Below are 112,483 nucleotides of genomic sequence, written 5' to 3'. Positions count from 1 at the left end.
GGGCGACACCGACCAGGGGCTGCACCTCGCTTCGCTGGCCGGCGCGTGGCACACGCTCGTCGCGGGACTCGGCGGCATGCGCGAGGGCGCCGAGGTCCTCACGATTGCTCCGCGCTTGCCGGAGCGCCTCAGCAGGATCATGTTCCGGCTGTGCTGGCAGGGTCGCGTGATCTCGATCGACATCGGGCGGGCGGCCACCACCGTGACGCTGATGGACGGTCGACCGGTCGAGATCGTGATTGACGGCGAGTCCTGCACCCTGGGTGACAAAGGTCTGGTCAGGCCCTTGCGCCAGCCCGAGCCGCTGCTCGACCCACCGGTGCAACCGCCCGGCCGGTCCCCGTCCATCTGAGGGGGCCGACGACCTTACCGGTTTCGGCACGGGCCGCGGCCCCCGGGTGGAAGACTGCAGCACACCCCGACGTGTGAGGATGAGGTCATGGAGCAGCGCAAGATCGGAATCACGGAACTGGCCCTGCGAGACGCCCACCAGAGCTTGATGGCGACACGCATGGCCCTGGAGGACATGGTTGACGCCTGCGCAGACATCGATGCCGCGGGCTATTGGAGCGTGGAGTGCTGGGGCGGTGCGACGTTCGACGCCTGCATCCGCTTCCTCAACGAGGACCCTTGGGAACGGCTGCGGACCTTCCGCAAGCTGATGCCCAACTCGCGGCTGCAGATGCTGCTGCGCGGACAGAACCTGCTCGGCTACCGCCACTATGAGGACACTGTCGTCGAGAAATTCGTGGAGAAATCGGCAGAGAACGGCATGGACGTGTTCCGGGTGTTCGACGCCCTGAACGATCCGCGGAACCTCGCACACCCGATGCAGGCGGTGAAGAAGGTCGGGAAGCACGCGCAGGGGACGATCTGCTATACCGTGTCCCCCCTCCACACCACCGAGGGTTATGTGAAGCTGGCCGGGCAATTGCTCGACATGGGGGCGGACTCGATCGCGCTGAAGGACATGGCGGCGTTGCTGAAGCCGCAGCCTGCGTACGACATTGTCAAGGCCATCAAGGACACCTATGGCTCCGAGACCCAGATCAACGTGCACTGCCACGCCACCACCGGGGTCACGCAGGTGTCGCTCATGAAGGCGATCGAGGCCGGCGCCGACGTGGTGGACACCGCGATCTCGTCGATGTCCATGGGCCCGGGACACAACCCCACCGAGTCGGTGATCGAGATGCTCGAGGGGACCGGTTATGTCACGGATGTCGACGAGGACCGGCTGATCCGGATCCGGGATCACTTCGCCAAGATCACACCCAAATACAAGCAGTTCATGTCGGCGATCACGACGGTCGACACCGAGATCTTCAAGTCCCAGATCCCCGGCGGCATGATCTCGAACATGGAGTCCCAGCTCAAGGCGCAGGGTGCCGGCGACCGCATCAAGGAAGTGATGGAGGAGGTGCCGCGCGTGCGCGAGGACGCAGGCTATCCGCCGCTCGTCACCCCGTCGTCCCAGATCGTCGGCACCCAGGCGGTGTTCAACGTGCTGATGGGCCGATACAAGGTCCTGACCGGCGAGTTCGCCGATCTCATGCTCGGCTTCTATGGCGAATGCATGGGGGAGCGCAACGCGGAGGTGATCGAGATCGCTCGGACCCAGACCAAGAAGGAACCGATCTCGGTCCGTCCGGCCGACACGCTCGAGCCAGAGTGGGACGCGCTGACCGCGCAGGGCCATGCCATCGAAGGCAACAACGGCTCGGAGGAGGACGTGCTCACCAACGCGATGTTCCCCGGTGTCGCACCGGGATTCTTCAAGGCGCGCCCCGAGGGACCGAAGAACGTCGGGCGCACGCAGGATCAGATCGACGCCGAGGCCGCTGCCGCGTCCGGTGCGTCGAAGGCGTTGCGCGAACCGATCCGCTACAAGGTGACGGTGGGCGACCGCACCTCGACCGTGGCCGTCGAGCCGGCCTGAGGTGACGTTAGATGACTCAACTGCCCAGCATGTCCCAACGGCTCCAGGACCTGGCTGACGCGCGGGAACGCGTCGCGGCCGGTGGCGGAGAAAAGCGCATCGCCCGCCAGCACGACCAGGGGAAGATGACCGCCCGGGAGCGGATCGACGCGTTCTGTGACCCCGGCTCGTTCACCGAGGTCGGAATGTTCGTCAAACACCGCACCACCCATTTCGGGATGGACACGGCCGAGGTCCCGGCCGACGGGGTGGTCACCGGGTCGGGTGCCGTCCTCGGGCGCCCCGTGCACATCGCCTCGCAGGACTTCACCGTCATGGGCGGATCGGCCGGGGAGGCGCAACTCAACAAGGCCGTCGCGATGATGAAGGCCGCGATCACGACCGGCAGTCCGTTCGTGTTCATCAACGACTCGGGCGGCGCCCGGGTCCAAGAAGGCATCGACTCGCTGTCGGGCTATGGTCGCGTGTTCTACAACAACGTCCTGCTCTCGGGCGTGGTCCCGCAGATCTCGATCATCGCCGGTCCCTGCGCCGGCGGCGCGGTTTATTCGCCGGCGCTGACGGACTTCATCATCCAGACCCGCCAGGCGCACATGTTCATCACCGGCCCCGGGGTGATCTCCCAGGTGACCGGCGAGCAGGTGAGCCAGGAGGAGTTGGGCGGCGCCGACGCCCACATGGCCAAGTCGGGTGTGGTGCACTTCGTCGCTGACGACGATGCGCATGCGCTGTTGATCGCCAAGAAGTTGCTGAGCTTCCTGCCCCAGAACAACTCGGAGGATCCGCCCATCGTCCAGCCGGACGACGTGGTGGAGCCCAACGCGGCGCTGCGGGACATCGTGCCCGTCGAGGGCCGCAAGGGCTATGACGTGCGCGATGTGATCACGACGATCGTGGACCATGGCGATTTCCTGGAGGTCCAGGAAGGCTATGCCCAGAACATCGTCGTCGGCTTCGCCCGGGTCACCGGTCGCACCGTCGGTGTGATCGCGAACCAGCCGCAGGTGATGTCCGGTGTTCTCGACATCAACTCCTCGGACAAGGGTTCGACGTTCATCCGGTTCTGCAACGCGTTCAACATTCCGTTGCTGACCTTGGTGGATGTGCCGGGCTTCCTGCCGGGTGTCGCTCAGGAGCACGGCGGCATCATCCGGCACGGCGCCAAGATGCTGTACGCCTATTCCGCAGCCACCGTGCCCAAGATCACCATCGTCCTCCGCAAGGCGTATGGCGGTGCCTATCTGGCGATGTGTTCCCGGGATCTCGGTGCCGACACCGTCTTGGCGTGGCCCACGGCGGAGATCGCCGTGATGGGCGCGGAGGGTGCCGTCAACGTGGTCTTCCGTCGGGAGATCGAGGCGGCCGAGGACCAGACGGCCAAGCGGGAGGAGATGGTGGAGCTCTATCGCGAGACGTTCTCCACCCCGTTCATGGCAGCATCCCGCGGGCTGGTCGACGACATCATCGATCCGGCCGACACCCGTCGCGAGGTGGCGATGGCCCTGGAGATCCTGGTCTCGAAGCGCGACCTGCGGCCCGCCAAGAAGCACGGCCTCGGGCCGGCCTGAGTCGAGGAGACAGTCATGACCGAACCCACACTCGCCGAGGTCGCCGACCTGCTCCGTTCCATGACGGACCGGCTCGACGCGATCGAACACCGATTGACCGAGCTCGAGGCGCGCACGGAGATTCCCGAGGACGTCGTGTTGGCGATCTCGGCTGCCGTCGCCGCCTATCTCGGGCACCGCGCCAAGGTGCGGGCCATCCACTTCTCCCGTCCCGGGTCGTGGGCGCAGCAGGGCCGTCAGGCCGTGCAGAGCCGCGCCGTGTCCCCCATCCGCTGAATCGGAGCACGCAGATGAAGTTGAAAGTCACCGTCAACGGCACCCCGTACACCGTCGAGGTCGATGTCGAGCCGGAGGAGCAGCCCGGTCTGGGCTCGCTGCTGACGACCGGCGTACGCCATCCCGGCCCGACCCCGACCGCTCCCACGTCCGCCTCGGTGAAGGGCGCATCGAAGAATGCCGTCGTCGCGCCGCTGGCCGGTTCGGTTGCCCAAGTGCTGGTCAAGGCGGGCGACAAGATCGACGCCGACCAAGTGCTTGTGGTGCTGGAGGCCATGAAGATGGAGACGGAGATCACGGCTCCGCAGGCGGGCATGGTCAGCGTCGTCCACGTCGAGCCCGGTCAGGCCGTCCAAGGCGGACAAGCCCTCGTCGAACTGGAGTGACTGACGGCCGCGCGGTCAGTGCTGCTGGTTCCGCAAGGATTCCCAGGTGGCCGCGCGGTTGTCCTGATTGGCGAGCTCACCGAGCAGGTCGAGTTGTCGGCTGAGTTCGGCAACCACTGACCTCATCTGGTCGTGGGTGAGTTTGGCGTAGGTCCGCACATAGTCGAGGGAATCGACCTTGGCCGCCATCGCCACCATCTCCTCGGCTTCTTCCTTGGCCGAGGCAACCAAGTTGTCCGCCATCTCCTGGGCGCGGGTGAGCACGACGGTGGCCTGCATGTTCTGGGCGCTGATGTCACGGTTGTTGTTGCGGCCGAGGGTCGCGGAGAGCTTCTCGATCTCTGCGCGGGCTTCCTGTTCCTGCAGCAAGGCTTCCTTGGCGCGTGTCTGCGCTTCGTCGAGACGGCGCTGGAGTTCCTTGTTCTCCGCCACCGACTCGGCCCAGGCCTCCGACACCTCCGCGAGGAAGTCGGACACCTCTTCGCGGGAGAACCCTCGCTGCCGTGTCGAGAACTCTGCGTGGCGGATGGACCGCGGGGTGAGGCCTCCGCTGCCTGCTGAACCGGACATCTGGTGCTCCTGTCAGTCCACTAGTCGGCTGTGACCGTGGTTGGCTCGCTTTTCTGCACTGCTGACACTTCGAATTCGATGGTGATCTTTTCAGACACAAGCACCCCTCCAGTATCAAGGGGGACATTCCATTCCAATCCGAAATCGCGGCGATCGAGGCGGCGGCCGCCCTCGAAGCCCGCTCTGGTCACTTTCGCCACCGGGTCGCCGCTGACACCGGTGAAATCGACCGGGACCGTGATGCGCTTCGTCACGTCCCGAATGGTCAGGTCGCCGGTCACCGTGAACGCGTCATCGTCGATCTCCTCGATCGCGGTGCTCCGGAACACGATCTCGGGCCACTGGGCGACGTTGAAGAAGTCCTCGCTGCGCAGGTGGGTGTCGCGCTGGTCGTTGGACGTGTCCAGGCTCGCAACCCGGATGCGGACCTCGACGGACGAGGCCTCGACGTTCTCGGGGTCCGCCTCGATCGTCACCGAGAAGTCGGTGAATTTGCCGCGAACTTTGGTGACCATGGCATGGCGGGCGATGAACTCGAAGGAGGAATGGGCGGGATCCGCCTCCCAGGTTCCCCGCAGCGAGGAATCGTAATCCGTCATCCGTTGCCTCCCCGATGCGCTTAGCAGTCTGTGTCGATCAAGCTAACACGTTGCTCAGGGCCGACTCCCGGGTAGCGCCCGGTGTGGCGGTCGGTTCGAAGCGGATTATTCCGCGCGTCTGACACACTGGCGGCGTGAACGCCACCGACGTCCTCGCCGTGATCACCGAGACGGCCGCCGGCCTCGGCCTGCCTTGGGAACGCGCGGACCGCATCGTCACGGTGACCCTGCCCGGAACGCGAAAGCTCCGGACCGACTGCGCTCTTGTGGTGGGAGACCATGCGGTCGAGATCCGGGCGTTCGTGGTGCGGCACCCCGACGAGAACCACGAAGGCGTCTATCGCTGGCTGCTGGAGCACAACCTGAAGACGTACGCCGTGGCGTTCAGTGTCGATCGTCACGGAGACATCTATCTCACAGGTCGGGTGGCGCTCGCGGCCATCACGCCCGCAGAGGTCGACCGGATTCTCGGCGCGGTTGCCGAGACTGCGGATGACAGCTTCAACACACTGCTCGAGCTGGGGTTCGCGTCGTCGATCCGCAAGGAGTGGGAGTGGCGGCTTTCCCGGGGCGAGTCGACGGCCAACCTTGAGGCTTTCCGCCACCTCGCCCCGGACCGGCAGACCCGGGAAGGGCCTGTCAGCTGACGCGGTGGATCTTGTGCTGCGCGGGCTGGGATCGGGGGCGCACGACCATCCGGTCGATGTTCACATGCGCTGGTCGCTCGGCGATGAAGCGAATGCACTCAGCGAGATCCTCGGCGACCAAGGGGTCGACGACGCCCGCGTACACCTTGTCCGCGCGCTCCGCGTCTCCAGCGAAGCGCACCAGTGAGAAGTCCGTGTGGACCATGCCCGGCACAACCTCGCAGACCCGGACCGGGCGGTCGAACAACTCCAGGCGCATGGACTGGACGATCGCGCGCTCGGCAGCTTTGACCCCGCAGTAGCCCGCCCCACCCTCATAACCGCCGTCCGCGGCCACCGACGTGACGAAAACGACGGAGCCCTCCGCGGCCTCGACCGCGGGCAGCAGCGCCTTGGTGACGCGGGCCGCGCCGAGGACGTTGGAGTCGTACATCGCCTGCCACTTCGCGAGGTCCGCCTCGCCGACCGGCTCCAGCCCCAGCGCGCCGCCTGCGTTGTTGACCAGGACATCGCAACGGTTCCCGACCGCTTCGGCCAGTGCGGCGACGGACTCGTCGGAGGTCACGTCGCAGGTCACTGCGACGCCCCCGATCTCGGTGGCGAGCGGTTCGATCCGGTCGGTGCGCCGGGCCGCGCAGAACACGCGGAACCCGGCGGCCGCGAGGGAGCGGGCGGTGGCCTCGCCGATGCCGCCACTGGCACCGGTGACAACAGCAATTCTTGGATTCTCCATGCCCACGATTCTGCCAGCGTGGACTCGATAGGCTCAGGGCATGACCGCCAAGTTGATCCTGCTCCGCCACGGCGAGAGCGAATGGAATGCGAAGAACCTGTTCACTGGCTGGGTGGACGTCGACGTCAACGAGAAGGGCCGCGGCGAAGCCGTGCGCGCCGGCGAGTTGCTCAAGTCCGAGGATTTGCTGCCCGAAGTGCTGCACACCTCTCTGCTGCGGCGCGCCATCAACACCGCCAACATCGCGCTCGACGGCTGCGACCGGCACTGGATTCCCGTGCGTCGTTCCTGGCGGTTGAACGAACGGCACTACGGCAAGCTCCAGGGCCTGAACAAGACCGAGATCCGGGATCAATACGGTGAGGATCAGTTCATGGAGTGGCGCCGTTCCTACGACACCCCGCCGCCCGTGCTCGATCGAGACAACGAGTGGAGCCAGTTCAACGATGCTCGGTATGCGGACATTCCCGAGGCCGAGCGCCCCCAGACGGAGTGCCTCAAGGACGTTGTCGTCCGCATGCTGCCCTATTGGGAAGAGTCGATCGTTCCGGATCTCGAGGCCGGCAAGCTCGTGCTCGTGGCCGCACACGGCAACTCGCTGCGCGCCATGGTCAAGCATTTGGACGGGATCTCCGACGAAGCCATCGCCGGCCTGAACATCCCGACGGGCATCCCGCTCTATTACGAGCTCGACGAGAACCTGAAGCCCGTGACGCCGGGCGGTCGCTATCTCGACCCGGAGGCTGCGAAGGCCTCGATCGAGGCGGTCAAGAACCAGGGCAAGAAATAGCCCGCGGCCACCGGCGAGGTCAGGCCTGGGTCCACGTGTCCACGTTGCCGATCTCGCCGGTGACCACATAGATCAGCCGGCGCCCCATCGACACCGCATGGTCGGCGATCCGTTCGTAATAGCGGCCCAGCAGCGCCACGTCCACAGCCGCCTCGACCCCATAGGGCCAGCTCCCGTCCAGCAGGATCCGGAACTGGCTGCGGCGCAGGTCGTCCATTTCCTCGTCGATCTCGGCGAGTTCCCGGGCCAAGGCGACGTTGCGGGTCCGGAGGGTCTTGCCCGCGCGCTCCACCATCTCCTCGGCCACCTCGGCCATCCTCGTGAAGTTGCCCTCCAACGACCGGGGGAGCGCCTTCTCGGGATAACGCATGCGCGCGATCTTGGCGACATGGGCGGCGAGATCGCCCATGCGGCCCATCTCCGTCACCATCCGCAGCGCCGCCACCACCGTCCGGAGTTCGCCGGCCACCGGGGCTTGGAGTGCCAGCAGGTCGAAGCACCGCATCTCGATGTCCGCGTGGGCGTCATCGATCCGGGCGTCCTCGGAGATCACCTGCTCGGCCAACTGGAAATCGGCATGCAGCAATGCCGCGGTCGCGTGTCGCACCGCAGCACAAATCATTTGGGACATCTCGACCAGGTCCGCGACCACGGCATCGAGTTGCTCCCGGTATGAATCACGCACGTTCTGGAAAATCCGTTCCTTCACCGGATGGCTGCTTTCTCCACGATAGGCCACAGGACAACGCCCCCAAACCAACCGTGGCGCCGATCCCGGCGGGTGAACACCGAGTGAATAATTGGCGAACCATTGAGTCGGGCGGTCCATGTGTTCGTTTGCCAGGGTTCCGCCGCAATTCGCCGTCCTAGGATGCAGACATGACTTGGTTCTGGATCGGCCTCGCGGGCGTGGTGCTCGGTGTCGGTCTGGGCGCCCTGTTGTGGCGGCGTACGCCCAAGGAACCGGTCCCCGAACCCCAGCCCGCGGAGGAGCCGGACGAGGACGAGGTGCCGCTCGGCATGTCCGAAGTCATCAACGTGCTCCGGTCGTCGGCCGTGGTGCTCGACTCGAGCGATCAGGTGCTGCAGTCGACCAGTCAGGCCCGCGCCTTCGGACTCGTTCGCGGCGCCAGGATCGTGGTGCCGATGGTTCTCGATCTGGTGCGCCAAGTCCGGGCCGATGGTCAGATCCGCACGACCGAACTCGAGTTGCGGCGGGGCCGAGTGTCGCCGTCGTTGTACCTGTCCGCGCGCGTCGCGAAAGTCGGTGACCTGGTGCTCATCCTCGCGGAGGACCGCACGGCTGCCCGTCGAGTCGAGGAGACCCGTCGGGATTTCGTCGCCAACGTGAGCCACGAGCTCAAGACGCCCATCGGTGCTATCGCACTCCTCGCCGAAGCGGTTGAGGAGGCGGCGGACGACCCGGACGCGGTCCTCATCTTCGCCAATCGCATGGGCCGGGAGGCGCATCGGCTGTCCGAACTCGTGAAACAGATCATCGAGTTGTCCCGGTTGCAGTCCGACGATCCGTTGATGACCGCGAACGTCTCGGAGATCGACGACGTCCTCGCGGAGGCGGTCGACCGGTGCCGGGCCCGCGCGCAGGCGCGCTCGGTCAGCCTGACGGTCGCGGGCGAGCACGACCTGCGGGTGCTCGGCGACAGTGAACAGTTGACGACTGCGGTCGCCAACCTGGTCGAGAACGCGGTCATCTATTCCGAGGCGGGCCAGAAGGTCGTGGTCGGCGCGCGGCGGGCCTCCGAGGCGGAGGACAGCTTCGTCGAGCTGACGGTCACCGACAACGGGATCGGGATCAGCGCCAAGGAACTGCCCCGCATCTTCGAGCGGTTCTATCGGATCGACTATGCCCGCAGCAGGGACAACGGCGGGACCGGGCTCGGGCTCGCCATCGTGAAGCACATCGTCGCCGCGCATGGCGGCAGCGTCAGCGTGTGGTCCCACCTGGGCCACGGTTCGACGTTCACCATCCGGCTGCCGGAGCTCACCGCCAAGGATGATGCGCCGGCTGCCGGTCAGGAATTTGCGCAGGAGGAGATATCGGCATGACTCGAGTGTTGGTGGTGGAGGACGAGGAGTCCTACCGCGAGGCGTTGTCGTACATGCTTCGCAAGGAGGGGTTCGAGGTCGTGGAGGCCGCCGACGGCCAGGCGGGTCTGGCGGAATACGACCGCAACGGCGCCGACATCGTTCTCCTCGATCTGATGATGCCGGGACTGCCGGGGACCGAGGTGTGCCGGCAGTTGCGGCTGCGGGGCGGTGTCCCCGTGATCATGGTGACCGCCCGTGACTCCGAGGTGGACAAGGTGGTTGGGCTCGAGCTCGGCGCTGATGACTACGTCACCAAGCCGTTCTCCCACCGTGAGCTCGTCGCCCGCATCCGCGCCGTGTTGCGTCGTGGTCAGGATGTCGAGTTGGTGCCGGATGTGATCGAGAGCGGCGGCGTGCGCATGGACGTGGAACGCCACGCCGTGTCGGTCAACGGTGAAAACGTCCGGTTGGCGCTGAAGGAGTTCGAGTTGCTCGAGATGCTGCTCCGCAACGCGGGGCGCGTGATGACGCGCGGTCAGCTCATCGACCGGATCTGGGGCGCCGACTATGTCGGCGACACCAAGACCCTCGATGTGCACATGAAACGGTTGCGGTCCAAGATCGAGCCGGATCCGAGCAACCCTCGCTATCTGATCACGGTTCGGGGTTTGGGCTACAAGTTCGAGGGCTGAGCCCGGTCAGGACCGGACCGCGGGATGGACCGATCGCCATGTGAACGGTGGGTGAACAGCTAGGCTGAGGGCTCGTGACCGACGACATCACCGTATTCACCGGCAGTGCCCACCCGGAGTTCGCCGAAGAGATGTGCCAGATCCTCGGCGTTGATCTCTCGCCGACCCACATCACGCGCTTCAGCAACGACTGCCTGCAGGTGCAGCTTCGCGCTAACTGCCGACGCAAGGACGTCTATATCGTGCAGCCGCTCGTCCCGCCCGTGCAGGAGAACCTGGTCGAGTTGCTGCTCATGCTCGACGCGGCCCGGGGCGCATCGGCTGCGCATATCACGGCGGTCATCCCGCACTATTCGTACGCGAGGTCCGACAAGAAGGACGCCCCCCGGATCTCGATCGGCGGCAAGCTCGTCGCCGACATGCTCTCGGCGGCGGGCGCCACGCGTGTCATCACCATGACGTTGCACTCCGAGCAGGTGCACGGGTTCTTCAACGTGCCCGTCGACCATCTCACCGCTGTCCGCGAGTTGGCCGACCATTTCCGGGGCAAGGATCTGTCGAACACGGTCGTCGTGTCGCCCGACTTCGGCTATGCGAAGGTCGCGTCCCAGTTCGCGCGCATCCTGGATCTCGACGTCGCAGCGGGCTCGAAACGGCGCATGGCCGACGACAAGGTCGTGATCGACCGGATCGTCGGTGACGTCGAGGGCAAGAACGTCATCATCATCGATGACGAGATCGCGACCGCCGGCTCGATGATCGAGCTCATGGATCGGCTCCGCGAATACAAGGTCAAGGACATCTCCATCGCCTGCACCCACGGGCTCTTCACCGGCAAGGCGGTTGAGCGACTGAACGCACGGGACGACGTGAGCGAGATCGTGACCACGAGCACGGTGCCGCTCACGCCGGACCGGACCCCCGCGAAGCTCGAGACCCGCTCGGTCGCGCCCTTGTTCGCCGAAGCCGTGAAGCGACACAACTCGGGATCGTCGATCAGCTCGCTGTTCAGCGACGAGGTGACGATCGGCTGAACCTCTGCCTCAACACAGCGAAGGCGCCCGTCCCGGTGAGGGAACGGGCGCCTTCGCTGTGTTCGGCGTGGGTCAGCTCACTGCGGCGTGGCCGGAGCCGCCGGCGCGGGCTCGCCCTCGGCCGGTTGACCCTCGGCGGGCTGGGCGTCGGGTGCTCCGGGGGTGGCGGCCGGCGTTGCGTCGCCGCCGGCGGCGGGACCCGGGGTCACGGTCGCATAGTCGGCCTTGCTCGAATCGATGACCGGCACCATGAGGGTCTGCGGCTCGCTGTCACGGAAGGTCAGCGTGAGTTCCGCGACGAGGCCCGGCTTGAGGTCCGGCGAGCTCAGCTCCACCGGCTCGCCCTGGGACAGCACGACCATCTTGCCGGCCGGGAGCTCCAGGTTGGTGGAGGCGGGCGCAATCGGGGCGCCGGGGGTGTTGTCCGAGGTGAACGCGCGGCCCTCGACGCTGACGAGCTGATCGTCGCGGTCCATCGGCGCGATGATCGCGCCGTTGAGGAAGCCGTTGCTCGAGCCCTCCTCGCTGATGATCGACAGAGTTCGGATCTTCAGCGGGACCTCGTTGGCACCGGCGGGGGCGCCCATGCGCTGAGCGTCGGCATTCACGCCTTCGGCCGGCGTATATGGCACCAAGGTCTGGGGTGTTCCACAGGCCGACAGGCCGACGACGAGCGCCGCCAATGCGGAGGCGGCAAGGATGCGGGGCGAACGACGCTTGACCACTGGGGCGTACTCCTCGAGGAACGTGATTCAGACATGCGCAGCCTAGCGACAAAACGGGGAAATCGCTCAACGAAGGCATAACTATCGAGCGGGAGGCATATCAACAAGGTGCTGTCAAGAGCTGAAATTGCCTTGGATTGGCCTCTGGCTAGGGAAAACGCTCAGAGGCTGGTTCTCTCCCCGTGCTACACTATCCCGCGGGAAAGGGGTTACAAAAATATGACCTTCACAGTCGGCGAAACGGTGGTCTACCCCAATCATGGGGCGGCCGTCATCGAGGACATTGAGACCCGCAAGATCAAAGGGGAGGACCAGCTCTACCTGGTGCTCAGGATCGTCGGCCAGAACGATCTCGTGGTGAGGGTTCCGGCCTGCAATCTCGATTTGGTTGGCGTTCGCGACGTGGTGGATGCGGATGGACTGAAGAAGGTCTTTTCCGTGCTGCGCGCCCCCCACGCCGAGGAGCCCACCAACTGGTCGCGTCGCTATAAGGCGAATCTCGAGAAGCTCCACTCCGGCAATGTCATCAAGGTTGCCGAGGTCGTTCGTGACCTCTGGCGTCGCGAGAAGGACCGCGGCTTGTCCGCCGGCGAGAAGCGGATGCTGGCAAAGGCCCGCCAGATCCTCGTCTCCGAGCTGGCGCTGGCCGAAAAGGTTGAAGAGGACAAGGCTGAGACCATGCTCGACGAGGTTCTCGCCTCCTGACCGGACACCCGATGAAATCTCGATCCGACGACCCGGTCGTCGCCCTCGTGGCGGCGGCCGGTTCTGGTTCTCGACTGGGCGGTGAGGTGCCGAAGGCCTTGCGTCCGCTCGCGGGCGTGCCGCTCGTGGCCCACTCTCTGGCGCGGTTGGCTGCGGGCGGGGTCGAACGCGCGGTCGTTGTCGTCGCAGATGGGCTGCAGCCCGATTTCGAGCGGGCGCTCTCGGATGCACCGATTCCCTGGCAACTCGTGATCGGCGGGAGCGAGCGTCAGCATTCCGTTCGTCGGGGCCTCGACCTGATCGGCCGGTCCGGCCCGGCGGAGATCGTGCTCGTTCACGACGCGGCGCGGCCCATGGTTCCGCCCTCGGTCGTGGCGGCGGTGATTGCGGCGGTCCGCGCGGGTCACGTCGCGGTGGTGCCCGCACTGCCGGTCGTCGACAGCATCCGTCGGGTCGATTCGCGGGGCACGGCTGACGGATCGATCGTTTCGGAGGTCGTGGATCGAGCTCCGCTGCGCGCGGTCCAGACACCGCAGGGATTCGCGTACGCGACGTTGGTCGCGGCGCACGACCACGTTGCCCGTCTCGGGCTCGAAGTCACTGACGATGCCGCCTGCTGCGAGGCGATCGGGGAGTCCGTCCATCTGGTGCCCGGCTCGCGGCTTGCGATGAAGGTCACCGAGCCGACAGACATGGTGGTCGCAGAGGCGTTGCTGGCCGCGTTCGGGGAGCAGGTCCGCCGATCCTGAGTCGCCTGCTCGAGACGGCTCAGCGCACGAAATGCTCCGGTGCGCTGAAGGTGTTGCAGGCTCCGATGTCGGTGGTGGTGAGGCCGATGCGATACCAGTACTCCCGACTGGCCGCACTCCCGTGGTTGCCGATGATGCTGGGGTCGCCGGGGCGGTCCCCGTCGTCGCCGATGGCACGGACGAGCTCCTGCATGCGGGCGATTTCATCCGCGGAATAGTCGACCGACGGTCTGACCGACTGGACGAACATGCCGGCGAAGCAGTCCGCCTGAAGTTCGACGCGACGGCTCAACTCGAGTGCGGCAGCCTCGTCGGGCGCCTGCTGTGACTTGTAGAGCTCCGCGTGCAGGATGACCGTTCGGCCCTGGATGCCGTGGGCGAACTCGTGGCTCATCACGACGTCGATCATGTGGGGCTGGTCGACGAGGGCGAGCCGAGGGATGCTGGAGAGCTGGCGGGAGAAGTACACCTGCTGGTTGACCAAACAGTAGATCGCATTCGGCCCGGCTGCTCGCCCGCCGCCACAGGGCGTGGTGACGGAGTCGTGATAGATGTTCACGGCTGGTCGGACGAGTTGGAAGCGTTGGGTGCCTTGGAAGGGTTGGTCCCACACGCGCATGTTGCAGGCCATGAGGTCGTCGATGTACGCCTTCACCTCGTCGTCGGTGGCGCTGGGGAGGTGGAGGTCGGGGTTGGTGAGGTCGCAGCGCACGGGGACGGGCAGGGTCTGGGCGTACAGCGGGTTGGCGGTGAGAAGGGTGTCGACTTCGCTGACCTGGGCGTCGGGGAAGGGGGCGAGGGTGCCCGGGGGTGGGGGCACGTAGTCGTCGTTCTGGTAGTCCGGTCCCGACAACAACGAGTAGAGGATGAACCCGATCATGGTGAGACCCACCACGATCAGGGCGCCGAGAAGAATCGGTCCGGATCGGCGTTTGGTCGGCTGGTGCGGGGCCGTAGACCACTGCGGCTGCTGGGGTGGCCACTGTTGCTGCTGGCGCGGCCACTGGCCCCACTGCTGGCCGGGGAAGCCCTGACTCATTGCACTCCCTCGATCGGATCCTTGGCGAGACGATAACGCGGCGGGGGTGCGTCAGCGAACGTAATCCGACGGCGCAGTGAAGGTGTTGCAGCGACCGACGTCGGTGCTGGTGAGCCCGACCTGGAGCCAATAGAGCCGACTGACACCGTGCCCGTGGCCGCCCCTGACGGCGGGATCATTCGGCCGATTGGCGAGTTCGTCATCGCCGGAGGCGCGCATCGCGCGGCTGATCTGCTCGAAATCGGTTTCGGTGTACCCGACGGACTGGTGAACCGACTGCAGGAACATGCCGGCGAAACAGTCCGCCTGCAGTTCGACCCGACGAGCGAACTCCCGGCCCTGTGCCTCGTTCGCGGCCTGTCGCTCTTTGTAACGGCCGCCGACGAGGAGCACCGTCCGCGCCTGGATGCCGTGGGCGAACTCGTGACTCATGATCTCGTCGATCACGTGCGGCTCGTTCGTGACCGCCAGGTTCGGGTGGATTTCCGGATAGAGCCGGGAGAAATAGACCTGTTGGTTCGCGCTGCAATAGAGCCCATTCGGTCCGAAACTGCCGCAGGGCGTTTGCGCCGAATCGCGGTAGATGTTCACGGCCGGCCGGACGAGTTGGAAGCGTTGGGTGCCTTGGAAGGGTTGGTCCCACACGCGCATGTTGCAGGCCATGAGGTCGTCGATGTACGCCTTCACCTCGTCGTCGGTGGCGCTGGGGAGGTGGAGGTCGGGGTTGGTGAGGTCGCAGCGCACGGGGACGGGCAGGGTCTGGGCGTACAGCGGGTTGGCGGTGAGAAGGGTGTCGACTTCGCTGACCTGGGCGTCGGGGAAGGGGGCGAGGGTGCCCGGGGGTGGGGGCACGTAGTCGTCGTTCTGGTAGTCCGGTCCCGACAACAACGAGTAGAGGATGAACCCGATCATCGCTGCGGCGGTGACGATGAGTGCGCCCAGAATGAACGGCGCCGGGCTGCGTTTCCCGGCTGCTGTCGGCGGGGGGAATTGCGGTGGCGCCTGGGGCCACGGCGGTGGCCCCCAAGGTCCCTGACTCATGGCGCACCGGCTGGGCTCAGGAGGACCAGTGCGGTGGCGATGGCTGCGATTCCCTCCCCACGGCCGGTCAGGCCGAGGCCGTCGGTGGTGGTTGCGGCCAGCGAGACCGGGGCGCCCAGGGCATCGCTCATCAGAGCTTGCGCCTCGCCACGTCGTGGCCCGATCCGTGGCCGATTGCCGACGACCTGGACTGCGACGTTGCCGATCTCGAACCCGGCCGCGCGGACACGCCGAGCGGTTTCGACGAGGAAGTCCACCCCGGGCGCAGCGGCCCATGCGGGATCGGACGTGCCGAAATTGCTGCCCAGGTCGCCCAGACCGGCGGCGGAGAGGAGGGCGTCGCAAGCGGCGTGCGCTGCGACGTCGCCGTCGGAGTGCCCCACGGGGCCACGTGGCTCCTCGGGGAAGTGCAGGCCGGCCACCATCATGGGCCGCCCGTCGGCGAGAGCGTGAACGTCGATGCCAATCCCGGTGCGGAACATGGCGTGAGTGTGGCACAACTTGGCTGCCGGGGGATGACCCTGCTGTGCCATAGTTTCCGGCAACGGGGCTTGGCCCCCGCGCGCAGGGGCACGGGGCCCTCGCAAAGAGTGCAATCGGGGAGTCACGCCATGAAGCAGACATCCACGCGTGTGGTCCGGGGGCTGGTTCTGCTGGCTCTGGCGCTGGGATTGTTTCTGGGGCTCGGCAGCATCCCGGCCCATGCAGTGGATCAGGCGGCCACCCACATCACGAGCGCGACCGTGAACAGCGACGGATCACTTGACGTTCGCTCGACCATGCGATTCGACGGTGCTCCGCCGGCCGAGGTGGTGCAGCGCCTTCGCGTGAAGGAAGAGGTGGTCGGGGAGCGCGACTATCTGTTCACCGTGTCCGATCTCCGCGCGACCGCGAACGGCCGCGATATCGGGCGCGTCAGCGAGGAATCCGAACATGTCGTGCTCACGATGGCGCCCGAGGGCGCCGAGGAAGTGGTCGTGACCTATCGGGTGACGGGCGCTGCTGTGCGGGCTGCGGGCGACCAGACGCTCGTCCGCTGGGACATCCTCCAAGGCCTCTCCATCCCGGTGCAGCAGGTCGAGGGCGAGATCACCGTTCCTGGCCAGTTCACGGACTTCAAGTGCGTTGCCGGTGCCCCGGGCACCCAGACCGCGTGCGCGCTCGCGTCCGGTGGCACCCATGAATCGTTCATGCCGGTCTTCACCGACGGCCCCCGTGGAGCGGGTGAGATCGTGGGTCCGCGGATCACCTTCCCGGCATCCGTCGTGGCACCCAACGAGGAGATCGACGAGCGGTGGACGGTCGGCCGGGCGTTCTCCGGGACAGGTTGGCCGCTCGCGGCGGCGCTGGTGGCCCTGGCCGTCGGCGCGCTGGGCATCTATCTGCTCCACCGCAAGGCGGGGCGAGACGCGCACCCCGGCGGTGATCCGATCGAGGTGGCCCGTTTCGAGTCGGTTGGGGACGGCCGGATCGAGTTCCAGCCCGGTGGTGAGGTGTTGCCGGGTGAGGTCGGGACCGTGGTCGACGAGCGGGTCGACCCCATCGACATCACGGCCACGATCCTCGATCTGGCCGTGCATGGCCACCTGCTGATCGCCGAGCAGCCCCGTCGTTCCGAATTCGCTCCGACGGACTGGGAGATCATCCGGCTCGACGCGGGCCGGCGTGAGCTCCGCCCTTATGAGCAGGATCTGCTCGATGCCGTCGTTCCCAAGGGTGAGCGGACGCTGGTGTCCGCGATCGGGCCGGCGGTTGCCGGCGCGATCCCGCAGATCCAGTCGGATCTCTATGACGAGGTGGTCGCCCAAGGGTTCTATGACCAACGTCCCGACAGCACCCGCAATGTCTGGAACACCGCAGCCATGACCGTGATCATTGCCGGCATCGTGGTGACCGGTCTGCTGGCCGCTTTCACCACATTCGGTCTCGCCGGCCTGGCCGTGATCGCGATCGGACTCGGGCTGGCTTTCGTCGCCCAGGAGATGCCGGCGCGCACGGCGGAGGGCGCCCGGCTGCTTGCCGGACTGGACAACCTCCGCGGACAGCTTCTGGCCCAGCCCACGGATCAGATGCCGAAGGGGCGGGAATATCGAGAGCTCTCCGAAGTCCTCCCCTATGCGATCGTCCTGGGCGGGGCCGACCGCTGGCTGGAGGCGATCGCCACTGCCGACGACGACGACCTGCCGGATCCGACGGATTTGGAGTGGTACAACGCGCCGGACAACTGGCACCTGCGTGACCTGCCGGATTCCCTGCGCAACTTCATCACCACGCTCAACGGTCAGCTGTTTGCGCGCTGACCGTTGAGCACGGGTGAGGTGAGGGTCAGAGCTCGAGGCCCGGATAGAGCGGGTGCTTGGCCAGCATCTCGTCGCAGGCTGCCTTGACCCGATCGGCAACGCCGTCGGCCAAGGTGTACTTCGCCTTGCCGGGCTTGCCCGTGGAGGCCGTGACCGGCTCCGTGTTGGACAGCACCTCGACGATCATCTCCGCGACCCGATCGAACTCGGCCGCGCCGAACCCACGCGAGGTGAGGGCGGGCGTGCCGAGGCGGATGCCGGAGGTATACCAAGCACCGTTCGGGTCCGCCGGCACCGAGTTGCGGTTGGTGACGACGCCCGCATCGAGCAGCGCGGACTCCGCCTGGCGGCCGGTCAGCCCGAACGTGCTCACATCGAGCAGCACGATGTGGTTGTCGGTGCCGCCGGTCACGAGCTTGGCGTTGCGCTTCAGCAGCCCTTCGGCGAGCGACTGGGCGTTGTCGGCCACGTTCTGGGCGTAGGCCTGGAAATCGGTGGTCCGGGCTTCGGCGAGGGCGACGGCCTTCGCGGCCATCATGTGCGACAGCGGGCCACCGAGCACGAGCGGACAGCCGCGGTCGACCGACGAAGCGTACTCCTCCTTGGCCAGCACCAAGCCTCCGCGCGGGCCGCGGAGCGACTTGTGCGTCGTGGTGGTCGCGACGTCGGCGAACGGGATCGGATCCTCGTCACCGGTGAAGACCTTGCCGGCGACCAAGCCCGCGAAGTGGGCCATGTCGACCATGAAGACCGCACCGATCTCGTCGGCGATCTCCTTCATCTTGGCGAAGTTGATTCGGCGCGGATAGGCGGAGTAGCCGGCCACCAGGATCAGCGGTTTGAACTCGCGTGCCTGCGCGGCGATCTGGTCGTAGTCGAGCAGCTGCGTTTCCGGGTCGGTGCCGTAGGACCGCTGGTCGAACATCTTGCCCGAGATATTGGGGCGGAACCCGTGCGTGAGGTGGCCGCCGGCGTCGAGGCTCATGCCGAGCATCTTCTGGTCGCCGAAGCGCCTGCGCAGGGTGGCCCAGTCCTCCTCGGACAGGTCGTTGACCGTCTTCGCGCCGAACTCGCTCAGCGCCGGGCCCTCGATCTTGTGCGCGAGGATCGCCCAGAAGGCGGTCAGGTTGGCGTCGATGCCGGAGTGGGGCTGGGCGTACGTATATTCGGCGCCGAACAGTTCGCGCGCGTGCTCGGCGGCGACGGCCTCGACGGTGTCGATGTTCTGGCATCCCGCATAGAACCGGTGGCCGACCGTGCCCTCCGCATATTTGTCCGAGAGCCACGTGCCCATCGTCGCCAGGACCGGCAAGGAGGCGTAGTTTTCGGAGGCGATCAGCTTGAGTGAAGCTCGTTGGTCGGTCAGCTCGGCCCTGGTGGCAGCAGCGATGCGGGGTTCAACTTGCTCCACAACCTTGAGGATGGTCTGGTAGGCGCTCGACAGTTCAGCGTTTGGGTTGGTCACGACAGACTCCTTCGGCGTGGGGGACCTTGCCCAAATCTAGCGCCTGCGCGAGACCTCATAGAGCGCAATTCCTACAGCAACTCCGGCATTCAGCGATTCGACGGCACTGGCGATGGGAATTGACACCAGGACGTCGCAGTGGTCGCGCACGAGCCGCGAAAGGCCGTCGCCCTCCGACCCGACGACAAGCACCAGCGGGCCATCAGCACCGGGCATCTCCTCGATGGCGGTGTCGGCCTCCCCGGCGAGCCCGGCGATGGTGAAACCGGCCTTGGCATACGCCTCCAGGGCACGGTTCAGGTTTCCCGCACGGGCGATGGGAAGCCGGGCGGCAGCTCCGGCCGACGTCTTCCACGCCGCTGCCGTCAGCTGTGCGGACCGGCGCTCCGGGATCACGACCCCGTCGGCACCGAACGCGGCCGCGGACCGGATGATCGCGCCGAGGTTCCGCGGATCGGTGATCTGGTCGAGCATCACCACGAGCGGGGCCGCGGACGACTCGATGGCATCGGCGAGCAGGTCGTCGGGATGTGCGTACTCGAATTCCGGCAGCTTGAGCGCCACCCCCTGGTGGATCGCGCCACCGGTCAACCGGTCGAGCTCCGTGCGCGTCGACTGCAGGGTCGGCACGTTGTGGTCCGCGCAGTGCTGGAGGATGTCGCGCAGGCGGGAATCGCGCTCGGCCCCGTCGGCGACATACGCCGTCTGCACCGGGATGCCAGCCTGGAGCGCCTCCAGAACCGGATTGCGACCGGCCACCCATTCGGGCCCCGAGCCGGGGCGACCGGTGCGCTGCGCGGCTTTCGGTCGGGCCGCGGTTTGCTTCGCCGCCGCCTGCTTGGCCTTGAATGCCTTGTGATAGGGCCGGTCCTCGGCCTTCGGCGTCGGCCCCTTGCCTGCGAGGCTCCGGCGGATCCGTCCACCCGACCCCGCCGGCCCCTTGCCCTTGCCCCGGCTGCGGGCCCCCGGACGCTGTGAGTTGCCCGCCATGTCAGCGACCTCCTGCCGACTCGAGTTCCCACTTGGCGCCGGCCGGGGTGTCGGTGATCTTCAACCCGAGTTCGTTGAGGCGATCCCGGATCGCGTCGGCGGCGGTCCACTCCTTCCGTTCCCGAGCATCCGCACGCTGGGCCAGCAGCGCCTGCACCAGCCCGTCGACGATCGGCGTGAGATCGTCAGTGCCGCTGCCGGCGCCTGTGACCCCGGCCCAAGCGGGATCGTCCGCGGCCAGCCCCAGCACGCTCAACATCGCCCTGACCTCACCCAGGAGACGTCGGACTGCAGCCTCGTCGCCGGCCTCGACCGCGGCGTTGCCCTGGCGCACCGCCGTGAACAGCACCGCCATCGCGCCCGGCGTGCCGAGATCATCGTTCATGGACTCGGCGAACGCCGCCGGCACCTCGGACGGTGCGGTGTCGGCGACTTCCGCCGCGCGGGCGACGAACGAATCGATCCGGGCCAACTGCGCGGTCGCCTCGGCGAGCGAGTCGGGTGCGAACTCGATGATCGAGCGATAGTGCGGCGCCAGCAGATAGAGCCGGACCGCGCGCGGGGGGAACTCCTTGGTCACCTCGCTGACGAGCGCCCCGTTGCCGAGGGACTTGCTCATCTTCTCGCCCTTCATGGTGACCAGCGCGTTGTGCATCCAGTGCCGGGCGAACGGCTTGCCGGCCGCGGTCGACTGGGCGAGCTCGTTCTCGTGGTGCGGGAACCGCAGATCGAGGCCACCACCGTGGATGTCGAACTCGTCTCCCAGATATTTCCCGGCCATCGCCGAGCACTCCAGATGCCAGCCCGGTCGGCCGCGGCCCCACGGCGTCGGCCAGGAGGCAGTCTCGGGCTCGCCCTCCTTGTGGCCCTTCCAGAGTGCGAAGTCGCGGGGATCCCGCTTGCCGCGCGGGTCGGCGTCCTCGGCGGCGGCCATGTCCGCGACCTTCTGGTTGGACAGTCGGCCGTAGTCCGGCCACGACCGGACGTCGAAATAGACGTCGCCGGAGCCGTCCGGTGCCGGATAAGCGTGACCGCGGTCGATGAGCGTCTCGATCATCTCGATCATCTCCGGCACGTGGCCGGTTGCGCGCGGCTCATAGGTGGGCGGCTGGCAGCCGAGCGCGGCATAGGCGCGATGGAGTTCGCGTTCGAAGCGGTACGCCCACGCGTACCACTCCTCACCGTGCTCCGCCGACTTCGCCAGGATCTTGTCGTCGATGTCGGTGACGTTCGCGACCACCTTGACCTCGAACCCCTCGTGCGTCAGCCAACGACGCAGCACGTCGAAGACGACCTCCTTGCGGATGTGGCCGACGTGCGGGGCCGATTGGACAGTGAGTCCGCAGTGATAGATCGACACCTTGCCCGGGACGACCGGATCGAGCGGGGCCGTGCTGCGGGTGGCGGAATCATAGAGCTGGAACGTCACCCCCCAACCCTAGCCGCGTGCGCCACCGCATTAAGACCGGTGATCAGTCTGTCCACATCGCTGTCATCGGAATACGGCGCCAATCCGACCCGGACCGCGCCGGCGTCCCCGAGTCCGAGCGTGCGCGAGCACTCGAGTGCATAGAAGTTGCCGGCCGGGGCGTTGACACCGTGGGCGGCGAGGCCGGCGTACACCTCCGGCGACGGAATCCCGGGAAGTTCGAACAGCAGCGTGGGGGTCCGGCGGGCGGCCCGGGAAAAGACCGTGGCGCCGAGGTCGGCGAGGGCGTGCTCGATGCGGGTACGCAACGTCAGCTCGTGTTCGGCCATTGCGTGCAGCGCGCGCTCGAGCCGGTGGCGGCGGTCGGTGACGGCACGGCGCGCCCCCTCGGGGACCTCCTCGGGTTCGTCGTCCAGGGTGCCCCGCAGGAAGTCCCGCCGCGATCCGCTGGCCGCGGCCGGGTCGTCGTGGTGCAGCATGCCGGCCAGGAAGTCGACGGCTGCGGTGGTGCCGGCGAGCAGTTCATAGGGCAGGGTCCCCAGCTCGAACCGCTCGGGCACCGCGTCGGTGGAGGGCAGGAGCTTGTCGGGCTGGAGCCCCTCGAGGAGGGCCGGACGCGCGGCCAGGACCCCGAGGTGGGGCCCGCAGAACTTGTAGGGCGAGCACGCCAGAAAATCCGCGCCCAGCGCGGGGAGATCCATCGACTCGTGTGCCGTGTAGTGCACGGCATCCACATAGCTCAGTGCCCCTGCGGACCTGGCCGCCGCCGTGATCGCGGGCACGTCCGGCATCGTGCCGATCAGGTTCGAGGCGGCGGTCACCGCGACCAGTCGGGTGCGGTCGGTGAGCAGCCCGGTGACCGCCTCGACCGGCAGTTCGCCGGTCGCCGGGTCGAACTCGGCCCAGCGGACCGTTGCTCCGGCGCGGTCGGCCGCGATCACCCAGGGCCGGATGTTCGCGTCGTGGTCCAGTCGCGTCACGATCACCTCGTCGCCGGGGCGCCAGGTCTGCGCCAGCGTGCCCGCCATCGAGAACGTCAGTTGCGTCATCGACCGGCCGAAGATGATGCCCGCCGGGTCGGCGTTCAGCAGATCACCCATCGCCGCGCGGGCGGAGGCCACGATCCCGTCCGCGTTCCGCTCCGCCTCCGTGACCACGCCGCGGTTGGCGACCGGCAGGACCAGCGCCTCGGCAATGGCGGAGGCGACGGGCGTCGGGGTCTGCGTACCTCCCGGACCATCGAAATGCGCAGCGGCAGCAGGGCCGGCCAGCGCAGGGAAATGGGGGCGCACCGTAGTGGGATCGAACTTCATGGGCCCATCGTGCACCCGATCAGCGACCGCCGCGAGACGCCTTCTGGATGACGGTCACGAACGACACCGGCAGCAGCAGGAGACCCGACCACAGCGCGCCGAACGTCAGAGAACCACCGATCAGGGGCAGGGCGCCTCGCCCGCCCGTCAGCCATTGGCCGAGCACGAGCAGAGCGCTGAGCCACAGCCACGTGAGCACCGTCCGGACGATCCAGTTCCAGGGCGCCTTCCACCAGATCAGCCCGACAACCGCCACCGCGGCCAGGCCCCCGAGCAGCCAGGTCATCACCGGAGCGCCGCCGGACCCCAGCATGACGACGACGATGACTCCCGGCATGCCGAACGCGAGCACCAGGAGCGCCTGCACGACGCGGTCGGAGGGTCGGGTCATGTCCGGAACATAGCCGATGCGTCACAATCGAGCATGAAGGTTGAGCGCGTCGTGCCGTCGGCCGAGGGCCTGGAGCTGATCGAGCTGGTTCGGGAGTACGCGCGTGAGCGCCTCGCGCCCGCCGCCGCGGCAGCCGAGGAGCAGGAGTCGTTCCCGCGGGAACGTCTCGTCGAGCTCGGCGAGCTGGGGCTGTTCGCGATGCCCTATCCGGAGGAGGTCGGCGGGCTCGGCCAGCCCTATGAGGTCTATCTTCAGGCGCTGGAGGAACTCGCGACCGCGTGGATGAGCGTCGCGCTCGGGGTCAGCGTGCACGTCATGACCTGCCACCCCGTCGTGCATTCGGGAACCGATGAGCAGCGGGCACGTCTGCTGCCGGGAATGCTGGGTGGGCGTCTGCTGGGGGCGTACTCCCTGTCCGAGCCCCAGGCCGGCTCCGATGTCGATGCGATCCGGCTGCGCGCCGAGCCGGACGGTGCTGACTATGTGCTCGACGGCGAGAAGGCCTGGGTGAGCCATGGGGGGCTCGCGGACTATTATCTGACGTTCGCCCGGACCGGAGAGGGGCGCGACGGGCTGAGCTGCTTCGTGGTCGACGGCGTGGCCGAAGGGCTGGCACCGGGCCCGCCGGAACGCAAGATGGGCCTGCGGGCGTCGCCGACGACGCCGGTGCACTTCGAGGGAGTACGCGTCGATCGCGCCAATCGGATCGGTCCCGAGGGTGCGGGCCAGCGGTTGGCCCTGAGTGCCCTGGCGAACGGTCGGCTCGGAATTGCCGCCTGTTCGACGGGCCTCGCCCAGGCAGCGCTCGCAGCGGCGGTGGCCTATGCGCGGGAGCGCGAGCAGTTCGGCGGGCGGATCGCGGACTTCCAGGGCATCCGGTTCCTGCTGGCGGAGATGGCCGCGAAGGTGGCCGCCGCCCGGGCGACCTATCTGCACGGGGCACGGAAGTGCGACGCGGGGATGGACTTCGTCGCCGATGCGGCCGTGGCGAAACTGGTGGCGACCGATGCGGCGATGTCGGTGACGACGGAGGCGGTGCAGGTGCTGGGGGGCTATGGCTATGTGGCGGATTTTCCGGTCGAGCGGTATTTCCGGGAGGCCAAGGTGACCCAGATCTTCGAAGGCACGAATCAGATCCAGCGCCTCGTCATCGCCAGATCGCTGCTGCGTCAGACGTCCGGATAGCCATCGCCGGCCGCGGGGACGGCCTCGTCGGGCAGCCGCTGGAGCACATCGTTCACATAACCGCGGGCGGCCTCTCGCAGGGAGACCTCGGCACCGGCGGCCTCGGAGCGATACCAGCGATAATCCAGGAACTCGTGATAGATCTGCGCAGCGTCCCGCTTTGCCAGCAGATGCTGCGGCACGGCCCGGACGACCGGTTCGAAGCATTCGGTCAACCACTGGTGCGCGACCACGGCCTCGTCGGCGCTCTGCTGGTCCGTGCGCGCCCGGAACGAATCCAGGTCGTTGAGCAGGCGCCGGGCTTGGTTCTCCTCGGTGTCGAGACCCGTGAGGCGCAGCAGCCGACGGGAATGGTGACCGGCATCGACCACTTTCGGTTGGATCCGGACCGAGGTCCCGTCGATGTCGGTGGTGATGTCGAGTTCGGCGACCTCGAAGCCCAGCGCGTTGAGTCGCCGGACTCGGCTCTCGATGCGATGCATCTGGGACTCGTCGAACTCCTCGGCGCCCGTCAGCTCGGCCCAGAGGTCCCGATAGCGCGCCTCGATCTGCTCGACCAGGGTCAGCGGGTCGAGCGCAGCGTCGAGCTGACCACCGGCCTGGAGATCGAGGAACTCGCCGAACAGGTTGATGCGGGCGAGGTGCAGGTCGTGCTCGCGTTGGCCGGCGCTGAGGGAGTCGTGCAGTTCGCCGGTCTCCGCGTCGACGAGATAGGCGGCGAACTCGCCGGCGTCCCGTCGGAACAGGGTGTTGGACAGCGACACGTCACCCCACAGGAACCCGACCAGATGCAGGCGGGCGAGCAGCACGACCATCGCGTCGATCAGGCGGCCGACGGTCTCGGGGCGGACACCGCTGGTGAAGAGACTGCGATAGGGGAGGGCGAAGCGCAGGTGTCGGGTCAGCAGGATCGGGTCGAGCGGCTGCCCGTCCGGGCTGTGGCGCCCGGTGACCACCGCGAGCGGCTCGACAGCAGGGGTGTCGATGCGGGCCAGGTCCTGCAGCAGGCGGTATTCGTGCAGCGCCAAATGCTCGATCACCTCCTTGGCCGCATAGATCTCGTCCTCGACGCGGATGAACCGGACGACGTGGCGGGAGATGCCCCGCGGAAGGGCGACGAGATGATCGCTCGACCACTCGGACAGTGGCGTGCCCCACGGCAGAGGAATCAGCCGTGCGTCTGGCCTCGCTGACAGAAATCGCGGCACTCAGGAGATCCGATCGCCCGTCATCGGCGAGAAGACGTGCACGTGATCGGGTTCGACGGCGAGCCGCACCTGTGCGCCGCGCTGTGGCGTGCGGCGCGAGGTGATGCGGGCCACCAGTTGCGGCGCGCTCAGCGCGTTCGCTCCGGTCAGGCCAGTCGGAACGCCGTAGAGGTAGGAGTCCGCGCCCAATTCCTCGACGACGGAGATGTCCATGCCGATGCCTTCCCCCTCGGCGAGGATGAAGTTCTCCGGTCGGATCCCGATGGTCAGGACCTGTTCGCCCAGGGCCCGCTCGAGCACCTCACGGCTGACCGGCACCACGAAGTCGCCGATCTCCACCCCGCCGTCGGTGACCCGTCCGTCGAGCAGGTTCATCGCCGGCGACCCGATGAACCCCGCCACGAACAGGTTGCGAGGGGTGTCATAGAGGGCGAGCGGCGAATCGACCTGCTGAAGGACGCCATCCTTCATCACCGCCACCCGATCGCCCATCGTCATGGCCTCCACCTGGTCGTGGGTGACATAGACCGTGGTCACCCCCAGCCGGGTCTGGAGCGCGGCGATCTGGGTGCGGGTCGACACGCGCAACTTGGCATCCAGGTTCGACAGCGGCTCGTCCATGAGGAACACCTGGGGCTGCCGGACAATCGCGCGGCCCATCGCGACGCGCTGCCGCTGGCCACCGGACAGCGCCTTGGGCTTCCGACTGAGGAATTCCTCCAGACCCAGGAGCCGCGCGGCCTCGGTGACGCGCTGTTCCTGCTCGGCCTTCGGCACGTTCTGCATTTTCAGCGCGAAGCCCATGTTCTCGGCCACGGTCATGTGGGGATAGAGCGCATAGTTCTGGAACACCATCGCGATGTCCCGGTCCTTCGGTGGAAGGTGGGTGACGTCGGTGTCGCCGATCCAGATGCTGCCGCCGTTGACCTCTTCGAGGCCGGCCAGCATGCGCAGGGAGGTTGACTTCCCGCACCCGGACGGGCCGACGAGCACCATGAACTCGCCGTCACCGATCTCCAGATTGAGCCGATCGACAGCCGGTCGATCGGCCCCTGGGAAGTGTCGAGTTGCGTCCCGGTAGCTCACGGTGGCCACGTGGTGAAACTCCCTCCGCGGGCAGTTGGGCCCGATGACAGAATTCTTGGGGTAGTGCTCTGCTGGTCTCATTCTGGCACCGCTTCGGTTTGTGAGGGCACCGGACCCCGGCGCCGACATAGACTCGCCCGCGTGACGGAGAAGGACGAGGCACCAGCCGAGCCGGAGTGGTGGGAGGACCCACGCATGCCGTGGGGGCACAAGCCCACCCGGTCGGATCTTGCCTGTTTCGGGTGGATCAGCGTGCTGGGCATCTATTCGCTGGCGCTGCTGCCCTTCCGCGCGGTGCTGTTGACGAAGCCGTTCCTTGCGGCGACGTTGACCGGATCGCGCACGGGCGTGGTGATGATCGGCGCGCTGGCGGCAATCGGCCAGGCGCCGTGGTGGCCATTCTGGCTGGTCGTCGCCACGCTCAGCGTCATCAAGTTCGACTGGGTCTATTTCTGGGCCGGGCGGCTCTGGGGCCGGGGCGTGTTCGAGATGGTCGCGGGCAAGTCCAAGCGGGCGCGCCGCAACGCCGAACGAGCGGAGAAGATCACCCTCAAGTACGCAGTCCCCGCGCTGTTCCTGACCTATCTGCCTGTCCCGCTGCCGGCTGCCGTCATCTATGCCACCCTCGGCACAGCCGGCATGAGCTGGCGGCGGTTCTTCGCGTGGGACCTGGTGTTCGCCGCGATCATGCAGTCGGTCTATTTCTATCTCGGCTTCCGCATCGGCGAGCCGGCTGTCGCGGTCGTGGCGGAATACGGGCGCTATCTGTGGTGGATCACCATCGCCATCCTCGTCGGCATGATCGTCACCGCGCTGTGGCGGTCGAACCAGAAGAAGCGCGCCGCGGCCGCGAAGGCTCAGCCATAGAGAGCGACGCGGGAGTCGGGATGCTGGAACATCGCGTGGACGTTGTGGCTCACACGGGGGACCACGATCTTGCGGTGCCGTGTGTGGATCTGGGGACCGAAGACCGACGGCAGATAGGCCCAATAGCGTTCGCCACGCTCAAACCGGTGAGCGCCCTGCGCGCCCGCTGCGCACGACCGGTCCATTGATGACGACCGGGGATCGTTGTCGGCATCACCCAGCAGATAGATGATCCGCCGCTCGCCGAACCGACGTTTGAGGTTGAGCTCGCCCGCGTCTGCCATGTAGTCGTTCAGCTTGTTGAGGCCGTAGCGGTAGTCGTTGAACGTCGGGCAGGCGGCCAGCTGTTCCGGACTGACGCCCGGGCGCTGATCGTCCCAGTACAAGTAGGACGACGGGTTGGTGATGATGAACCGCACGGGTTCGTGGCTGGTGCCGGCGGCGTACCGGGCCACGAACTGGCCGCCACCCGAGAACCCCGCGACGACGATCGGCAGGTGCCGCACGCGATCCAGCATTTCGTCGACGACCGCATAGGAGGAGATCGAGGCGTCGTTGTTGGCGGACCGGTCGCCCTGGGACCAGCTGTAGAAGCTCCAGTAGAGGTGGGTGTTCGGATTGATCCGGTCCTCCCGAACCGGGAACCACGGCGACACCACGAGGGTCCGGCTTCGCTGTTCCGGTGTCCCGGCGGCCAGCACGGCGGCTGCCACGGAGCAGGGCTGACGGTCGTTGCCGTGCATCACCACGATGACCCGGGTCGCTTCGGTCGGGGGAACGTCGATCGAGCCGTTGGCGCAGTAACCGAATCCGCGGCCGGCGATCCGGGTCTGGCGCATCGTCACGGAGCGGGCGAGGGGTTCGGGGGTGACGAGCGGATCGAGTGGTTCGGCCTGTGGCGCCCGGGCCACGGCAGGGGCCGGCGGCGGGGCCGCCGACACGTCTGTCTTGCTGCTGCGCGAGAAGCCGATCGCGGACACCACCAGCAGCAACACCAGCAGGACGTGCTCGAGGCGGCGGTTCCGTGCCCTCAACGCTCGACGACGCGCCACAGCTGTGCCTCGAACTCATCTTTGAGCGTGTGGACATAGGTCCGGCTCAAGTGGTTGTCATCCATATAGACATAAACGTTGCCGATGACCGGGGAACACCACCCGGCCGGACAGATGAACTCCGTCAGGTCCATGGTCAGCATGTTCGGGTCCGTCTCCAGGGCGAGCTGTGGCGAAACCGGAGCCAGCTTCTCTTCGACCGGCCGCAGACAGCGCGGATCCGCCGCGCCATAGCGTTGCACGCATTCGGGCATCTTGAACGAAAAGCGCGGGTTGTCGCGCATGTTGACGATCGGGATGCCTGCCTCGGTGATCGGTCGGGCGGCGTCGGCGTACGTCTCCACGGGCAGCTCCGGCCCCTCCGCCTGGGCGCGCGTACCCACCGTGAACACGAAATCTGGCCGCAACTCGAGGAGATAGTCGGTCAGTTCGCGGGTGAATTCGACGCACTCGGGCGAACTGAGCTGGTTCTCCAGACTGAACCGACAGCCCGGATGAATGATCACCAACAGGTGCCACTGTTCGCGATTCGCGAGGTCGACCATCAGCGGGTTCCACTGATTCGCGTGCGAGTCGCCCATCATCACGACCGTCTTGTGCGGCGGGCCCTCGGGCCGGATCTCGGAGCATTCCGAAGGCGGCGGCTGGGGGGTGAGGTCCTCCCCGCACGGGGGGAGCGCCTCTGGCCAGTCGGTGCCGATCACGGTGTCGCCCGGCACGATGCTGCGGGACGGGGTTGATGTGGGCAACTCCGCGCCGGGAGTCACCGCGCGCGCCCCGGGCCGTTCGGTTTCCGGGGTCTGGTTGACCGCCTGCACGCCGCGGTCGAGCACTTGGGTCCAAAACTGGACGGTGCCGAACGCGATGATCAGGATGGTGGCGATGGTGGCGAGGCCCCAGCGCTTGGCCTTGAGCACCGGCAGCGTGTTGAAACGCCGCTCGACCGTTCGCGTCGTCAGGTCGGCCAGCAGAATGGACAGACCGATCACGCCGACGCTGCCGAGCAGATCGACCTCGTTCCGGCCACTCAGATAAAGCCAGAACATCAGGATCGGCCAGTGCCAGAGATAGAGCCCATAGGCGCGGTCACCGATCCAGGCGAGCGGCTTGGTCGAGAGCCAATAGGCGGCATGGGCCTTGCGGTCGGAGCCGCCCGCGAACACGACGAGGGCAGCCGCGAGAGAGGGCCACAGCGCGACCGGCCCGGGGAAGTCCTGGCGACCGATGATCATGCCGCCGACGCCGATCGCGATCACGCCGATCCAGCTCATCGCGGCCGACACTGCGAAGGGCACCCGCAGGACGGGGACGAACGCGAACAGCGCGGCGAGAGAGAACTCCCAGACCCGGGCATAGGTGTCGAAATAGGCCCGGGACGGGTTGTCGGCGACGGCCCGCAGCGCATAGACAAACGATGCCGCGGTGATGGCAGTGAAGATCACGCCCAAGGTCGCCTTGATCGGGATCCTCGTGACTTTGAAGAGACCCATCGCCAGGAGCATCAGCAACGGCCAGAGCACGAAGATCTGCCCCTGGATCGACAAAGACCAGTAGTGCTGCAGCAGGCTCGTCCCGCTGCGGTCCGGCGACGTGTAGTCCGTCGCCAGATCGATCAGCACCCAGTTCTGGTTATAGAAGAGGGAGGCGAGGGCTTGGTCGAGCAGGGGATACCACCGCGTGGGCGGAAGGATCAACCAGCCGGCAACGCACACGCTCAGGATGACGACGGCGGATGACGGGATGAGCCGCCGGAAGCGCCCGACGAGAAAGTCGAGGATGCGGAACGCCATGCCCTGTCGCAGGAAGCTTGCCGTCATCAGATAGGCGGAGATCATCAGGAAGACGTCCACGCCGCCGGACACCCGGCCCGCGCCCCACAGGTGGTACGCCACAACCAGCGCGATCGCAAGGCCGCGGAGGCCATGGATCTCGCCGCGACGCTTGGTCCGCTGGGGACTTCCGACGGCGGCGGTCTTCTGGGCCAAGGCAACTCGCTTCCGTCACAGGGCGCACGTCGGCGGATGGGCGGGTGGGGGCGCCGCCACGATACTCGCACCGCCACGAATCAGCGAACCGCTTCGACAAGCGTGCTCAGGCCCGGCAGAATAGACGGGCATGCCTCCGTAGCTCAGTTGGTAGAGCGTCGCTCTTGTAAAGCGAGGGTCGCGGGTTCGAATCCTGTCGGGGGCTCTGATCGGCGCAGTGCGCGCTCGAACTCGCCTGGCTAGGGCAGTCAGCGCATGGGCGCGTACGTCTCTTTGGCCTTCTCCAGCGCTGCGAGATAGCCCGCACGTTCGTACGCCACATGGTCGGCTTCCGCGGGCACGGCGAGGAGGCCGCGCATGGCGCTGACCGAGTCGAACTCCTTGCGCCCGAGCCAGTCGGTGAGCTGTCCGAGGAGTTCATGCGCATAGCCGGGACCGCGGCGGAGCATTGCGGACGTCGTCATCACCACGTCCGCCCCGGCCAAGAGGCTGCGGATCACGTCCTCGCCGGTCTCGACCCCGGAGGTCAACGCAAGGGACGCGTTGACCCGGCCCCGCAGGGCCGCGATCCAGGTGCGCGGCAGCCGCCCTTCGACCGAGCGGGACAGGGTGACGCCGGCCTCGACCTGGAGGGTCTCGATGTCGATCTCGGGCTGGAGGAACCTGTTGAACAGCACGAGTCCGTCGGCCCCCGCGTCCACGAGCCTGTGCGCCATCTCGCCGAGTGACGAGAAATAAGGGGAGAGCTTGACCGCGACCGGAACGTTCACGGCGTTCTTGACGCCCTCGAGGATCTCGACGTGCCGATCCTCGACTTCGCGACCGCTGATCCCGGTGTCGCCGGGCACCAGATAGATGTTCAGCTCCAACGCCGAAGCGCCGGCGTCCGCGAGCTGCTGGGCGAACTCGACCCAGCTGCCGATCGTGGTGCCGTTGAGAGAGGCGATGACCGGCACGTCCCCGGCGGCTTCGATGCCGCGCTGGAGGGTCTCGACATAACGGGCGCTCAGCCCCACATCGGAGGAGGGGACGGTGGGGAAATAGGACAGCGACTCCGCGAACGACTCTGCGTACTCATCCTCCAACAACATGTCGTGCGCCGCCTCGTGACGCAGTTGCTCCTCGAACAGGGAGAACATCACGATCGCCCCGACGCCACCAGCGGCCAGTGCGGCGAAACCGTCGGTGGACTGGGTGAGCGGCCCGGCGGACGCAACGAGCGGGTTGCGCAACTGCAGCCCGAGATAGGTGGTGCTCAGATCCGGCATGTTTACTTGGTGCCTTCCTTCTCGGGTTGCTTCTCCGGGGCAACTTCGCCCTCGCGGCGGGCGTCGGGTGCGAACTCGGCCGCCTCCTTCGTCGCCATCTCTTCATAGGTCTCCCAGCGCTGGCGCACGGCGGCGGTGGCCAGATCCAGGAGTCGCGCGGCTTCCTTGGGGTCGGACTGCGCGAGCATGCGATAACGCAGCTCCTTGTAGAGATAGTCCTTGAGGGCCACGCGCGGCTTCGGCGAGTCGAGCAGGAACGGGTTCTCGCCCTTCTGGCTCGCGATGGGGTTGAACCGCATCAGCGGGAAGTGGCCGGTGTTCACCGCGTTGTACTGCTGCTCCAGACCCTTCCGCATGTCGATGCCGTGGGCGATGCAGTGGCTGTAGGCGATGATCAGGCTCGGACCGTCATAGGACTCCGCCTCACGGAACGCCTTCAGCGTCTGCTGGGGATCGGCGCCCATGGCGACGCGGGCGACATAGACGTTGCCGTACGCGATCGCCTGCATCGCGAGATCCTTCTTGTTGGTGGTCTTGCCCGCAGCAGCGAACTTGGCCACCGCGCCCAGCGGGGTCGACTTGGAGGACTGACCGCCCGTGTTGGAATAGACCTCCGTGTCGAGCACGAGGACGTTCACGTTGCGGCCGGACGCAAGCACGTGGTCGAGGCCGCCGGAGCCGATGTCGTACGCCCAACCATCGCCGCCCACGATCCACACGCTGCGCCGGATCAGGTGATCCAGGACCGAACGCAGGTCCTCGACCCGGTGCCCGTCAAGGTCTTCAAGGCGTTCGCGCAACTGCTGGACCCGGAGGGCCTGCGCTGCCAACTGGGATTCCGAGTGCTGTTCGGCGTCGAGGATGGAATCGACCAGCTCCGGTCCGATCTCCTCGCGCAACTGGATCAGTCGCTTGCGGGCCAGCCCCGCGTGGAGGTCGGCGGCCAGCCGCATGCCGAGACCGAACTCGGCGTTGTCCTCGAACAACGAGTTGGACCAAGCGGGTCCGCGGCCATATTCGTTCTGCGTCCACGGCGTGGTCGGCAGGTTGCCGCCATAGATCGACGAGCACCCGGTGGCATTCGCGATCGTGGCCCGGTCACCGAACAGCTGGCTGAGCAGCTTCACATAGGGCGTCTCGCCACAGCCGGAGCATGCGCCCGAGAACTCGAACAGCGGTTGCAGGAACTGCGTGCCGCGGATGGTGCCGAAATCGACACGCGTGCGGTCGTTGTTCGGGATGGTCTCGAAGAACTCGATGTTGCGCTTCTCGTCCTCGAGCCGCTCGGCAACGGGGGAGAGGTTGATCGCGCGTCGGTTGGGCTGACCGACCGGCTTGACCGGACATGCCTCGACGCACAGTCCGCAGCCCGTGCAGTCCTCGGCGAACACCTGCAGGGTGTACTGCGCCAACGGCACCCCGACCGTGTTCAGCGGCGCTGATTGGAAGGTGTCGGGAGCGCCGGCGAGTTTGTCGGGCAGATAGTACTTCGACCGGATCACCGAGTGCGGGCACACGAACGAGCAGTTGCCGCACTGGATGCAGGTCTCCGGATCCCACTCGGCGACGATGCTGGAGATATTGCGCTTCTCGAAGGCTGTCGTGCCGCTCGGATAGGACCCGTCGACCGGGAGCGCGGAGACCGGGAGCAGATCACCGCGACCCGCCATCATCTCCGCGGTCACCGTGCGCACGAACTCCGGGGCGTGGTCCGGCACCGGCGATTTGAGCGGGTGCCCGCCGGCGGCCTGCTCGGGCACCGGAACTCGGTGGAGGTTGCTCACAGAGGCGTCCACGGCGCGCTCGTTGCGGGCCACGACCTCGGCGCCACGACGGCCGTAGGTCTTGCGGATCGACTGCTTGATCGCCGCGACGGCCTCCTCGGCCGGCAGCACCCCGGAGATCGCGAAGAAACAGGTCTGCAACACGGTGTTGGTCCGGTTGCCGAGGCCTGCTTCGCGCGCAACCGCGCCGGCGTCGACGGTCCACACCTGCAGGCCGAGCTCGATGACCTTCTCCTGCACGGGGGCGGGGAGTTTCTCGAACACCTCACCCGGCGGATAGGGCGTGTTGAGCAGCAGGATCGTGCCCTCGCGCGCGTTCGCCAGGATGTCGACCTGTTCGAGGATCGACCAATGGTGGCAGCCGATGAAGCCGGCCCGGCTCACCAGATAGGGGGCGTGGATCGGTTTCGGGCCGAAGCGCAGATGGGAGATCGTGCGGGAGCCGGACTTCTTCGAGTCATACACGAAGTACGCCTGAGCGAAGCGGTCCGGATCGTCACCGAGAATCTTGATCGTGTTCTTGTTCGCGCCGACCGTGCCGTCGGAGCCGAGGCCATAGAACACTGCCGACAGCGTTTCGGCCGGGGTGATGTCGAGCGAGTCGTCGTAGTCGATCGACAGCTGGGTGACGTCGTCGATGATGCCGACGGTGAACCGGGAGCGGGGCTTGTCCTTCGCCAACTCCGCGTACACCCCTGCGACCATGCCGGGAGTGAACTCCTTGCTCGACAGCCCATAGCGACCACCGACGATCTGGGGGAGCCGGTCCCGCTCGCCGCGGGCATAGCTCTCCCCGAGCGCGGACGCGACGTCGAGGAACAGCGGCTCGCCGCCCGATCCGGGCTCCTTGGTCCGGTCGAGCACCGCAATCTTCTTGCAGCACGCGGGGATGGCGGCAAGGACCTCGTCGACGGGGAACGGCCGATAGAGCCGGATGTGGACCATGCCGACCTTCTCGCCCTGGGCGAGCAGGTGGTCGACGGTCTCGCGGACGGTCTCGGCGCCGGAGCCCATGATCACGATGACCCGTCCGGCGTCGTGGGCGCCGTGATATTCGACAAGGTGGTATTGCCGCCCGGTCCGCGTCGCGAACCGGTCCATCGCGGACTGCACGATGCCGGGGGTCTTGGCGTAGTACGGATTCACCGTTTCCCGACCCTGGAAATAGACGTCCGGGTTCTGCGCGGTGCCGCGGATGATCGGGTGCGCGGGCGACAGCGCGCGGGCGCGGTGCTCGCGGATCAGGTGCTCGGGAATCAAGGATCGCAGGTCGTCATCGCTGAGCTTTGACATCGTGTTGAGCTCGTGCGAGGTCCGGAAGCCGTCGAAGAAGTGCACGAACGGGACGCGCGATTCCAGCGTCGCGAGCTGGGCGACACAGGCGAGATCGTGGGCCTCCTGCACCGACGCCGACCCGAGCAGCGCGAACCCGGTCTGCCGGACCGCCATCACGTCCTGGTGGTCGCCGAAGATCGACAGGCCCTGCGCGGCGAGCGACCGGGCGGCGACATGGAAGACGGTGGAGGTCAGTTCGCCGGCGATCTTGTACATGTTCGGGATCATCAGCAGCAAACCCTGCGACGCCGTGAACGTCGTGCTCAGCGCGCCGCCCTGGAGGGCCCCGTGCATGGTGCCGGCGGCGCCGGCCTCGGACTGCATCTCGATGACGGTCGGGACGGTGCCCCACACGTTGGAGCGACTGCGCGCGGACCACTCGTCGGCGAGCTCCGCCATGGTCGAGCTGGGCGTGATGGGATAGATCGAGCAGAGCTCGTTCAGCCGGTACGCCACAGACGCGGCGGCCTCATTGCCGTCGATGATGGCGCGGGCGGGGGTGCGCGTCATGACTGTCCTTCCGGGCGCATCTCGATGGCGTGCACGGGGCACTGCTCGAAGCAGGTGCCGCAGCCGGTGCACTTGTCATAGTCGAAGCGATAGCGGTGACCCTTGCCGAGCTTGATGATCGCGTCCTCCGGGCACGCGCCGAAGCAGCCGTCGCACTCGAAGCAGTTGCCGCACGACAGGCAGCGGGACGCCTCGAACGACGCCTGCGCCGCCTCCAGGCCGCCGACGATCTCGTCGAACGCGAGGATGCGGGCATCGGGGTCGAGCTCGGGTTGGGCGCGGCGGGAGGCATCGCCGAAGTACCACAGATTCAGCTTGTCGAAGCTCGCCAGGTCGTGCTTGGGGCGGCGGTCGGGCACGGTGTCGTTGAGCCAGGCGTCGATGGCACGCGCGGCCTTCTTGCCGTGGCCGACACCGACGGTGACCGTGCGGTCCGAGGGGACCGCGTCGCCGCCGGCGAAGATGCCGGGCACCGTGGACATCAGGGTCTGATGATCGACCTGCAGCACGCCGTCGCGATCGAACTCGAGCCCGTCGATATTGTGCAGGAACTCGGTCTCGGGGACCTGCCCGACGGCCATGATCACCGAGTCGGCCTCGAGCTTCTCGAAGCGCCCGGTGCCCTGCGGGCGCCCGTTCTCGTCGAGTTCCATGATCTCGACGGTGAGGTCGTCGGAGACGTCGGTGATCGTGCGCAGCCAGTTGATCTTGACGCCCTCGCGCTCGGCCTCGCTGAGCTCCTCCTCGTGGGCGGGCATCTGCGCCTTGGTCCGGCGATAGACGATGATCGCCTCCTCGGCGCCCAGTCGGCGGGCGGTGCGGGCGGCGTCCATCGCGGTATTGCCGCCGCCATAGACCGCGACCTTCCGGCCGATCAGGGGCCGGTCGCCCGACGCCACGCCGCGCAGGAACTGCACAGCGTCGACCATCTTCGAGGCGTCCTGGGCCGGGATGTCGACCTTGCGCGAGAGATGGGCGCCGACAGCGACGAACACGGCGTCGAAATCGCCTTCCTTCTGCTCCTCGAGCAGGTCCGCCACGGCGTGGTTCTGCACCATGCGCACCCCGAGAGCCTGGATGCGCGCGATCTCCCCGTCCAGCACGTCGCGGGGGAGCCGGTACGCCGGAATGCCGTAGCGCATCATGCCGCCCGGCTCGTCGCCGTTGTCGCAGATCTCCACCTCGTGCCCGAGCCGGGCCAGGTGATAGGCCGCGGACAGCCCGGACGGGCCGGACCCGATCACCAGGACCCGGCGGCCCGAAGCGTGCGGCGGGGCCGCGAACTGCCAGCCCAGCTCGAGGGCGCGGTCACCGAGGAAGCGTTCGACCGCGTGGATCGACACGGACGAGTCGAGCTCGGCACGGTTGCACGAGGTCTCGCACGGGTGATAACAGACCCGGCCGTGGATCGCCGGGAACGGGTTGTCCTGGGTGAGCTGCCGCCACGCGGACTCGGCCTCGCCGGCTTTGATCAGCCGGAGCCATTCCTGGATGTTCTCCCCGGCCGGACAGGCCGCGTTGCACGGTGGGAGCAGATCGAGATAGATCGGACGCCTCGTCCGTTCCGGTCCGACCCTCCCCTCGGTGTGGAAGAGATCGGGCAGCTGGGTCACGTCGCGCCGTTGCGGGTGAATCATTCGGGGTCCTCCGTTGGAATCCGACCTCCACCGTAGTCCACCTCTTCCGCGTGCGGGCGCGAATGGGGAAGTCAGTCAGCTGTCCCGCGATCCGCCCCGATCGCCTGGACCGTTCCAGGATGAGGCGCCGGGTGTCGGGGTCACGGGCGTCCCCTTTTGACCCAGGGGGCGGGTCAAAAGAGGAGGGCTCGACGCGGACTCCTGGCGGGCCGGCCAATCTGACGGAATGGACCGCCGAAGGGACCAGTCGGGCAGAGAAGTGCGGCCTCGGCAACGTCAGTGCAGGCTGGCCACCGGGATGCCGCCGGCGGCGAGAAAGGCCTGGCCGGCTCCGGTGACCGTCGCGTCCTCACCGGCTTCGAGGAACGCAGCCTGGCCCTTGGCCAGCGTGAGCTCCTCACCGCCGACCGTCAGCGTGAACGATCCGTCGGTGACGAGCACGATCCGCGCGGATGGCTGGGCGGGTACCGGGGATTCGTCGGGTTCGGTGAGCTGGAAGACCGCAAACTCGAGGGCCTCCGTTGGATAATGGAGCACTCCCGGTGCGACCTCGACCGGCTCGATCAGGCCGGGGAAGCCCGGGGTGAAGTCGAGCACCTGGGCCAACTCGTCGACGTCGATGTGCTTGGGCGTCAGGCCGCCGCGCAGCACGTTGTCCGAGTTGGACATGACCTCGATGCCGGTGCCCCGCAGATAGGCGTGCAGGTTGCCGGCCGGCATGAAGAACGCCTCGCCGGGCTGCAGGAGGATCCGGTTCAGCATGAGTGCGGCCAGCAGGCTCGGGTCGCCGGGATAATCCTCGGCGAGCTCGACCGCCGTGGTGCAGAAGAGGTGGAAGTCCGTGCCCGGTTCGGCGGTCCGCAGGGCCGCTCGGGCGGCGTCGACGACCTCGGCGACCACGTCGGCGTACAGGTCCTCGAGGGCCAGGAACGACAGGAAGACCCGGGCGATCCCGTCGGGCTCGGCGAGGGGGAGCATGAGGTCGTCGGTCGCGGACAGACCCAATTGGGCGAACAGCGCGCGGGTCTGCGCCGGATCGCGGAAGCCGCACAGGCCGTGGAACTCGGTCAGCGCGATCACGGCTTCGGGCTTGGGCCAGTCGTCGCGATAGTTCCGGTCGAGCGCGTCGAGGGCGACGCCGTCGCGGTTCTCGCGGGCGTACCCCTCGATCGCCTGCGCCCGCGACGGATGCGCCTGCAGCGACAGCGCGCGGTCGGCGGACAGGACCTTGAGCAGGAACGGCAACCGCGGCCCGAACCGGCTGACGGTCGCGGCCCCGATCAGGGCGGGGCGTTCGGCGAGGTGGGCGTCCAGGGGTGTTCCGTCCGGCAGCGTCGAGGGGGCCTTGGGGTGGGCTCCGAGCCAGTACTCCGCCTGCGGCGCGCCGGTCTGTGGCGTGCCGAGGGTCGCGGGAATGCCGTCGAGGGAACCCCAGGCATAGTCCTGGATGACGCCGGTCAGGGTCTGCATGGCCCGATGCTAGCCGCGGGCACCGGAGACGCGCGGTGTCCCATGAATGACACTCGTGTGATTCGGCGCCTAGGATGCCCATATGCCCGCAGCTGCGAACCAGAACCCCGAGCGCGCCGGCGCCCTCACCGAGCGGGACGCCGACATCCTGGACTACGAGCGGAACTGGTGGAAGCACGCCGGCCCGAAGGAGCAGGGCATCCGCGAGCGGTTCGAGATGTCGGCCACTCGCTACTACCAACTACTCAATGCCCTGATCGACCGCCCGGAAGCGCTCGCCCACGACCCCCTCCTCGTCAAGCGCCTGCGCCGCCAGCGCGCGGAGCGCCAGCGCGCCCGCTCTGCCCGCCGGTTGGGGTTCGACCCGCGCTGACGTCCACCCCGTCGGCGTTGACTCGTCGGCCTACCCCGGCCGCTCGCCCCGGCCGATTATTCCGTCGCTGAGTCGTCCCACGCGCGGATCCACGCCGCGGCACCGTCGATCGTGCCGACCGAGCGAAGGACGGTCACCTCGCGCGCCCGGCCGGTCGCGGTGGAGGCGTACCGCACTGAGAACAAGCCCTGGTCGATCGTGAACGCAAGCTCGCCGGTCCAGCCCGCGGCCCGGATCGCACGCGCCACGGCGGGGAACGCGGCCACCGGCGCATCCGGGGTCAACCGAAGCGCGCGGTCCCGGCCATCGGCGCTCGGTCGGCTGCCGGGTCCGGTCAGCACCGCCTGCGCCGGGCCGCCGCAGTCCGCCACATCGGCCGGGCTGCCCGCCAGCCGCAACCGCGCGATCGGATCGAGGACCAGCCACGCGCGGCCGCTGCCGGTCGCGTCGGGATGGGCCCCGATCGCGGTTGCCGCGGCGGCGATCGTGGCGGGGTCGGTCAGCCGTGCGACGAGGTGGATCAGCCCCTGGGTCGCCTCCTCCGCATCCTGCACCACGAGTTCGGTGAAGGCGGCCGCCGCGATGAGGGCGTTCGCCGCCGGGAGGCGCTCGAGCACGTCGAGGCTGCCGCGGACCCCGAGTCCGTCGGCCAGCACCGTGACATCGAGGTCGGTGCGGGACCACCGGGACCGGATGGCGCGGAAGACCCGGTCCAGGTCGCCGCGGCGGCTGACCGTCGTCCGGAGGGTGGTGGTCTCCCGGGTGGTGTCGGCGTGGAAACCGAGCACGGGGGCGAGCGCGCTGGCGGTACTCACCACCTCGTCGATCGAGCGCACGGCCGCGGTGTGGCCGAACGCGGTGTCGATCCGCAGCGCGTCGGCACCGTCCCGCACGGTCAGCCTGGGTGGTGTGGGCGCGGCGGACTGCGCCGTGAGCCAGGCCGCGTACGCCAGCACGGCCTCGGATCGCGTCGTCACCGTCAGGCGCGGTCCGTCGTGCTCCCCGACGAGTTCCAGCCGGTCGGCGCGCGGTTCGGTGGCGCGGTCGATCTCGGCGAGGTTCGCCTGATTCTGTGCCGCGTCGCCGCCGAGCGGCAGGCGGCCCGCATCGAAGTCGAGATCGAGGTACAGCGCACGGACCTGACCGGACTCGGCCGCGACGAACTCCTCGACCTCGCGGGCGATCGCGGTCAGGCGCGGGCGGTCGGTCCCGGCGACCGTGTGGACCCGGGCCCACACCGTCAGCGGCGTCGGCAGTGGGACCGGGCCCCAGCCCTCGGTACGCACGATGCTGAACGACGCCACCCACGGCCGCGAGTCCAGCCAGTCCTCGGTGATGGGGCGGGCCCGGGCGCCCGGGATGACCCCACAGCCCGTGAGCGCAGCGACCACGAGGCCGCCCAGCCCGGCGAGGCCGGTGCGGCGCGAGAACCTGCCGCCCCTCATGCGCGGGTCCAGAGCGGTCGCAGCGGCTGGTCGGTCCGGTAGCCGCCGCGGGCGAGCCCGGCGTGGCGTTCGAAGATGTTGTACGCCGCCCGGTCCCCGCTGCGGAGCCACGACCACGCGGTCGCGACGGCGTACAGGGGAAGAAAGAGGGGACCGGTCACGAGGTATTGCCAACTGTGCGCTTCCTCGTGGTCGAGCAGGTCCACGGTGCAGGCGTTGAGTGGGCGGCGGAGGAGGATGACGTTGCCGACGGTGAAGGCGCCGGCGTACGGGAAGCGGGGGCGATAGCCCTCCGCGACGATCAGTCCGCGGGGCCCCCGCCGGAGGTGCGTCCCACCCAGCCGGGCGACGACCAGGCCGAGCGGGGTGGACAGATTGCAGACGTTTCCCACCCAGCGGAGCAGATAGCGAGCGGCCATGCGTTCCAGTCTGGCAAAGGTCGGGCCCACCACAGCTGTTGTTTGCACTCGCCGGTGGAGAGTGCTAAACATGGTGTTGGCACTCTCGCTTGTTGAGTGCCACCGTCAAGTCCGGTGAGGCGCCGGGGTTGTGCCGGAAAAAGGGTACGCCGTGGTGCCGTCCGTCGCGGGCATCGTCTTGACGCATCTGACATTGACAACCCCTGACGCGGGAGGATTCCCGGAGCACATGGCAAAGCTTATTGAGTTCAACATCGAGGCCCGCCGCGGGCTCGAGCGGGGCATGAACACCCTCGCCGACGCGGTCAAGGTCACCCTGGGCCCGAAGGGCCGCAACGTCGTGCTGGAGAAGAAGTGGGGCGCCCCCACGATCACCAACGACGGTGTCTCGATCGCCAAGGAGATCGAGCTGGAGGAGCCGTACGAGAAGATCGGCGCCGAGCTGGTCAAGGAAGTCGCCAAGAAGACCGACGACGTCGCGGGCGACGGCACCACCACCGCTACCGTGCTGGCCCAGGCGATGGTCCGCGAGGGCCTGCGCAACGTGACCGCCGGCGCCAACCCGATGGGCCTGAAGAAGGGCATCGAGAAGGCCACCGCCGCGATCAGCGAGCAGCTGCTCGCGATGGCCACCGAGATCGAGACCAAGGACCAGATCGCCGCCACCGCGTCGATCTCGGCCGCGGACGAGACCGTCGGCGAGATCATCGCCGAGGCCATGGAGAAGGTCGGCAAGGAAGGTGTCATCACCGTCGAAGAGTCCAACACCTTCGGGCTGGACCTCGAGCTGACCGAGGGCATGCGCTTCGACAAGGGCTACATCTCGGGCTACTTCGTCACCGACACCGAGCGCATGGAGACGGTGCTGGATGATCCCTACATCCTGATCGTCAACTCCAAGATCGGCTCCCTGAAGGACCTCCTCCCCGTGCTGGAGAAGGTCATGCAGTCGGGCAAGCCGCTCGTCGTGATCGCCGAGGACGTCGAGGGCGAGGCTCTCGCCGGCCTGATCGTCAACAAGATCCGTGGCACCTTCAAGTCGGTGGCCGTCAAGGCACCGGGCTTCGGCGATCGCCGCAAGGCCATGCTGGGTGACATCGCGATCCTCACCGGCGGCCAGGTCATCTCCGAGGACGTCGGCCTCAAGCTCGACGCCGTCACCCTCGAACTGCTCGGCACCGCCCGCCAGGTCCGCGTGACCAAGGACGATTGCACGATCGTCGACGGCGGCGGCGACGCCGAGGAGCTCGCCGGCCGGGTCAAGCAGATCCGCAACGAGATCGAGAACTCCGACTCCGACTATGACCGCGAGAAGCTCCAGGAGCGCCTCGCCAAGCTGGCCGGCGGCGTGGCCGTCATCAAGGTCGGCGCGGCGACCGAGGTCGAGCTCAAGGAGCGGAAGCACCGCATCGAGGATGCCGTCCGCAACGCCAAGGCTGCGGTCGAGGAGGGCATCGTCCCCGGCGGCGGCGTCGCGCTCATCCAGGCCGCCAACCAGGTTAACCTCGAGCTGTCCGGTGACGAGGCCGTCGGCGCCAAGATCGTGTTCGACGCGGTCAACGCCCCGCTGCGCCAGATCGCCGAGAACGCGGGCTTCGAAGGCGGCGTCGTGGTGGAGAAGGTCCGCCAGCTGGCGGCCGGCGAAGGCCTCAATGCGGCCACCGGTGACTACGTCGCCATGATCCCCGCCGGGATCATCGACCCCGCCAAGGTGACCCGCTCGGCGCTCCAGAACGCCGCGTCGATCGCCGCGCTGTTCCTCACCACCGAGGCCGTGATCGCCGACAAGCCGGAGAAGGCTCCGGCCATGCCGGGCGGCCACGCCGGTGACGAGATGGGCGGCATGGGCTTCTGAGCCTGAGCTGATTGCATCACCAGCAGCAACTGGAGCGGCCCCGGGGATTTCCCGGGGCCGCTTCGGCGTTCCCGCGCACAACTCGGCTGGATCGCCCTGGCCTGGACGCCGAGGGGATGCCCAGGCGCTGGCAACGCCCTCTATGCCGCGCTCTGAGGCCTGGCCGGGCCCGATATCGTGCCAACGTGATCCCTGTCCTCGATGGCCACAACGATCTCCCGTGGGAGCTCCGGGTCCGGTTCGCCGGCGACCTCGACACCTGTGATCCCGTGGCCGGGATTCCGGAACTCCACACGGACTTCCCCCGGTTGCGCGCCGGGGGAGTCCGGGGACAGTTCTGGTCGGTGTTCGTGCCCGGTGTGCGGCCGCCCGCACTCCCCACCACTGGCTCTTTCTTCGGGGATGCATGCCAGCAGATCGATCTCGTCCATGACCTGATCGCGCGTCACCCTGGTCGGCTCGCCCTCGCCACTGATGCCGCCGATGCCGCTCGGTTGATCGAGACGCCCCACGACGCGGAGAGCGCGGAGACCCCCATCGCCTCGCTCATCGGCGCGGAAGGCGGGCATGCCATCGAAGGATCGCTCGACAAGCTGCGCGAACTGCATCGGCGGGGTGTCCGCTATCTCACGCTCACCCACAACGAGAACAATGAGTGGGCCGACTCGGCCACCGACAAGCCGCTCCACAACGGGCTGTCGGATTTCGGCCGCGAGGTCGTCGCCGAGATGAACCGCCTCGGCATGATGGTCGATCTGTCGCACACCTCGGACGCGACGATGCGTGATGCGCTCGCCGAATCGACCGCGCCGGTGATCTTCTCCCATTCGTCGGCGCGCGCGATCACCAACCATCCGCGCAACGTTCCCGATGACGTCCTGGCAGCGACGGCGGCCGGGGGCGGGATCTGCATGGTCACGTTCGTCGCGTCGTTCGTCTCGTCGGCGGTGGCGGAATGGGCGGAGGACTATGCCCTCGCGGCCCGGGCCGCCGGTCTCGTGCAGTGGTCGGACCCCGAAGCGGCCGCGTTCGACGCCGCCTATCCGACGCCGCGCCCCGACGCGACCCTCGAGGACGTCGTTGCGCACATCGAACACGTGCGTGAGGTGGCCGGCATCGACCACGTCGGCATCGGGGGCGACTTCGACGGCACGACCTGGCTGCCGGCGGATCTGCAGGATGTCGCCAGCTATCCGCGGCTGTTCGCTGCGCTTGCGGAGCGTGGCTGGAGCAGGACAGAGCTCGAGAAACTCGGCTGGCGAAACGCGGTCGCAACCTTCGCCCGCGTGCAGGAGTGCGCCACAATCGGGTCATGAGCGCGCTGCTCGAGGTGTTGGCGCTGCATCCGGCCGATGCCCAGCGAGCCGAGGAGGGCGGGGCCGACCGCGTCCAACTGGTCGGTTCGCTGACCGATGCCGGGATGTCGCCGGAGCCTGCGCTGGTGGAGAGGGTCCGTGACGCGACCACGATCCAGGTCCGCGTGCTGCTCAGGCTGCGGGACGGGTTCGGGACCGATGGCGGCGAGGTGACGCGCCTGCGTGGCCTCGCCGCGAGCTATGTCGACGCCGGTGCGGACGGGATCGTCATGGGGTTCCTCAACGGGCACGGTGACATCGACGCCGAGGTGCTGACCGCGATCCTCAGCGAAGGCGAGTGGCCCTGGACCTGTCACCGGGCGATCGACCACGCGCTCGACACCGACCGATCCTGGCGCACGCTGCAGACCTTGCCGCGCCTCGACCAGGTGCTCACCGCGGGATCCGCCCGCGACCTCGAGCACGGCCTCGACGACCTGATCGCCCGCGCCCGGGCCGATGCCGCGACGGCGGCGCTGATCCAGGCCGGCGGCGACCTGCGACCGGAGCACGTGCCCTGGCTGGTGCGCGCCGGCGTGCGGTCCTTCCACATCACCTCCGCCGCCCGGCCGCTCGGCTCCTGGAAGGCCTATGTCGACGCCGGCCTTGTCCAGGCCTGGCGGACGCTCATCGACGCCGAGACCCGCCATCGCCCGACGACCCGTTAGGCGGGCGCTGCGGCCGCCTCGGCATCGGCGCCCGAGGTGTGACCTCACGACGGGATATGCGCGGCAGCGGTCACAAACCGCATTTCTGGCAGGGCCCATCGACATAGTTGTCACGGACCCCCGAAAAACTGCTGCTTGTGACGCGGTCCTCCACTAGTCGCCTGCCGCTTCTGCCCGGCTCGGGAGGCGCGCCAACCGCAGACCGGCCGAACGGGCCCTAGGCTGGCCGACGTGAGCGAACCCACCCGCGTCCCGTTCTTCATCCCCGACGACCCCGCCGACCGGCGTAACAAGATCCGCTCGGCCGTGCGCATCGTGGTCCGGGCGGGCGACGAGATTTTGCTGTTCGAGGACTCGGATCCGGGTTACGCGGACTTGCGCTGGTGGGTCACCCCCGGTGGTGGGATCGACCCCGGGGAGACCGAGCCTCAGGCCGCGGTGCGCGAGCTGGCGGAGGAGACCGGCTTGGTCGTCGGCGAGGACGACCTGATCGGCCCGGTGTCGCGCCGGATCGCGGTGCATGGCTATTCCGACGAAGTGCTCGAGCAAGCCGAGGCGTTCTATCTCGTGGATGTGCCCAAGTTCGACGTCGACGTCAGCGGCCACACCGTCGATGAGCAACTGACGCTGCAATCGAATCGCTGGTGGACGCTCGACGAACTCGCTGACACCACCGAATGGATCTGGCCGCACTATCTCCTCGAGCTCATCGCGCTGGCGGACGAGCCCGGGCGGTGGCCGGTCGACTACGGTCGCGAGACCGACGAGTCGACACGCGAGGTGTGATCAAGGACCTGGGATGTCCACCATCACCAGCGCGTTGATGCCCTCGTCGCTGACCACGAAAAAGGTTCGCCCGGGCGGCACTTCAACCGACACCCATCCTGTCGCGGACTGACCTGCCTGGAGTTCCTGCGGCTGGATCGGATCCTTGCCGGAGCCGATGGTGGAGAGATATTCGTTCTTGTTCACGTCATAGGCGGCGAAGAAGTCCGGCTTGATGAACAGCGAGCCCTCGGCAGAGTCATAGCGGACCTCGACGTTCAGATATTGCCGACCCAGGCTGGTTGGCAGATCACCCTCGGCAGACCATTCGTGGCGAACCACCATGAACGAGCCCTGGCCATAGAGACCCTGGATCGGCACACGCTGCCCCACGTCGACGGTCTGCAGCGGCATCGGGGTGCCCGATCGCGGTGTCAGGGTCGTGAGCGGCTCGGGCGCGACGTCGGAACGCGCCGCCGGGTCGCCCAGGAACACGCGGAGCCACACGAACCCACCCACCAGGAGCGCAGCCACCAGGACTGCGCCCATGATCAGCAACGACTTGGGATAGGTGCGCCGCGGCGCGGGCGGCGGCTCGTCGGGGACGACCCTCCGCTCGACGGGATAATTCCGGTCGCCCGGCAGGAACTCTCTGTCAGGATCGGGGCTCGGCACCCCGCGAGTCTAGCCCGGCCGGTGTCCTTCGCCCTCCAGTTCGTGCGCGTCCGCGACACGGTACGCGTACCCCTGCTCCGCCAGGAACCGCTGCCGGTGCTGCGCGAAGTCCGCATCCACGGTGTCCCGCGCGACCACCGCATAGAACCGCGCAGTCAGGCCGTCTTTCGGCCGCAGGAGACGGCCCAGGCGTTGCGCCTCCTCCTGGCGGGAACCGAATGCCCCGGACACCTGAATCGCCACCTGCGCGGTCGGGAGATCGACCGAGAAGTTGGCCACCTTGGACACGACGAGCAGGTCGATTTCTCCGGACCGGAAGGCCGCATAGAGCTCCTCGCGACGCTTCGTCGACGTCCCGCCTTTGATCACCGGCGCTCCCAGCGCTTCGGCGATCTCGTCGAGCTGGTCCACGTACTGCCCGATCACCAACCGCGGCACCCCCTCATGCCGTCGCACGAGGTCCAGCACCACTTTCGTCTTGGAGTCGGCGGTCGCGGCCAGGCGATAGCGGACGTCGTGATCGGCGAGGGCGTACGTCATCCGCTCCTCCGCCGTCAGCGTCACCCGCACCTCGACACAGTCCGCCGGCGCGATCCAGCCCTGCGTCTCGATGTCCTTCCAGGGAGCGTCGAACCGCTTCGGCCCGATCAGTGAGAACACATCACCCTCGCGCCCGTCCTCCCGGACCAGCGTCGCGGTGAGCCCGAGCCGCCGGCGGGCCTGGAGGTCCGCGGTCATACGGAAGACGGGCGCGGGCAACAGGTGCACCTCGTCATAGATCACCAGACCCCAGTCGCGCGCGTCGAAGAGCTCCAGGTGCGGGTGGATGCCGTTGCGCTTGGTCGTGATCACCTGATAGGTCGCGATCGTGACGGGGCGGATCTCTTTGCGGACGCCGGAATATTCGCCGATTTCGTCGGGGGTGAGGGATGTACGCCGCAGCAGCTCGTCCCGCCACTGCCGCGCCGACACCGTGTTCGTCACCAGGATCAGCGTGGTCGACTGCGCCCGGGCCATCGCAGCCGCGCCGACGACGGTCTTGCCGGCCCCGCACGGCAGGACCACCACGCCGGAGCCGCCGTGCCAGAACGCATCCGCGGCCTGCTCCTGATAGGGCCGCAGCTCCCAGGCCGGCCGATCGTCGCGCTCCGCATGATCCAGGGCGATCGCGTGCGCCTCACCATCGACATAGCCCGCGAGATCTTCCGCGGGCCAGCCGAGCTTGAGCAGGACCTGCTTGAGGTTGCCGCGCTCCGACGGATGGACCACGACCGTCTCGTCGTCGATGCGCGCACCGAGCAGACCCTTGGCCTTGGCCGAGCGCAGCACCTCCGTGAGGACGGGGGCGTCGGTTGAGGTGAGCACCAGGCCGTGGGTGGGGTGCTTCTCGATGCGGAGCCGGCCATAGCGGTCCATCGTGTCCGCCACGTCGATGAGCAGCGACGACGGCACCGGATAGCGCGAATAGGTGATGAGCGTGTCGACGACCTGTTCGGCGTCATGTCCGGCGGCGCGCGCATTCCAGAGGCCCAGCGGGGTGAGCCGATAGGTGTGGATGTGCTCCGGTGCCCGTTCCAACTCGGCGAAGGGCGCGATCGCGATGCGGCAGGCGTCGGCATCGGGGTGGTTGACCTCGAGCAGCAGCGTACGGTCGGACTGCACCACCAACGGACCCATGACCGGCGAGTGTATCCCCGGCACGCGCCCGATCCGAACGCGGAGTTGGAGCGTCACGGAGCCCGACACAGGGGATTGCGACGACTATGCACCCGGTGGCTGACTTTGCACACGTCCCTTTCGGGTGCAATGAGCTTGACGGTGTGCAAAGTGGGCTGGCTGAGGCTGGCTTTTGGCCCCTCCCCGCACTCAGGCCTCCGCACGGTTCGAGCCCAGACGCACGGCAGTGATCCGGGCCAGCGGCAGGGACTGCTGCGTGCCTCCAGCCAACCGCACCACCCCCGCCGCCAGCGAGAGCGGCACGGCGACCTCGACGGCCGGCGTGCCGTCCGCGGCGACGAACTCCACCTCCACCCGCAAGGACTCCCGGGCGGCCCGGTCGAGCAGGTCGAGCGCTGCCTCGGTTCGCGCGGCGATCTGCCGGTTGTTGCGCTGAGCGATGAGGGTGGCCGCGACGGCGGCGGGGTCGGGGGGAGTACGCCGGCTCTGCGTCGGGGCCGGTGGGCGGCGCGGCGGCGGGCTGGCGAGCATCTCGCCGGCAGCGTTCTCGGCGGCCGGGGTGAGCCCGACCTGACGCAGCAAATCGACCACCTCGGCCGGGTCGGCGGCAGCGACGAGCGTCTCGGGGCCGACCTGCCGCAGCCCGAACTCCGCGGCGAGGGGGTGCTCGAGCACGGTGTTGAGGCGGACGGGGTCATCGATGCGGACGTACGCCCGCGCGGCACCGACCCGCACGGTGCCATGCAGTCGGGCGATGTCGCTGATGAGATAGCGCAGCGGCTGCGGCACCTCCGTGTGCGAATGCCCCGCCAGCCACGCCTCGATGTCGTCGGCGGCCCAGCCCGCATCGAAACCGCGCCGCACCGAGGACGCGGTGAACCGGAACACCCCGCCCCCGCCGCGGGACTCGGTGTCGGCCAGCAGCGCGAGGACGGCTGCGGTGCTCCGGTCCAACGGGCCGGTGGCGACCGCGGTGAGGTCGCTCTGGAGGATCAGGTGGTCGGTGAATTCCGGGAAGAGCGCGGTGGTCTCGGTGGGCAGTTCGGCGGTGACTCCGGTCACGAGCGTCGAGGCCTGATCGAATGCGGTCAGCCCCAGCCAATCGGCCTCGGCCAGGACCGCCGCCGTGAGGGCGCCGAGGTCGCCCGCCCGCTCGAGGGCCGGTCGGTGCCAGGCGGCCCAGTCGGTCAGCGCGTCGACGTCGATGGCATGGCCGGGGGCGAGCGGGGTGAGGAGGGCACGCCGCAGGTCCGGTGCCCACGGGAGTTCGTTCACGGCAGGAGTGGTCGCGGACGCCAGGGGCCGGCCACCTTCGGCCCGACCGGTTGCGAACCAGCGCCGGGAGCGGAACCACGTGCGCAGGATCTCCGCGTACCGTTCCGCCAACCCCAGCCCCAACCACCGCTCGAACGCATCGGTCGGGACGATGGCCGGACCGGTCGCCACCAGCAGGCGGGCGGAGTGGGCGACCTCGAGCGCGAACGCGGCCTTGTCCGGGTCCGCGTCGACGGCGTGGGCGAGGACGGTCAGGTCGCGTGCGGGGAGTCCGCCGGTGCGGAGAGGGATGGGGGTACGCCGGCTCAGCCCGTCCAGCAGCCCCTCGATCGTCTGCACGAACTCGACGGCCGCCCCGACCGCGGCGGAGTCGATGATGCGGAGCGCTCGCGGACCCGGGCGGGGCCCGGCTGGTTCCCCCGGGGTCTCGCGGAGCACACCGCCGCGCAGGTGCAGGGCGACCTCGCGGGGGATGACGACGGTGTTGGCGTCCGCGGCGCGGAGGAGCCCGCGCGCCAGCAGGTGTTCGATCGGTGTGGTGGGTTGGCTGATCGTGCGGTCGGCGTGCCGGACGGCTCCCGTGGGTGGACCGGGGGTGAGTTTGTGGAGCACGTCGTGCGCCGCCGCCGGCAGATCCACGAGCGCCAGGTGGATCTCCTGCGCACTCAGCGGCTCGGGAGACTCCGGGGCGAGTCCGCCGGGAAAGGGCTCGAACACCTGGTGCAGACAGTGCTCGAGCGCGCCCCACACCAACCCCAACTCGGCCAACCGGGCGAGCACCGGCCCCGGATCGAAGCCGACGAGATCCGCCACCGATGCCGGACTCGGCCGCGCCAGAGCCGCGATCGCTTCGGCCACGGCGAGCTGGCGGCGGTCGAGCAGATCGAGAGCGCGCCGGAGCGAGGCCGGCGCAATCGCCCGGTCGGCGACCTGGGCAAGGTCGGCGGGTGCGGGGACGGCCAGGTCCGGTCGGTCGGTGAGCAGCCGGGTCAGCTCGGCGGCGGTGAGCTCCCGGAGGGCGTCGATCAGGCCGGGCATCAGCTCCAGCCGGTCCGGCGGCCCGGGTGGTCAGGTGGCTCCTTGGCCGCGAGCGCCTGCCAGACGATGCCGAGCACCGCGAACAGCACCAGCCAGCACACGACGGTGGAGACGGCCTGCACGAGCATGAAATAGGCGAGCAGATCGACCGGGGAGAACAGCAGGCCCACGATGATCGTGGTCCCGAGTGCTCCCGCCCCGACCAGGAAGGCCAGGCGCACCCAATGTCGGCGATAGGCAATCCGGCCGGAGGTGAGGAACGCCAGGACGAACATCAAGGGCGACAGCCAACCGAACAACGGCACCGCCATCGCCAGGCCACCGATGAGGAGCGTGATGAAGGTCGGCGCGCTCATCGCGTTGAACACCGCACCGAACGTCGGGGCCGGCTCGGCGTCCGGGACCGGTTCGGGTGGGAGCCATTCGGGCTGTGGCGCGCTGTGCTGGATTTCTGTGCCCGCGACCGTGATCGGGGCGCGCGGGTCGGGGGCGACGGGACCCGCATGCTGCTCGGGCTGCACGTGATAATGCACGACCGTGCTCCAGGCAGAGTCGGTTTCGGTCATGACGCTGCTGGCCACCGCATAAGGCTGCTCGGGGTCCCGCTCGGGGCCGCGGGCGGGGTGGTGCTCGGCCAGCGGGGCCACCTCCACTCGCTGGTCGAACGCCGGCTCGACGAGCGGTGCGCCAGCCGAGGGCATCTCCCGCGGCGGTGCCTTCTCCAGTGGGCGCACGGCCGCAGGCTCGTCGAACGCGCTGGGGCGCTCGACGGGTGCGTACTCCGGTCCGTCCTCCCACGTAGCCATGCCCGTAATCCTAGACGCGAGCCCGGCATGGCCCGGCTAGACTGTGGGCTGGCCCCGGCACATCTGGTGCGGGGCTTCGTGTTCTGTTTCGAGTGAGGTTGCAGTGCCGGTTGGCAAGGTCCGCTTCTATGACGCGGAAAAGGGTTTCGGCTTCCTGGTCAAAGAGGGTGGTGGTGACGTCTATGTGCGCGCCAACGCCCTGCCCGCGGGCGTCACCACTCTCAAACCGGGGCAGAAGGTGGAGTTCGGGGTCGTCGAGGGACGCAAGGGCGAGCAGGCTCTCTCCGTGACGATCCTCGAGACGCCGCCGTCGCTGTCCAAGGCCTCACGCAAACGCCCGGAACAACTGGCCGTGCTGACGGAGGACCTCATCAAGCTGCTCGACGGGATCGGTGCCGGCTATCGCCGCGGTCGCCACCCCGACCAGAAACATGCGCACAAGATCGCGCAAGTGTTGCGTGCAGTGGCGGACGAGTTGGAACTCTGAGCGGACGGACTCCAGAATGTCTGAGATGACGGAGCAGAAGACCAGCACGCGTCGCCCGCGGGCGCCCAAGCTCGATCCCGCCTGCGCCGAGGCCATCGACCTCGCGCGCGACGCGGCCCTGGAGGCGGCGTCCGTCACCCAGACCGTCGGGGACCACCTCGGTGTGGTCGCCGAGGGCGACCGGGTCGTCACGCACTATTTCGCGTCGACCCACCCGGGCTATCGGGGCTGGCGCTGGGCCGTCACGGTCGTCCGGGCATCGCGGGCCAAGAAGGTGACCGTCGACGAGGTGGTTCTGCTGCCCGGCGACGACGCGATCCTCGCACCGGAGTGGGTGCCGTGGGCCGACCGCATCGAGGCCGGCGACGTCGCGCCCGGCGTTCTTATGCCCACGCCGGACAACGATCCTCGCTTGGAGCCGGGTTATACGGCAGGGGAATATGCGAAGGATCTCGAACCCGCCGAGGCTTCCGCAATGCGCGCCGTGGTGGCCGAACTCGGGTTGGGGCGGGAGCGGGTGCTGTCTGCGTACGGTCGTGACGAAGCCGCCGAACGCTGGCTCGAGTCCGACGGCGGCCCCGAGACCGATATGGCCAGGCAGGCGCCGGCGAGTTGCGCGAGCTGCGGCTATTTCCTGCGCCTGAGCGGCAGCATGGGTGTGTTGTTCGGCGCATGTGCCAACGAATATTCCCCGTCGGACCGTCAGGTCGTCAGCATCGACCACGGCTGCGGCGGCCACTCCGATGTCGTCTCGCCCGAGCGATCCGCCGAACTCCCCGCGCCGGTGTGGGACACGATCAACACCGAGGACGCGCTGTTCGACTGACCAAGGGGACGCGGCAACGCAACGGCGTCCGCTCACCGTCCACCGCGCGTCGACGGGGATTCCAAGCCATAGCGTGACCTCATGGCACTCGACACATCGGTCACGACGGCGCCGCGGGGTGCGCTCGATCGCTGGTTCCACATCACCGAACGCGGCTCGAACGTCGGCCGTGAGGTCCGTGGTGGGCTGGTCACGTTCTTCACGATGGCGTACATCATCGCCCTCAACCCCCTCATCATCGGCACTGTCCCCGACGCGACCGGGCACCTGATCTCAGGGCTGCCGGCCACGCCCGAGAACGTCGGCCCGACGATCGCGATGGTCGCCGCGGCCACCGCCCTGATCGCGGGCATCATGACGATCCTCATGGGCGTGCTGGGCCGGTTCCCGCTCGGCCTGGCGGCCGGGCTCGGGTTGAATGCCCTCCTGGCCTATGTGATCGCGCCGAAGATGACCTGGCCCCAAGCCATGGGCCTCGTGGTCTGGGAGGGCGTGCTGATCACGATCCTCGTGCTCACCGGCTTCCGGACGGCCGTGTTCCGGGCCGTGCCGCGGTCCCTGCGCACCGGCATCGCTGTCGGCATCGGCTTGTTCATCGCTTTCGTCGGTCTGCTCGACGGCGGCATCGTGCGCAAACCCGAGGGCGGCCCGCCGGTGGAGTTCGGCATCAGCGGCTCCCTGATGGGGTGGCCGGTCGCGATCTTTCTGATCGGGTTGGCGTTGGCGGCGATTCTGTACGCACGCAAGGTGCCGGGCGCTCTTCTCATCGCCATCGGCGGGGCGACGGTGCTGGCGATCATCGTCGAGTCCGTGCTTCGCATCGGATCGATGACCGATGCGACGGGCGCCGTGGTGAACCCCACGGGATGGAAGCTGAACGTCCCGGAGCTCGGACAACTGTTCTCGCTGCCCGACCTGTCGCTGCTCGGGCGCGTGGACCTGTTCGGTGGCTTCGCCGCAGGTGGCTTCGAGTTCAGCGCCGTGCTGATGCTCGTGCTGCTGATCTTCTCGCTGCTGCTCGCGGACTTCTTCGACACGATGGGCACGGTCGTTGCGGTCGGCGCAGAGGGCAAGCTCCTCGACGACAACGGCAACCCGCCCCATCTGACCCCGATCCTGCTCGTCGACTCCGCCGCCGCCATCGCCGGTGGTCTGGGTTCGGTGTCCTCCAACACGTCCTATGTCGAGTCGGCCGCCGGCGTCGGCGAGGGCGCGCGCACCGGCCTGGCGTCGGTGGTGACGGGAGCGGCCTTTCTCGTCGCCGTCTTCCTCGCGCCGTTGGTGAACGTCGTGCCGTCCGAGGCCGCCACCCCGATCCTGTTGTTCGTCGGCTTCCTCATGATGAGCCAAGTCACCGCGATCGACTGGGACGAGATCGAGGACGGGCTGCCGGCGTTCCTGACGATCGCGCTCATGCCGTTCGCGTTCTCGGTGACGACCGGCATCGGCGCGGGCTTCATTGCCTATGTGGTCCTCAAGGTCGCCCGGGGCAAGTTCCGGCAGGTCCACCCGCTCATGTATGTCGTCGCCCTCCTCTTCGTCATCTATTTCACCCAAGGGCTGATCGGACAGTTCTTCGGCTGACCAGCGGGTTAAACTGTGCCCAAGCATTTGCTAGGGGGACCAATGTCACAGCAGTGGGAGCAGCCGGGCACGCGGCCGTACGGTGGCTACGGCAACTCGCAGCAGAACCCGACGGGGCAGAACTATCCGGCGTACCCCCAGCAGACGCCGCCCTTCGGCCAGCAGAACTATCCGGGTTACGGCCAGCAGCCGTACGCAGGGCCGCCCGCCCAGCCGTACTATCCCGTGGTCGCCGCACCGGTCGTTCCGGTGGTCGTGGCGCCGGCGCAGAAGTCGCCCGCGACCGCCGGTGTGCTCGCCTTCTTCTTCGGGCCGCTCGGCATGCTCTATTCGACCTGGCAGGGGGCACTCACACTGTTCCTGGTCAACATCGTGCTGATCTGGTTCACGGCCGCGTTGATCCTGTTGGTGACGATTCCCATCGGCGTGATCTGGGCCGTGATGGCCGCGAACCAGCACAATGCCCGGCTCATGGTGCCGATGAATCAGGGCCCGCCGACCACCTATCGCTGATCCGAGCGCCCGGAAACCTGCCCGCAGGGGATTCGGTGCGCCGGATGGAACGCCGGTGACCGCTGTCGGTGGGCGCCACTAAAGTGCCCGCCATGTTCTCCAAAGTGCTGGTCGCCAACCGCGGCGAGATCGCAGTCCGTGCCTTCCGCGCCGCCACCGAGCTGGGGGCTCGGACCGTCGCCGTCTTCCCCCACGAGGACCGCAACGCCGAGCACCGGATCAAAGCCGACGAGGCCTATCTGATCGGCGAGGAGGGGCATCCGGTCCGCGCCTATCTCGACATCGACGAGATCATCCGCGTGGCCAAGGAGTCCGGTGCCGACGCCGTCTATCCCGGCTATGGCTTCCTGTCGGAGAATCCTGACCTCGCCGAGGCCTGCGCGGCCAACGGGCTGACGTTCATCGGGCCGCCGGCCAATGTGCTCGAGATGGCGGGCAACAAGGTCGCGGCACTCAACTCGGCACGAGCCGCCGGTGTGCCCACCCTCAAGTCCACCCCGCCCTCCACCGACGTCGACGCGCTGATCGCCGGTGCGGAGGAGATCGGGTTCCCGGTGTTCGTCAAGGCGGTGGCCGGCGGCGGTGGCCGCGGCATGCGCCGGGTCGACGCCGCTGCTCAGCTCCCGGAGGCGCTGGGTGCCGCGATGCGCGAGGCCGAGGGGGCGTTCGGTGACGCGACCGTGTTCATCGAGCAGGCCGTCCAGCGTCCCCGGCACATCGAGGTGCAGATCCTCGCCGACACCCAGGGCGACGTGATGCACCTGTTCGAGCGGGACTGCTCGATCCAGCGCCGGCACCAGAAGGTCGTCGAGATCGCGCCCGCACCGAACATCTCCGACGAGCTGCGCGAGCGCCTGTGCGCGGACGCCGTGAAGTTCGCTCGGTCGATCAACTATTCGTGCGCCGGCACGGTCGAGTTCCTGCTCGAGACCGAGGGTGAGCGCGCGGGCGAGCACGTGTTCATCGAGATGAACCCACGCATCCAGGTCGAGCACACGGTCACCGAGGAGATCACCGACGTCGACCTCGTCCAGTCCCAGCTGCGCATCGCCGCGGGCGAGTCCCTCGACGACCTCGGTCTGCACCAGGAGCAGCTGGAGATCCGCGGGGCCGCCCTGCAGTGCCGCATCACGACCGAGGATCCGGCCAACGGGTTCCGCCCCGACACCGGCATCATCACGGGCTATCGCTCGGCGGGCGGTGCCGGCGTACGCCTCGACGGCGGCACCGTCGCCACCGGCGTTGAGATCAACCCCCACTTCGACTCCCTGCTGGTCAAGCTGACCACCCGCGCCCGCTCGTTCGAGCTGGCGGTCGCCCGCGCCCGGCGCGCCCTGTCCGAGTTCCGCGTCCGCGGCGTGGCGACCAACGTGCCGTTCCTCCAGGCCGTCCTCGCGGATCCCGCGTTCCTCGCCGGTGACGTCGCGACGTCGTTCATCGAGGAGCGGCCGGAGCTGCTGACGATGCGGACGCCGCGGGACCGCGGCACCCGCGTCCTCAACTGGCTTGCGGACGTGACCGTCAACAAGCCCCATGGCCCCCGCCCGATCCACACCGACCCGGTCGAGAAGCTCCCGACCGTGGACCTCTCCGTCCCGGTCCTCGACGGTTCCCGCCAGCGCCTCGAACAGCTCGGCCCGGAGGGCTTCGCCCGTGCCCTGCGCGAGGCCCGGCACGTCGAGGTCACCGACACGACGTTCCGCGACGCCCATCAGTCGCTGCTCGCCACCCGGGTCCGGACCAAGGACCTGCTCGAGGCCGGCCCGGTCATCGCGCGCATGCTGCCGGGGCTGTTCTCGATGGAATGCTGGGGCGGCGCGACCTATGACGTGGCGCTGCGGTTCCTGGCCGAGGACCCGTGGGAGCGCCTCGGTGCGCTCCGCGAGGCCATGCCGGGGCACGCGCTGCAGATGCTGCTCCGCGGCCGGAACACGGTGGGCTATACCCCCTATCCGACCCAGGTCACGCAGGCGTTCGTCGCCGAGGCCGACCGCGTCGGCATCGACATCTTCCGCATCTTCGACGCGCTCAATGACGTCGAGCAGATGCGCCCGGCGATCGAGGCCGTCCGTGAGACCAACCGGTCCGTCGCCGAGGTGGCGCTTGTCTATACCTCGGACCTGAACGATCCGGGGGAGAAGATCTACACGCTGGACTACTACCTGCGGCTGGCGGAAAAGATCGTCGACGCCGGCGCCCACGTGCTCGCGGTGAAGGACATGGCGGGCCTGCTGCGGCCCTATGCCGCCAAGCGCCTCATCACCGCGCTCCGTGAGCGTTTCGACCTGCCGGTCCATCTCCACACCCACGACACCGCCGGCGGCCAGCTCGCCACCCTCGTCGCGGCCATCGAAGCCGGTGTGGACGCGGTCGACACTGCCTCCGCGTCCATGGGCGGCAACACGAGCCAGGTCCCGGCCTCGGCGCTCGTGGCAGCGCTCGAGCACCAGGAGCGGAGCACGCGGCTCACCGATCCGGCCAATCAGGCCTATGCCGGCAACGACCTCCGCGCGGTCATGGATCTGGAGCCCTACTGGGAGACGGTCCGGCGAGCGTACAAGCCGTTCGAAGCCGGCCTCACCTCCCCGACCGGACGCGTCTATGACCACGAGATCCCGGGCGGCCAGCTGTCCAACCTGCGCGTCCAAGCCATCGCGCTGGGGCTGGGGGAGCGGTTCGAGGAGATCGAGCGGATGTACGCCGCAGCGGACAAGATCCTCGGCCGCCCCACGAAGGTGACCCCGAGCTCCAAGGTCGTGGGCGACCTCGCACTGCACCTCGTGGCCGTGAACGCCGACCCCGCCGACTTCGAGGAGAACCCCGGCAACTACGACATCCCCGACTCTGTGATCGGCTTCCTCGGTGGTGAGCTCGGCGACCCGGCCGGCGGCTGGCCCGAGCCGTTCCGGACCAAGGCACTCGGCGGTCGCAAGTCCCCGGCGCGGGAGGTCGAGGTGCCGGCCGAGGACCTGCCGAAGCTCGCCGAAGCGGGCCGCGAGCGGCAGGAGACCCTCAACCGGCTGCTGTTCCCCGGGCCGACGAAGGAATTCGAGGCCAACCGGGGCAGCTATGGCGACCTCTCGACGGTGCCGACGCTGGAATACCTCTACGGACTCGAGCCCGACACCGAACACGCCGTGCGTCTCGACCGCGGTGTGACGCTGCTCGTGGGGCTCCAGTCGACGGGTGAAGCCGACGACAAGGGCATGCGGACCGTCATGACGACCCTCAACGGGCAGCTGCGTCCGGTGCGGGTGCGGGACCGGTCGATCAAGGTCGAGTCCGTCGCGGCCGAACGGGCCGACAGCTCGAACCCGGGCCATGTCGCTGCCCCGTTCGCGGGTGCGGTGACCGTCAGCGTCGAGCCGGGCACCGAGGTCAAGGCCGGCGACACGGTGGCGACCATCGAGGCGATGAAGATGGAGGCGTCGATCACCACATCCGTCGGTGGCGTGGTCGAGAGGGTCGCGTTGCGGGGGACGCAGACCGTCGAGGGCGGCGACTTGGTCCTGGTGATCAAGCCGGCGTGAGCGGCCTCAGTTGCCGGCAAGCGCCTCGTTCAGTTCGCGCACGGTCTCGTGGGACGTTCCCACGGGAACGTGTGCGGCGCCGTCGATGCGCACCGAGCGCAACTCGCGGTGTCGGGTGAAGAACGTCCCCGGGTCGCGGGGCGTGAGCACGAGCAGCGCCTGCGGACGCCCCCGGCCCCCCGGCGTCTCCTCGGCCACAGCCCCGGCCAGTTCCGACCGCTCGATCACGGTCCCGATGCGATGGAATCGCGTGATCCGGATCTCGCGCGCCGAGACCGTCACCGTCCTGGCGCGTCGCTCCGGTCCGCCGAAGAACGTGAGTGCGGCCGCGGCGACGGCGAGCACACTCAAGGCATAGACCCCGTGCCCGATGTTCAGCGACCACAGCACGAACAACGCGAGCGCCGCCGCGACCAGACCGAGGGTCAGCGCATAGCGCCCCCGGCTGAAACCGCGGGTAACGATCGTCCGTTCGGCACTGGTGATCGGGGATTTCACGTTGACGAGGGTAGCGTGGAGGGGTGAATCCTCGAGTCCGTCGCCTCATTGTGTCCGGGGTGCTGGTGGCACTCGTGGTGATCGTCGTGATCGCCGCACTGGCCCAGGGTGTGGTCAATTCGTGAAGTCGGCTCTAGTCTGGCCGCAATCTCGGGGAAGTTGAGCATGGCACCTGTCAACAAGCGCGCCGCGCGGCGCGGGTTCGGGTTGCTGCTCGTGCTGATCGGTTGGTGTGTGGGGCTGGCGCTCCCGGCGTACGCGGAGACCCCGTCCCCGACGATCGCGACCGGGCTCGCGTTCACGATCAGCGACCCGCGCATCACCGAATCGTCGGGTCTCACCCGCGACACCGACAACAACGTGTTCTGGACCGTCAACGATTCGGGCGACCGCGGAGTGGTCTATGCGATCGGACCCGATGGGCGCACGCGTGGCACAGTCGAGTTCAACGCCGACCCGGTGGACGTCGAGGCCATCGCCTATGCGAACGGGCGGCTCTACATCGCCGACATCGGCGACAACGCCGGCCAGCGGGACTCGGTCCGCGTCTATGTCATCACCTCGCCAGTCCCCGGCCGGGACCGCGGCGACGACTTCACGACCTATGAGTTCGCCTATCCGGACGGGCCCAAGGACGCGGAGGCGATCCTCGTCGACGACACCGGCGAAATCCGGATCATCACCAAGGCAGCCGAGGGCGCGGTCTATCTCGCGCCCGAGCGCCCCCGCATCGGCGCTCCCAACGAACTCACGAGGATCGCGGATGCCCCCGCCTGGGCCACGGACGCCACGGTCCTCCGATCCGGCCGGCTCGCCGTGCGGACCTATCTGAGTGTGGAGATCGTGGACCCGGAGACGTACGCCTCCGTCGCCCGCGCTCGCCTGCCGTTCCAGCCCCAGGGCGAATCGCTCGCGGTCAGCATGGCCGACAACGCGCTGCTCATCGGTTCGGAAGGCACGCAATCCCGGGTGCTCCGGGTGCCCATTCCCGACAAGCTCGAGCCCGGACCGGTCGGTGCGGCGACTCCGCCGCCCAGCCCCACCCCGACCCCGGCACCGGAGGACGAGTCGGACGGTCTGGGGGGCGCACCGACGGCGCGCACCGGGACACTCGTGGCGCTGGCGCTCGCTGCGCTCGTCGCCGTCGCCTCCGGGGTGATCGTCTATCTGCGCGACAACAAGCCGGAGACCCCGGCCGCCATCGCAGCTCGTCGGCGTTGGGAGGCGGAAGAAGCGGCAGCGGAGGCCGAGGAACCCGGCGCGAAGGACGAGGACACGGCCGTGCTCCGCAGGCGCTTTCCCGACTCCGACGAGCAGCCCGGAGCCCCGGAGGACGACGACCCGACCGAGAGCCGCCCGATCAATCGGTGATGCGTGGCACGAGCCATTCCAGGCAGTGCGTCAGCGCTGCGACATCATCGGGATCGACTGCGGGAAACAGCCCGACCCGCATCTGGTTGCGGCCGAGCTTGCGATAGGGCTCGACGTCCACGATTCCATTGGCCCGCAGGACATCGGTCAACAGCTTGGCATCGACGGATTCCTCGAAGTCGATGGTCGCGACGACCGGTGAGCGGTGGTCCGGGTCCGCGACGAACGGCTTGGCCACTTCGCTCTCCAGCGCCCAGCGATAGATCCGCACCGACGACGCCCGGCTCCGGCGGGCAGCGAACTCCATGCCGCCGTTGTCGAGCAGCCAGTGCAGCTGCTCGTCCATCAGGAACAGCGTCGCGACCGCCGGGGTGTTGAGGGTCTGGTCCTTCAGCGAGTTGTCGTAGGCGACTTTCAGGCTCAGGATCTCGGGGATCCAGCGGCCACTGGCGGCGATGCGCTCCATCCGCTCGATCGCGCGGGGAGACAGGAACGCGAGCCACAGTCCACCGTCGGAGGCGAACCCTTTTTGCGGCGCGAAATAGTAGACATCCACCTGGCTCATGTCGACCGGCACCCCGCCGGCGGCGGACGTGCCGTCGATCACCACAAGAGCGTCGTCCCCGCCGACCCGTCGGACCGGGGCCAGCGCGCCCGTGGAGGTCTCGTTGTGGGCCCACGCATAGACGTCGACCCCGTCGGTCTCCTCCGGAAGTCGGATCGAACCGGGTTCGGTCTCGAACAGCACGGGATCCGCAAGATGCGGGGTCCGGGCGACCGCCTTCGCGAACTTCCCGGAGAACTCGCCGAAGACCCCGTGGGCGGACCGCTCCTCGATCAGGGAGAACGTCGCGAGGTCCCAGAACAGGGTGGAGCCGCCGTTGCCGAGGACGACCTCATAGCCGTCGGGCAGCGCATACAACTCCGCGAGGCCCGAACGCACCCGCTGCACGAGGTCCCGGACCGGCTTCTGGCGGTGCGAGGTCCCCAGCAGCAGCGGAGCAGAGGCGACGAGGGCGTCGAGGGCCGCGGGGCGTACTTTAGCCGGACCACAACCGAATCGACCGTCCCGAGGCAGCAGAAATGGCGGAATCTCAAGCGGCATGGCGCCATCCTTTCACGGGCGACAGGGTGGTGTTCATGAACCGTAACCAGTCGGGAGGTTCCGGCGAGATCCCCGCGGCTCCCGGATCGCCGCCCTGACGGACGCGTTCGCGGGTTAGGTTGGGGTTATGGCCTTCCTCACCGATGACGAGATTCACTCGCAGCCGGACTGCTGGCAGCAGGCAGCGGATCTGCTGGACGATGTGCGCGGATTGTTGCCAGCCGACGGAGAGCGGGTCGCGTTCGTCGGGACGGGGACCGCGTGGTTCATGGCCCAGGCGATGGCCGCGCTGCGGGAGAAGGCCGGGATGGGGGAGTCGGATGCCTATGTGGCCTCGGAGTTCCCACGCACCCGGCGTTATGACCGGATTGTGGTCCTGACCCGGTCCGGCGCCACGACGGACGTCAACCGGCTGCTCGCCGACGTGCAGGGCCAGTTGCCCACTCTCGCACTGTTGGGCAACTTCGACGACTCCCCGAGCGCGGATCTGGCCGACGCCGTGATCGACCTCTCGTTCGCCGACGAGGCATCGGTTGTGCAGACGCGGTTCGCGACCACCGCCCTGGCGCTGACCCGGGCGTGGGTGGGCGACGATCTTGATCAGGTGGTGGCGGAGGCTCGGGAGGCGCTGCAGGTGCGGATCACCGACGAGGAGGTCGAGGTCGACCAGGTGACCTATCTCGGGCGGGGCTGGACGGTCGGTCTCGCGCACGAGGCGGCGCTGAAGTTCCGTCAGTGCAGCCAGTCGTGGTCCGAGTCCTATCCGGTCATGGAATATCGGCACGGACCGATCGCGGTGGCCGAGCCGGGCCGCGTGGTGTGGCTGCTGTGCCGGACGCCCCTCGGCCTGGTGCAGCGGATCCACGACACCGGCGCGACGCTGGTCGAATGCCAGCGGGATCCGATGGCCGAATTGATCCTGACTCAGCGTGTGGCCGTGGGACGCGCGATGAAGCTCGGCCTGTCACCGGACGTGCCGCGGAACCTGGCGCGTGCTGTCCAGCACGATGACGAGTGACAATAAGGATGGCCTAAGGTAGGCGCAGCACGTGGCCGCCTTGTGGCCGTGAACCCCGCAACCACAGGAGATCGGCGTGAGTGACCTCATCGACACGACTGAGATGTATCTGCGCACGATCTATGAACTCGAGGAAGAGGGGATCGTCCCGCTGCGGGCGCGCATCGCTGAACGGCTGCGCCAGAGCGGACCGACCGTGTCCCAGACCGTTGCCCGGATGGAACGCGACGGACTGTTGCGCGTGACCGGCGAGCGGCACATCGAGTTGAGCCCCAGCGGTCGCGATCGTGCGGTCCGCGTGATGCGCAAGCATCGCTTGGCCGAGCGGCTGCTCACCGACGTGATCGGTGTCGAGTGGGAGAACGTGCACGACGAGGCGTGTCGGTGGGAGCACGTGATCTCGGACGACGTGGAGGAGCGGCTGGTGGCGCTGCTCGGGGATCCGATCGAGTCGCCATATGGCAATCCGATCCCGGAGGCCGGCGACACCTCGACCCCGGCCGGTCCGGGACCGAGCGAACCCCTGCCCAGGCTGGTCGCCGCGGGCGCACGGCGGATCACGATCCGGCGGATCGGCGAGAACCTCCAGACAGGGCCCGAGATGCTGGCGGAGCTGCACCGCAACGGAATCGTGCCCGCGGCCAAGGTCGTGGTGATCGAGGTGCCGGACGGATTCCGGCTCACCACGGGTGCGGGCAGCATGACGATCGATGCGGAGTCCGCGGACCAGCTCTATGCCGAGGCCGCCGACAGTGATTGACTCGGCGGTCGGGGCCCTGCTGGAGGGTCATTGGTATGACGCGCTCGCCGCTCTCCTGCACGACAATCCGCCGAAGCGGAGAGACGAGAAGAAGGCGAGGCGGGCGTACGCGCTGGCCACCGCCGCGAAGCGCGTCCTCGACCTCGACGCCGAGGACTTCGGCACGATCGCCAAGGGTTTCAGTGCCCCGTGGGCGAACCGGTTGCGCCAGTCCTGTTTCCCCCTCGAGCCCCGGGACCAGGAGCGAGGGGCCTTGCGCTCCCTGGTGCCGCTCTATGAGCTGATGCTCGAGGTCACTCAACTCCGTGCGCTCAGGCACGAGCCGCTGCAGGTGGTGGTCACCGCACATCTCATCGGCGAATATCTGTGTCAGCTCGCCTGGGAACCGATTCTGGGCCACGGCGGTGACCCGCTGAAGATGGGTCGGTCAGTCGGGCAGCGCTGGGGGACCGACGACCCGCTGTGCCCCCACAACTCGGCGATGCGGGCGACGGCCAAGCGGTCGCTGAACGCGTGCAACGGTGATCTCGCGGGATACACGGCCTATCTCGACAAGTTCCACTCCCGACTCGGGGACACGCTCGCGGTGTGCGCGATGAACCACGAAACCGTGGGCGCGGGCGAGCGGCCCGACGTGGGGGAGACGTGCCCGAACCCCTGCAAGTGGGCCACCGCAGGATCGCTGGAGCTGCGGCGCGACCTCGACGCCCGCGTCCGGCTGGCGCTGCTCTATGTGGATTCGCCCATCGTCTCCCTGCGCCACCATGCGCCGGTCGGCCACTTCTTCGGGGTCCCCTCGGTGCAGGAGATTTCCGATGCGTGGTTGCGCACCTGGACCAGACTGACGCAGCCCTGGAACGACGGTGCGAACCCGCTGCTCGCCGGTGGGGTCCCCGGGGCGGCGCCGCCGGACGAGGCGCTGCCGGGGCTGTCGCAGCTCGTGTCGACAGTTGCCGGCCGCACCATCGGTCCGGGCCGGGTCATCCGGTCGATCGGGGACGAGATTGTGGCGACGCTCGAGGAGGACCTCTGAGCACAGGTCTCCGAGGTTCTGTCCCGAGATGGAATAGCCCCGCGAATGCGAGTGTTGGATTGGGGCGAGACAACAGAAAGGCTTTCCAAACATGGCAACCGTTGATGTGACCAGCGCAGACTTCGTCAACACCATCCAGGACAACGACCTCGTCCTGGTCGACTTCTGGGCCGACTGGTGCGGCCCCTGCAAGCGCTTCGCCCCGATCTTCAGCAAGGTGTCCGAGAAGCACGACGACGTCGTGTTCGCGAAGCTGGACACCGACGCCAACCAGGAAATCGCGGGCGCGCTCAACATCATGAGCATCCCGACGATCATGGCGTTCCACAAGGGCAACATGGTGTTCAATCAGGCCGGCGTCCTCAACGCCAGCCAGCTCGAGCAGCTGATCACCCAGCTCAAGGAGCTTCCGGAAGACGGTTCCGCCAGCTGAGGCAACGTGGCCTCGCAACTTCGGCAGCACGGCCACGATCGGCTCCGCCCACTCCCGGTGGTGCGGAGCCGATCGTGTTTCGCGTGTTGTTGACTCCGCGAACAGGAAGACCGCGGGCTGTTGGCCCGCGGTCACGAAAAGCTCTTGGGAGAACGCCGACGAACGGGCTCACGCACCTTGTCTACCCACCCCCAGGAGACATTCATCGGCGTTCTCCTGTGACACGACACTACTTCACGATCCGGAAGGTTCCAACCTATCGGTGGATGATTTGCACGGTTGAGACCGATTTGAGAGCGATTCCTGCACGCGAGGGGACTTAATGGGTCGCGAGAGGCGCCGCGGGCGAGGCGCGTCCTCTGCTCACAGTAGTATCTGCCGCCGTGTGCGACACGTCCCCGGCGCCGGTGAACCACAGCGTGGTGGACTATTCGGCGCTTCCCGGACCGGGTGGGCGCAAGTCTCTGATCCCCGCCGTCGATGCGCGCTGGTGGACGCTGAAGGTCGCTCTCTCGCAACGCCCGTGGAGCCTCGTCGCCTCGTTCGCCATGGCGGTGAGTTTCCTCTGCAATGGGCTGACTCCGGTCATCGTCGGCAGAGCGGTGGACGAGGCCATCGCCACCTCGTCCCTGGCCGGGCTGGGCGTGTGGATCCTCGTGCTGGCCTGTGTCTTCGTGGTCGCGATCTGTGCCAACTGGACTGCGCGGTTCATGTTGATCCGCAGCCAGCAACTGGTGAGCCACGACCTGCGCACGCTGGTCACCGACCGCATTCAGGACCCGCGTGGCTTTGCCGGGCGGGACAGGACCGCCGGAGGGCTGCTGTCCGTTGCGTCGTCGGACACCACCCGGGTCGGCGAGATCGTGATGATGACCGTGATGCCGGTGGCCGAGGCGACGGCCATCACCTACGGCGCGGTGATGATGTTCACCATCAATCCCTGGCTCAGTTTGGCCACCCTCGTCGGAGGCCCACTGCTCGTGATCATCGCCCTCGGCGTCGCCCGGCCGCTGCAACGCCGGTCGGTCGCCCGGCAGCAGGCTGTCGCGGACGCTGCCGCCACCGCGGCCGACGTGGTGCAGGGCCTGCGCATCCTGAAGGGGTTGGGCGCGATCGTCACCGTCCGGCGTCGCTATGACGCCGTTTCGGATCTCGCATACGCCCGGACCGTTGAGGCCAATGCCGCGCAAGCTCGTCTCAACGGCGCGACCGAAGCCGCCGGCGCGACCTTCGTCGCCGCACTCGGCCTAGCGGCAGGGGCTCTCGCGCTGGGCGGGCACATCACGATCGGAGAGCTCATCACCGCGGTCGGCCTGACCCAGTTCCTGGTGACCCCGATGACCATGTTCGGCAGGAACCTTGCGTCGCGCTGGGCATCGGCCGAGGCATCCGGACGTCGAATCCGAGAAGTCCTCGGCGCGGGGTTCGAGCGTACGACGGAGGCCGACTCCGCGCGAGCCCAACAGTTCATCGAGTCCCTCCATCCGGGACTCACCACGGTCAGCGGCAGCGATCACGAGTTGATCTCCACCCTGGAGTTGCTGCCGCGAACCAGAGTGATTGTCGCCCCTCATTCGGCGGACTTGTTCGACGGCACGGTCGCCGACAACGTCCATCCCGACCGTGCCCGCGCCGAGGAGGCGCTTGAGGCCGCCTGCTGCGAGGACATTCCGGAAGGGCCCGACAAGCGTGTCGGCGAGAACGGACGGATGCTGTCCGGTGGTCAGCGGCAACGGGTCGCCCTCGCCCGGGCTATAGCGGTAGATCCCGAGGTCCTCGTTCTGCAGGACCCGACCACGGCAGTCGACTCGGTGACCGAGCAGAACCTCGCCGCCAACATTGCCCGACTCCGCGGACAGGCGGCCACGCTGGTGTTCAGCGAGGCGCCCGCCTGGCGAGCCGTTGCGGCAGCCCAGCTGCGAACCGAGGATCTGGTCGAGACGGTCCAAGGTCTGGGACCGACTGCCGGATGAGGTCATCGCAAGCAAGCCCGCCCGCCAAGCCCGACACCGCACTCCGATTCCCCCTGGCGACCTTCGGGCAGGTGCGGCGCGAGGTGACGCGCCAGTTGGACCGCGCTCCACGCGCGAAACCCGCACTGCTGTTCGCAGTCGTGTTGCTGAGTCTCGGGGCGTACGCCGCGGTGCTGGTGCCGCAACTCATGGGCCACATCGTGGATTTGGTATCGGGCCGGGCCGGTCAACCGCTGTGGCTGATCGGCTCCGCCCTGTTGGGCGCGGCGCTGGTCGGTGCGATCCTCAGCGCTGCCGGCTTCTATCTGCTCTCGCGGGTCTTCGAGCGGGTGATCGCGAATCTGCGCCAGGACATGGTCGGGACGGCGCTCGGGCTTCCGACCCACCGGGTCGAGGACGCCGGCAGCGGCGATCTGGTCAGCCGGTCCACCGACGACGTCGCCGAACTGTCCGCGGCGGTCACCGAGACCGTGCCGACCCTGTCGACCTCGGTGTTCACGGTGGCAGCCACGGTGCTCGCACTGTTCACGGTCGACTGGCGATTCCTGGTGATCCCCATTGTGGTCGCGCCGCTGTATTACCTGGCGTCCCGGCACTACCTCTCCCGGGCCCCGGGGCGCTACGCCGCGGAGCGCGCGGCGATGGCTGAGCGGGCGCGCCGGGTCCTGGAAGCGATCCGAGGTCGGGCAACCGTGCGTGCGTTCTTGATGGAGGACCGCGTGCGCACGGGGATCGGGAATGCCTCGTGGGGTGTGGTGGTGAAGGCGATTCGGGCCCGCACCACCATGCTCGTGCTCAACGTGTGGATGCTGATCGCCGAGTTCGCGATGCTGGCCCTCACATTGCTCGTGGGATATCTTCTGGTCGCCTCCGACGCGATCACCGTCGGCGCGGTGACCGGGGCGGTCCTCATGATCATTCGGCTTCGGGGCCCGATGAACACGTTCATGCGGGTGCTGGACGTGGTCCAGTCCGGGTACGCCTCCTTGGCGCGGATCGTGGGCGTGGTCGTCGATCCGCCCGTGCCTGTGCCCGACAGCGGTGTTGCCGCTCCATCCGGTCGGGTCGAACTGCGGAACGTGAGCTTCAGTTATGGCGGAGCGTGGGCGATCCGCGACGTCGACCTCACCATCCGTCCGGGTGAGACGGTCGCGCTCGTGGGGGCATCCGGCGCCGGGAAGACGACGGTCGCGGCGTTGTTGGCGGGTTTGCTGATTCCTGACCGAGGCGAGGTTCTCGTCGACGGGCATCCAGTGTCGAAGCTGTCGGATCGTGAGCGGATTGCGCGACTGGCCACCGTCAGTCAGGAGGTCCACGTCTTCTCCGGGACCCTGCGTCAGGACCTGACCTTGGCCAAACCCGACGCGACCGATGCCGAACTGCTGGAGGCGCTCGAGCAGGTCCGCGCGGGGTCATGGTTCGGCCGGCTTCCACACGGACTGGACACGGTGGTTGGCGCCCGTGGCAGGCAACTCGACCCGGTGGCGGCGCAACAGCTCGCACTCGCCCGGGTGCTCCTGCTCGACCCCGCCATCGTCATCATGGACGAGGCCACCGCGGAAGCGGGCTCGGCCGGTGCAGGGGCGCTTGAAGAGGCGGCGGAGGTGGTGTCCCGCGGCCGGTCGGCGCTGGTGGTGGCGCATCGTCTCGACCAAGCCGCACGGGCGGACCGCGTGGTCGTCATGGACTCCGGTCGAGTGGTCGAACAGGGCACCCACGCCCAGCTTCTCGCCCACCGCGGGATCTATCACCGCATGTGGTCGGCGTGGAGCGCGGGCCGGTCGGCCGAGGAGGCCGGCCCATAGTCACGTCCAGCGAGGTTTCATGGCGGCCCCAGTTGGATTCGAACCAACGACACCCGCTTTAGGAGAGCGGTGCTCTATCCCCTGAGCTATGGGGCCTTTCCGCCAAGCGGACCGGACAAGCCTAGCGTGCAGCCTCGCGCCCACACGCGGGTAATGTCCATCGTGAAACGAAGAACCAGACGCCAACAACTTCCGGAGGGCTGAAAGCGTGAGCGGTGCAGGACTTCGTCAAGCGATCGAGAAGATGGAGGCGGCCGGCCAGGGAGGCGCGCCCGCCGAGGTGTTCAAGCATTACTACCAAGAGCTCGAGTCCGGGGCGACGGGTGTGGTCCCGGAGGCGGACATCGAGCCCGTCGGTGATCTGCCGCTGCTGGAGGATCAGCAGGTGGATCCCGAGCAGGCGCGCGAGGCGCTGGCCGCGACGGTGATGATCCGGCTCAACGGTGGTCTCGGCACGTCCATGGGCATGAGCAAGGCCAAGTCGCTGCTCCCCGTGACCGAGGACCGGACGTTCCTGGATCTCATCGTGGACCAGGTTCGTGCGACGCGCGAAGCGCACGGTGTCCGGCTGCCGCTGGTGCTGATGAACTCCTTCCGGACCCGGGAGGACACGCTTGAGGCGCTCGCGGCGCACGAGGACCTGCCGGTGGATGGGCTGCCACTGGATTTCATGCAGAGCTCCGAGCCGAAGCTGCGGTCCGATGACCTCACCCCGGTCGAGTGGCCGGACGACCCCGATCTCGAGTGGTGTCCGCCGGGGCACGGCGACATCTATCCCTCGCTCCTGGCTTCCGGGTTGTTGGACGAGCTGGTGGCGCGCGGTTTCCGTTATGCGTTGGTCGCCAACTCGGACAACCTCGGCGCCACGCCCGACCCGCGGCTCGCGGGTTGGTTCGCGGCCTCCGGCGCTCCGTTCGCCATCGAGGTCTGCGCCCGGACAAAGGCCGATCGCAAGGGCGGTCACCTCGCGGTTCGGCGCAGTGACGGTCGGCTCATTCTGCGGGAGGTCGCCCAGACCGCACCCGAGGATCTCGACGCCTTCACCGACGAGAACCGGCATCGCTGGTTCTCGACCAACACTCTGTGGTGGGACCTGCAGCAGCTCCGCGACGTGCTCACCGAGCGGCGCGGCGTCCTCGGCCTGCCGCTCATCCGCAACACCAAGACCGTCGATCCGGGCGACCCGGATTCGCCCGAGGTGTTCCAGATCGAAACGGCGATGGGTGCGGCGATCGAGGTGTTCGAGGGCGCCACGGCTATCGGGGTGCCGCGATCGCGGTTCCTCCCCGTCAAGACCACCAACGATCTGCTGCTGTTGCGGTCGGATACGTATGCGGTCGGCGCCGACGGGTCGATCACCCTCGACACCGAAAAGGTCTGCCACGTCGACCTGGATCCACGCTTCTTCAAGCGCATCGGTGATTTCGATCAGCGATTCCCGCAAGGCGTCCCGTCGCTGCGCGATGCCGAGAGCCTGACCGTGCGCGGCGACTGGACCTTCGGTCCCGATGTCCGCATCACCGGCCGGGTCGATCTCGAGGACGCCGGCGACCCGGCTGAGGTCGAGCCGGGAGCCACCATCGAGGGGTTGTGAAGGAGGCGGCGCCGGCGGAAGAGCCGGTGCCGTCGGTCGACTGGCACGCGGTCCTCGCCTTCGCCCTGACCGGTGAGTGGCTGCGACTCCCGAGCGATGACGGTGGTGGACCCGCGCCCGATCCGGACCGGCTCTTGGCCGATCTCGCTGCGGTCGGGTGGTCCGGGCCACGGTTGGCGGCTGCGGCCACCGCGCGGCGGACCGTTCCGGTCGAACAGGTCCGAGCGCTCGGCGCCGCCCGGTTCGCTGCCGTGGTCGCCGATCTGCGCGCGCGTGTCCTGGCCGGGTCCGCAGAGGTGCGGTCGGTCAGCGGGCGGAGCCTCAACATCGACGAACGGCGCCTCGTCGCCGAGAGGCCCCCGCACTGGGGGTGAGCACCAGCAAGAAGCCCCGCCACTTCAGGTGGCGGGGCTTAGCTGGTGGGTCGAACGCAAGATCAGCGCTGGGCCAAGAGGTCGCGGATCTCGGTCAGCAGCTCGGTGTCGGTGGCGCCGGACTCGGCGTCGATGCCACGCATCTTCTTGTACGCCTCATAGGGCTTCACGATGGCGAAATAGAGAACGAAGGCGATCAGCAGGAAGCTGACCAGCGCGGCGAGGAATGCGCCGATGTTGAGGCCCCAGATCGTGGTCTGGGTGAACGCCTGGCTCGGGTCGCCACCCAGGATGCGGCCGATGAAGTCCATCAGCAGAGCGGCGAACGACGACACGACCTCGGCGAAGGCGGTGCCCATGATGAACGCGGTGGCAAGCTCGATGAGATTGCCCTTCATGATGAAGTCTTTGAAACCCTTCACCGATAACTCCTTGCATAGTTTTTTCCCGTTCCCGGCTGAAGGGTCCGGGCGGCCACAGGCCGCAAGCACCCTAACAGCGAGGTCGCCGGATGGACGCATCGTGCCGTGCCATGAAATGTGGGGTCCTAGCGGAGAATCACGGCCAGGCGATCGCGGCTCTGGGCAGCGACGAGGTCGTTCGCATCACCCGGTGACACCTCCAGCAACACGAGCGTCCCCGACGGCCCGCCACCGCCGAACGGGCCCGCTGTCGACTCGCTCGCGGGAATGGCCAGAACCCGCGCCCCGGCAGCGATCGCGCGGGTCGGTGACTCGCCGTTGCCGGTCGCGAGCACGTCGATCAGATCGCCGACCTGCAACAGGCTCACGATGGCCGGATCCTCGAACCGCACCGGCACGAGGGAGCGACCGACGCCCGGATTCAGTGCGCGTGGTGCCACGACGCTGTTGCGGCCGATGGGTGTTCCGCTTCCGGCAGATCCGATCAGCACGCGACCCAGAAGTTCGCCCGGATCGGCCGACGCATCGGACGGTGCCAGCGGCACTGGATAGTGCGCGATCCGCAGATCCGCCTCCACGAGGGCGCGGCCGCCCGCGAGATCCCTGGTGGCGACCACCACCGGGACGGTCGGTGAGTCGCTGGGGGAGGCCGCGGCGATCGTGCAGAGCACCGCGGTGACCGCTGCGAGGACGGCGAGCTTGCGCCGATGCCAGGAGACCGCCCGGGCGAGTGGCGCCAACAGTCCTCTTCGTCGAGGACGGAACAGGGGCAGGGTGCGTTCAGGAGCGCGCGGAGGTCGGGGCGAACCAGTCATGTCCCCACAATGGAAGGTGTGGGCCGGGCCGGGTCAGGTTCTCCACAGCCCAAGCAGCGGTCCGTGGTTGTCCACAGACCGCGCGATCGGCGTACTCCTCAGTTGGCGGACCCGGCGGTCGCCGGTGCCGCGCTGCCCGACGACTTCGAATCCGCACCGCCCGACGCCTTCTCCGCGCTCGACGAGCCGGAACCGGCCGTCGACTTCGAGTCGGCCGAGCCGGCGCGCGAATCAGTGCGATAGAACCCCGAGCCCTTGAAGACCACACCGACGGCGTTGAAGATCTTGCGCAGTTCCCCGCCCTCGCAGGACGGGCAGTCGGTCAGCGCATCATCGGTGAACTTCTGGACGACCTCAAGATCGGCGCCACAGTCCTTGCAGCGATACTGGTAAGTGGGCATGCATACTCTCTCTGACCTGATCGACGCGCCCCTGCGCGTTGGCACTCAAGCATAGCGACTGCTAACGAGGCCAGGGAATTGCGTACCACTCGGCGAAAGGAGGAGCCCACGTGCGGGTGCTGTCGCGGGCTCTTCTCGTCGCCCTCGTGACGCTCGTCCTGGTGCTCGCCGGGCTTCTCAGCCTGGGGGTGGTCACGGTGCGCGCTTCGTTCCCGCAAACCGACGGCCTGATCCAAGCCCCGCCGCTGACCCGTGCGGTGGAGGTCCTCCGGGACGCGCAGGGGATTCCGCACATCTATGCCGACAATCCCGAGGACCTCTTCGCCGCCCAGGGGTTCGTGCATGCCCAGGACCGCTTCTGGGAGATGGACGTGCGCCGTCACATCACCTCAGGGAGGCTCTCCGAGTTGTTCGGGGAGTCGCAGGTGGAGACCGACGTCTTTCTGCGCACTCTCGGCATGCACCGGGTGGCCGAGCAGGAGTTGGCGCTCCTGAGCGTGCGTCATCGCCGTTATGTGGAGGCGTACGCCGACGGGGTCAACGCCTATCTGGCGGCGCGGTCGGCGAACGAGTTGTCGTTGGAGTACGCGATCCTCGGGCTGCAGGGGCTGTCCTATGTGCCGAAGCAATGGACCGCGGTCGACTCGATCGCCTGGCTGAAGGCAATGGCCTGGGACGTCAGTTCCAATCTGTCCGGCGAGATCGAGCTCGCGGCACTCACCGCCTCGGTCGGGGAACAGCGTGCCCTCTCGGTCCAGCCCTCCTTCGATGCCGAGGTGTTCCACCCGATCGTGCCCAACGGCGCGGTCGCCGACGGCGCCTTCGACCCCGCGCTCGTCGGCCAGAACAGGCCAGCGCCACTGTCGTCGGACCCGCAGGTGACGGAACCCGACGCGGTGGCGGCGTTGCAGTCGGTCGCGCGTGGGCAGGACGCCGTCACCGGATGGCTGGCCGTCGGGGGTGCCGACGCGATCGGGTCCAACTCCTGGGTGGTGTCGGGCGAGCGCACCGCGAGCGGCAAACCGATCCTCGCCAACGATCCCCACCTCGCGGTCAGCATCCCCGGCATCTTCACCCAGGTCGGTCTGCACTGCCGCACCGTCACCGCCGACTGCCCCTTCGACGTGAGCGGTTTCAGTTTCGCTGGGATGCCGGGCGTGATCGTAGGACACAACGCGCACATCGCGTGGGGCCTGACCACACCCTATGTGGACACGCAGGACCTCGTGATCGAGCAGATTCGCGGTCGTCAGGTTCGCCGCGGGCAGGACGAATGGGGCGAGATCACCGAGCGGGTGGAGCTGATCCGCGTCGCCGGTGGCGACGATCGATCCATCAATGTGCGGGAGACCTCGAACGGTCCGCTGCTCTCCGATGTGCATGCGGCAATGCGCCAGCACGTGACCGGTCCCGACGACTCCGTCGGTCTCGAGACGGCCGTCGCGCTCAGGTGGTCGGCACTGCTGCCGTCCCGCTCGATCGAGGCAATCTTCGAGTTCAACCGCGCGAGCAACTTCGACGAGTTCCGGGCTGCCGCGCGACTGCTGTCCGCGCCGTCGCAGAACCTGATCTTCGCCGATGTCAATGGCAACATCGGCTATCAACTGCCGGGCGCCATCCCCGTCCGCCGCCAAGGCGACGGAACGATGCCCGTGCCGGGCTGGGACCCTGCGTACGGCTGGGAGCGAATGATCCCCTTCGAAGAACTGCCCTTTGCGCACAACCCGCCCGAAGGATTCGTGGTGGCGGCCAATCAGCAGATCATCGAGGACTATCCGCTGCCTCTCGGCTCGCACTATTCGCGGGGCTGGCGCAGCCAGGAGATCGTCGACATCCTCAACGAGCAGACCGAGCCGCTCACCGTCGCTTCGAGCAGCGAGATCTTCAATGACACCACGGTGCGGTTCGCCGAACTGATCGTGCCGTATCTGTTGGCGGTCGAGCCCCGCGAGGACTGGGTCAGGGACGGCCAGGAGGTCCTGCGGGCCTGGGACCGGCAGTCCGGCACCGACTCGACGGGCGCGTTCTATTTTCACCTGGTGATGAAGCACATCGTTCAGCTCGCGTTCGACGACGAGGTCCCGCCAGAGGTGCGGACGGGGTCGACTGATCGGTGGTACGCGGTCGTGGCCGATCTCCTGCGCGAACCGAACAACGAATGGTGGGACGACAAGTCCACCACGATCGTGGAGGACCGGGACGCCATCCTCGACCGTGCGCTGTCCCATGCCCGGCGCGACGCGACTGTCCTGCGCAGTCTCGACCCGCAGGGCTGGAATTGGGGCCACACGCACCGGCTGCGGCTGCGCCACCAGACCCTCGGTCGCTCCGGCATCGGCGCGGTCGAGAGTCTGTTCAACCGGGGCGACGAACCCGTCGGTGGCGGCACCGCCGTGGTGCTGGCCTGGTCGTTCAACGATCGCGAATGGGGCTTCGAGGTCACGAACGGGCCGGCCATGAAGATGGTGGTGGACCTCGCCGACCTGGACAACTCCCGCTGGATCAATCTCTCCGGCCAGTCGGGGCATGCGTTCCATCCCAACTATGCCGATCAGTTGTCCCCGATGGCGCACAATCAACTGCGGCCCTGGCGGTTCAGTCGCTATCGGGTGGAGGAGGGCACCACCCAGCGACTCGAGTTGCTCCCCGGGCGCTGAGGCCGATCACCGAGCAGCTGCGACCAGCTGGGTAGGGGTCACGATCACGTCCATCGTCCGGTCCCAGGGTTCGGTCGGCAGGTCGGGCAGGATCTCGTCGTCGTTGAGCAAAGTCACGAGGACGGCCCCCGGATCCGCGTCCTCGAGCGCCCGGTCGAACCAGCCCCCGCCCATCCCGAGCCGCTTCCCGTCGAGCGAGCCGGCGAGGGCCGAGCAGACGATCACCTGGGCGGCAGCGATCCCGCGGCTGCCGAGAGCAGGAGTTGTCGGCTCCGGGATGCCCCACAGTCCGATGCGGAGCGATTCCGGTCCGGCGTACGCGGCCCAATCCGGGTCGCGGCGCGGCGTGCCGTCAGGCCGTTTGCCGAGCACCGGGAGCAGGACGGTCGTCCCGCGGGAATGCAGCCAGGCAATCAACTCGAGCGTGCTCGGCTCGGGGGGGATCGACATATAGGCGGCGAGGGTGAAGGACTCGGCCGGGTTGTCCAAGAACTCCCGCAACCTGCTGAACCGGGCGTGGTCATCGGCCGCCCTGTCCTCCGCAGAGCGAGCCGCCCGCCGGGTCCGCACCGCCGACCGCAGGGTGTGCTTGGCCTCGCGCAGCGCGGCGTGGTCGGCCGGGGTCAGGGGATCCATTCGCCTAGGGTAGACGGCATGCGATTGTTCGGTCGGAAGAAGTTGGTCGAGCCGGAGCCGGTCGAGGAAGTGCCGCCTCCGACGCTGCCCACCCCGCCCGAGCCGAACGCCAACGGTTATCGGGACTGGCAGGCACAGCGCGACTGGATCCTTGATCAGATTGAGCCGCTCCGGCCCTTCGGCATGCAACTGCTGGACGCGCTGGGGCTCAGCCTGTGTGAGGACATCGAGTCCGACGTGTCCCTCCCCGGGTTCGACAACTCCGCGATGGACGGTTATGCGATCCAGGCCGCGGACACGAAGAACGCGTCCGAGAAGCGGCCCGCCACGCTCGCGGTGGTCGGTGAGATCGCAGCCGGGGCGGTCGCCGATCGAGCGCTCGCGCCCGGCACTGCGATGAAGATCATGACCGGTGCCCCGGTGCCCGAGGGCGCGGACACGGTGGTGCAATACGAGCTCACGGACCGTGGCGCCGAGGACGTCAAGATCTTCACCCAGATGGACGTCGACAAGAACATCCGCCGCAAGGGTTCGGACATCACCGAGGGCGAGCGGCTGCTCAGCGATGGCGACATCATCGACGCCCGCACGATCGGCCTGCTCGCGGGCATCGGCATCGACAAGGTCATGGCTCGGCCCCGCCCACGCGTGGTCGTCCTCGCCACCGGGTCCGAGCTGGTGGAACCCGGTCTCCAGCTCACCGAGCTGGGCCAGCTCTTCGATTCGAACTCCTTCATGCTGGCCGCCCAGGCCCGCGCTGCCGGCGCCCAAGTGTTCCGCGTCGGCGTGGTCGGTGATGACCCGGAGATGCTGAAGCAGACGATCAGCGACCAGTTGGTCCGTGCCGACCTGATCGTGACCTCGGGCGGCATATCGGAGGGCGACTGGGACGTCGTCAAGGAGGTCGCTCCCGAGCTCGGGATGGTCGACTTCGCCCAGATCGGCATGCAACCGGGGAAGCCCCAGGGATTCGGCCTGATCGGCGACGACGAGACCCCGATGCTCATGCTCCCCGGCAACCCGGTCAGTTCGTTCGTGTCCTTCGAAGTCTTCGTCCGTCCGGTCATCCGCAAGCTGATGGGTGTCACCCCGCTGCTGCGCCCGACCGTGACGGCTGTGACCAACACGATCATCCGGTCGAAGCCCGGCCGTGCCCGGTTCGTGCGGGCCGGCATCCGCACCGACGCCGGCGGCCGCCGGGTGGTGGAACAAGTCGGCCAGCACTCGTCGCACCTCCTGGGTGGTCTGCAGCGGGCCAACGCATTGCTGTTGATCGACGACGAGACCGAGGTCATCAAGCCCGGCGAGATCGTTCGAGCCTGGATGCTGGATGAGTGAGCCGCGGCTGACGCACCTCGACGAGTCGGGACATGCGCACATGGTCGATGTCTCTGCCAAGCAGGTCACCGCCCGCACCGCGACGGCCGCTGGGACCGTGCGCCTCAGCGGAGAGTGCGTGGCATTGCTGCGTTCGGGTGGGGTGCCCAAGGGCGACGCGCTCGCGGTGGCGCGGATCGCGGGGATCCAGGGCGCGAAGCGTACGCCCGAGTTGATCCCCCTCTGCCATCCGCTGATGGTGTCCGGGGTTTCGGTGGAACTGGAAGTCACCGACCATGGCGTGGACATCACCGCCACGGTCCGGACCAACGAGCGCACCGGCGTCGAGATGGAGGCGCTGACCGCGGTGTCGGTCGCGGCCCTGACCGTGATCGACATGGTCAAGGCAGTCGACAAACTCGCTGTGATCAGCGACGTGCGGGTGCTGGCCAAGTCCGGTGGGCGCAGCGGAGACTGGAGCCGTGACTGAGTCCGCTGCCCACTCGATCCGGGCCTGTGTTATCACCGCGTCGACGCGTGCGGCGGCGGGGGAGTACGCAGACCGTTCCGGACCCTTGCTCGCCGACGGGCTGCAGGGACTGGGCATCGAGGTGGCGCCGGTCATCGTGGTGGCCGACGGTGATCCTGTGGGAGCGGCGCTTCGCGCGGCGGTGGGGGCGTACGACATCGTCCTCACCACCGGTGGGACGGGATTGTCGCCGACCGACTCGACCCCCGAACAGACCCGGCCGTTGCTCGACCGCGAGATTCCACAGCTGGCCGCGGAGATCGCGCGCGCCGGGGTGGCCAAGGGCGTGGCGACCGCCGTGCTGAGCCGCGGACTCGCCGGGGTTGCCAACCGCACCCTGGTGATCAACCTGCCGGGGTCGCGCGGGGGCGTGCGCGATGCCATGGAGGTGCTGGCGCCCGTCCTGGTGCACGCGGTCGAGCAGATCCGCGGCGGGGACCACTGAGGTCCACGTGACCGCGGGCTATTGGCCGGTGCGGCTCCAGCACCGGGAGGTAGTGCTCCGGCCGCTGCGCCGGCGGGACAGGACAGCGTGGGACGCGGTGCGCCAGCACAACCGAGAGTGGCTCGAGCCCTGGGAGGCCACCCAGCCGCCCGGTGCGGAGCCGGGGCCGCCCACCTTCACCGCCCTCGTCCGGGTGCTCGATCGCCAAGCCCGGCTCGGTCAACTGCTGCCCTGGGCACTGTGCTGGGACCCCACCGGCGGGCAGCAACCGGACGCCGCCCGGCTGGTCGGGCAGGTGACCGTGTCCGGGATCACCCGTGGATCTGCGATGTTCGCCCAGATCGGTTATTGGATCGATCGTCGAGCGGCCGGTCGTGGGATGGTGCCCGTCGGTGTGGCCCTGGCGACCGACTATTGCTTCCGGGACCTCGGGCTGCACCGCATGGAGGTGGCGATTCGTCCCGAGAACGGAAACAGCCTCCGCGTGGTGGAGAAGCTCGGCTTCCGGCACGAAGGCCTGCGTCCGCGCTATCTGCACATCAACGGTGATTGGCGGGATCACGAGATCTTCGCGCTGCATCGCGAGGAAGTTCCCGGCGGGCTCCTCGCCCGCTGGGAAATGGCCAGCCAGCGGCCGGAATGACCAGCCCGTAACGGAACCGTCACGACACTCCGACCCGGGTCCGACCGGAGTCGCGTGGGGCTGCGTACGTTACGCATGTGGGAACGACGGGACTGATCTTCGGTGCAATTGTGGCGGCGTGGCTGGCATATCTCGTGCCGATGTATCTGCGTCGCGACTCCGCCAAAACAAGCGAGCTGCTCGACCCGGCCAGCCGATTCTCGGCCGACGTCCGGATCGTGCGCAATTCTGGCTCTGACGAGGTGAAACACGAGGCTCAGGTGTCGACGCCGCTCACGCGCCGCGCGTTCATCGAGTCGATGCGGCGCGCGGAACAGGACGCGGCCGGCCGCCGCCGGAACGTGATCGTGGTCCTCCTGGTCGCGGTGGCCGCCGTGATCGCGGTGTGTGCTTTCGGCCGCGCGCCCTGGGGCGTGCTCGCGATCCCCGGCGGCCTGCTCGTCGGCTTCCTCGCGATCGCTCGCGTCAGCGTCCAGATGATGCATCGGGATTTCGACCGGCGGCTCGCCGCCTTCGAACAGGGCGAGACCGAGGAAACCGTGACGGTGTCCGAGCCGAGCAAGTCGGAGAAGGGGCGGACCGAGGGGGTCGTCGAGTCCATTGAGCTCGGGATGCCGGTCGGCAAGCCGGGGTCCCTTTGGGATCCACTGCCGATCACGCGGGCGAACTATGTGTCCGCGCCGCCGGTTGGCGCCCGCACCGTCCGGACCATCGATCTCTCTGCGCCCGAACCCGTCCAGGTCGACAACAAGCCGGTCGTGGCCGACGCGCCCGAGGCGTCCCTGGTTGGCATCGAGCGGCTGCGGGTCGTGGGGGAGTGAGGGAGTACGCGGCTCAGCGCCGATGTGCGCATGCCCGGAGGGCGTGCTAGGCTGTCGTGGCTGTTGCAGCAAGGGGCTATGGCGCAGTTGGTAGCGCGTCTCGTTCGCAATGAGAAGGTCAGGGGTTCGAATCCCCTTAGCTCCACCACCCAAGGACCTAGCGCTGACTAGGTCCTTTACTTATTCCTGGGACTAGATCACCGGCCTGTAATCCTGCCCTCTGGCCCGAATGTGCCCCCCTAGTGCCCCCCAGCGCCTCATTGAGCCTTGCCAGACCCGCCATGTCAGCGCCTGTGCCGAGGTGGTGCAGGTATCGGTTCGTCGTGGCGATGGACTCGTGCCCCATCCAGGCCTGCACCGTTCCCGGGTCGACGCCGCGGGCCAGCCACAGACATGCCGCCGTGTGGCGCAGATCGTGAAGGCGGCGGCCGTCACTGGTGGTTCGCCAGTCCAAAGTCCGCAGGACAGCCGAGCGATGCAGGAGCGAACCCCCGGCGGTGGTCAACAGCGGATCACCCGGCGCACGGCTCTCGGCCAAGGACCTAACGATATCGAGTACGCGATTGGCAAGCGGCACTCGGCGGGAGCGACGGCCCTTGGTGGCCTTCACCGGCACGCCCTCAGGCGCCGAACGCCGGATCAACAGTGCGGGTGCCGGGACCTCGACCAGGTCGCGGACCTGAAGGGCACGAGCCTCACCCCAGCGCAGACCGGTCCAACCCAGCACCAACAGCACATCGGCCAACCGTTCATCGCGTTCCCGCCACACCGCGTGGCGGTCCTCCAACTCGTCCTCAGAGAACGGAAGCATCTCTGTGGCGATAGCCGACGACTTCGGGACCTGTACGCCGGTTACCGGATTGGCGGCGATGATCTTCTCCTGCACACACCAGGCGAAGAACGATGACAGCGACGCCCGATACCGCCGCACCGACGATTCCGCGAGCCCGTCGGAGAGCAGAGCCACGAAGACACGCGCGATCTCTCGGCCGGTGACGGCCTTGACCTGCAGATTCAGCACCGACGTCGGGGTGAGCCGCTGCACGTCCTGATCCGCTCGCGCAGTCTTCACGGCCACGGTGTGCCGCCGCACCTCGAGCCACTCGGGCACGAGCTGCTTGACCAGGCGCTTCCCCGCCCGGGGGTCGATCCCGCCATCAATGGCGGCCCGTTCCCGGCCCAACCACGCTTGAGCCGCCGTTTTCGTCGGAAAGACACGCGAGGCCACGTCGACGCGACCGACCTTCAGTTTGGCCCGGAACTTCCCGCTGGGGAGCTTCACAACGCTCACGCTGCGACTCTTTCCAGCCAGGCCACCACGTCCGTGCGGCGGTAACGGGGACACGACGGCGTAAGCCACACCACCCGCGGGCCTTTGCCCTCTTGGCGCCATCGGCACAGGGTGGACCGCGACACCCGCAACCAACCCGCAACTTCATCAGAGGTGAGCAACTCATCCATGGCGAAGCACCCGCTCCAAACGGCCCTGTGCCAGTGGGGCGGCATCCTTCGTCGACAGCCTGTCTTCCATCGTTCGTTCCTTATCCGTGGTGGGTCAGTGGTTCTTGCGGCGGGCGGCTTTCCATTGCGCGTACTCCCGAGCACGGGCGGCGGCTGCGATGGCCAGGGCTTCATCGCCGATGCGGGGCCAGCCGGTGCCGCTGAATCGCCAGTCCCCGACGACCAGGGTGGTGTCGTCCTCCTCGGCCGCGAGCAAGCGGGCCTCGAGGTCCCGGGTGTCGAGCGCCTTCCCCTCGCGGGCGGCCTGGTCGAGGAGGCGGCGGTAGCGCTGCCGGGCCCGGCGCAACTGGCCGAGGGTGACCGAGTACCGGCGGGACTTCGAACTGAAGTGGCCGCGGAAGCCGGCCATGTGCGCCCACTTGCCCATCAACGCGTAATGATCCCGCCCGGTCTTCGGATCCAACGGAACCACCGTGGAACCCTTCCGGTGATGCCCCAGAACATGGCGCCGAGTGGCGAGCGCGCCCAGGTCCCGGCAGACCTGCGCCAGCCGTGCCACGTGGGGCCGGGTGGACAGTCCGCCGCTGCTGGCGTCCTTGGTGGCGTACTTCGCCAGATAGCCGGCCACCTGCCCCGCCGACAGCGACTCCGAGCGCCGCGCGGTGGCGTGGTGGCGGACGGTGCGGACGTCGAGCTGGCGCCCCCACGCGATGACCCGGGCGGTGTCGGTCTCGGAGGTCGGCGGCGCCGGACACGTCACGCTACGGGTCACCGTGGTGACGAGGTCTGCCAGGGTCTCGGCATCGAGCGGGGCCGGGCTGCCGGGGCCGTCGGGTCCGTCGAGGCGGATGAGGGCGTGGAAGTGGACCAGGCCGCGGGCTTGGTATTCGGCGACCTTGGCGTACTGCAGCGACGCCCGGTCTTTCAACCGTGACGGCGGGACACCCAGGGCACTGGCGAGGGCTCTGCGGAGCGCGATGGTGGTGCGGCGCCACAGTTCGGGGGCGTGCCACTGCCAGACCACCGCGGAGGTCCAGTCGTAGCAGTCCCAGCACAACGGCGACCCCACCACCGCGTCATCGTCGGCGTGTGTGGCGTGGCAGGACAGCCGGACCCCGTGCGGGCACACCTCCACCCGATCCGACGACCGGGGACGGCACGGTTTGCCGTTCTCCCGGACGCCATGGACCAGGCCGAAGGACGGAGCGGTGAGGGTGACGAACAGCAGCGGGTTGGTCGCGACGGTGGTGGGGATGGTTTTGCCGCCGGCGACTCCGGCGCGGATCATGGCGAAGGTGTCGCGGGCGTAGACGCGGGAGCAGGCGAGGCAGACCTCGGCGCGGCGGTTCCCGCACGGGCGGTACAGCGCCCCGAGAGGTGCTTGGTCGGAGGACCAGGAGGACAGCACTTCCCCGGTGGCCCGGTCGAGGGTCATGGTGGATCCGGTGAGCCGGATGGGGTGCGCGCAGTTGCCGACGGCGGCGAGGGTGTCGGCGAACGCCTCATGGGTGCGGTCGAGTATCCGGGACAGGGCCGAGGCGGCGAGGTGGGCGGGCAGCTCCAGCGGCGCGTTCTCTCCGTGCCCGGGAAACCCCGACCCCGAGGGCGCGTCATCGCTGAACCGGTCGGTGACGGTCATGCCGCCGACCGCGATGGAGGTCCGGGGAGCACGCCGGGCTCGCGGTGCGATTGTGTGGGGATCATGGCCAGCCACCCTCTGAGGGTGTGCTGCCTGGCCAAGAGCCCCTTGCCTGACAGCACACCCAGTCTCAGTGGGTCACGCCAACACCAACGACTCCGAACACCGACAGGGGCTTACCCGGTGTGCGAACACGACAATCTGAAGCGGAGTCACAGCTCTAAATGTTTTTGGTGTTTGTTTTTTCCTCGGGAATCGACTCGCCGCACCCATTCTCAGGCACATCAGCTTTTTGCCGTTCCCGGAATCTCCGTGACACCATTTATAGCACCAGCCCCGGCCACACCCAACAATCCCGACCGCAGGCGAGGCCCCGAAAGCGGCCCTGACAGCCACAGACAGCAACCCTCACGCGAGCCAATAGCAATCAACAAGAACTACCCGCACATAGACGCACGTCCACGGACAGATCCGATGAATGCGCAGGCTGACTCGTAATGTGACGCATATCACACCCGCAATCATCGTCGCCGCTGCCGCCGGCGCGCCGAAGACCGCTGATCGTGCAATAGGAGTTGATGGCGCGCGCGTGCGTGTCGTCAGTCGAGCAGGTCGAGGTACTGGCGACGTGCCTTCATGGCGTGGATGAGCAGCTCGTTGCCACTGTCGAAGCGAAGGACGACGAGCTCGAGCAAACGACCGGTGGAGTCGAAGCCCAGCCGAAACTGGCGTGCGGGGCTGTCCTCGTCGAGGTCTGCGACGTAGGGCATGCTGCTAAACACCTCTGGGCGGTTGGCGGGTGAGCCTTGGAGGATGTCGCGCGATGTGATTTCGGATCAGGCGTGGGCTGTGATCGGCCCGTTGCTCCCGCCCGCGAGGGCTACGGGCTGGCCCCCGGTGGACCGGCGCAGGGTCGTGGAAGCCGTGGCGTGGCGATATCGCACCGGGGCGCCGTGGCGGGATTTGCCGTCGCGGTACGGGAACTGGAACACGGTCTATAGGAACTTCCGCCGGTGGGCGACGGCCGGGGTGTGGGCGCGGTTACTGGAGAAGGTCCAGTCGCTGGCATACCAGCGAGGAGACCTGGACTGGGTGGCCTCGATCGACTCCACGGTGGTGCGCGTGCACCAGCACGGGCCGACCTTGCCCAGGAGCACGGAGGGATGGATCGAAGTACAAGAAGTTCGGGCCGGAGACACCTGACCACGCCATCGGCCGGTCTCGGGGCGGGTTGACCACGAAGACGCATCTTGTCTGTGACGGGCGCGTCCGGGCGCTGGCGTTCATCCTCACCCCGGGGCAAGCGGCCGACATGAGCATGCTTGCCCCCACGCTAGGGCAGATCTGCGTGCCCGGCACGGCCGGCAGGCCGCGAACCCGTCCGGACCGGGTGCTGGCGGACAAGGGTTACCCGTCGAAAGCGAATGGTGCCTGGTTGCGTGCACACGGCATCGCCGCGACGATTCCCGAACGCGAGGATCAGATCGCGCACCGCTGGAACAAGCCAGGCCGACCGATCGACTTCGGGGAGCAGCAACAGGCTCGCTATCGCGGTCGCAATGTCGTGGAGCGGTGCTTCAACCGCCTCAAGCAATGGCGCGGGATCGCGATGCGATCAGACAAGACCGCCGGCAGCTACCACGCCGGGCTCTGCCTGGCCGCCACCTTCCACTGGCTCACCACCGGTCCTCGCAGCACGGTTCAGACGTAACGGCAGACCCGGTCGGGCCCGCAGGTATCGGGGTGGAGGGTGCTGGCCTCGTCCCGAAGCCCGGTGAGGGTATCGCGCAGGGCGGCCAGGGTGCGCAGCTGGTTCTCGATGTTCACCAGGCGTTGGTCGAGCAGGGCGCGGACGTGTTCGCAGGGTGCCTGTCCGTTGTCGCGGATCTCGAGGACCTGCTGGATCTGGGCCAGGGTGAGTCCGGCCGCTTGGCCGCGGCCGATGAAGTCCAGCCGGTCGAGCACGGTTGGGTCGTAGTCCCGGTAACCGGCCGCAGTCCGGTCCGGTGCTGGCAGCAGGCCCTGCTCTTCGTAGAATCGCAGCGTCTTGGTGCTGGTGCCCGCTACGGAGGCGAGTTCACCGATCCTCATGGCCGCACTCCTCCTGGGGTCCCCGACGGGATGAACTTGACCTTCCCCCGCACTGGAAGGTCCAGTCTGGCCCTATCCGAGTATTTCGCCAAGTGATCGGAGTATCCCAAATGGGCCAGAAGGTAGACCTTGCGGTGATCGGCTCCGGGGGTGCAGCGTTCTCCGCCGCGATCCGGGCCCGGCGTCTGGGCAAGTCGGTGGTGATGATCGAGCAGAGCACCGTCGGCGGCACCTGCGTGAACATCGGCTGCGTGCCGTCCAAGGCGCTGATCGTTGCCGCCGAGGCCCGGCGCGTCGCCGCCGACGCTCCCGGTCGGTTCCCCGGCATCGCCACCATGGCCGGGCCGGTGGACATGCCGGGCCTGGTCGGCGGCAAGCAGTCCCTGGTGGAGGGCCTGCGGTCGGCGAAGTACGTCGATCTCGCCGAGTCCTACGACTGGCCGATCCGGCATGGCGTGGCCACCTTCACCGGCACCCCCGACGCCCCGGTGCTGCGGGTGACCGGCGCGGACGGGACCCCGGAGATGCTCGAGGCCGCCCACTATCTGATCGCCACCGGCGCCCACCCCTGGGCCCCGGACCTGGCGGGACTGGAGCAGGTGGACTATCTGACCTCGACCACCGCGATGGAACTCACCGAGGTTCCCGAGTCTCTGCTGGTGCTGGGAGGTGGATACGTCGCCCTGGAACTGGCCCAGCTCTTCGCCCGGCTCGGCTCGACGGTGACCATGCTGGTCCGCTCCCGGCTGGCCTCCGCCGAAGAGCCCGAGGTCAACCAGGTGCTGGAATCGGTCTTCGCCGACGAGGGCATCACGGTGGTGCGCCAAGCCCAACTCACCACAATCACCCAGGACGAGGCGACCGGTGAGGTGACCGCTACCGCGACCGTCGCCGGCCGGACCGGACAGTTCCGCGCCCAACGGGTGTTGGTGGCGCTGGGCCGCCGTCCGGTCACCGAGGCCCTGGACCTGGAGACGGTCCAGGTCCAGACCGGTGTGGGCGGGGAGATCGTCGTCGACGACTCACTGGCCACCGCCAACCCGCGCATCTGGGCCGCCGGGGACGTCACGGGCCACCCGGAATTCGTCTACGTCGCCGCCCATCACGGCGCGATGGTTGTTGACAATGCCTTCACCGGCGCGGCACGCACGGTGGATTACAGCCACTTGCCCCGGGTGACGTTCACCAGTCCCGCCATCGGCGCGGTCGGGATGACCGAGAAGCAAGCCCTGGCGGCCGGTTACCGCTGCAACTGCCGCGTGCTACAGCTGGACTACGTGCCCCGCGCCCTGGTCAACCGAGACACCCGCGGATTCATCAAGATCGTCATCGACGAGGACACCGGCCGAATCCTCGGCATCACCGCCGTCGCCAAGGACGCCGGCGAACTCGCCGCCGCCGGCGTCTTCCTCCTCGAGGGACAGCAGACTTACCAAGACGTTGCCACGATGTGGGCGCCCTACCTGACCATGACCGAAGGCATCAAGCTCGCCTGCCAGTCCTTCACCACCGACCCCTCCCAGCTGTCCTGCTGCGCCTGATTCGGACCCGTCCGGGTCGGAGCACCCTTTAGCAACACGGCCTAGACCGGATCAGACGCCGCGATCAGGGCGTCATCGGGGTCCACTCCGTGCTTCAGTGCAGGAGGGGTGGACCCTCACGAGACGTACGCGCGAATGGCAGCCCGGATCAGCTCCGACCGGCTCACGTGGGCGTGCTCCGCCCGCTCGTTCAGCGCCGTCAGCAAAGTCTCGTCGATCCGGACAGGGACGACCTGGCCCGGGCCGTCGCCGACGGGCTTGCGGCCCCGCTTGCGGAGCTTCTCGACGTCGTAGCCGCGCTCGGCCTCGTCGGCCCACTCCTGGATCTGCTCGTCGGTGACCGGGACACCGTTGATCTTCCCCATGCCAAAAATGTAATACGAATATCGAGGGCGTGAGGAGTTTCTTTGCTGGTTCAAGGCCGCTTCGCGGCGCTGCCCGGGCCCGGCCGGCCACGGCCGCACCCCCGGGGCCCCGCGCTCCGGCTCCGCCTCCGCGCACCCCAGGGACCCCGACGACCTCGCCGCTCAGGCCCGGGCCGCACAAAGGGACGTCACCGGCCTCGGTCACGTCCCCAAAAGTTCTCACCGACGGACCGTCGCCCCGCTATCCGATCGTCTTGCGCCGCACGCACCGCGTCAACGGCGCTTCGCGTCCTTCGGATCGAACTTCGTTCGACCATTGACCCGGCACGCACGCCGCAAAATCGGGCAGCTATCGGGGCGGCGGCCCTCCCATGGCCACCCGGAAAGCGTGCCCCCCGGGTGCCCCCCGGCGTACGAGAGCGCTTGGATCTAGCGCACCCAGAGCAACGCCAGGGCACCGTCCAGACAGGCTTTCAATAATCGAACATTCGTTCGCAATGAGAAGGTCAGGGGTTCGAATCCCCTTAGCTCCACATAAGTTGAGATCGACACCTGCCCCGCCTGAGTGCGGGGCAGATTCGTTTGTGCGGTCACCCGCCCAGGGATGTCAGTGTTGACGTGGGCGAGGGCGTGTCCGCGAACGGGCGTCAGGCGCCCCGGGATCGCCCGCTGTTGAGACGGTCAGGCCGCGGACTTGGGCGTGCCGTAGGCGCGTTGCCAGTAGAGCAGTGGCAGGTCTGGGACCTGGGTCGTGTCGGTGGTGTTCACGGTGCCGATCACGAGTGTGTGGTCGTGGACGGTGATGAGCTCGGTGGCGGTCAGCGCGATCCAAGCCAGGCACCCGAGTACGCGGGGTGGCTCGTCGTCAGTGAGTTCGGAGCCGATGGGAGGGTCGCCCTTGTTCTTGCGTGCAAAGTGCGCAGCGGCGTCGGCCTGGTAATGGGCCAGGATGTTGACGCCGATCCGTGAGCCGGGCTCGAGTTGGGACAAGAGCTCGGACGTGTTGTCCAACGAGACCAGCATCGTGGGTGGGTCGAGCGAGACGGACACGAATGAACTGACCGTGGTGCCGTGCGGCACACCGGCCGTGCGCGTGGTCACGACGGCGACTGCGGCCGGCGCCTGCGCCATTACGTTGCGCAACTGCTCGGCGGATGCTGGGGGACCGATGACGCCGCTCATCGGCCGGCGGGTGCGAGTGGCTGGGGTGCCAGGCCAACGGCGACGCAGCTCAGCACGGTGGCGGCGCGGGCCAGGTCATCGGGGTCGGTGCCGGCAAGGACCTGGTCGAGGAGTTCGCGGCGGGCGGCGTGGACGCTGTCGAGCGCGCGGTTGCCCTCGGAGGTGATCTTGATGAGGAAGGCGCGAGCGTCGGTGGGCACACGGCCGCGTTCCACCAGCCCGGCGTTCTCCAGCCGTTTGAGCCGGGGGGTGATCGAGGAGACGTCAACGCCGTGGCAGGCTGCGATATCGGAAACCCGCAAGCTGCCGCGAGCAGCCAAGTGTTCCAGCAGCGCCCAGGATGCTGGGGGCAGATCGTAGCCGCAGCGACGTGCGAGATCATCGGTAGTGGCACGGTCAGCCAGGAGTCGCAGCACCGTCGCCAGTGACCGCTCCAGATCATCGAGACTCTCACCACGTGACATGCGGTCACCGTAGCCCCGGCGAGTGCAGAAAACAAGTTGGGACAAACCAACTATCTGATGTAGGGTCGGAGTCAATCACCACCGAGTCCGGGGAGTGCCCGCCTGTGAGATTGTCCATCGTTGATCTGGGAACTGTCGCCCCAGGCACCACCGAGACCGATGCGCTGACCGATGCCTTGGCCACCGCGAAACACGCGGAGAAGCTGGGATTCCATCGGGTTTGGTTCGCTGAGCATCACCTGTCCCGGTCGGGGGCCTCGCATCATCCGGAACTGTTGATCGCAGCAGCGGCGATGGTGACCTCCTCGATCCGGCTCGGTTCGGGGGCGGTGCTGATGAACCATTACAGCCCGTTCAAGGTCGCAGAGATGTTCGCCCAGCTCGAAGCGATGGCCCCGGGTCGGATCGACTTGGGGATGGGCCGGGCGACTGCCGGTCCGGTGCTCGATGCCGCGTTGCAGCAGAACCGCCAGCATCCTGCCCAGGCCGATCATCAGCAGCAGGTCCTGGAGACCTTGGCCTGGTTGCACGAAGCGTTCCCAGACGATCACCCCTTCCACGACCATCCGCTGATGCCGAGCGTGCCCAGCAGGCCGCAGACCTGGCTGCTGGGGTCGAGCCCCAACGGGTCGAATCTCGCTGCCGGGCTCGGCATCGGCTATACCTTCGCCGGTTTCATCAACCCGGCCGGTGCCGCGTCCGCTTTGCGCCATTACCGTGAGGTCTTCGCGCCGCAAGGATTCGGACTTGACTCCCCGCGCGCGATCTTGGCGGTCAACGTCGCGGTCGGCGACACCGAGGCTGATGGCCTGCATCTGGCGAACTCACCGAAGGGCTACTACGCGCGCCTGCGGCGCGCCGGCCGTGCGGCCGGGTCCGTCATGGTCCCGACTCCTGACGAAGCCGCCGCCGAGTTGTCCCAGGCTGAGAAGGACGAGCCGACCTCGATTACCAGTGGCCAGTGGCCGCGATTCGTTGCCGGCGGACCCGACGACGTGCGCGCGACCCTGGAGCAGATGGCCGCCGAGTCCCGCGCCGATGAGGTCATGGTCCAGGACCTCATCGCGGACCCGGTCGCCCGCCGGCGCTCCCACGAACTGCTCGCCGAGGCCTTCGGGCTGGAGCCACAACGGGCCCCCTGAGCCCGGCACCGGAAGACGCGTCGTGAGCTTCGACGACTACTTCGAGATCATGCAGACCATCGCCCGGTACGGGCACGCGCTGGACTCGGCCGACGCCCGTTCGAGGACGTCCTGACCGAGGACGTCGTCTTCGACATGCGGCCGGCGGGAGGGCCGATCGTCCAGGGCCGCTCCGCCGTGCTGGCGGCCATGACCGGATCGCCCGAAGCCCCCTATTCGCGCCGCGGCGACCTCATCGGCCGGCCCGCGCTGTCCCATCACACCACCAACAGCGAGATCACTGACGATCGCGGCGATGAAGTCGACGTACGCAGCAAGTTCCTGCGCTTGGGCCAACACCAGCCCGGGCCGATGCCGGTCCTGATCGGCCAATACCTCGACACCCTGACACGCACGCCCCACCCGGACCGGCGCCAGGGCTGCGTACAGGTTCCCGAAATGACACGGAGACGAACTCTCCGCGACCCGTTGACGATGACATGCCAGGGGTATAAGAATGGACACCTGGGATCATGTCTACACCGTTGACATTCCGGCCGGTGGGCCGGAGACCACAGACAAGGACGAGCCGATGAATGCCGGAATCCCACCCATCGTCTCCAGCTCGGAGTGGCACGCAGAGGTCGACGCCGTGAACCGGGCCGAGGAGGAACTCCAGAAACAGATCGAGGCGGTGGCCGCCCGGCGCCGTCGACTGCCGATGACCCCGGTCGCCGAATACGCATTCACCGGTCCGGATGGTGAAGGCGGCTGGGCCGACCTCTTCGGCGACGCGCAGCAGTTGATCGTGTACCACGCGATGTACGCGCCCGACTGGGACGAGGCCTGCCCGCACTGCACGCAGTACGCCCGCAACCAGGGCCCAGGGATCAACGACGAGCTGGCCGAGCGGGATGCCCGCTTCGTGCTGATCAGCCGCGCTCCGCAGGAGAGGCTGGCCGCTTGGGCAGGCCTGAAGGGCATCACCACGCCGTGGTACAGCGCTCCGCGCGCCTTCAGTGAAGAGATGGGCGTGATCGACGAGGCCGGGGGCGACTTCCCGGGGATCAGCGTCTTCCTGCGCACCGGCGACGGCACGGTGTACCGGACCTACCGGACCACCGGGGTGGCGATCGAGACCACGATGCCCGCCAGCGGCCTGTTGCGGATGGCCCCTTGGGGGTTGCAGGAACGTGGCGAGGACTCGCCCGAGGGTTGGCCCCAACGGTTCGACCCGATGTGAGGAAAGAACCCGACACGAACGACACCAGGGCCATGACTCGAGCGTCACTGGCCAGGCCGGGGTGCCCCTAGAATTCAGGGCATACTAAGCTTGAGCCAAGGGTCGTCACAGCTTGGTCGCCGACAATCATCAGCAGTGGCTGACCCGCCCTCCAGATCCCCCGGCAGCGGCCCTGCAACCGCTGAGCAGAAGGCGATGATCGATGGTGACATCGCTCCCGTCGATCAACGCACCCGGTGGGAGGCGGCCCATGTCCCCCTGGGCCGCCTTCCGCCGGAAGACCTGTTTTCGGGGCTCGGCGTGGCGATTTCTGTCCCGGAAACCTTCAATTTTCGGCGTGTCGTCGGTGCGGGCGGGGCTGACCTCCTACTGTGACGCATACGAGAAGCCCTTTACAGCGAAGGAACACAATGACCAAGAAGGAACTCTTGGAAGCCATGGCCGGAGCGGCCGGGATCAGCCAGGCCGATGCGGACAAGGCCTTGGGGGCCCTCGTTTCGGCCATCACCGAGACCGTGGCCGGCGGCGACCGTATCGCCATCCCGGGTCTTGGCACCTTCGAGCGCCGCGAGCGTTCGGCCCGCACCGGTCGCAACCCGCAGACCGGTGAGGAGATCCAGATCGCCGCCACATCGGTCCCCGGCTTCAAGGCCGCTGCCCAGTTCAAGAACAGCGTCTCGGGGAAGTAGTCCCGAGCAAGTCGCCAGCCGAAACCGCCCGTCGCCGCCGAAGCGACGGGCGGTTTCGTGTCTGCCCACCATTACCTCGGCGTGCAGGCCGTCCCGCGGTCCGGCACGATTACTTTTGAGTAACCGACTCTGCGTGTTAGGGGCACCCGCGTTACTCAAACGTCATCGGGCGGATAGATTCCTGTCGTTCGCGGATTTGGTGCCTGCTGGCCAGTCGCCAACGAAGAGAACGTCATCAGACCCGATCGCCGGCTCACAGGAGGCATCCGAACGTGAACATCCGAAAGACTCTGTTGGTCGTCCCCGCCATGGTGGGCGCTGCGGCGCTGACCCTCTCGAGCTGCGCCGCCCCGCCGGAGCAGAACACGACTCCTGCTCCCGGCAACACGGCCGGCGCCACCGGCGGTGGTGCTGGTGACGGCGACTACAAGGCCTGCATGGTCTCCGACGCCGGTGGCTTCGATGACAAGTCGTTCAACCAGACCTCCTACAAGGGCCTGACCGACGCGAAGGACGAACTCGGCATCGAGATCGGCCAGGTCGAGTCATCGAGCACCGCGGACTTCGCCAAGAACATCCAGGCGATGGTCGACGCCAACTGCGACACCATCGTCACCGTCGGCTTCCTGCTGTCGGACGCCACGATGGAGGCAGCGAAGGCCAACCCCAACATTCACTTCGCGATCGTCGACGACAACCCCGAGGGCGCGGCCGACGTGCAGAACCTCAAGCCGCTGGTGTTCAACACCGCCGAGTCGTCGTTCCTGGCCGGCTATCTCGCCGCGGCGCAGTCGAAGACCGGCAAGGTCGGCACCTTCGGCGGGATGCAGATCCCGACGGTCACGATCTTCATGGACGGGTTCGCTCAGGGCGTCAGCTATCACAACGAGCAGAAGAGCACCGACGTGCAGGTGATCGGCTGGGACTCCGAGCGCCAGGACGGCCAGTTCGTCCCGCAGCCCAACCCGTTCGAGAACGTCCAGGGCGGTCGCCAGACCGCGCAGAACCTGATCTCACAGGGCGCTGACATCATCTTCCCGGTGGCCGGGCCCGCCGGCTTGGGCGGCCTCGAGGCGGCCAAGGCCAGCAACGGCAACGTGAGCGCGATTTGGGTCGACACCGACGGCTGCGAATCCACCGACTACTGCGCCCAGTTGATCTCCTCCGTCTACAAGGGCATGGACGTCGCCGTCTTCGACGCGATCAAGGCGGCGAAGGACGGCGAGTTCAGCAACGAGCCCTACATCGGCACCCTGGCCAACGACGGGACCGGCCTCTCGCCGTTCCACGACTTCGACGACCAGGTCAGCGCCGAGACCAAGTCGGAGCTCGAGAAGATCCGTGGGGACATCGAGTCCGGCACGATCACCATCGAGTCCCAGAGCCAGCCGAAGCAGTAAGTCACTCAGCACAAGCGGAGAGGCAGCGACTGGGGCGTGCTCGCCCCGGAGCGGCCAAGGGCGTGGGGAGGCAGAGCGCCACCCCACGCCCGCGCCGTCATCGCGACCGGAGCAGGAGCACGCATGACAGCCACGGAGGACCTCCGGCTCATCGGCATCACCAAGCGCTTCGGCGCTCTGGTGGCCAACGATTCCATCGACCTGACGATCCGACCCGGAGAGATCCACTGCCTTCTCGGCGAGAACGGCGCGGGCAAGTCCACTCTCATGAACGTCCTCTACGGTCTGCTGCAACCCGATGAGGGCGAGATCCGCATTGGCGACACTCCGCTGCACGTCGCGAACCCGAAGCAGGCCATGGCCGCCGGCATCGGCATGGTTCATCAGCACTTCATGCTCGTCGACGTGTTCACCGTGGCCGAGAACATCGCACTCGGTCGCGAACAGGGCTCGTTCGGCATCCTCGACCACGCCGCCGCCCGCGAGTTGGTGAAGGACCTGGCGCAGCGCTACAAGTTCGACGTCGACCCCGATGCCGTGGTCGAGGAACTGCCGGTCGGCGTGCAACAACGGGTCGAGATCCTGAAGGCGCTCGCCAACGATGCCACCTACCTCATCTTCGACGAGCCCACTGCGGTCCTCACCCCGCAGGAGATCGACGAACTGATGGCCGTCATGCAATCCCTGCGCGACGAGGGCAAAGCGATTGTCTTCATCACGCACAAGCTGCGTGAGGTCCGTGCGATCGCCGACCGGATCACCGTGATCCGCCGCGGAGCGGTCGTGGGGGAAGCCGAGCCGACTGCCACCGAGGCCGACCTGGCGCAGCTCATGGTGGGCCGGGCTGTGCAACTCACGGTCGACAAGGACCACGCCGAACCCGGCGACAAGCGGCTCGTCGTTAACGACCTCCGGGTGCTTTCACCCGGTGGCATGGTCGTCGTCAACGACCTCAGCATCGACGTTTCCGGCGGCGAGATCCTCTGCATCGCAGGCGTTCAGGGCAACGGTCAGACCGAACTGGCCGAGGCGCTGCTCGGCATCACGCCCGTCAGCGGCGGCCGGATCACACTCGACGGCAAGGACATCACCCGCTATTCGCCCAAGCAGACCCTGGACGCGGGTGTCGGGTTCGTGCCGGAGGACCGCAAACACGACGGCTTCGTGGGCACCTTCTCGGTCGCCGAGAACCTCGTGCTGAACACGTTCGATGAGAAGCCGTACGCAAAAGGCCTCTCCCTCAATCTCCCGCTCATCCGCCGGCACGCGACCGACAAGGTCGACGAGTTCGACATCCGCACGCAGTCGATCGACACCCCCGTGGGCATGCTGTCCGGCGGCAATCAGCAGAAGGTCGTGCTCGCCCGTGAGCTGTCCCGACCGCTGGCCGTCCTTGTGGCGTCCCAGCCGACCCGAGGCGTGGACGTCGGTGCGATCGAGTTCCTGCACGAACGCATCGTCGCCGAACGGGACCGCGGCACGGCCGTCGTCATCGTCTCCACCGAACTGGATGAGGTCGCGGCACTCGCGGACCGGATCGCGGTGATTTACCGCGGGCGGATCGTCGGCATCGTTCCCCCCGACACCTCCCGCGATGCCCTCGGCCTGATGATGGCCGGTGTTCCCGCCGACGAGGCGCTTGCCCAGAGCGCCAGCAGCACGCACAATCCGGAGGACCTCAGGTGAGCACCGCAGCCACTGCCAAGACCCCCGAGACCCCGGAGACCCCTGGCGCGGAGGCGCCGACCGGGCCCCGGTTCACAATCCCGTGGGCGGAGGTCGTCACCACCGCGCTGGCCTTCGTGCTGGCCTTCGTGGTCGGCGCGATTCTCATGGTCGTGTCCGATGCCGATGTCGCCGCGAAATGGGCGTACTTCTTCGGCCGCCCGGGCGACGCTCTCAGCGCATCGTGGGACAAGGTCTACGGTGCGTACTCCGCTCTCCTCATCGGTTCCGTCGGCGGCTGGGGCCCGATCACCGAGACCACCGCCCAGGCGGCACCCCTGATCTGCGCGGGGCTCGGCGTGGGCCTCGCATTCCGGGCGGGCCTGTTCAACATCGGTGCCCAGGGACAGGCGATCGTGGGATCGATCCTGGCGGCGTACGCGGGCTTCGCCTGGTCCCTCCCGCCCGTCCTCCACCTGATAGTCGCGATCGCGTTCGGCATCCTCGGCGGCGCCCTCTGGGGCTCGATCGTGGGCTGGCTCAAGGCGAAGGCCGGTGCCCACGAGGTGATCGTGACGATCATGATGAACTACGTCGCGATCGGCCTGCTCGCCTGGTTGCTCACGACGACCGCGTTTCGCCGGCCCGGCCGCGCCGATCCGATCTCCCCGATCGTCGCCTGGAACGCGACACTGCCGCGGCTCGAGGGGTCACGACTTCACCTCGGGTTCTTGATCGCGCTCCTCGCCGCGTTGTTCGTGTGGTGGTTGCTCGACCGATCGACGACGGGCTTCGCGATCCGCGCGGTGGGCGCGAATCCCCATGCGGCCGCGACCGCGGGCATGTCGGTCGAGCGGACGACCGTGATCACGATGACGGTCGCGGGAGCGCTGGCCGGTTTGGCGGGCGTGCAGTACGCGTTGGGGCCGAGTGTGTTGGGCACGCCGGTTCCGCTGTCGGCCGGGTTGGTCGGCACCGTCGGTTTCGATGCCATCACCGTGGCGCTGCTCGGTCGTTCGCGCCCGTTCGGGACCGTGCTGGCCGGCCTGCTGTTCGGCGGTCTGCACGCCGGCGGTCTCGCGATGCAGTCGATGGCGGACACGCCCCTCACGCTGACGACCGTGCTCCAGGCACTGATCGTGCTCTTCGTCGCCGCCCCCGGGCTCGTCCGGACCGTCTTCCCGATGCTCAAGGGCCGCCGGATGCGGTCCCTCACCGGCAGCGCCCAGACAGGAGCCCTCCAGTGACGAACTCCCTTCCGAAGCTGCCCGAGAGCCAGGAACCAGTCGCCAAGGAGACACCGGGCATGCACGCCGGCCCGCCGCCGGAGGAGCCGGCGCTGGCCCGCACCGAGTCCCGGCAGGCGAGGAGCCAGCGGATGTCGACCTCGGTGTTGATCCTCGTCGTCGGCGCGCTCTTGTTGTTCCTGACCTTCTCCACCTCGGGCACCGCGCGGTTCGCCCTGTCGGACGCGTTCGATGAAGTGCAGTTGCCGACGATCGGTCTGCCGGGGCTGCCCGTCGTGCTGATCTGCGCGCTCGCGTGCATCGGCGCGGGCATCGGCCTGCTGTCCGGGCGCCTGCGCGGGCGGCTGCCCGCGCTCGCCGGGACCGTCGCCGGGTTGGCTGTGGTTCTGGGCTTCCTCACCTGGGCGGCCGCCGGCCGGGGCCTGCCGTTCCCGCTGTCCAACCAGTTCAACGGCACGCTGTCGCTCGCGACGCCGCTGATTCTGGGGGCCCTGTGTGGTGTCCTCTGTGAACGGTCGGGGATCGTCAACGTCGCCATCGAGGGACAGTTCCTCACAGCGGCTTTCGCGGCGGCGTTCGTCGGCTCGGTGACCAAGTCGATCCCGGCGGCGCTCGTCGCCGCGATCATCGCCGGCATCCTGATGGGCTCACTGCTGGCGCTGTTCGCGATCAGATATCTGGTCGACCAGGTCGTCCTTGGCGTCGTGATCAACCTGCTGGCAGCCGGTCTGACGGGCTTCCTGTTCGACCAGTTGGTCCAGCCGAACTCCCGGGAGTTCAACTCTGGCCCGATCATGAGCCAGCTCCCGATTCCCTTGCTGTCGGAGATTCCCTTTATCGGGCCGATCTTGTTCCGGCAGACGATTCTGGCGTACCTCGCGGTCCTCTCCGTCATCGTCGTCTGGTTCCTGCTCTATCGGACCAAATGGGGGCTGCGGGTGCGGGCGGTGGGGGAGCACCCTGAGGCCGCGGACACCGTCGGCATCCGCGTGCGCGCGGTGCGGTGGTCAGCGGTCCTGGTCGGCGGCGCGTTCGCTGGTCTCGGCGGGGCGTTCTTCACGATCGGGTCGACCGGGGCGTTCGTGAAGGACCTCACGGTCGGCAACGGCTTCATCGCCCTCGCTGCCCTGATCATGGGCCGGTGGCACCCGGTCTGGGCGACCGTGATGGCGCTCTTCTTCGGGTTCGTGACCCAGATGGCGTCACAGCTCCAGACCCTGCAGACCCCTGTGCCGAGCCAGTTCCTGCTCGTGCTTCCCTATGTCGCAACAATCATCGCTGTCGCCGGTCTCGTCGGCCGGGTGCGGGCTCCGGCTGCCGACGGTGTGCCCTACACGAAGTGAGGCCGGATTCATGAGCCTGGAGATGTCCTGCTCGGTCCTCGGGGAAGACCGATGAAGTTCGACTTCGGGACGTTTGTGCCCGAGGTCGACTGGGCGCAGTTGCGTGCGCTGGCGGTCGAGGTGGCGGAGCGGGCGTACGCGCCTTATTCCCACTATCCCGTCGGCGCTGCAGCGCTTGTCGAGGACGGGCGCTTCGTCGTGGGCTGCAACGTGGAGAACGCCAGCTATGGCGTGGGGCTGTGCGCCGAATGCGGTCTGGTTTCCGCCCTGCACGCCAGTGGTGGTGGTCGGCTCGTGGCGTTCGTCTGCGTCAATGGGGCGGGCGACGTCATCATGCCCTGCGGCCGCTGCCGACAGCTGCTGTCCGAGCACGGCGGTCCCGACATGCTGATCGAGACGCCCGAGGGCGTGCTGTCGATGAACGATGTGCTGCCGCAGGCGTTCGGTGTGGGCGACCTGGAACGCATGCAGGAGCGCTAGCCCCTTCGGTCGAGCGCCCCTGCCGCGGGCTCAGCGGACGGCGAGGCGCAGACGCCAGGCCTCCGGACCGCGCTCGAGATAGGACACCTCGACTGCGTCGCCGACCCGTTCCCGGATCTGGTTGAGCAGCGGCACCGGATCGTGCGGCGCCACCAGGATCATTGCTCCGCCGGGCGGAATCGACGCCAGCGCACCGAAGATCGCGCCGTGCCGGATCGCGTGCGGGATCGCGCGTGCATCGAGTTCGGGCTCGCCGTGTTCGTGCCCGCAGGCGCAACCGGACTGGACCTCGGTGATGGGCAGTTGCTGAGTCATTGTCTTCCTTCGCGTCAGGTGATGGCGTTCCGGTCTATTATTACCGGCATCTCTATTAAATAATAGTCAAGCCGTGTAAAATAGTCAGGGTCGAGAGGGGTGGGGATGACTTACGTGATCGCGCAGCCGTGCGTGGACGTCAAGGACTTGGCCTGCGTCGACGAGTGCCCGGTGGACTGCATCTATGAGGGCGCCCGAGCGCTCTATATCCACCCGGACGAGTGCGTCGACTGCGGTGCCTGTGAACCGGTGTGCCCGGTCGAGGCGATCTTCTATGAGGACGATCTGCCCGAACAGTGGTTCGACTATCTGGCGGACAACGCCGCGTTCTTCGAAGCCACTCTGCCCGGACGCTCCGAACCGCTCGGCTCGCCGGCGGGCGCCGAACGACTCGGCGCCTTGGACGTGGATGCACCGCTCGTCGCGGCGCAGCCGCGGGACGAAGCGACCTAGGCCGCAAACGTGAGGGAGTCGTGGATGGTCGGGCGATCGCCGGAGCAGGGCGGTCAGCAGGTTGATCGCGACGAAACGCGCCGCCGGGTTCTCGCGGCGATCCGCAGCGCGACCGCGCCCATCTCGATCGGGGCTCTGGCCCGCGATCTCGACCTGCACGTGAACACGGTGCGCCTCCACACGCGAGCGCTCGTGGCCGACGGGTTCATCGAGCAGGGCAGTCAGCGGACCGGCGGCAAGGGCCGCCCGCGAGCCGTCTTTCGTCCGACGACGCTCGGCGCGAGAAGCGGGAAGCGGAACTTCGAGCTGCTGTCCACGGTGCTCGTCGAACACGTCGTTGCGCAGGTGCCGGATCCCGAAGGGACCGCGGCGGCAGCGGGCCGATCGTTCGGCGCGACACTGCGTGCCGCGACCGCGGCCGGCACGCCTGCGGAGGCCGTGGTCGATCTTCTGGCGGACCTGGGTTTCGAGCCGGTGCCCCAGGCTCCGGAGCAGCCGCACGTCGTGCACCTGCACAACTGCCCATTTCGCGAGCTGGCCGACGCTCATCAGGACGTCGTCTGTGCTGTGCACCGCGGCATGCTCGAGGGCATGCTCCCCGACGGGCCGGATCAGGCAGGCGGTCGGGGGGCAGTGACCCTGGAGCCCTTCACCTCGCCCGCGGTGTGCACCGTCCGGGTGTTCGATCCCAGCGACCAACTGGAGACCGGCTGAACCCAACCCCAAGTCCTCACGCAACGAAGGTGAGTGTCGCAGGCAGGGCTTCGGCCCGGCCGCTCTGATCGATTCGGATCCCTTCTGGACAAGTGATAAGCCATGTCAACGTCGACAGCCCCCGCGAAGCGGGTCACCTCCGAGCCCATCTCCGCGCGGAGTGAACCTCGCCCCGGCTTGGGTGCCAAACTCGTCTCGGTCCTCTCCTCCACGGACCACAAGACCATGGGGCGGCTCTATATCTTCACCGCCTTCGTCTATTTCTGCGTCGGGGGACTGCTGGCCCTGGCGATCCGGGCGGAATTGGCGTTTCCCGGGATGCAATATCTGCAGTTGAACACCTTCAACCAGATGTTCACCATGCACGGCACGATCATGCTGCTGCTGTTTGCGACGCCGCTGTTCGCGGGCTTTGCGAACTTCGTGATGCCGCTGCAGATCGGTGCCCCCGACGTCTCGTTCCCGAGATTGAACGCCTTCTCCTACTGGCTCTATGTGGTGGGGTCCCTCATCGTCATGTCGGGCTGGCTGACCCCTGAGGGGCCGGCCTCGTTCGGATGGTTCGCGTACACTCCACTGTCCAACGAGGTCCACACCCCCGGCGTGGGCGGTGACCTCTGGCTCATGGGTCTCTATCTCGTCGGTCTGTCATCCATCCTGGGCGCGGTCAACTTCGTCACCACGATCGCGACCCTCCGGGCACCGGGCATGACGATGTTCCGGATGCCCATCTTCACCTGGAACGTCCTTGTCACGTCCCTGATGGTCCTGCTGGTCTTCCCGGTCCTCGGCGCGGCCCTGTTGGTCCTCGAGTCCGACCGCCGGCTCGGCACGCACGTGTTCGATCCCGCGAACGGTGGCCCGATCCTCTGGCAGCACCTGTTCTGGTTCTTCGGCCATCCCGAGGTCTACATCATCGCGATCCCGTTCTTCGGCATCGTCACCGAGATCATCCCGGTCTTCAGCCGGAAGCCGATCTTCGGCTATGTGGGACTGGTGGGGGCGACGTTCGCCATCGGTGCGCTCTCGATGGCGGTCTGGGCCCACCACATGTTCGCCACGGGTTCGGTGTCCTTGCCCTTCTTCGCGTTCATGAGCTATCTGATCGCGATCCCGACAGGTGTGAAGTTCTTCAACTGGATCGGCACGATGTGGCGCGGTGCGGTGACGTTCCAGACCCCGATGCTGTGGGCCGCAGGCTTCCTCACGACCTTCCTGTTCGGCGGTCTGACCGGCGTCCTTCTCGCGAGCCCGCCGCTTGATTTCCAGGTCACGGACACGTACTTCGTGGTCGCCCATTTCCACTACGTCCTCTTCGGAACCGTCGTGTTCGCCATGTTCGGCGGGTTCTATTTCTGGTGGCCCAAGATGTTCGGGCGCATGCTCGACGAGGCCTGGGGCAAGTTCCATTTCTGGATGGTCTTCCTCGGGTTCCACACGACGTTCCTGGTTCAGCATTGGTTGGGCGTCGAGGGGATGCCGAGACGGTACGCCGATTATCTGCCCAACGAGGGATTCACCACGCTCAACCAGGTCTCCACGGTGGGGGCCTTCGTGCTCGGCGCATCGATGATCCCGTTCGCGATGGCGATCTGGCGTTCGGTTCCGATCAAGCCGTCCGTCGAGGACCCGTGGGGCTGGGGTCGTTCGCTGGAGTGGGCGACGAGCAGTCCGCCGCCGCGCAGCAACTTCCGTCGACTGCCGCTCATCCGGTCGGAATCGCCCGCCTTCGACCTGCATCACGGCGACGTGATCGAGCTCGAGCCCGACCCGCCCGTCACCGGTGAGCGTCACTTGGACGGCGCTCCGGAGGCACATGCGACCAGCAGTGGGGCGAGCGAGGGATAGCGCGTCCGGCAGGACAGAATGGGGCCATGGCCCTTGCTCTCGACACCATCCGCGCCTTGCCCAAGGTCGCCCTCCATGATCACCTCGACGGTGGGGTCCGCCCCCAGACCCTCATCGACATCGCGTCGGAGGTGGGTCATGGGCTGCCGGCCACGAACGCCGCCGCGCTCGCCCAATGGTTCTTCGAAGCAGCCGACTCGGGTTCGCTCGTGCGTTATCTGGAGACGTTCGACCACACGATCGCGGTCATGCAGCGGCCGGAGGATCTGCGCCGGATCGCGCGCGAGTTCGTGGAGGACCAGGCGGCAGACGGGGTGGTGTACGCCGAGGCCCGGTGGGCGCCGGAACAGCACCTGGCCGGCGGCATGAGCCTGGCGGAGGCGGTGGCCGCTGTCCGCGACGGGCTGCTCGACGGAATGGCCAGGTCCACCGCTGCCGGCACCCCGATCATCGCGCGTCAGATCATCAGCGCGATGCGCCAGAACGACCGAGGTTCGGAGATCGCGGAGTTGGCCGTCACGATGCGCGACGCGCTCGTGGGCGGCTTCGACATCGCGGGCCCGGAGGACGGGTTCCCGCCCAGTCGGTTGGCGGAGGCATTTCATCACCTGCAGCGGCACAATCTGCCCTACACGATCCATGCCGGGGAGGCCGCTGGGCCGGAGTCCGTCTGGGAGGCCGTGCAGCTCATGCGAGCCGATCGCATCGGGCATGGGGTGCGCATCGTCGAGGACCTCGTCGAAGGCGAGGTCGCGCCGGGGACGCTGGCTGCGTACATTCGCGATCGCAGCATCACGCTCGAGGTTTGCCCCTCGTCCAATCTGCAGACCGGAATTGCCGAGACCTACGCGGACCATCCTTTCGGGCTGCTGGAGCGTCTGGGTTTCGCCGTCACCGTGTCGTGTGACAACCGGCTCATGAGCGCCACGTCACTCTCCCAGGAGTTCGCGCACCTCTGTGAGGCCTTCGGCTATGGCATCGCCGACCTGCACCGATTCACCGAAACCGCTCTCGACGCCGCTTTCCTCGACCAGCCGGAACGAGAGCGGTTGCGGGCGCTCGTGGCCGCCGCCTATCACCCTGGTTAATCGGGGCAGCTGAACGCGACATGCTTTCCGTGCCAGTACTTGATAATCCCATCTACTATGCATAACCTAGTAATAGGTAAAGCAGTATTTGGAGGGGGACATGGCGAGAGTCAAGAAGGGCGATGAGCTCGCGCAGCTCCGCAAGGGTGTCCTGGACATCGCAGTGCTGGCGTTGCTGCGCACCCGCCCCCACTACGGCGGCGAGCTGGTCGACGCGCTGGCGGAGCGTCCTGCGCTCGCGGTCGGCGCCGGCACGATCTATCCGCTGCTCACCCGCCTGCGCGCCTCCGGCTGGGTCGACACGACGTGGGAGGAGTCCCCCTCGGGCCCGCCGCGCAAGTACTACGCCCTCACCCCCGCGGGTCGCGCCGAGCTCGATCGCCTCCGTGCCGCGTGGCGCCAGCTCGCCGACTCGCTCAACACCCTGTTGGAGGAGTCATGAATCCCTATGTCACCGACGTGGCCCGGCACCTGTCCGGTGTCCGCCGCGCCGACCGTGATGCCGCGCTTCGCGACCTGGAGGAGTTGCTCGCGACGGGTGTCACGCCGGCGGAACTGGGCCCTGCGGAGGAGTACGCGGCGGGTCTGCGTGAACAGCTGGGCCGCCCTCGCTTCCGGTTCCCGGGCGGTTTGTGGATGGGCCGCGAGGCGAGGGCGCGGTTGTGGGCGCCCGCCGACCCCCGGCTGTTCGTGCCGCGTTCGCTGGGTATCGGCTGGGATCTCAACGTTGGTGCTCTCGCCGTGCGGCTGGGTTGGTTGCGTCCCGACGACGCGGACGCCGATGTGTTCGCCGCGATCCCGGCGGGCGTGCGCGCGGCCCAGCGCGCGGTGCCGGTCGCGCTCGCCGCGCTCAGCGTGCCCGCGGCTATCGGGCTCTGGCGCCAGGGGCGCCGCCTGCCGACGAATTTCGATGCCGCCGGCCGGGTCAACCGCTGGGTCGACCGGCGTTGGCTGATCCCCGTCGTCGGGGGCAATGCCGTCATCGCCGCGTGGGGAGCGACCCACCGTCCGGAGGCGGTTGAGCAGGACGTGGACACCGTCGTGCGGCCGGCACTCGCCACCACGGCGGGGGCGTTCACGGTCGCGTACCTCCTCGCTGCCCGCTCCGGTGCCCGCCGCCCCGATGCGGCGAGGCCGTGGGTCGGGCCGGTTCTCGCTCTCACGCCGGTGGCCGCGCAACTCGCTGCCACCGTGCTCCCGGTGCGTGCGGGTCTCGCCCGCGTCGCGCAGGGACAGTCCAGCGGCGAGCGCGAGCAGTGACGATGGACCCTGCCCGTCCCATGACAATGGGGTGACTTCCCCTCATGTCGAACTGGGCAGTAGGCTCTGGGCTATTCAGTCGTCGTTGTCGACGGGAGGGTTGAGCGATGGGACTCGGCAAGGTGGTGTTGGGCTGGCCGGGCTTGCGCCAGCTGACCACGGGGGACTTCTTCGGCCGCGGCCCGGCCGTGACCAGTCCGACGACACGCGAGATTGCTCCCCGGATCCAAGAGGCCGATTCCGTCGCCCGCAGCGTCTGCCCCTATTGCGCGGTCGGGTGTGGCCAGAAGGTGTTCGTGAAGGATGGCAAGGTCATCCAGATCGAGGGCGACAAGGACTCCCCGATCTCCCGCGGCCGCCTCTGCCCCAAGGGTTCGGCCAGCGAGCAGTTGGTCAACGCCCCCAACCGCGTCACCACCGTCCTCTATCGCCGCCCGCACGGCACCGAGTGGGAACACCTCGATCTCGACACCGCGATCGACATGGTGACCGATCGCTTCCTCGAGGCTCGCCGCAACCATTGGGAGGACGAGGACGACGAGGGGCGGCCGCTCAACCGCACGATGGGCATCGCAGCCCTCGGCGGCGCCACCTTGGACAACGAAGAGAACTACCTCATCAAGAAGCTGTTCACGGCGGCCGGGGCCATACAGATCGAGAACCAGGCCCGCATTTGACACAGCGCCACGGTTCCCGGTCTGGGAGCCTCGTTCGGCCGTGGCGGCGCCACGCAGCCTGTGCAGGATCTTGCCAACTCCGACTGCATCCTCATCATGGGATCCAACATGGCCGAGTGCCATCCCGTCGGATTCCAGTGGGTGACGGAGGCCAAGTTGCGAGGGGCGCGGGTCATCCACGTCGACCCCCGCTTCACCCGAACGTCCGCCCAAGCGGATCGGCATATCCCGATCCGCATCGGTGCCGACATCGCCGTGCTCGGTGGTCTCATCAACCATGTGCTCAGCAACGAGTTGTGGTTCCGCGACTACGTGCTGCACTACACCAATGCGGCGACGATCGTGTCGGAGGACTTCGTCGACACCGAAGACCTCGACGGCGTGTTCTCGGGATTCGATCCCGAGAAGCGGTCCTATGACCTGACGAGTTGGTCGTACGCACAGCCCGGCGGTGGCAAGGTCGAGGGTTCGTCTTCCGAGCAGGAGAACGGCGAGAAACTGGCCGAGTCGGCTCAGCCGCACAGCCTCGGTGCCGGGGGTGCTCCGTTGGAGCACGGTCAGGTGCTGCGCGACGAGACGCTGCAGGATCCACGGTGCGTGTTCCAGATTCTCAAGCGTCACTATGCGCGCTACACGCCGGAGATGGTGACCGAGGTGTCGGGCATCAGCGCCGAGGACTTCGCTTATCTGGCGGATTCCCTGACGGAGAACTCCGGGCGTGAGCGGACCTCGTCGGTTTGTTATGCGGTCGGCTGGACCCAGCATTCCGACGGCGCACAGATGATTCGGACCGCGGCGATCCTTCAGTTGCTGCTCGGCAACATGGGTCGTCCCGGTGGCGGCATCATGGCGCTGCGCGGGCACGCGTCGATCCAGGGCTCGACCGACATTCCCACGCTCTACAACCTGCTGCCGGGCTATCTGCCCATGCCGATGGTCGGCGAGCACGACACGCTCGAGGACTACATCGAGAGTGCGGGCTCCAAGGAGCAGAAGGGCTTCTGGGCGAACGCGGATGCCTACACGATCAGCCTGCTCAAGGCGTGGTTCGGGGACAAGGCAACAGCCGAGAACAACTACTACTACGACCGGCTGCCACGTCTCAGCGGGGCGCACGGCACCTATCAGACCGTGCTGTCCATGCTGGAGGGCGGGATCGACGGCTACTTCGTGCTGGGCCAGAACCCGGCCGTTGCCTCCGCGCACTCGAAGATCCAGCGCAAGGCGCTCGCCGAGCTCAAATGGCTCGTCGTGCGGGACCTGCGGCTGATTGAGACCGCGACGTTCTGGAAGGACTCCGCGGAGATCGAAACCGGTGAGATGGTCACCGAGGACATCGCGACCGAGGTGTTCTTCATGCCGGCGGCCACCCATGTGGAAAAGGCGGGCACCTTCACCCAGACGCAGCGGCTCGTGCAGTGGCGTGAGAAGGCACTCGATCCGCCGGGTGACTGCCAGCCTGAGCTGGAGTTCTTCCATGAGTTGGGTGTCCGCATCCGCAAGCGGTTGGCTGATTCGACCGACCCGCGCGACCAGGCACTCCTGGACATGACCTGGGACTACCCGCGAGACGAACACGGCGAGGTCGATCCCGAGGCTGTTCTGCAGGAGATCAACGGCCGCTGGATTGGTGGCGAGCGCGACGGCGAGTTGCTCCCGCGCTTTACCGAGATGCGCGCCGACGGCTCCACCTCGGGTGGTTGCTGGATCTACACCGGCATCTTCGCCGACGGCATCAACAAGGCCAACCGCCGTCAGCCCCGTGCGGAACAGGACGAAATGGCGCTGGAGTGGGCGTGGGCATGGCCGGCGGACCGCCGGATTCTTTACAACCGCGCCTCCGCCGATCCCGACGGCAAGCCGTGGAGCGAACGCAAGAAGCTGATGTGGTGGGACGAGGAAAAGGGCCAGTGGGCCGGTCCGGATGTGCCGGACTTCCCGCTGACGCTCGCCCCCGGGACCAAGGCGCCGGAGGGTGCCACCGGACCGGCGGCTCTCGAAGGCGATGACGCGTTCATCATGCAGGCCGATGGCAAGGGCTGGCTCTTCGCGCCGCGGGGGCTGGTCGACGGTCCGCTGCCGACGCACTATGAGCCGGCGGAATCCCCGGTGACCAACCCGCTCTATGGCATCCAGGCGAACCCGACGAAGGAACTGTTCCCGAGACCGGACAACCGGCTCGTGCAGGGCGACAGGGCGACCGAGATCTATCCGTATCTCTTCACGACCTATCGCCTCACCGAACATCACACTGCGGGTGGCATGAGCCGCTTCCTGCCCTATCTGGCTGAGCTTCAGCCCGAGATGTTCTGCGAGATTTCGCCCGAGTTGGCGGAGGAACGCGGGCTGGAGAACGGGGGCTGGGCCACGCTGATCAGCCCGCGCGCCGCGATCGAGGCGCGGGTTCTCGTCACAGACCGTGTCCAACCCGTGCAGGCGGGTGGAAAGACCGTTCATCAGATCGGTCTTCCATACCACTGGGCGGTCGGTGACCGTGCGTTCGTTGCCGGTGACGCAGCGAATGACCTGCTCGGCATCGTGCTCGATCCGAACGTGCAGATCCAGGAGTCGAAGGTGGGCATGTGCGATATCCGTCCGGGTCGCCGACCGCAGGGCGCTGCGCAGGTCGACCTGGTGAATGACTACCTGCGGCGATCGGGCTTGGAACCGACGGCGGGGGAACGTGCCGCAGTCTCGTCGACTCCTGAGGAGGCGTGATGGGCTTCTGGCACAACCAGCTCTCCGGACCGACCAACCCGACCCGTGACGCCGGCTGGGAGGAACATCCGAAGCGAAAGGGTTTCTTCACCGACACGTCGATCTGCATCGGCTGCAAGGCCTGTGAGGTCGCGTGCAAGGAATGGAACCGGGTCCCGACACGGACCCCCCACGAAGGTGAGGCGGCCCACGGCGGCGCCCGGGCCATGACCGGCAACTCGTACGACAACTCGTCCCATCTCGGTGCGGACACCTGGCGCCACGTGGCGTTCATCGAGCAGGGTCCCGAGCAGCTCGCGCGGGCTCGGCAGAGCGGTGCGGTCAACCTCGGAATGCCGAGCGTACGCAAGGACTCCGACGGCTCGGCACCCGCGGCGAACCCGGCTGTCATCACCGAATCCGATGATCTGCCGCTCGTGCGCTGGTTGATGAGTTCGGATGTCTGCAAGCACTGCACCCATGCGGGCTGCCTCGACGTGTGCCCGACCGGTGCGCTGTTCCGGACCGAGTTCGGCACGGTCGTCGTGCAGGCCGACGTGTGCAATGGCTGCGGCTATTGCGTGAGCGCCTGTCCCTTCGGTGTGATCGGACGGCGCGAGAACGGTGTGGTGGAGCTCGCCGACGGCAGCAAGGCCAAACCGGTCAACGCCGGCAACGCCCAGAAGTGCACGCTCTGCTATGACCGGATCAAGGTTGGCGAGACACCGGCGTGTGCGCAGACGTGTCCGACGACCAGCATCAAATACGGCGATCACGACGAGATGGTGCGTCTGGCGCGCGAGCGACTGGAGCAACTGCACAGCCAGGGCAACACCGAGGCCCGCCTCTATGGCGCCAATCCCAACGACGGTGTCGGTGGCACGGGGTCGGTGTTTCTGCTGCTCGATGAACCGGAGGCCTACGGTTTGCCGCCGGATCCGATCGTCCCGACCGCCAAGGTCGGCCGCATGTTCACGATGGCCGGCGTCGCCGGCACCGCACTGATGGGTGTGGTCATTGCCGTCTTCACCGGACACGGCATTTTCGGCAGGAGGAGTTCATGACCGCGCCCGGCCCCAGCACACAGACGAGTGCGACCAGGCCGCTCGATTCCGACCGCCCGCCGATGCCGGAGCGCCGGCCGGGGGAGCGGCGCAAGCGCCGCGGGGGCGGTGATCCCAACGCGACGGTGCCGGAGGCGGAGTTCCGCAGTTACTACGGCCAACCCGTCATCCAAGCGCCGCCGTGGGAGTGGCCGATTCCGGCTTATCTGTTCCTCGGTGGCCTTGCCGCGGGGTCAGGACTGGTCAGTGCCGGTGCGCATTTCCTCGGGCTGGAGAAGCTGCGGACGCGAGGTCGGTGGGCTGCGATCGTCGCGGTCGGCGCCGGCGGTGCGGCGCTGGCGGGCGACCTCGGCCGCCCGGAGCGTGCGCTCAACATGATGCGCACGGTGAAACTTACCTCCCCGATGTCGGTGGGGTCCTGGATCCTGGCCGGGTTCGGCGCCTTCGCCGGCGTCGGCGTGGCGATCGAGGCCGTTCGCAAGTGGCTGCCCCAGGACGGGGGCATCGGTCACCATCTGGTGGAGTTCATCGACGGTGTCGCGGCTGCGGGGTCGGCGTTCTTCGCGCCGCCGCTGGCGGCGTACACGGGCGTCCTGCTGTCCGATACCGCCCTCCCCACGTGGCACGAGGCCTATCGGGAGTTGCCGTTCATTTTCGTCAGCTCCGGCATCGCTGCCGGCTCGGGTCTGGCGATGATCACCACCCCGGCTTCGGAGACCGCACCGGCGCGGACGCTCGCGGTGATCGGTGCGGCGGCCGAGTTGGCGGCCGGCGAGATGATGACCAAGCGCCTCGGCGAACTCGCGGAGCCCTATCACGAGGAACCGGCCAAGACCCTGCACAAGGCGTCCAAGGTCCTCACCGTGGCGGGCGGTGTCGGCGCCGCGCTCCTCGGGCGCACTCGTCTCGGAGCCGTCCTCTCGGGTGCGGCCCTCATGGCGGGTTCGGTCGCGACGCGGTTTGCCGTTTTCGAGGCGGGGATGAAGTCCGCGGACGACCCGAAGTACACGGTCAAGCCACAGCGTGCCCGTGCCGCCAAGGCCGCCGCCGCCGGCCGGGGAATCACCCAGCCGGGCGGCGAGTGGCCAAGCTGAGTCAGCGGACGCGGATCACCGGCGCCTGGGCGGGCACCAGCTCACCGATCACGGTGCCGCCCGGGATCTCCCCGGCGATCAGCAGGCCACCGGAGGTCTGGGCGTCAGCGAGGAGGATCATCTCCTGCTCGCTCAGGCCGGACTCCACGTGGGGAGACACCCAGTCCAGGTTCCTCCGGCTGCCACCGGGAATGAATCCCTCGGCCATCGACTCCCGGGCGCCCTCCAGGACCGGAACCGCCGCGTGGTCGATCACTGCGGACACCCCCGACGCACGGCACATCTTGAACAGGTGACCCAGCAGGCCGAACCCGGTCACATCCGTGGCGGCCTTGACCCCGGCGGCGACCGCAGCCTCCGCAGCCTCGGAATTGAGGCGGACCATCGACTCGACCGCCTGCGGGAAGACGTCCCCGGTCGCCTTGTGGCGGTTGTTCAGCACCCCGACGCCGATCGGCTTCGTCAGTGTCAGCGGCAGCCCGGCCTCGGCCGCGTCGTTGCGCAGCAGCCGGTCCCGGTGCCCGCGTCCCGTCACGGCCAGGCCATAGATCGGTTCCGGATTGTCGATGGAGTGGCCACCGGCGAGGGGAATGCCGGCGGACCGGCACACCTCGAGGCCGCCGCGCAGCACCTCGGTCGCGAGCTCCACGGGCAGCACGCCCCGCGGCCAACCGAGGATGTTGATCGCGAGCAGCGGGGTGCCCCCCATCGCGTACACATCGCTCAACGCATTCGCCGCGGCGATCCGACCCCAATCGAACGGGTTGTCCACGACCGGTGTGAAGAAGTCCGTGGTCGAGATAGCGACCTCGCCGTTGTCACCGAACACCACCGCGCATGCGTCATCGCCGTCGTCCAGACCCACGACAAGGTCTTCCGACTCGACGCCGACCAGTCCTGACACCATCTGCTCGAGTTCTCCGGGCGGAATCTTGCACGCGCAGCCGCCGCCATGGGCATAACCGGTCAATCGTTTCGTCTCCATGGCGGCCACCCTATGAGGACGGCAGCGACTGGGGCTAAGGTGGCCACCGCAAGGGAGGCGTATGGGTACCTGGTGGGCCCCCCAGTCTTCAAAACTGGTGAGGCCGAGCATCTCGGTCTGGCGGGTTCGATTCCCGTCCGCCTCCGCCAAGACTTCGTTGGTCCGACTCGCTCACCGACGATCAGAGGAGGGTGGGTGACCGACGACCCGCGCCGGCACATTCCGCGCACCGACGTGCTTCTCGCACGGCCGTCGCTGGCCGCAGCCGCTGATCGGCTCGGGCCCGAGGTGGTGCGGGCGGCCGTCCGGTCAGCCCAGTCCGCGGCCCGCGCGGGTTCGCTGCCGGTCGCCGAGGTCGGGGAGTACGCAGAATCTCTGCTCGCCGGCCCGCCCGCTCTGGGACCGGTCCTCAACGCGACCGGCATCGTCGTGCACACGAATCTCGGCCGCGCGCCCCTGTCGAAGGCAGCGGTCGATGCGTTGTGCGCTGCTGCCGGGTATACCGACGTCGAGCTCGACCTGGCGACCGGCAAACGTTCGCGGCGGGGAACAGAGGCACTGGCAGCGCTGCGCACCGCTTGTCCCGCGGCGGAGGACGTGTTGATCGTCAACAACGGGGCTGCCGCGTTGGTGCTGGCGACCACCGCGCTGGCCGCCGGGCGCGAGGTGATCGTCTCCCGCGGCGAACTTGTCGAAATCGGTGACGGTTTCCGGCTGCACGAACTCATCGAGTCCACCGGCGCACGGCTGCGCGAGGTTGGCACCACCAACCGCACCCACCTCGCCGACTACGCTCAAGCGGTGGGCCCCGACACCGGCTGCATCCTCAAGGTGCATCCGAGCAATTTCCACCTGTCCGGATTCACCGCGGCGGTGCCGATCGAGGAGCTCACCGGACTCGGCGTGCCGGTGGTCGCCGACCTCGGCTCCGGACTTCTCGCCCACGATCCCGCGCTGCCCGACGAACCCGACGCCGCGACCGCGCTGAGCCGCGGCGCCGACTTGGTCATTGCCTCCGGTGACAAGCTGTTCGGCGGCCCACAGGCCGGGTTGCTGCTCGGCAAGAGCCCGCTCGTGCACCGACTTCGTCGCCACCCGCTGGCCCGTGCCCTGCGCATCGACAAACTGACTCTCGCCGCGCTGCACGCGACGCTCACCGGACCGATCCCGCCCGTCACCCGCTATCGGCGGGCCGATCCCGTGGCACTCCGCGAGCGGTGCGAGCGGCTGGCCCACGCCGTCGCGGCGGCTCTCGAGGAAGTGGGTGCTTCGGCGTCGTCCTTTGACCCGCCCGACGGGTCAGAACGCGACGGCCTCGACGCCCCCCCGATCAAGGTGGTCCCGCACACCGGGCATGTCGGCGGCGGCGGGGCCCCGGGCGTACCACTCGAGGGCTTCGCCCTCGCCCTCCCCGAAGCCCTCGCGCCCCTGCTGCGCACCGGCGACCCCGCCGTGCTCGCCCGCACCGACAAGGGCGCGTGCCTGGTCGACCCGCGGTGCGTGCCGTCCGAGCGAGACCCCGATCTCGTCCGCGCCATCACGCAGGCGTTCCGGGCGACGGCCGCGGAGGCCGGGGCGTGAAGGTCGTCGCAACCGCCGGCCATGTCGACCACGGCAAGTCGACACTCGTCCGTGCCCTGACCGGAACCGATCCGGATCGCTGGGCGGAGGAACATGCGCGGGGCCTCACGATCGACCTCGGGTACGCGCACACGACCCTGCCATCGGGCGAGACCGTGGCGTTCGTCGACGTCCCTGGTCATCAGCGGTTCATCGCCAACATGCTTGCCGGCCTGGGGCCGGCGCCCGCGGTGCTGTTCGTCGTCGCCGCTGACGAGGGCTGGCGAGCACAGTCGACCGAACACCTCGCCGCGATCGACGCCCTCGGCGTGCGACGCGGGCTGTTGGTGATCACGCGCAGCGATCTTGCCGACCCCGCCGCGGCACTGGCAGAGGCACGGGAGCACCTCGCGGGGACGGTGCTCGAGGGCTGCCCCAGCGTGAGCGTGTCCGCGCTGACCGGCGCAGGGCTGGACAATCTCCGGTCCGCGCTGGATCTGCTCTGCGCGCAGACGCCGACTCCCGACCCCGCCGGCCGGGCCCGCCTGTGGGTCGACCGGTCGTTCACGATCCGCGGGTCCGGGACGGTGGTGACCGGCACCTTGGAGGCAGGCTCATTGCGCGTGGGGGACAAGGTATGGGTCGGCGGTCGCGAGATCGGCGTCCGTCACCTGCAGTCGCTGGGAGCCGATGTGTCCGAGGTCTCGGCGGTCGCGCGGGTCGCGGTGAATCTTCGGGGGGTCGGGGTGAATGAGGTACGCCGCGGCGCGGTCGTCCTCACCGGCCCGTGGCACCACACCGAGGTCGTCGACGCCCGGGTGCCGGCGGACGTCGAGTTGCCGGACCGGTTCATGGTCCACGTCGGGACGGCCGCCCTCGAGGCACGGGTGCGGCCGCTGGGATCGGGTGAGGGGGCCGGCGCCCGGCACATCCGACTCATGTGGTCGGGGCCGCTGCCGCTGCAGGTGGGGGACCGGCTCGTCCTGCGTGACCCCGGCCGCAAACAGGTCCTTGCGGGCGCCGTAGTGCTCGATGTCGACCCGCCCCTGTTGGGTCGCCGCGGTGCGGCCCAGCGCCGGGCCACCTGGCTGGCGGCAGCGCCGGAGCGGATCGATCTCGTGCGGGAGGTCGAGCGCAGGGGCTTCGTGGCGGCCACCACGCTGGAACGACTCGGCGCGGACCTCTCGGCCAGCCGGGGTGTGCAGCGGCGAGGGCTCTGGTTCATCGCGCCCGCCCAGTGGGACGCCTGGCGAGAGACGCTCGGGAGCGTCGTCACGGAGCATGTCCAGCGGAATCCCCTCCAAGGCCGCATGTCGATGCAGGCTGCCACGGAGGCCGTGGGGCTGCCGCTCGACATCGCGATTCTCGAGCCCCTCGCGAAGGATGCCGGCCTCACCCTGCGGGGTGGCTATTTCGTTCCTCGCGGTGCCCTGCCGGATCTGGGCCGCGCCGAACAGGGCCTGCGTCGGCTCGAGGAGCGGCTCGCCCAACAGCCCTTCCGTGCGCCCGAACGCGATGAGCTCGTCGCACTCGCGCTGGGCGTGCCCGAAATTGCCGCGGCGGTCCGACTCGCCCGCCTGATTGACCTCGGTGACCAGATCGTCCTGCTGCCCAAGGCACCCGCGATGGCGATGCGCGAGCTCGTCCGCCTGCCGCAGCCCTTCACGACCAGCCAGGCCCGGCAAGCCCTCGACACCACCCGACGCGTGGTGATCCCACTGCTGGAGCACTTGGATGCCAAGGGCTGGACCCGTCGTCTCGACGGGTCCCTGCGGGTCGTCAGCGGAAAGTGAGATCGGTCACCCCCGAGGGCGCTGACCGATGCTCCGCACCGGTTGACCGCCCGTGACGATTCGGGCGGACATGAGCACATCGCTGAGGCCACTAGAGTGACGCCCATGTGCGCTCATGTCCTGACCTCCGTCGCCTGGCCCTATGCCAACGGCCCCCGCCACATCGGTCACGTCTCCGGTTTCGGGGTTCCGTCCGATGTGTTCTCGCGCTTCATGCGCATGTCGGGCCACGACGTGCTGATGGTC

The 112,483-nt window shown here is 68.0% G+C and carries 106 protein-coding genes, 4 tRNA genes and 2 pseudogenes (2 of these 112 running past the window's edge); 68 read left to right on the top strand and 44 right to left on the bottom strand.

Translation table 11 applies throughout. The features are described 5' to 3' along the window. The 5 genes from ACQ260_RS06385 to ACQ260_RS06365 all read left to right on the top strand — a co-directional run. Nucleotides 1–352, top strand: the 3' portion of a protein-coding gene (locus tag ACQ260_RS06385) for a glycoside hydrolase family 65 protein (RefSeq protein ID WP_432558582.1). The gene continues 1,967 nt to the left of window position 1, outside the view; 352 of the gene's 2,319 nt are visible here — the last part of the coding sequence; its start codon lies off the left edge, out of view; its stop codon occupies nucleotides 350–352. 87 nt (nucleotides 353–439) lie between these two features. Continuing rightward, nucleotides 440–1,939 carry a methylmalonyl-CoA carboxytransferase subunit 5S gene (locus ACQ260_RS06380; protein WP_432558581.1) on the top strand — a complete coding sequence of 500 codons (1,500 nt, stop codon included), beginning with the start codon at nucleotides 440–442 and terminating at the stop codon, nucleotides 1,937–1,939. Between the two features lie 11 nt (nucleotides 1,940–1,950). Beyond that, nucleotides 1,951–3,507 (top strand): acyl-CoA carboxylase subunit beta, encoded by a 1,557-nt coding sequence (locus ACQ260_RS06375; RefSeq protein ID WP_432558580.1) that lies wholly within the window; start codon nucleotides 1,951–1,953, stop codon nucleotides 3,505–3,507. Nucleotides 3,508–3,522: 15 nt separating this feature from the next. Next, nucleotides 3,523–3,783, top strand: a complete 261-nt coding sequence (locus ACQ260_RS06370; protein ID WP_432558579.1) for a hypothetical protein — start codon at nucleotides 3,523–3,525, stop codon at nucleotides 3,781–3,783. A gap of 14 nt (nucleotides 3,784–3,797) precedes the next feature. Then, entirely contained in the window at nucleotides 3,798–4,169 is a 372-nt protein-coding gene (locus ACQ260_RS06365; RefSeq protein ID WP_432558578.1) for a biotin/lipoyl-containing protein, read from the top strand. A 15-nt stretch (nucleotides 4,170–4,184) separates the two neighbouring features. Here ACQ260_RS06365 and ACQ260_RS06360 read toward each other — a convergent pair whose 3' ends face one another. After that, on the bottom strand, nucleotides 4,185–4,739 hold the full coding sequence (locus ACQ260_RS06360; RefSeq protein WP_432558577.1) for a DivIVA domain-containing protein: 555 nt from the start codon (nucleotides 4,737–4,739) through the stop codon (nucleotides 4,185–4,187). A gap of 20 nt (nucleotides 4,740–4,759) precedes the next feature. Next, nucleotides 4,760–5,338, bottom strand: coding sequence for a YceI family protein (locus ACQ260_RS06355; RefSeq protein WP_432558576.1), 579 nt, complete (start codon nucleotides 5,336–5,338; stop codon nucleotides 4,760–4,762). 134 nt (nucleotides 5,339–5,472) lie between these two features. Here ACQ260_RS06355 and ACQ260_RS06350 point away from each other — a divergent pair, with 134 nt between their 5' ends. Further along, nucleotides 5,473–5,985, top strand: coding sequence for a type III secretion system chaperone family protein (locus ACQ260_RS06350; protein ID WP_432558575.1), 513 nt, complete (start codon nucleotides 5,473–5,475; stop codon nucleotides 5,983–5,985). Here ACQ260_RS06350 and ACQ260_RS06345 read toward each other — a convergent pair. Further along, entirely contained in the window at nucleotides 5,978–6,718 is a 741-nt protein-coding gene (locus tag ACQ260_RS06345) for an SDR family NAD(P)-dependent oxidoreductase (protein ID WP_432558574.1), read from the bottom strand. The two genes, ACQ260_RS06350 and ACQ260_RS06345, sit on opposite strands and share 8 nt — an antisense overlap. A 40-nt stretch (nucleotides 6,719–6,758) precedes the next feature. Here ACQ260_RS06345 and ACQ260_RS06340 point away from each other — a divergent pair, with 40 nt between their 5' ends. After that, the gene (locus tag ACQ260_RS06340; protein WP_432558573.1) at nucleotides 6,759–7,508 is read left to right on the top strand and encodes a phosphoglyceromutase; all 750 of its coding nucleotides are present in this window, start codon (nucleotides 6,759–6,761) and stop codon (nucleotides 7,506–7,508) included. A 19-nt stretch (nucleotides 7,509–7,527) separates the two neighbouring features. Here ACQ260_RS06340 and phoU read toward each other — a convergent pair whose 3' ends face one another. Further along, complete coding sequence (gene phoU, locus ACQ260_RS06335) at nucleotides 7,528–8,193, bottom strand: phosphate signaling complex protein PhoU (protein ID WP_432558572.1); 666 nt, start codon at nucleotides 8,191–8,193, stop codon at nucleotides 7,528–7,530. Between the two features lie 194 nt (nucleotides 8,194–8,387). On the opposite strand from phoU, the gene ACQ260_RS06330 reads away from it, so the two are divergent. The 3 genes from ACQ260_RS06330 to ACQ260_RS06320 all read left to right on the top strand — a co-directional run bounded on the left by ACQ260_RS06330 (nucleotide 8,388) and on the right by ACQ260_RS06320 (nucleotide 11,283). Next, on the top strand, nucleotides 8,388–9,575 hold the full coding sequence (locus ACQ260_RS06330) for an ATP-binding protein (RefSeq protein WP_432558571.1): 1,188 nt from the start codon (nucleotides 8,388–8,390) through the stop codon (nucleotides 9,573–9,575). Next, nucleotides 9,572–10,249 (top strand): response regulator, encoded by a 678-nt coding sequence (locus ACQ260_RS06325; RefSeq protein ID WP_432558570.1) that lies wholly within the window; start codon nucleotides 9,572–9,574, stop codon nucleotides 10,247–10,249. Before ACQ260_RS06330 ends, ACQ260_RS06325 begins: the two co-directional genes overlap by 4 nt. Before the next feature lie 74 nt (nucleotides 10,250–10,323). Further along, a complete protein-coding gene (locus tag ACQ260_RS06320; protein WP_432558569.1) occupies nucleotides 10,324–11,283 on the top strand; it encodes a ribose-phosphate diphosphokinase in 960 nt (319 codons plus the stop codon). A gap of 77 nt (nucleotides 11,284–11,360) precedes the next feature. Here ACQ260_RS06320 and ACQ260_RS06315 read toward each other — a convergent pair whose 3' ends face one another. After that, complete coding sequence (locus tag ACQ260_RS06315; RefSeq protein ID WP_432558568.1) at nucleotides 11,361–12,008, bottom strand: hypothetical protein; 648 nt, start codon at nucleotides 12,006–12,008, stop codon at nucleotides 11,361–11,363. 219 nt (nucleotides 12,009–12,227) lie between these two features. Here ACQ260_RS06315 and ACQ260_RS06310 point away from each other — a divergent pair, with 219 nt between their 5' ends. After that, nucleotides 12,228–12,713: a CarD family transcriptional regulator gene (locus ACQ260_RS06310; protein ID WP_432558567.1), complete on the top strand. Its 486-nt coding sequence runs from the start codon at nucleotides 12,228–12,230 to the stop codon at nucleotides 12,711–12,713. Nucleotides 12,714–12,724: 11 nt separating this feature from the next. Continuing rightward, complete coding sequence (gene ispD, locus ACQ260_RS06305; protein WP_432558566.1) at nucleotides 12,725–13,462, top strand: 2-C-methyl-D-erythritol 4-phosphate cytidylyltransferase; 738 nt, start codon at nucleotides 12,725–12,727, stop codon at nucleotides 13,460–13,462. 19 nt (nucleotides 13,463–13,481) lie between these two features. Here the strand turns inward: ispD and ACQ260_RS06300 are convergent, their stop codons facing one another. Genes ACQ260_RS06300 through ispF form a run of 3 tightly spaced genes read right to left on the bottom strand, consistent with a single transcriptional unit; the run spans nucleotide 13,482 to nucleotide 16,024 of the window. Next, a complete protein-coding gene (locus ACQ260_RS06300) occupies nucleotides 13,482–14,501 on the bottom strand; it encodes a neutral zinc metallopeptidase (protein WP_432558565.1) in 1,020 nt (339 codons plus the stop codon). A 51-nt stretch (nucleotides 14,502–14,552) separates the two neighbouring features. Then, on the bottom strand, nucleotides 14,553–15,542 hold the full coding sequence (locus ACQ260_RS06295) for a neutral zinc metallopeptidase (protein WP_432558564.1): 990 nt from the start codon (nucleotides 15,540–15,542) through the stop codon (nucleotides 14,553–14,555). Further along, a complete protein-coding gene (gene ispF / locus ACQ260_RS06290; protein WP_432558563.1) occupies nucleotides 15,539–16,024 on the bottom strand; it encodes a 2-C-methyl-D-erythritol 2,4-cyclodiphosphate synthase in 486 nt (161 codons plus the stop codon). The genes ACQ260_RS06295 and ispF overlap by 4 nt, the downstream gene beginning before the upstream one ends. A 129-nt stretch (nucleotides 16,025–16,153) precedes the next feature. Between ispF and ACQ260_RS06285 the strand changes: the two genes are divergently transcribed. Further along, the gene (locus ACQ260_RS06285) at nucleotides 16,154–17,842 is read left to right on the top strand and encodes a DUF2207 domain-containing protein (protein ID WP_432558562.1); all 1,689 of its coding nucleotides are present in this window, start codon (nucleotides 16,154–16,156) and stop codon (nucleotides 17,840–17,842) included. 25 nt (nucleotides 17,843–17,867) lie between these two features. Here ACQ260_RS06285 and ACQ260_RS06280 read toward each other — a convergent pair whose 3' ends face one another. From ACQ260_RS06280 to ACQ260_RS06260, 5 genes are read right to left on the bottom strand one after another with little or no spacing between them, the layout of a single operon-like run. Continuing rightward, nucleotides 17,868–19,307, bottom strand: a complete 1,440-nt coding sequence (locus ACQ260_RS06280; protein WP_432558561.1) for a glycine hydroxymethyltransferase — start codon at nucleotides 19,305–19,307, stop codon at nucleotides 17,868–17,870. Nucleotides 19,308–19,343: 36 nt separating this feature from the next. Continuing rightward, nucleotides 19,344–20,297, bottom strand: a complete 954-nt coding sequence (rlmB, locus tag ACQ260_RS06275) for a 23S rRNA (guanosine(2251)-2'-O)-methyltransferase RlmB (RefSeq protein ID WP_432558560.1) — start codon at nucleotides 20,295–20,297, stop codon at nucleotides 19,344–19,346. 1 nt (nucleotide 20,298) lies between these two features. Then, nucleotides 20,299–21,726, bottom strand: coding sequence for a cysteine--tRNA ligase (gene cysS / locus ACQ260_RS06270; protein ID WP_432558559.1), 1,428 nt, complete (start codon nucleotides 21,724–21,726; stop codon nucleotides 20,299–20,301). Continuing rightward, nucleotides 21,723–23,039: a cysteine desulfurase-like protein gene (locus ACQ260_RS06265; protein WP_432558558.1), complete on the bottom strand. Its 1,317-nt coding sequence runs from the start codon at nucleotides 23,037–23,039 to the stop codon at nucleotides 21,723–21,725. The genes cysS and ACQ260_RS06265 overlap by 4 nt, the downstream gene beginning before the upstream one ends. A 19-nt stretch (nucleotides 23,040–23,058) precedes the next feature. After that, nucleotides 23,059–23,430, bottom strand: a complete 372-nt coding sequence (locus ACQ260_RS06260) for a hypothetical protein (RefSeq protein ID WP_432558557.1) — start codon at nucleotides 23,428–23,430, stop codon at nucleotides 23,059–23,061. A gap of 33 nt (nucleotides 23,431–23,463) precedes the next feature. Between ACQ260_RS06260 and ACQ260_RS06255 the strand changes: the two genes are divergently transcribed. Continuing rightward, nucleotides 23,464–24,615 (top strand): acyl-CoA dehydrogenase family protein, encoded by a 1,152-nt coding sequence (locus tag ACQ260_RS06255; RefSeq protein ID WP_432558556.1) that lies wholly within the window; start codon nucleotides 23,464–23,466, stop codon nucleotides 24,613–24,615. Here ACQ260_RS06255 and ACQ260_RS06250 read toward each other — a convergent pair. Together ACQ260_RS06250 and ACQ260_RS06245 are read right to left on the bottom strand one after the other, a co-directional pair. Next, complete coding sequence (locus ACQ260_RS06250; RefSeq protein ID WP_432558555.1) at nucleotides 24,600–25,823, bottom strand: DUF4032 domain-containing protein; 1,224 nt, start codon at nucleotides 25,821–25,823, stop codon at nucleotides 24,600–24,602. The two genes, ACQ260_RS06255 and ACQ260_RS06250, sit on opposite strands and share 16 nt — an antisense overlap. Beyond that, the gene (locus ACQ260_RS06245; RefSeq protein ID WP_432558554.1) at nucleotides 25,824–26,918 is read right to left on the bottom strand and encodes an ABC transporter ATP-binding protein; all 1,095 of its coding nucleotides are present in this window, start codon (nucleotides 26,916–26,918) and stop codon (nucleotides 25,824–25,826) included. It lies immediately after the preceding gene. Between the two features lie 132 nt (nucleotides 26,919–27,050). On the opposite strand from ACQ260_RS06245, the gene ACQ260_RS06240 reads away from it, so the two are divergent. Continuing rightward, entirely contained in the window at nucleotides 27,051–27,776 is a 726-nt protein-coding gene (locus ACQ260_RS06240; RefSeq protein ID WP_432558553.1) for a DedA family protein, read from the top strand. Here the strand turns inward: ACQ260_RS06240 and ACQ260_RS06235 are convergent. Continuing rightward, nucleotides 27,767–28,828: a hypothetical protein gene (locus ACQ260_RS06235; protein ID WP_432558552.1), complete on the bottom strand. Its 1,062-nt coding sequence runs from the start codon at nucleotides 28,826–28,828 to the stop codon at nucleotides 27,767–27,769. The genes ACQ260_RS06240 and ACQ260_RS06235 overlap by 10 nt on opposite strands. Beyond that, nucleotides 28,807–30,813, bottom strand: a complete 2,007-nt coding sequence (locus ACQ260_RS06230; RefSeq protein WP_432558551.1) for an acyltransferase family protein — start codon at nucleotides 30,811–30,813, stop codon at nucleotides 28,807–28,809. Before ACQ260_RS06230 ends, ACQ260_RS06235 begins: the two co-directional genes overlap by 22 nt. 132 nt (nucleotides 30,814–30,945) lie before the next feature. Between ACQ260_RS06230 and ACQ260_RS06225 the strand changes: the two genes are divergently transcribed. Beyond that, a tRNA-Thr gene (locus ACQ260_RS06225) sits at nucleotides 30,946–31,018 on the top strand. 43 nt (nucleotides 31,019–31,061) lie between these two features. Here ACQ260_RS06225 and ACQ260_RS06220 read toward each other — a convergent pair. The 4 genes from ACQ260_RS06220 to manA form a co-directional block, all read right to left on the bottom strand. Beyond that, on the bottom strand, nucleotides 31,062–32,081 hold the full coding sequence (locus ACQ260_RS06220; protein ID WP_432558550.1) for a dihydroorotate dehydrogenase-like protein: 1,020 nt from the start codon (nucleotides 32,079–32,081) through the stop codon (nucleotides 31,062–31,064). 2 nt (nucleotides 32,082–32,083) lie between these two features. Beyond that, nucleotides 32,084–35,710 carry a pyruvate:ferredoxin (flavodoxin) oxidoreductase gene (nifJ, locus tag ACQ260_RS06215; protein WP_432558549.1) on the bottom strand — a complete coding sequence of 1,209 codons (3,627 nt, stop codon included), beginning with the start codon at nucleotides 35,708–35,710 and terminating at the stop codon, nucleotides 32,084–32,086. Continuing rightward, a complete protein-coding gene (locus tag ACQ260_RS06210; RefSeq protein ID WP_432558548.1) occupies nucleotides 35,707–37,347 on the bottom strand; it encodes an NAD(P)-binding protein in 1,641 nt (546 codons plus the stop codon). The genes nifJ and ACQ260_RS06210 overlap by 4 nt, the downstream gene beginning before the upstream one ends. 276 nt (nucleotides 37,348–37,623) lie before the next feature. Next, on the bottom strand, nucleotides 37,624–38,817 hold the full coding sequence (manA, locus tag ACQ260_RS06205; protein WP_432558547.1) for a mannose-6-phosphate isomerase, class I: 1,194 nt from the start codon (nucleotides 38,815–38,817) through the stop codon (nucleotides 37,624–37,626). 82 nt (nucleotides 38,818–38,899) lie between these two features. On the opposite strand from manA, the gene ACQ260_RS06200 reads away from it, so the two are divergent. Further along, entirely contained in the window at nucleotides 38,900–39,190 is a 291-nt protein-coding gene (locus tag ACQ260_RS06200) for a DUF3263 domain-containing protein (protein ID WP_432558546.1), read from the top strand. A 56-nt stretch (nucleotides 39,191–39,246) separates the two neighbouring features. Here ACQ260_RS06200 and ACQ260_RS06195 read toward each other — a convergent pair whose 3' ends face one another. Both ACQ260_RS06195 and ACQ260_RS06190 read right to left on the bottom strand, forming a co-directional pair. Further along, nucleotides 39,247–40,635, bottom strand: a complete 1,389-nt coding sequence (locus ACQ260_RS06195) for a hypothetical protein (protein ID WP_432558545.1) — start codon at nucleotides 40,633–40,635, stop codon at nucleotides 39,247–39,249. After that, nucleotides 40,632–41,054 carry a hypothetical protein gene (locus tag ACQ260_RS06190; protein WP_432558544.1) on the bottom strand — a complete coding sequence of 141 codons (423 nt, stop codon included), beginning with the start codon at nucleotides 41,052–41,054 and terminating at the stop codon, nucleotides 40,632–40,634. The genes ACQ260_RS06195 and ACQ260_RS06190 overlap by 4 nt, the downstream gene beginning before the upstream one ends. 229 nt (nucleotides 41,055–41,283) lie before the next feature. On the opposite strand from ACQ260_RS06190, the gene groL reads away from it, so the two are divergent. The 4 genes from groL (at nucleotide 41,284) to ACQ260_RS06170 (ending at nucleotide 45,718) form a co-directional block, all read left to right on the top strand. Beyond that, on the top strand, nucleotides 41,284–42,909 hold the full coding sequence (gene groL / locus ACQ260_RS06185; protein ID WP_432558543.1) for a chaperonin GroEL: 1,626 nt from the start codon (nucleotides 41,284–41,286) through the stop codon (nucleotides 42,907–42,909). Nucleotides 42,910–43,094: 185 nt separating this feature from the next. Continuing rightward, on the top strand, nucleotides 43,095–44,225 hold the full coding sequence (locus ACQ260_RS06180; RefSeq protein ID WP_432558542.1) for a dipeptidase: 1,131 nt from the start codon (nucleotides 43,095–43,097) through the stop codon (nucleotides 44,223–44,225). Next, nucleotides 44,222–44,932 (top strand): copper homeostasis protein CutC, encoded by a 711-nt coding sequence (locus ACQ260_RS06175; RefSeq protein WP_432558541.1) that lies wholly within the window; start codon nucleotides 44,222–44,224, stop codon nucleotides 44,930–44,932. Before ACQ260_RS06180 ends, ACQ260_RS06175 begins: the two co-directional genes overlap by 4 nt. Nucleotides 44,933–45,163: 231 nt before the next feature. After that, the gene (locus tag ACQ260_RS06170) at nucleotides 45,164–45,718 is read left to right on the top strand and encodes an NUDIX hydrolase (protein ID WP_432558540.1); all 555 of its coding nucleotides are present in this window, start codon (nucleotides 45,164–45,166) and stop codon (nucleotides 45,716–45,718) included. On the opposite strand, the gene ACQ260_RS06165 is transcribed toward ACQ260_RS06170, so the two are convergent. From ACQ260_RS06165 to ACQ260_RS06150, 4 genes are all read right to left on the bottom strand, one after another. Further along, the gene (locus ACQ260_RS06165; protein ID WP_432558539.1) at nucleotides 45,719–46,372 is read right to left on the bottom strand and encodes a hypothetical protein; all 654 of its coding nucleotides are present in this window, start codon (nucleotides 46,370–46,372) and stop codon (nucleotides 45,719–45,721) included. Nucleotides 46,373–46,381: 9 nt separating this feature from the next. Further along, nucleotides 46,382–48,049: a DNA repair helicase XPB gene (locus tag ACQ260_RS06160; RefSeq protein ID WP_432558538.1), complete on the bottom strand. Its 1,668-nt coding sequence runs from the start codon at nucleotides 48,047–48,049 to the stop codon at nucleotides 46,382–46,384. 189 nt (nucleotides 48,050–48,238) lie between these two features. Further along, nucleotides 48,239–50,362 (bottom strand): helicase-associated domain-containing protein, encoded by a 2,124-nt coding sequence (locus ACQ260_RS06155; RefSeq protein WP_432558537.1) that lies wholly within the window; start codon nucleotides 50,360–50,362, stop codon nucleotides 48,239–48,241. Further along, nucleotides 50,362–51,168, bottom strand: a complete 807-nt coding sequence (locus ACQ260_RS06150) for a hypothetical protein (protein WP_432558536.1) — start codon at nucleotides 51,166–51,168, stop codon at nucleotides 50,362–50,364. Before ACQ260_RS06150 ends, ACQ260_RS06155 begins: the two co-directional genes overlap by 1 nt. Before the next feature lie 103 nt (nucleotides 51,169–51,271). Here ACQ260_RS06150 and ACQ260_RS06145 point away from each other — a divergent pair, with 103 nt between their 5' ends. From ACQ260_RS06145 to ACQ260_RS06125, 5 genes are all read left to right on the top strand, one after another. Continuing rightward, nucleotides 51,272–51,655, top strand: a complete 384-nt coding sequence (locus tag ACQ260_RS06145; protein ID WP_432558535.1) for a cold-shock protein — start codon at nucleotides 51,272–51,274, stop codon at nucleotides 51,653–51,655. A gap of 25 nt (nucleotides 51,656–51,680) precedes the next feature. Then, on the top strand, nucleotides 51,681–52,481 hold the full coding sequence (locus tag ACQ260_RS06140) for a DUF3027 domain-containing protein (RefSeq protein WP_432558534.1): 801 nt from the start codon (nucleotides 51,681–51,683) through the stop codon (nucleotides 52,479–52,481). An 81-nt stretch (nucleotides 52,482–52,562) separates the two neighbouring features. Beyond that, on the top strand, nucleotides 52,563–54,065 hold the full coding sequence (locus ACQ260_RS06135) for an NCS2 family permease (protein WP_432558533.1): 1,503 nt from the start codon (nucleotides 52,563–52,565) through the stop codon (nucleotides 54,063–54,065). A gap of 42 nt (nucleotides 54,066–54,107) precedes the next feature. Beyond that, the gene (locus tag ACQ260_RS06130; RefSeq protein WP_432558532.1) at nucleotides 54,108–54,578 is read left to right on the top strand and encodes a TM2 domain-containing protein; all 471 of its coding nucleotides are present in this window, start codon (nucleotides 54,108–54,110) and stop codon (nucleotides 54,576–54,578) included. Nucleotides 54,579–54,670: 92 nt separating this feature from the next. Beyond that, the gene (locus ACQ260_RS06125) at nucleotides 54,671–58,108 is read left to right on the top strand and encodes a pyruvate carboxylase (RefSeq protein ID WP_432558531.1); all 3,438 of its coding nucleotides are present in this window, start codon (nucleotides 54,671–54,673) and stop codon (nucleotides 58,106–58,108) included. Between the two features lie 6 nt (nucleotides 58,109–58,114). On the opposite strand, the gene ACQ260_RS06120 is transcribed toward ACQ260_RS06125, so the two are convergent. Beyond that, entirely contained in the window at nucleotides 58,115–58,606 is a 492-nt protein-coding gene (locus ACQ260_RS06120; RefSeq protein WP_432558530.1) for a hypothetical protein, read from the bottom strand. A gap of 165 nt (nucleotides 58,607–58,771) precedes the next feature. On the opposite strand from ACQ260_RS06120, the gene ACQ260_RS06115 reads away from it, so the two are divergent. Continuing rightward, nucleotides 58,772–59,977 carry a hypothetical protein gene (locus tag ACQ260_RS06115; protein WP_432558529.1) on the top strand — a complete coding sequence of 402 codons (1,206 nt, stop codon included), beginning with the start codon at nucleotides 58,772–58,774 and terminating at the stop codon, nucleotides 59,975–59,977. On the opposite strand, the gene serC is transcribed toward ACQ260_RS06115, so the two are convergent. Next, nucleotides 59,967–61,082: a phosphoserine transaminase gene (serC, locus tag ACQ260_RS06110; protein ID WP_432558528.1), complete on the bottom strand. Its 1,116-nt coding sequence runs from the start codon at nucleotides 61,080–61,082 to the stop codon at nucleotides 59,967–59,969. The genes ACQ260_RS06115 and serC overlap by 11 nt on opposite strands. 127 nt (nucleotides 61,083–61,209) lie before the next feature. On the opposite strand from serC, the gene ACQ260_RS06105 reads away from it, so the two are divergent. From ACQ260_RS06105 to ACQ260_RS06080, 6 genes are all read left to right on the top strand, one after another. Beyond that, a complete protein-coding gene (locus ACQ260_RS06105) occupies nucleotides 61,210–62,100 on the top strand; it encodes an SIS domain-containing protein (protein ID WP_432558527.1) in 891 nt (296 codons plus the stop codon). 76 nt (nucleotides 62,101–62,176) lie between these two features. Continuing rightward, nucleotides 62,177–62,860 (top strand): iron-dependent transcriptional repressor DtxR, encoded by a 684-nt coding sequence (locus tag ACQ260_RS06100; RefSeq protein WP_432558526.1) that lies wholly within the window; start codon nucleotides 62,177–62,179, stop codon nucleotides 62,858–62,860. Next, nucleotides 62,853–63,893 carry a hypothetical protein gene (locus ACQ260_RS06095; protein WP_432558525.1) on the top strand — a complete coding sequence of 347 codons (1,041 nt, stop codon included), beginning with the start codon at nucleotides 62,853–62,855 and terminating at the stop codon, nucleotides 63,891–63,893. The genes ACQ260_RS06100 and ACQ260_RS06095 overlap by 8 nt, the downstream gene beginning before the upstream one ends. 91 nt (nucleotides 63,894–63,984) lie before the next feature. Continuing rightward, entirely contained in the window at nucleotides 63,985–64,326 is a 342-nt protein-coding gene (gene trxA / locus ACQ260_RS06090; RefSeq protein WP_432558524.1) for a thioredoxin, read from the top strand. Nucleotides 64,327–64,709: 383 nt separating this feature from the next. Then, on the top strand, nucleotides 64,710–66,299 hold the full coding sequence (locus tag ACQ260_RS06085; protein ID WP_432558523.1) for an ABC transporter transmembrane domain-containing protein: 1,590 nt from the start codon (nucleotides 64,710–64,712) through the stop codon (nucleotides 66,297–66,299). Further along, the gene (locus ACQ260_RS06080) at nucleotides 66,296–68,104 is read left to right on the top strand and encodes an ABC transporter ATP-binding protein (protein WP_432558522.1); all 1,809 of its coding nucleotides are present in this window, start codon (nucleotides 66,296–66,298) and stop codon (nucleotides 68,102–68,104) included. Before ACQ260_RS06085 ends, ACQ260_RS06080 begins: the two co-directional genes overlap by 4 nt. A gap of 20 nt (nucleotides 68,105–68,124) precedes the next feature. Here the strand turns inward: ACQ260_RS06080 and ACQ260_RS06075 are convergent. Then, nucleotides 68,125–68,200, bottom strand: a tRNA-Arg gene (locus ACQ260_RS06075). Nucleotides 68,201–68,312: 112 nt separating this feature from the next. On the opposite strand from ACQ260_RS06075, the gene ACQ260_RS06070 reads away from it, so the two are divergent. Together ACQ260_RS06070 and ACQ260_RS06065 are read left to right on the top strand one after the other, a co-directional pair. Then, nucleotides 68,313–69,698, top strand: coding sequence for a UTP--glucose-1-phosphate uridylyltransferase (locus ACQ260_RS06070; protein WP_432558521.1), 1,386 nt, complete (start codon nucleotides 68,313–68,315; stop codon nucleotides 69,696–69,698). After that, nucleotides 69,695–70,072: a hypothetical protein gene (locus ACQ260_RS06065; RefSeq protein ID WP_432558520.1), complete on the top strand. Its 378-nt coding sequence runs from the start codon at nucleotides 69,695–69,697 to the stop codon at nucleotides 70,070–70,072. The genes ACQ260_RS06070 and ACQ260_RS06065 overlap by 4 nt, the downstream gene beginning before the upstream one ends. A 62-nt stretch (nucleotides 70,073–70,134) precedes the next feature. Here ACQ260_RS06065 and mscL read toward each other — a convergent pair whose 3' ends face one another. The 3 genes from mscL to ACQ260_RS06050 form a co-directional block, all read right to left on the bottom strand. Further along, a complete protein-coding gene (gene mscL, locus ACQ260_RS06060; protein ID WP_432558519.1) occupies nucleotides 70,135–70,494 on the bottom strand; it encodes a large conductance mechanosensitive channel protein MscL in 360 nt (119 codons plus the stop codon). Between the two features lie 125 nt (nucleotides 70,495–70,619). After that, nucleotides 70,620–71,309 (bottom strand): RcpC/CpaB family pilus assembly protein, encoded by a 690-nt coding sequence (locus ACQ260_RS06055; RefSeq protein ID WP_432558518.1) that lies wholly within the window; start codon nucleotides 71,307–71,309, stop codon nucleotides 70,620–70,622. A gap of 98 nt (nucleotides 71,310–71,407) precedes the next feature. Beyond that, on the bottom strand, nucleotides 71,408–71,710 hold the full coding sequence (locus ACQ260_RS06050; protein WP_432558517.1) for an FmdB family zinc ribbon protein: 303 nt from the start codon (nucleotides 71,708–71,710) through the stop codon (nucleotides 71,408–71,410). Between the two features lie 110 nt (nucleotides 71,711–71,820). Between ACQ260_RS06050 and ACQ260_RS06045 the strand changes: the two genes are divergently transcribed. Continuing rightward, on the top strand, nucleotides 71,821–74,367 hold the full coding sequence (locus tag ACQ260_RS06045; RefSeq protein WP_432558516.1) for a penicillin acylase family protein: 2,547 nt from the start codon (nucleotides 71,821–71,823) through the stop codon (nucleotides 74,365–74,367). Between the two features lie 6 nt (nucleotides 74,368–74,373). On the opposite strand, the gene ACQ260_RS06040 is transcribed toward ACQ260_RS06045, so the two are convergent. Further along, entirely contained in the window at nucleotides 74,374–75,003 is a 630-nt protein-coding gene (locus ACQ260_RS06040; protein ID WP_432558515.1) for a 5-formyltetrahydrofolate cyclo-ligase, read from the bottom strand. Nucleotides 75,004–75,021: 18 nt separating this feature from the next. Here ACQ260_RS06040 and glp point away from each other — a divergent pair, with 18 nt between their 5' ends. The 6 genes from glp to ACQ260_RS06010 all read left to right on the top strand — a co-directional run bounded on the left by glp (nucleotide 75,022) and on the right by ACQ260_RS06010 (nucleotide 78,906). Next, nucleotides 75,022–76,341 carry a molybdotransferase-like divisome protein Glp gene (gene glp, locus ACQ260_RS06035; RefSeq protein WP_432558514.1) on the top strand — a complete coding sequence of 440 codons (1,320 nt, stop codon included), beginning with the start codon at nucleotides 75,022–75,024 and terminating at the stop codon, nucleotides 76,339–76,341. Continuing rightward, a complete protein-coding gene (gene moaC / locus ACQ260_RS06030; protein WP_432558513.1) occupies nucleotides 76,334–76,810 on the top strand; it encodes a cyclic pyranopterin monophosphate synthase MoaC in 477 nt (158 codons plus the stop codon). Before glp ends, moaC begins: the two co-directional genes overlap by 8 nt. Then, entirely contained in the window at nucleotides 76,803–77,294 is a 492-nt protein-coding gene (locus tag ACQ260_RS06025) for a MogA/MoaB family molybdenum cofactor biosynthesis protein (protein ID WP_432558512.1), read from the top strand. The genes moaC and ACQ260_RS06025 overlap by 8 nt, the downstream gene beginning before the upstream one ends. Nucleotides 77,295–77,301: 7 nt before the next feature. After that, on the top strand, nucleotides 77,302–77,937 hold the full coding sequence (locus ACQ260_RS06020) for a GNAT family N-acetyltransferase (protein ID WP_432558511.1): 636 nt from the start codon (nucleotides 77,302–77,304) through the stop codon (nucleotides 77,935–77,937). Between the two features lie 77 nt (nucleotides 77,938–78,014). Beyond that, on the top strand, nucleotides 78,015–78,758 hold the full coding sequence (locus tag ACQ260_RS06015) for a SepX/GlpR family protein (RefSeq protein ID WP_432558510.1): 744 nt from the start codon (nucleotides 78,015–78,017) through the stop codon (nucleotides 78,756–78,758). A gap of 72 nt (nucleotides 78,759–78,830) precedes the next feature. Next, a tRNA-Ala gene (locus tag ACQ260_RS06010) sits at nucleotides 78,831–78,906 on the top strand. 9 nt (nucleotides 78,907–78,915) lie between these two features. Here ACQ260_RS06010 and ACQ260_RS06005 read toward each other — a convergent pair. The 4 genes from ACQ260_RS06005 to ACQ260_RS05990 all read right to left on the bottom strand — a co-directional run bounded on the left by ACQ260_RS06005 (nucleotide 78,916) and on the right by ACQ260_RS05990 (nucleotide 82,628). Continuing rightward, on the bottom strand, nucleotides 78,916–80,049 hold the full coding sequence (locus tag ACQ260_RS06005; RefSeq protein ID WP_432558509.1) for a tyrosine-type recombinase/integrase: 1,134 nt from the start codon (nucleotides 80,047–80,049) through the stop codon (nucleotides 78,916–78,918). Beyond that, complete coding sequence (locus ACQ260_RS06000) at nucleotides 80,046–80,219, bottom strand: helix-turn-helix transcriptional regulator (protein ID WP_432558508.1); 174 nt, start codon at nucleotides 80,217–80,219, stop codon at nucleotides 80,046–80,048. The genes ACQ260_RS06005 and ACQ260_RS06000 overlap by 4 nt, the downstream gene beginning before the upstream one ends. A gap of 94 nt (nucleotides 80,220–80,313) precedes the next feature. Next, entirely contained in the window at nucleotides 80,314–81,858 is a 1,545-nt protein-coding gene (locus tag ACQ260_RS05995) for a replication initiator (protein ID WP_432558507.1), read from the bottom strand. A 599-nt stretch (nucleotides 81,859–82,457) separates the two neighbouring features. Continuing rightward, nucleotides 82,458–82,628: a hypothetical protein gene (locus ACQ260_RS05990; RefSeq protein WP_432558506.1), complete on the bottom strand. Its 171-nt coding sequence runs from the start codon at nucleotides 82,626–82,628 to the stop codon at nucleotides 82,458–82,460. Between the two features lie 43 nt (nucleotides 82,629–82,671). On the opposite strand from ACQ260_RS05990, the pseudogene ACQ260_RS05985 reads away from it, so the two are divergent. Then, nucleotides 82,672–83,569 (top strand): annotated as a pseudogene (locus ACQ260_RS05985) (IS5 family transposase). Here the strand turns inward: ACQ260_RS05985 and ACQ260_RS05980 are convergent. Next, nucleotides 83,560–83,949, bottom strand: a complete 390-nt coding sequence (locus tag ACQ260_RS05980) for a heavy metal-responsive transcriptional regulator (protein WP_432558505.1) — start codon at nucleotides 83,947–83,949, stop codon at nucleotides 83,560–83,562. The pseudogene ACQ260_RS05985 and the gene ACQ260_RS05980 sit on opposite strands and share 10 nt — an antisense overlap. A 110-nt stretch (nucleotides 83,950–84,059) precedes the next feature. On the opposite strand from ACQ260_RS05980, the gene merA reads away from it, so the two are divergent. Beyond that, nucleotides 84,060–85,490, top strand: a complete 1,431-nt coding sequence (merA, locus tag ACQ260_RS05975) for a mercury(II) reductase (RefSeq protein WP_432558504.1) — start codon at nucleotides 84,060–84,062, stop codon at nucleotides 85,488–85,490. A 116-nt stretch (nucleotides 85,491–85,606) separates the two neighbouring features. On the opposite strand, the gene ACQ260_RS05970 is transcribed toward merA, so the two are convergent. From ACQ260_RS05970 to ACQ260_RS05960, 3 genes are all read right to left on the bottom strand, one after another. After that, nucleotides 85,607–85,855 carry a ribbon-helix-helix domain-containing protein gene (locus tag ACQ260_RS05970; RefSeq protein ID WP_432558503.1) on the bottom strand — a complete coding sequence of 83 codons (249 nt, stop codon included), beginning with the start codon at nucleotides 85,853–85,855 and terminating at the stop codon, nucleotides 85,607–85,609. Nucleotides 85,856–86,536: 681 nt separating this feature from the next. Then, nucleotides 86,537–87,037, bottom strand: coding sequence for a flavin reductase family protein (locus ACQ260_RS05965; protein ID WP_432558502.1), 501 nt, complete (start codon nucleotides 87,035–87,037; stop codon nucleotides 86,537–86,539). Further along, nucleotides 87,034–87,501, bottom strand: coding sequence for a MarR family winged helix-turn-helix transcriptional regulator (locus tag ACQ260_RS05960; protein ID WP_432558501.1), 468 nt, complete (start codon nucleotides 87,499–87,501; stop codon nucleotides 87,034–87,036). Before ACQ260_RS05960 ends, ACQ260_RS05965 begins: the two co-directional genes overlap by 4 nt. A 104-nt stretch (nucleotides 87,502–87,605) precedes the next feature. Here ACQ260_RS05960 and ACQ260_RS05955 point away from each other — a divergent pair, with 104 nt between their 5' ends. The 10 genes from ACQ260_RS05955 (at nucleotide 87,606) to ACQ260_RS05910 (ending at nucleotide 96,689) form a co-directional block, all read left to right on the top strand. Beyond that, on the top strand, nucleotides 87,606–88,643 hold the full coding sequence (locus tag ACQ260_RS05955) for an MsnO8 family LLM class oxidoreductase (protein ID WP_432558500.1): 1,038 nt from the start codon (nucleotides 87,606–87,608) through the stop codon (nucleotides 88,641–88,643). A gap of 135 nt (nucleotides 88,644–88,778) precedes the next feature. Next, a complete protein-coding gene (locus tag ACQ260_RS05950; RefSeq protein WP_432558499.1) occupies nucleotides 88,779–89,171 on the top strand; it encodes a hypothetical protein in 393 nt (130 codons plus the stop codon). Further along, nucleotides 89,140–89,865: a DUF899 family protein gene (locus tag ACQ260_RS05945; protein WP_432558498.1), complete on the top strand. Its 726-nt coding sequence runs from the start codon at nucleotides 89,140–89,142 to the stop codon at nucleotides 89,863–89,865. The genes ACQ260_RS05950 and ACQ260_RS05945 overlap by 32 nt, the downstream gene beginning before the upstream one ends. A 195-nt stretch (nucleotides 89,866–90,060) precedes the next feature. After that, nucleotides 90,061–90,240 carry a hypothetical protein gene (locus ACQ260_RS05940; RefSeq protein ID WP_432558497.1) on the top strand — a complete coding sequence of 60 codons (180 nt, stop codon included), beginning with the start codon at nucleotides 90,061–90,063 and terminating at the stop codon, nucleotides 90,238–90,240. Beyond that, entirely contained in the window at nucleotides 90,237–90,554 is a 318-nt protein-coding gene (locus ACQ260_RS05935) for an HU family DNA-binding protein (RefSeq protein WP_432558496.1), read from the top strand. Before ACQ260_RS05940 ends, ACQ260_RS05935 begins: the two co-directional genes overlap by 4 nt. Nucleotides 90,555–90,832: 278 nt before the next feature. After that, nucleotides 90,833–91,954 (top strand): BMP family lipoprotein, encoded by a 1,122-nt coding sequence (locus ACQ260_RS05930; protein ID WP_432558851.1) that lies wholly within the window; start codon nucleotides 90,833–90,835, stop codon nucleotides 91,952–91,954. Nucleotides 91,955–92,077: 123 nt separating this feature from the next. Further along, complete coding sequence (locus ACQ260_RS05925; protein WP_432558495.1) at nucleotides 92,078–93,640, top strand: ABC transporter ATP-binding protein; 1,563 nt, start codon at nucleotides 92,078–92,080, stop codon at nucleotides 93,638–93,640. Further along, entirely contained in the window at nucleotides 93,637–94,866 is a 1,230-nt protein-coding gene (locus tag ACQ260_RS05920; RefSeq protein WP_432558494.1) for an ABC transporter permease, read from the top strand. Before ACQ260_RS05925 ends, ACQ260_RS05920 begins: the two co-directional genes overlap by 4 nt. Further along, nucleotides 94,863–96,209 (top strand): ABC transporter permease, encoded by a 1,347-nt coding sequence (locus ACQ260_RS05915; RefSeq protein WP_432558493.1) that lies wholly within the window; start codon nucleotides 94,863–94,865, stop codon nucleotides 96,207–96,209. Before ACQ260_RS05920 ends, ACQ260_RS05915 begins: the two co-directional genes overlap by 4 nt. Before the next feature lie 51 nt (nucleotides 96,210–96,260). After that, nucleotides 96,261–96,689 (top strand): cytidine deaminase, encoded by a 429-nt coding sequence (locus ACQ260_RS05910; RefSeq protein WP_432558492.1) that lies wholly within the window; start codon nucleotides 96,261–96,263, stop codon nucleotides 96,687–96,689. Nucleotides 96,690–96,719: 30 nt separating this feature from the next. Here the strand turns inward: ACQ260_RS05910 and ACQ260_RS05905 are convergent, their stop codons facing one another. Next, on the bottom strand, nucleotides 96,720–97,004 hold the full coding sequence (locus ACQ260_RS05905; protein ID WP_432558491.1) for a DUF2249 domain-containing protein: 285 nt from the start codon (nucleotides 97,002–97,004) through the stop codon (nucleotides 96,720–96,722). Between the two features lie 105 nt (nucleotides 97,005–97,109). On the opposite strand from ACQ260_RS05905, the gene fdxA reads away from it, so the two are divergent. The 10 genes and pseudogenes from fdxA to nrfD all read left to right on the top strand — a co-directional run bounded on the left by fdxA (nucleotide 97,110) and on the right by nrfD (nucleotide 107,899). Further along, on the top strand, nucleotides 97,110–97,457 hold the full coding sequence (gene fdxA / locus ACQ260_RS05900; protein WP_432558490.1) for a ferredoxin: 348 nt from the start codon (nucleotides 97,110–97,112) through the stop codon (nucleotides 97,455–97,457). 24 nt (nucleotides 97,458–97,481) lie between these two features. Next, a complete protein-coding gene (locus tag ACQ260_RS05895; RefSeq protein ID WP_432558489.1) occupies nucleotides 97,482–98,171 on the top strand; it encodes a helix-turn-helix transcriptional regulator in 690 nt (229 codons plus the stop codon). 102 nt (nucleotides 98,172–98,273) lie between these two features. After that, nucleotides 98,274–100,019, top strand: coding sequence for an aa3-type cytochrome oxidase subunit I (ctaD, locus tag ACQ260_RS05890; RefSeq protein ID WP_432558488.1), 1,746 nt, complete (start codon nucleotides 98,274–98,276; stop codon nucleotides 100,017–100,019). 26 nt (nucleotides 100,020–100,045) lie between these two features. Continuing rightward, nucleotides 100,046–101,107 (top strand): adenosine deaminase, encoded by a 1,062-nt coding sequence (locus ACQ260_RS05885; protein ID WP_432558487.1) that lies wholly within the window; start codon nucleotides 100,046–100,048, stop codon nucleotides 101,105–101,107. Between the two features lie 100 nt (nucleotides 101,108–101,207). Then, complete coding sequence (locus tag ACQ260_RS05880; RefSeq protein WP_432558486.1) at nucleotides 101,208–101,549, top strand: PadR family transcriptional regulator; 342 nt, start codon at nucleotides 101,208–101,210, stop codon at nucleotides 101,547–101,549. Beyond that, nucleotides 101,546–102,367: a DUF5808 domain-containing protein gene (locus ACQ260_RS05875; protein WP_432558485.1), complete on the top strand. Its 822-nt coding sequence runs from the start codon at nucleotides 101,546–101,548 to the stop codon at nucleotides 102,365–102,367. The genes ACQ260_RS05880 and ACQ260_RS05875 overlap by 4 nt, the downstream gene beginning before the upstream one ends. A 107-nt stretch (nucleotides 102,368–102,474) precedes the next feature. After that, nucleotides 102,475–103,044: a hypothetical protein gene (locus ACQ260_RS17320; RefSeq protein ID WP_502219703.1), complete on the top strand. Its 570-nt coding sequence runs from the start codon at nucleotides 102,475–102,477 to the stop codon at nucleotides 103,042–103,044. 12 nt (nucleotides 103,045–103,056) lie between these two features. Then, nucleotides 103,057–105,762: pseudogene (gene fdh / locus ACQ260_RS05870) on the top strand (formate dehydrogenase); the annotation flags it as partial. After that, nucleotides 105,762–106,805: a 4Fe-4S dicluster domain-containing protein gene (locus tag ACQ260_RS05865; protein ID WP_432558483.1), complete on the top strand. Its 1,044-nt coding sequence runs from the start codon at nucleotides 105,762–105,764 to the stop codon at nucleotides 106,803–106,805. The pseudogene fdh and the gene ACQ260_RS05865, both read left to right, overlap by 1 nt. Beyond that, complete coding sequence (nrfD, locus tag ACQ260_RS05860) at nucleotides 106,802–107,899, top strand: NrfD/PsrC family molybdoenzyme membrane anchor subunit (RefSeq protein ID WP_432558482.1); 1,098 nt, start codon at nucleotides 106,802–106,804, stop codon at nucleotides 107,897–107,899. The genes ACQ260_RS05865 and nrfD overlap by 4 nt, the downstream gene beginning before the upstream one ends. Before the next feature lies 1 nt (nucleotide 107,900). Here nrfD and selD read toward each other — a convergent pair whose 3' ends face one another. Continuing rightward, nucleotides 107,901–108,884 (bottom strand): selenide, water dikinase SelD, encoded by a 984-nt coding sequence (gene selD, locus ACQ260_RS05855; RefSeq protein ID WP_432558481.1) that lies wholly within the window; start codon nucleotides 108,882–108,884, stop codon nucleotides 107,901–107,903. 53 nt (nucleotides 108,885–108,937) lie between these two features. Here selD and ACQ260_RS05850 point away from each other — a divergent pair. The 4 genes from ACQ260_RS05850 to metG all read left to right on the top strand — a co-directional run. After that, nucleotides 108,938–109,033: transfer RNA gene (locus tag ACQ260_RS05850), tRNA-Sec, on the top strand. Nucleotides 109,034–109,079: 46 nt separating this feature from the next. Further along, nucleotides 109,080–110,465: an L-seryl-tRNA(Sec) selenium transferase gene (gene selA, locus ACQ260_RS05845; RefSeq protein ID WP_432558480.1), complete on the top strand. Its 1,386-nt coding sequence runs from the start codon at nucleotides 109,080–109,082 to the stop codon at nucleotides 110,463–110,465. Next, entirely contained in the window at nucleotides 110,462–112,237 is a 1,776-nt protein-coding gene (gene selB / locus ACQ260_RS05840) for a selenocysteine-specific translation elongation factor (RefSeq protein ID WP_432558479.1), read from the top strand. The genes selA and selB overlap by 4 nt, the downstream gene beginning before the upstream one ends. A gap of 105 nt (nucleotides 112,238–112,342) precedes the next feature. After that, nucleotides 112,343–112,483 carry the 5' end (the start) of a methionine--tRNA ligase gene (metG, locus tag ACQ260_RS05835; protein WP_432558478.1) on the top strand. It continues 1,650 nt past the right edge of the window, so only the first 141 of its 1,791 coding nucleotides appear in the window; it begins with the start codon at nucleotides 112,343–112,345; its stop codon lies off the right edge, out of view.

This window comes from Ammonicoccus luteus (genome assembly GCF_050880385.1).
GTDB lineage: Bacteria > Actinomycetota > Actinomycetes > Propionibacteriales > Propionibacteriaceae > Enemella.
Note: the sequence above shows the minus strand (reverse complement) of the source record. Positions and strands in the feature narration are given on the sequence as shown.

Excerpts from the sequence above, each read along its gene's own strand:
- ACQ260_RS05875 (WP_432558485.1), top strand. The coding sequence starts at position 101,546 with ATGAATCCCTATGTCACCGACGTGGCCCGGCACCTGTCCGGTGTCCGC.
- ACQ260_RS05895 (WP_432558489.1), top strand. The coding sequence starts at position 97,482 with ATGGTCGGGCGATCGCCGGAGCAGGGCGGTCAGCAGGTTGATCGCGAC.
- ACQ260_RS05945 (WP_432558498.1), top strand. The coding sequence starts at position 89,140 with ATGGACACCTGGGATCATGTCTACACCGTTGACATTCCGGCCGGTGGG.
- ACQ260_RS06255 (WP_432558556.1), top strand. The coding sequence starts at position 23,464 with ATGAAGGTTGAGCGCGTCGTGCCGTCGGCCGAGGGCCTGGAGCTGATC.
- manA (WP_432558547.1), bottom strand. The coding sequence starts at position 38,817 with ATGCAGACCCTGACCGGCGTCATCCAGGACTATGCCTGGGGTTCCCTC.
- serC (WP_432558528.1), bottom strand. The coding sequence starts at position 61,082 with ATGCCGCTTGAGATTCCGCCATTTCTGCTGCCTCGGGACGGTCGATTC.
- ACQ260_RS06380 (WP_432558581.1), top strand. The coding sequence starts at position 440 with ATGGAGCAGCGCAAGATCGGAATCACGGAACTGGCCCTGCGAGACGCC.
- ACQ260_RS06190 (WP_432558544.1), bottom strand. The coding sequence starts at position 41,054 with ATGGCCGCTCGCTATCTGCTCCGCTGGGTGGGAAACGTCTGCAATCTG.
- ACQ260_RS06115 (WP_432558529.1), top strand. The coding sequence starts at position 58,772 with ATGGCACCTGTCAACAAGCGCGCCGCGCGGCGCGGGTTCGGGTTGCTG.
- ACQ260_RS06265 (WP_432558558.1), bottom strand. The coding sequence starts at position 23,039 with ATGAAGTTCGATCCCACTACGGTGCGCCCCCATTTCCCTGCGCTGGCC.
- ACQ260_RS06000 (WP_432558508.1), bottom strand. The coding sequence starts at position 80,219 with ATGGATGAGTTGCTCACCTCTGATGAAGTTGCGGGTTGGTTGCGGGTG.
- ACQ260_RS05960 (WP_432558501.1), bottom strand. The coding sequence starts at position 87,501 with ATGTCACGTGGTGAGAGTCTCGATGATCTGGAGCGGTCACTGGCGACG.
- ACQ260_RS06330 (WP_432558571.1), top strand. The coding sequence starts at position 8,388 with ATGACTTGGTTCTGGATCGGCCTCGCGGGCGTGGTGCTCGGTGTCGGT.
- trxA (WP_432558524.1), top strand. The coding sequence starts at position 63,985 with ATGGCAACCGTTGATGTGACCAGCGCAGACTTCGTCAACACCATCCAG.
- ACQ260_RS05940 (WP_432558497.1), top strand. The coding sequence starts at position 90,061 with ATGATCGATGGTGACATCGCTCCCGTCGATCAACGCACCCGGTGGGAG.
- ACQ260_RS06050 (WP_432558517.1), bottom strand. The coding sequence starts at position 71,710 with ATGCCCACTTACCAGTATCGCTGCAAGGACTGTGGCGCCGATCTTGAG.
- ACQ260_RS05885 (WP_432558487.1), top strand. The coding sequence starts at position 100,046 with ATGGCCCTTGCTCTCGACACCATCCGCGCCTTGCCCAAGGTCGCCCTC.
- ACQ260_RS05970 (WP_432558503.1), bottom strand. The coding sequence starts at position 85,855 with ATGGGGAAGATCAACGGTGTCCCGGTCACCGACGAGCAGATCCAGGAG.
- groL (WP_432558543.1), top strand. The coding sequence starts at position 41,284 with ATGGCAAAGCTTATTGAGTTCAACATCGAGGCCCGCCGCGGGCTCGAG.
- selD (WP_432558481.1), bottom strand. The coding sequence starts at position 108,884 with ATGGAGACGAAACGATTGACCGGTTATGCCCATGGCGGCGGCTGCGCG.
- ACQ260_RS05995 (WP_432558507.1), bottom strand. The coding sequence starts at position 81,858 with ATGACCGTCACCGACCGGTTCAGCGATGACGCGCCCTCGGGGTCGGGG.
- ACQ260_RS06200 (WP_432558546.1), top strand. The coding sequence starts at position 38,900 with ATGCCCGCAGCTGCGAACCAGAACCCCGAGCGCGCCGGCGCCCTCACC.
- ACQ260_RS06040 (WP_432558515.1), bottom strand. The coding sequence starts at position 75,003 with ATGGATCCCCTGACCCCGGCCGACCACGCCGCGCTGCGCGAGGCCAAG.
- ACQ260_RS06325 (WP_432558570.1), top strand. The coding sequence starts at position 9,572 with ATGACTCGAGTGTTGGTGGTGGAGGACGAGGAGTCCTACCGCGAGGCG.
- ACQ260_RS06175 (WP_432558541.1), top strand. The coding sequence starts at position 44,222 with ATGAGCGCGCTGCTCGAGGTGTTGGCGCTGCATCCGGCCGATGCCCAG.
- ispF (WP_432558563.1), bottom strand. The coding sequence starts at position 16,024 with ATGTTCCGCACCGGGATTGGCATCGACGTTCACGCTCTCGCCGACGGG.
- ACQ260_RS06345 (WP_432558574.1), bottom strand. The coding sequence starts at position 6,718 with ATGGAGAATCCAAGAATTGCTGTTGTCACCGGTGCCAGTGGCGGCATC.
- fdxA (WP_432558490.1), top strand. The coding sequence starts at position 97,110 with ATGACTTACGTGATCGCGCAGCCGTGCGTGGACGTCAAGGACTTGGCC.
- ACQ260_RS06375 (WP_432558580.1), top strand. The coding sequence starts at position 1,951 with ATGACTCAACTGCCCAGCATGTCCCAACGGCTCCAGGACCTGGCTGAC.
- ACQ260_RS06155 (WP_432558537.1), bottom strand. The coding sequence starts at position 50,362 with ATGCCCGGCCTGATCGACGCCCTCCGGGAGCTCACCGCCGCCGAGCTG.
- ACQ260_RS06150 (WP_432558536.1), bottom strand. The coding sequence starts at position 51,168 with ATGGCTACGTGGGAGGACGGACCGGAGTACGCACCCGTCGAGCGCCCC.
- ACQ260_RS05865 (WP_432558483.1), top strand. The coding sequence starts at position 105,762 with ATGGGCTTCTGGCACAACCAGCTCTCCGGACCGACCAACCCGACCCGT.
- glp (WP_432558514.1), top strand. The coding sequence starts at position 75,022 with ATGCGATTGTTCGGTCGGAAGAAGTTGGTCGAGCCGGAGCCGGTCGAG.
- ACQ260_RS06055 (WP_432558518.1), bottom strand. The coding sequence starts at position 71,309 with ATGACTGGTTCGCCCCGACCTCCGCGCGCTCCTGAACGCACCCTGCCC.
- ACQ260_RS06355 (WP_432558576.1), bottom strand. The coding sequence starts at position 5,338 with ATGACGGATTACGATTCCTCGCTGCGGGGAACCTGGGAGGCGGATCCC.
- ACQ260_RS06140 (WP_432558534.1), top strand. The coding sequence starts at position 51,681 with ATGACGGAGCAGAAGACCAGCACGCGTCGCCCGCGGGCGCCCAAGCTC.
- ACQ260_RS06310 (WP_432558567.1), top strand. The coding sequence starts at position 12,228 with ATGACCTTCACAGTCGGCGAAACGGTGGTCTACCCCAATCATGGGGCG.
- ACQ260_RS05880 (WP_432558486.1), top strand. The coding sequence starts at position 101,208 with ATGGCGAGAGTCAAGAAGGGCGATGAGCTCGCGCAGCTCCGCAAGGGT.
- ACQ260_RS06370 (WP_432558579.1), top strand. The coding sequence starts at position 3,523 with ATGACCGAACCCACACTCGCCGAGGTCGCCGACCTGCTCCGTTCCATG.
- ACQ260_RS17320 (WP_502219703.1), top strand. The coding sequence starts at position 102,475 with ATGGGACTCGGCAAGGTGGTGTTGGGCTGGCCGGGCTTGCGCCAGCTG.
- ACQ260_RS06285 (WP_432558562.1), top strand. The coding sequence starts at position 16,154 with ATGAAGCAGACATCCACGCGTGTGGTCCGGGGGCTGGTTCTGCTGGCT.
- ACQ260_RS05950 (WP_432558499.1), top strand. The coding sequence starts at position 88,779 with ATGCGGCCGGCGGGAGGGCCGATCGTCCAGGGCCGCTCCGCCGTGCTG.
- ACQ260_RS06135 (WP_432558533.1), top strand. The coding sequence starts at position 52,563 with ATGGCACTCGACACATCGGTCACGACGGCGCCGCGGGGTGCGCTCGAT.
- ACQ260_RS06365 (WP_432558578.1), top strand. The coding sequence starts at position 3,798 with ATGAAGTTGAAAGTCACCGTCAACGGCACCCCGTACACCGTCGAGGTC.
- ACQ260_RS05910 (WP_432558492.1), top strand. The coding sequence starts at position 96,261 with ATGAAGTTCGACTTCGGGACGTTTGTGCCCGAGGTCGACTGGGCGCAG.
- ACQ260_RS06295 (WP_432558564.1), bottom strand. The coding sequence starts at position 15,542 with ATGAGTCAGGGACCTTGGGGGCCACCGCCGTGGCCCCAGGCGCCACCG.
- ACQ260_RS06300 (WP_432558565.1), bottom strand. The coding sequence starts at position 14,501 with ATGAGTCAGGGCTTCCCCGGCCAGCAGTGGGGCCAGTGGCCGCGCCAG.
- ACQ260_RS06125 (WP_432558531.1), top strand. The coding sequence starts at position 54,671 with ATGTTCTCCAAAGTGCTGGTCGCCAACCGCGGCGAGATCGCAGTCCGT.
- ACQ260_RS06260 (WP_432558557.1), bottom strand. The coding sequence starts at position 23,430 with ATGACCCGACCCTCCGACCGCGTCGTGCAGGCGCTCCTGGTGCTCGCG.
- ACQ260_RS06360 (WP_432558577.1), bottom strand. The coding sequence starts at position 4,739 with ATGTCCGGTTCAGCAGGCAGCGGAGGCCTCACCCCGCGGTCCATCCGC.
- ACQ260_RS06130 (WP_432558532.1), top strand. The coding sequence starts at position 54,108 with ATGTCACAGCAGTGGGAGCAGCCGGGCACGCGGCCGTACGGTGGCTAC.
- ACQ260_RS06080 (WP_432558522.1), top strand. The coding sequence starts at position 66,296 with ATGAGGTCATCGCAAGCAAGCCCGCCCGCCAAGCCCGACACCGCACTC.
- merA (WP_432558504.1), top strand. The coding sequence starts at position 84,060 with ATGGGCCAGAAGGTAGACCTTGCGGTGATCGGCTCCGGGGGTGCAGCG.
- ACQ260_RS06340 (WP_432558573.1), top strand. The coding sequence starts at position 6,759 with ATGACCGCCAAGTTGATCCTGCTCCGCCACGGCGAGAGCGAATGGAAT.
- ACQ260_RS05925 (WP_432558495.1), top strand. The coding sequence starts at position 92,078 with ATGACAGCCACGGAGGACCTCCGGCTCATCGGCATCACCAAGCGCTTC.
- ACQ260_RS05965 (WP_432558502.1), bottom strand. The coding sequence starts at position 87,037 with ATGAGCGGCGTCATCGGTCCCCCAGCATCCGCCGAGCAGTTGCGCAAC.
- rlmB (WP_432558560.1), bottom strand. The coding sequence starts at position 20,297 with ATGGCGGGCAACTCACAGCGTCCGGGGGCCCGCAGCCGGGGCAAGGGC.
- ACQ260_RS05990 (WP_432558506.1), bottom strand. The coding sequence starts at position 82,628 with ATGCCCTACGTCGCAGACCTCGACGAGGACAGCCCCGCACGCCAGTTT.
- ACQ260_RS05980 (WP_432558505.1), bottom strand. The coding sequence starts at position 83,949 with ATGAGGATCGGTGAACTCGCCTCCGTAGCGGGCACCAGCACCAAGACG.
- ACQ260_RS06195 (WP_432558545.1), bottom strand. The coding sequence starts at position 40,635 with ATGAGGGGCGGCAGGTTCTCGCGCCGCACCGGCCTCGCCGGGCTGGGC.
- ispD (WP_432558566.1), top strand. The coding sequence starts at position 12,725 with ATGAAATCTCGATCCGACGACCCGGTCGTCGCCCTCGTGGCGGCGGCC.
- ACQ260_RS06210 (WP_432558548.1), bottom strand. The coding sequence starts at position 37,347 with ATGATTCACCCGCAACGGCGCGACGTGACCCAGCTGCCCGATCTCTTC.
- nrfD (WP_432558482.1), top strand. The coding sequence starts at position 106,802 with ATGACCGCGCCCGGCCCCAGCACACAGACGAGTGCGACCAGGCCGCTC.
- ACQ260_RS05905 (WP_432558491.1), bottom strand. The coding sequence starts at position 97,004 with ATGACTCAGCAACTGCCCATCACCGAGGTCCAGTCCGGTTGCGCCTGC.
- ACQ260_RS06220 (WP_432558550.1), bottom strand. The coding sequence starts at position 32,081 with ATGCCGGATCTGAGCACCACCTATCTCGGGCTGCAGTTGCGCAACCCG.
- ACQ260_RS06160 (WP_432558538.1), bottom strand. The coding sequence starts at position 48,049 with ATGGGTCCGTTGGTGGTGCAGTCCGACCGTACGCTGCTGCTCGAGGTC.
- nifJ (WP_432558549.1), bottom strand. The coding sequence starts at position 35,710 with ATGACGCGCACCCCCGCCCGCGCCATCATCGACGGCAATGAGGCCGCC.
- ACQ260_RS06105 (WP_432558527.1), top strand. The coding sequence starts at position 61,210 with ATGGCCTTCCTCACCGATGACGAGATTCACTCGCAGCCGGACTGCTGG.
- ctaD (WP_432558488.1), top strand. The coding sequence starts at position 98,274 with ATGTCAACGTCGACAGCCCCCGCGAAGCGGGTCACCTCCGAGCCCATC.
- moaC (WP_432558513.1), top strand. The coding sequence starts at position 76,334 with ATGAGTGAGCCGCGGCTGACGCACCTCGACGAGTCGGGACATGCGCAC.